The organism is Robertmurraya sp. FSL R5-0851, assembly GCF_038002965.1.
GTDB lineage: Bacteria > Bacillota > Bacilli > Bacillales > Cytobacillaceae > Robertmurraya_A > Robertmurraya_A beringensis.
In genome coordinates this window covers 2072116-2187458 of sequence record NZ_JBBOOE010000001.1, presented here as the reverse complement: position 1 = coordinate 2187458, position 115343 = coordinate 2072116, and the positions used below count along the sequence as shown (strand labels likewise).

Below are 115343 nucleotides of genomic sequence, written 5' to 3'. Positions count from 1 at the left end.
GGTCAGGCTGTCATTACAGATGGATTTCATTTGCCTGCCAAATACATCATACATACACCTGGCCCCATTTGGAAGGATGGCTCACATCAAGAATCAGAACTCCTGAAGAACTCATACGAGCACTCTTTAATGCTAGCTAAGAAAAATCAATGTAAGTCTATCGCCTTCCCACTAATTTCGACGGGAATCTATGGATTTCCAAAAGAAGAGGCCTTACAAATTGCCGTTTCTACGATAAGTCATTTTCTTTTACACAATGACATGCTTGTTTATTTAGTTGTGTTCGATCAAGCCTCATTTGGTTTAAGTCAAAAGCTTTTCTCCTCAATCTATGAATATATTGATGAACACTATGTTGAGGAAGTAGAACTTACGTTTCATCGCCGACAAGACCGATTTATGACGGAAGATTTGCAAGAGATTCACACTATTCCAGAAGATGGTTACGAAATAAAGAGTGAGCTTAACCTAGTAGATCTAGTAGAGGAACTCGATGAGTCATTCTCAGAACGTCTGCTTCGGCTGATTGACGAAAAAGGTATGACAGATGTGGAGACCTACCGAAGGGCGAATGTGGATCGTCGCTTGTTCTCAAAAATTCGAAATAAACTAGATTACACGCCTACAAAGAAAACAGCCCTTGCCTTTGCCATTGCTTTACATCTAGATGTACACGAAACCAACGATTTGCTGTCTGCAGCCGGATATACTTTGTCGCGGAGCAGTAAATTAGATGTAATTATTGAATTTTTCATTCAACAAGGCAAGTATAATATTCACGAAATCAATGAGGCATTATTTGCTTTTGATCAACCATTATTAGGTGCGTAAATGTCGCTTTTGAAGCGACCTTTTCTTTTTCCAATCTTGATATCCTACATGTATAAATAAAGGAAGTGGAGGATTTCAAGAATGAAAAAGAATGTAACAGAAGTGGTGTTTATCCTAGATAAAAGTGGTTCCATGGCTGGACTCGAAAAGGATACAATCGGTGGCTATAATTCCATGCTAAACAAACAGAAAAAAGCAGAAGGGGAAGCTTTTGTTACGACGATATTATTCAACCATCAGTATGAACTCCTACATGATCGAATCAACGTAAAAGGCATCTCTTCTATTACGGAGCGTGACTATGAGGTAGCAGGGACAACGGCCTTACTGGATGCAATTGGATTTTCTATCCAAAAAATCGTGAATGTACAAAAACACACAAGTGCAGATGAGCGAGCGAATCAAGTCCTATTCGTCATTACCACCGATGGAATGGAAAATGCTAGTCGTGAATTTACTCCTGAAAAAATCAAGAAAATGATTACACATCAAAAAGAGAAATATGGATGGGAATTTATGTTTCTAGGGGCAAATATTGATGCCATCGCAACCGCCGAACAGTTTGGAATTGAACAAGACTTCGCGGTAGAATACCATGCCGACAACAAGGGAACACAATTAAATTATGAAATGGTAAGTGAGGCTGTAATAAAACTTCGTAGCGGGAAGAAAATCGACCGAAGTTGGAAAGAGGGGATTGAGCGGGATTATCAGGGGCGTTTGAGAAAAGACTAGTTCCCCACTAAGTCCCGTTAACATGTGGGCAGATTCTACGCGTGGAAAGCTCGAATGATTTCGAGCTTTTTTCCGTTCGTTTGGTTATGTGTTTTCTTTTTCATTTACAACCTTCAATAGAGCCCTTACGGCGAAAGATTGATATCTGTCTTTTTTCGTGATAAATCCAAGCTCCCACATCGGTGGAGAGGTTAATTTAATCATTTGAATAGTGTTGTGATCCATTTTTCTATAGATGGATTTTGGTAGTAATGTAATACCCAGCTCCGCTCCAACCAGCTCCGTAATTAAATCGCACTGTGAACTTTCATGAGCGATGTTTGGTTGAAAGCCCGCTTTCTGACATTCTTGGATCACTAGTTCGTGCAAGGCGAATTCCCGATTAAACACAATAAAATTCTCTTCGGCTAGTTGTTGAAGGCTGACCTCTTTTAACGTGGCAAGATGATGCTTGGTACTTGTATACAACATGAACTCTTCTTTGATAAACGGAGTAATATCGAATTTACTATCGTCCGTGGGAAAAACAATGATGCCTACATCGACTTGACCTTCCTCTACTAATTGTTCAATTCGTTTGGCTCCTCGTTCAATTAATTCTAAAGAGACCTGTGGATATTGCTGTTTACAGGTTTTCGCTATTTCTGGGAAAAAAAGAGTTCCAATTAAAGGGGGAATCCCAATCTTAATTTCCCGGTTGGCAGGTTGATTAAATCATCTAACAAGCAGGAAAGTTCATCTGTGGCTCCTAATATTTTTCTAGCTTGCTGAAGGACAATTTCTCCGGTGTCAGTCAACATTAATGATCGTGTCGAACGTTCAAATAGTTCTACGTTGAGTTCTAATTCTAATTTTTTTATTGATTTGCTTAATGTTGGCTGTGAGAGATAGGTGCTTGCCGCTGCTTTCGTAAAGCTTCCATAATAAGCTACTTCGGTAAAATATCGTAGATCCTTTAATTCCACCATCATCCCCACTTTATTCTATTTTGGAATAAATCATATAACTATTATTCATTTTACTCATAAGTGAGAATGCTGTAAATTTAAAATAAATAATAAATGGAAAAATTCTGATTAATTGGTAGAAGGGGAGGCGCAGATGGATAGATAACAACAACGAGGTTGTAATTGTAAGCGCTTTAAGGACGCCGATCGGTCAATTTGGTGGTAGTTTAAAAAACGTTAGTGCGGTCCAATTAGGTTCTCAGGTGATCAAAGCGGTTCTTGACCAGGTGGGAGTTCGAGGGGAACAAATCGATGAAGTGATCATGGGGAATGTGCTTCAAGCAGGACTGGGCCAGAACCCAGCTCGACAGTCAGCTATTCTTGCAGGGCTTCCTGAGCATGTGTCTGCTTTTACGTTAAATAAAGTGTGTGGATCAGGATTAAAGGCGGTCCATTTAGCAACTCAAGCGATTTTAACAGGAGATTCCGAAATCGTGGTGGCTGGCGGAATGGAAAATATGAGTCAAGCACCTTACTTATCTATGGAAGCAAGAGACGGATTCCGAATGGGAGATAAAAAGCTGATAGACAGTATGATTCATGATGGTTTGTGGTGTGCGTTTAATGATTATCATATGGGAATTACAGCAGAAAATCTTTGTGACCAATATGAATTGACGCGTCAAGAGCAAGATGAATTTGCCGCCTGGAGTCAAGAAAAAGCAGTAAAAGCCATACACGAAGGGAAATTCAAGGATGAAATAGTCGCTGTTGAAATACCGCAACGTAAAGGAGAGCCCATTATTTTTGATACGGACGAATACGTGAAGCGGGGAACCACAGTAGAGAAACTAGGTAAGCTAAGGGCGGCATTTAAAAAGGATGGTCGTGTAACGGCAGGGAATGCTTCAGGAATTAATGATGGAGCTGCTGCGGTTCTCATGATGAGTCTTCGTAAGGCGAGAGAACTTGGTATTAAACCACTAGTTACGATTCGTGCTAATGCCAGTGCCGCAGTAGACCCAAGTGTGATGGGAATCGGTCCAGTTCCAGCCACGAAAAAAGCCTTGCGTAAAGCAGGTCTTAGCATCAATGACCTAGATTTAATTGAAGCCAATGAAGCATTTGCGGCACAGGCGCTTGCAGTTGGAAAAGAGCTTCAATTTTCAAAGAATCAAATCAATGTAAATGGTGGAGCCATTGCCTTAGGACACCCAATTGGAGCCAGTGGGGCAAGAATTCTTACGACCTTGATTCATGAATTAAAAAGAAGAAACGGAAAATATGGCTTAGCGACGTTATGCATCGGTGGTGGCCAGGGAGTTTCAACGATTATAGAAAACTATGAAAAAGAGGTGCAATGACATGAAAAAGATTTTTACTAGTTTTGAAGAAGCGGTACAAGACATTAGAGACGGGATGACGCTTATGGTTGGGGGATTTGGACTGGTGGGAATACCAGAGAACCTCATCAAAGCTCTTTGTGAGAAGAACGTGAAAGATTTAACGGTCATTTCAAACAACTGTGGTGTAGATGATTGGGGACTTGGACTTTTACTCCAAAATAAACAAATCAAAAAGATGATTTCGTCGTATGTGGGTGAAAATAAAGAGTTTGAAAGACAAGTACTAAGCGGAGAATTAGAGGTACAACTAACGCCACAAGGATCTTTAGCTGAGAAAATTCGGGCTGGTGGAGCCGGTATTCCTGCTTTTTATACACCAGCTGGAGTGGGCACACCTATTGCAGAAGGAAGAGAAACAAGTGAATTTCATGGGAAGGAATATTTACTAGAAGAGGCTCTAACGGCGGATTTTAGTTTAATAAAAGCGTGGAAAGCAGATAAGATGGGCAATGTGATTTATCGGAAAACGGCTCAAAACTTCAATCCTATGATGGCGGCAGCAGGGAAAATAACGATTGCTGAGGTAGAGGAAATTGTAGAAGTTGGAGAACTAGATCCCGATCAAATTCATACACCAAGTATTTATGTTCAAGGACTTATCGTAGGGAAACAGGAAAAGAGAATCGAACGACTTACGGTTCAAGCATAACATAGAGGAGGGGACAAAGATGACGAAAAACGTAAGAATACAAATTGCACAAAGAGCGGAAAAAGAAATTCAAGATGGTTTCTACGTAAACCTTGGAATTGGAATGCCAACGATGGTTGCAAACTATCTTTCTGAAAATAAACAAGTTGTTTTACAATCAGAGAATGGGTTACTAGGGATTGGTCCTTATCCAATGAATGAAGAGGTAGATCCAGATCTAATTAACGCCGGAAAAGAAACGGTGACGGCCATCCAAGGGGCCAGTTTCTTTAGTAATGCAGAATCATTCGCCATGATCCGTGGGGGGCATATCGATTTAGCCATCTTAGGTGGGATGGAGGTTTCCGAAAACGGTGATTTAGCCAACTGGATGATACCGGGGAAAATGATTAAAGGCATGGGTGGAGCGATGGACTTAGTTCATGGAGCCAAAAGGATTATTGTTATCATGGAGCATGTGAACAAGGCAGGGGAGCCCAAAATTTTAAAAAAATGTTCGTTGCCTTTAACTGGCCAACAGGTAGTGGATCGAATTATCACCGATCGTGCAGTGATTGATGTAACGAAGGATGGATTAAAACTGGTGGAAGTGGCACAAGGCTATAGTGTACAGGATGTGATTGACTCGACCGAGCCGGAGTTGATTGTTTCGGATGAAGTGATGAGTCATGCGTATTAGATAGATAAAAATAAAGGGAGGGACTCTATCTAAGCTTAATAGAGTCCCTTTTTTATCAATTTAGTCGATTCAAAGCGTTCTTAATCTTGCATGGCTCCTGCCTCTCGAGAGGTCATGGCACCTTTTCCTTGTCTAACATCACTTTTTATTTCCTCTTTCACTTTTTGTGCATCTGTTCCAGCAAATTCAGGCTTGCTAATCGCTTTAGCTTGTTGATTTTGTTGCATGAATGTCCCTCCTTCATATTGCCATCCAATTTTAGTATTTCCAATAAACACTAGATAAATCTGATTATAGTGCGATGAAGATTATCGAAATCCTTTTTAAATAGGATGTTTGTCTTAATAGCAAGGAAAGGTAAAATAAGCGGAGTTTTCCGGTTAGATGCAGAAGAGAGGCTCGTATTTGGGGAAATAAGGGGAGGTTTTCCGCTTATGCAAAGAAAAATCGCTCCTTTTTGACTTTTTCGAGCCAATAGGCGGAATCCCTCCCTCTATTTTAAGATTTTTTTATCATAATTATTAATTAAGCGGAATTTCTCCGACTAATTTTTAACTTGGGTGCATAAGCCGATCCCCAAACCGATAAAAGTACGGCCCCCTTGTTCCTAGATGCGGGAATCTTCAACTAATTATAGATTTCTAAAAAATGTAGATATTGTGTCGAATGCCACCGTACTTATCCATAAATGAGAGTAGGATGATATAATCAATCCGTATAGAAAGGGCGTGAAACAATCATTGAAGATCAAAATCTATCTAGCGATCCTACTAACCATTGCGGTATTGATTGGATGTAATAATGCTGGCACAAATGAGGAAGCTTCTTCTTTAAAAGAAAATGAAATTGAACAGATCAAAGAATTGGTGAGTGATTATAGTCTAGGAAAAATCAAAAACGAGTCTGCTTCCATTACTTCTGAACATCTGATTGTGAAGAAAAGTGATGGAGATGAGGAAATCTACGACTTGCCCGAAGATGAATTTTTTGTTTCTATTGCTCCTTACCTAAATGAAACTCATCCTTGAACGAATCATAGCTTGACAGGTTGTCAAGGTGAACTGGTTGAAGAAACATTTGATGTATTTATTGAAGATAAGGACGGCAATGTAATATTAGATGGAGAAGTGGTCTCTCAAAGTAATGGATTTTTCGATCTATGGCTTCCGCGTGATCAAATTTATAAAGTAAAAATTGAACATCATGGAAAAGTAGTAGAATCCGAAATATCTACTTTTGAGAATGACGGTACTTGTATAACAACCATGCAATTAAGTTAAAAACAAAACCGTACCAAGTTATAGCATAAGTTAGATTAGCAATTAGCCCGGGAAGCATGGAGACGATTCTCCTGCTTCCTCTTTATGTTTTTTTATAAGTGACTTACGTATAATTGCTTTTATAATAATCTACTATTCTGTTTACGGTAGTCAGTAGCTTTAGGAAAAGTAGTGGAAGAAGTAGTCAACTGACTAACGATTCCTAACATGGTATTGATAATTGGATCATTTATGGCATCCCATAGAGTAGAAACAAACATGATACCTGCTGTAGCTCCGGCCGAAATACCGAATCGGGTAGGTAGAAACGACATGCAACTTACTAAAGAATAAAGACGCAATTAATGTATGCACACAACATATCAAAAAGTATGGTGAACGCGAAAGGGGCTGGCATTCAGACAATATAGTGCCATTTCCAAAGGCTTTTGTCCGAATGAGGTAGCTATTCAGACAAGTTAGCGACATTCCCTAAAGTTCTTGTTCAAATGAGGAGTGCATTTAGACAGAGTAATGCTATTATTGATTCCTCATGTCCGAATGAGGCAGGTATTCAGACAGGATACTGTCATTCTCAAAGGCTCTTGTCCGAAAAAGGTAGTTATTTAGACAAGAAACTGCCATTCTCTAAAGTTCTTGTCCGAGTGTGTTAGTAATTAATGTATCAGGGGATTGGTTAAACAGGTAAATATCAGAAAATGTAAAACGCGTGGATGAACATTCTGTCCATGCGTTTTTATACGTTAATTGAAGCTTTAATGTAGCAATAATACATTACCGAAACAGCATATGCAATTTGTTATAAGTATTCATTTTTTCAAAACGGAAAGTAAACTACTTAATGATTCAATTTTTATAGGAAAACTTGAGCGTGGTCGTCTTGAAAAAATAAATAATTTCCCAATTCTGGGACATACTCTTTGTTGATATCCTTTTACCCCATGAGAGCTATTTGATATTTGTACCATGCTACATAAATTGACAGAGGTGGGACTTTTTGAAATGTTCACAATGTGATTACGCCAATCCAACTGGTTCGAAGTTCTGCTTAAGCTGTGGTGAAAAGTTCCTTAAAATGAATACACCACAGGATGAAAACAGCTTTTTTTATGAATTTGCCAATTATGTAAATGTTGTTCCAAAGGTGGAACGGTCGGTTGAACCAAAATTCGTCAATATCTTTTCCCGTGTTTTTGCTGATCATAGTGAACTAGAAGCGGAACGACTGTTTATTGTTGGAACAGCACTTACAACACCCAAAATATCAGAAGTAAAAGATACATGGCCTAAGCCTTGGCTATTTGCTCGGTTATTCATCATTGCACTACTTGTTTTTGCTGGATTTTACATAGGTGCAAGTTACTTTGGAAATGCGAACTTTTTACCTGGACTGATTATTGTTGGGGCATTTGGGGTTCCGTTGACCACGTTAATTTTCTTTTGGGAAATGAATGTACCCCAGAATATTGCGATTTACCGTGTGATGTATGTGGTGTTAGTTGGTGGCATTCTCTCCATGTTAATCGCACTCGTGTTTTTCGATATTTTGAAAAACAACATCACTCCGATTACCATTGGAATTATTGAGGAGCTTGCGAAAACAATCATAGTGATTACGTTTGTTCACTACAGAAGGTACAAATATATTTTAAACGGACTGCTTATTGGTGCAGCAGTTGGAGCAGGTTTTGCCGCTTTTGAAACGGCTGGGTACGCACTCAGAGCACTGCTTTCGGGAGATGCAACAAGTCTGTATGGAACGATCCTATTAAGAGGGTTCTATGCTCCAGGTGGACATGTGGCATGGGCTGCTTTGACCGGTGCTGCGTTCTGTCGAGTACAAAAGGATCAACCTTTCCGTTTTAACATGTTATTTCATTATCAATTTTTACAAGTGTTTATCTTAGTCGTGGGTATACATGCTCTTTGGGACACAAAGATTCCAGGAATGTTTCCGTTTGGACATGTCATCTTAATGGCTACTTCATGGCTTGCCGTATTGCTGTTCATTCGTGGAGGTCTTAAGGAGATAGGCGAGAGGAAATTAATGTCTTCAAAGTAATTATTTTGTTTTTTAACGAAAGCGCAGAGGAAACTTCTGAAGAGAAGAAGTTTTTATTATAGGAGATTATTAGTGATTTCTAATTGACTGAAGATGAAACAAACACAAATTTGCTATGATAAATTCAACAAAAAGTACTGGCCAAATATAATTTCGGCCAGTACTTTTTGTTAATAAACTTCTATTTATACTGCTCCAACCGATTAAAAAACTGAATCAAAAACTGATAAAAATTTCTCTCAGCTGGTGCCAGTTCGCGATGTTTCGGAATAATAACCCCAACCGTCCGCCTCGCTTTCGGTGTTTCGATCGGTATTTTGACCGTGAATCGGGGAGTAGAGTCATAGAACGTGCTCTCTGGTAATAAACTAACGCCGATTCCGGCGGAAACGAGTCCTTTTAGCGCGTCCATATCCTCGCCTTCAGTTGTAATCTCCGGTTCAAATCCTGCTTCTCGACACGCCTCTACGGCAAGTTTTCTAAGAACATAGCCTTTAGGAAATAACACGAATTTATCGTTTCGCAAATCACTTAAAGGAATCCGCACTTTCTCTGCCAATGGGTGGAGAGAAGGCAGCAAGGCCACAATGTTTTCCATAAATAAAATCTTTGTTTCTAAGTCGGGATCATTCGTTGGGACAGGCCCAAGAAAAGCTAAATCAATTTCCCCATTTTTCACAGCATCGATTAAGTTAGCATACGATCCTTGACGCAGATGGAAGGATACATTGGGAAAATCATTCTTATAGGCAGAAATCACTGTTGGAAGCCAGTACCGGGCAAGGCTGGTCGGATAACCAATTTTAATCGTTCCGGCTTGTGGGTCTAGAAACTCGTCTATTTTTTCTTTTGCTTCATCCAGTTTTTTTAAGGAGCTTTTGACATACTTCAAAAAGATATACCCAATCTGTGTAACCTTAATGTTTCTCCCCACGCGTTCGAGTAGCTTGACCCCTAACTCCTCTTCTAACTTGGTAATTTGATAGCTCACCGCTGATTGTGCCACGTTTAAGTTATCGGCTGCTTCCGTCATATGTTCCCGCTCGGCTACTTCTATAAAATATCGCAATTGTCGAAGCTCCATTTTTGACTGTTCTCCTATTCATATTAATTTTCGATTAATTTAATATAAATTATATATTGTTTATATCAATTTGAAAACATAGAATGTTGTTATATGAATTTTTCGACAACAATCGGCAGGGAGAGAAGAATATGACATATCATCAATTACCAAAAGCACAAGGTCTCTACCGTCCTGAATTTGAACATGATGCATGTGGAATCGGCTTATACGCTCACATAAAAGGGAACGCCACACATGATATAGTGGCAAAAGGACTATCAATGCTTTGTCAATTGGATCATCGCGGCGGACAGGGAAGTGACCCGTTAACAGGCGATGGCGCAGGACTAATGGTTCAAATACCGGATCTATTTTTCAGACAAGAATGTTCTGACATGAACTTACCTGAAAAAGGGAAGTACGGTGTGGGAATGCTATTTTTCTCAAAGGATGACAAAGAACGGGAAGCAATAGAAGCAACTATTAATCAATTAATTGAACAAGAAGGTCAAACCGTGCTTGGTTGGAGAAATGTTCCAGTCGATGCAGGGAAAATTGGAGTGACAGCACAGGAAAGTTGTCCGGTCGTTCGCCAGGTGTTTGTTGGCGATAACGAAGGAGATTCACTAGCATTTGAAAGAAAATTATACGTGATTCGTAAACAAGCTGAAAACTGGGCAAAGGGTTCTGACTATCGTTTCTATTTTGCTAGTTTTTCAAGCAGAACGATTGTTTATAAAGGGTTATTAACTCCTGAACAAGTAGATCAATTCTATTTGGATTTACAGGATGAGAGCTTTGTGTCTGCGTTTGCTTTAGTGCATTCACGCTTTAGTACAAATACCTTCCCAAGCTGGGAAAGAGCCCATCCAAACCGCTATTTGATCCACAACGGGGAAATCAATACGCTTCAAGGAAATATTCATTGGATGAAGGCACGTGAAACACAATTCATTTCGGAAGCATTTGGATCTGATTTAGAAAAAGTATTGCCGATCCTTGATACAGATGGAAGTGATTCATCGATTTTAGACAATGCACTTGAATTCATGGTTCTTGCCGGAAGAAAGCCAGCGCATGCTGCGATGATGTTAGTGCCTGAGCCATGGTCTAATAATCCTCATATCACGGATGAAAAGAGAGCTTTTTATGAATATCACAGCTCATTAATGGAGCCATGGGATGGACCATCAGCGATTTCGTTTACAGACGGAAAACAAATCGGTGCGATCTTAGACCGTAATGGACTTCGTCCAGCTCGTTATTATGTAACGGAAGATGATTATATTATTTTCTCATCTGAAGTTGGTGTTATCGATGTAGAGCCGGAAAAAGTGTTATACAAAGAGCGTCTTCAACCAGGAAAAATGCTTTTAATTGATTTAGAAGAAGGACGTATCATTTCTGATGAGGAAGTTAAATCTGAAATGGCTCAAGCGCAGCCTTACCAGCAATGGCTGAATGACGAGCTTGTTCGCTTGGAAGACTCTGTAGAGGCAGAAGGAGAAGTTCCAGAGGATTTCATCGTTCGTCAAAAAGCGTTTGGATATACGTATGAAGATATTCAAAAATACATCATTCCAGCTGTAAGCGAAGGCAAAGATCCGCTTGGAGCAATGGGGAATGATATGCCGCTTGCTGTCTTATCAGATAAGCCGCAGAATTTGTTTAACTATTTTAAGCAATTATTCGCTCAAGTAACGAATCCACCGATTGACGCGATTCGTGAAGCAATTGTTACGTCAACAGTTTCTTATTTAGGTGCAGAAGGGAATTTACTTCATCCATCAGCGGAAAATTGTCGTCGAATTCAGTTAGAAACACCGATTTTGACAAACAGTCAGCTAGTAGCCTTAAAGAATGGTAAAGAATTTAAAGCTGCAGTTATTGACATGGTGTTCCAAGACGATTTAGAAAGCAGTCTGAACGATCTTTGCCGTCAAGCAGAAGAAGCAATTGCAGGTGGAGCTAGTTTACTAATCCTGTCTGACCGTCATATTAATGAAACAACTATTGCGATTCCATCACTACTTGCAGTAAGTGCCCTTCATCAGCATTTGATTCGTGAAGGATTACGTACGAAGGCAAGCATCATTGTGGAATCTGGAGAAGTAAGAGAAGTTCATCACTTTGCTGTATTGCTTGGATATGGTGTGGATGCGATCAACCCTTATCTAGCGTTCTCGATTTATCAGCAAGCTGTTTCAGAAGGATCATTACCATTCACATACCAAGAATCAGTGAAAAAGTACATCGCTTCTATGAATGAAGGCGTCGTGAAGGTTATGTCAAAAATGGGAATTTCAACGGTTCAAAGTTACCGTGGGGCTCAAATTTTTGAAGCGGTTGGAATCAGCTCTGATGTGATCGATCGTTACTTTACTGGAACGGTTTCACAGCTTGGAGGAATTGGCTTAGACACGATTTCGGAAGAGGCGAAGCTGCGTCACTCTGAAGCTTACTCTCCATTATCAGACGATACGTTAGAATCCGGAAGTAACTTCCAATGGAGACATGACGGCGAACACCATGCCTTTAATCCTGGAACGATTCACACCTTGCAATGGGCTTGTCGTAACGGTGATTACGAATTATTTAAAAAATATTCAACACTTGCAAATGAAGAAAGACTCGGATTTTTACGTAACTTATTCTCTTTCAATGGTACTAGACAACCGTTACCTATTGAAGAGGTAGAAAGTGTGGATTCAATCGTTCGCCGTTTTAAAACAGGCGCGATGAGTTTTGGATCTATTAGTAAGGAAGCGCACGAAACATTAGCGATTGCCATGAACCGTTTAGGTGGAAAAAGCAATAGTGGTGAAGGTGGAGAAGACGCTAGCCGATTTGTACCTGATGAAAATGGTGACAACCGTGGAAGTAAGATTAAACAAATCGCTTCTGGTCGTTTTGGTGTGAAAAGTCATTACCTTGTGAATGCTGAAGAGCTACAAATTAAAATGGCTCAAGGAGCGAAGCCTGGTGAAGGCGGACAGTTAATGGGGAAAAAGGTGTATCCATGGGTAGCTGATGTTCGTGGTTCAACACCTGGCGTAAGCTTGATTTCACCTCCACCACATCATGACATCTACTCCATTGAAGATTTGGCTCAGCTGATTCATGATTTAAAAAATGCCAATCGTCAAGCTCGCATCAGTGTGAAGCTTGTATCGAAGGGTGGCGTTGGTACGATTGCAGCTGGTGTGGCGAAAGCGGTAGCTGACGTAATCGTGATTAGCGGGTACGACGGTGGAACAGGTGCATCACCAAAAACAAGTATTCAGCACGCTGGATTACCTTGGGAACTTGGATTAGCAGAGGCACACCAAACGCTAATGCTCAACGGATTGCGTGACCGTGTGGTTCTTGAGACAGACGGAAAGTTAATGACAGGTAAAGATGTAGTTATGGCTGCTTTACTCGGTGCCGAGGAATTTGGCTTTGCTACTGCACCATTAGTCGTTCTTGGCTGTGTCATGATGCGTGTATGTCATTTGGATACTTGTCCAGTAGGGATCGCGACTCAAAATCCAGAGCTTCGTAAAAAGTTCACAGGTGAAGCAGATTATATCGTGAACTACATGCGCTTTGTGGCACAGGAAGTTCGTGAGATGATGGCGGAGCTTGGCTTTAGAACAGTGGAAGAAATGGTTGGGCGTACCGATGTATTAACGGTGAGTGAACGTGCAAAATCACACTGGAAGGCACAGCATTTAGATTTAACAGCACTTCTGCACAAGCCTGAAGGAGCAACAACCTTTAAACACCCGCAAAATCATCGAATTGACGAAAGTCTTGATATCAAGCATATTCTACCTGCTGTTCAAAAAGCAGTAGAAGACGGAACACCTGTAGAAGCAAGCTTCCCAATTACAAACGTGAATCGTGTAGCGGGTACGATTGTAGGAAGTGAAATCTCAAAACGTTATGGTGAAGTTGGTCTTCCAGAAGATACGATTTCCTTAAAGTTTAACGGATCCGCTGGTCAAAGCTTTGGAGCATTTGTACCAAAGGGAATGACACTTGAATTGACTGGTGACGCGAATGATTATGTTGGAAAAGGTCTTTCTGGCGGAAAAATCATTGTAAAAGCGGATGAACATACAAAGCTTACATCAGGCGAAAATGTTATCGCAGGAAATGTTGCCTTTATTGGTGCTACTAGTGGTGAAGCGTATATCAACGGACGTGCCGGAGAACGTTTTGCTGTTCGTAATAGTGGCGTACATGTAGTCGTAGAAGGAATTGGTGACCACGGCTGTGAATATATGACAGGCGGACGTGTTGTAGTTTTAGGAGATGTGGGTAAAAACTTCGGAGCTGGTATGTCCGGTGGAATTGCTTACATTTATACAGAAGACGAGAAAGCATTTAAGAATCTATCTAACCAAGAAATGATTGAATTTGAGGCAGTATCCTCTCCTGCTGAACAGGATGAGTTAAAAACATTAATACAAAATCATTACCGCTACACAGAGAGTGTGAAGGCGAGTTGTATTCTAGAAGACTGGGCAAAATGTGTCAGAAAATTTGTCAAAGTCATTCCAAAAGATTATAAACGAATGATCACGTTGATCGACGAGCAAAAACTAGCAGGATTATCGGAAGAAGAAGCCGTCATGAGCGCCTTTTTAGCGAATTCCGGAGCAACATCAAAACCATCGAAACAGCAGGAAGCTGCCATCCGCTAAGAAAGGGGAGTAAAAAACATGGGAAAAGCAACAGGATTTATGGAATATGCTCGTGAAAAAGCAGCAGAAAGAGATCCATTACAAAGACTAAACGATTGGAAAGAACATAAACTTCCTATTTCTGATGAGAAATTAAGTACACAGGGGGCGCGGTGTATGGACTGCGCCACTCCCTTCTGTCATATCGGTATGGAAATTGGGGGAGCTACTTCTGGGTGTCCGATTCATAACTTGATTCCTGAGTGGAATGATCTTGTGTATAAAGGCCGTTGGAAAGAAGCGCTAGATCGCTTGTTAAAAACCAATAATTTCCCAGAGTTTACAGGGAGAGTATGTCCGGCACCTTGTGAAGGTTCTTGTACTGTGGCCCTTTACGACCCGGCAGTTACGATCAAAAATATTGAACAAGCGATTATCGATAAAGGATTTGAAAACGGATGGATTACACCGCGAATTCCTGCCTCTCGCTCTGGAAAGAAAGTGGCGATCATTGGTTCGGGTCCTGCTGGTTTAGCAGCAGCCGATCAATTGAATCAAGCAGGTCACTCGGTGACTGTGTTTGAGCGTGCTGACCGTCCGGGAGGCTTGCTCATGTACGGTATTCCAAACATGAAGCTTGAAAAAGAAGTGGTTGAACGCCGCATTCGATTATTAACGCAAGAAGGAATCGACTTCGTAACAAATACGGAAGTAGGCAAAGATATTCAAGCTTCCGAACTTCAAGAACAATTCGATTCGGTCATCCTATGTACAGGGGCGCAAAGACAGCGCGATCTAGTCATTGAAGGCCGTGAAGCAAAGGGCATTCACTTTGCAATGGATTATTTGACTCTAGCAACTAAAAGTTTACTAGATTCTAATTTTGAAGACGGGAACTTCATCGACGTGGAAGGCAAAGATGTCATCGTGATCGGTGGTGGGGACACTGGTGCGGATTGTGTCGCAACCGCTCTTCGACAAAAGTGCCGCAGCGTCGTTCAGTTTGGGAAACACCCACAATTGCCAGCGGAACGTACATCTGATAACCTTTGGCCTGCGTATCCAAATGTGTATACGATGGATTATGCGTATAAGGAAGCAGAAGCGAAATTTGGAGAAGATCCACGTCAATATTCCATTCAAACTAAGAAAATCGTTGCTGATGAGAATGGGAATTTGAAAGAGCTTCACACAATTCAAATGGAAAAACTTAAAGATGAGAACGGACGTTTTTATTTTAAAGAAATACCAGGCACGGAAAAAGTATGGCCAGCTCAGTTTGTGTTTATCGCAATCGGCTTTGAGGGAACTGAGATGCCTTTGTTAAACCAATTCGGAGTAGAATCGGTTAATCAAAAGATTAAAGCTGCAAAAGGTGATTACAAAACAAATGTAGAAGGCGTGTTCGCTGCTGGTGATGCTAGAAGAGGACAAAGCTTAATCGTTTGGGCAATCAACGAAGGCAGAGAAGTGGCTAGTGAAGTCCACAAATATTTGATGGTATAAAATCGTACACATGTAGGCTGCTTTGGCAGCCTATTTTTTTGTATCATTCCTGTAATCCGTTAATCCGTTAAACTACTTATTCCTTGCGTAACGGAGTACGCGTATGTTAAAACTATCAGTAAGCAATTCAAGAATTGCTAGAACATGATTAATAGAGGTACATCATATGAACAAAACGGATTTAATCTACTCGATAGCGAAGAGATGTGACATACCAAGAAAGCACTCAAGAAAAGTAGTAGATATTATCATAGATCACATTTCCACTTCATTAGCTGATGGACACCAGGTACAATTATTAGGCTTTGGAAACTTTGAAACTCGTGAACGAGCGCAGAGAAAAGGTAGAAACCCGAAAACGGGGGAAGAGATTATTATACCAGCAACCAGATATGCTGTTTTTAGCCCTTGTAGTGAGTTTAAAGATGCCTTGAAATAGGGTATTTTTTTATAAGTAACTAAATTAGAAAACGCTGTTGAGTTTGATTTCACCAGCGTTTTTTAGTTAACCGAAGCCTTACGCGGGCAGAGAACTTCATAAAGGGATAGAATAGATGGATTCCGAATTCAACCTCTACCTTTGGCTAGAGGTTTTTTGGTATACTTTGCAGCTTATTTCTATTCTATGATGATTTAGTAGTGAATAGATAGGACTAGTTTGCTAAAAGTAAAATACAGAACAATAAATAATTCCAGATACAACTAAAAAAATACAGAACAATCATCCACGGAATATTCTGATTTTCTTTAAGCTTAATGTAAGCGCTTTAATAAAACTTTGAAAAGACGAAGGGTGAGTGGGGGTAAACATGTTAAAGAAGCTAAAGAAAAACAAAAGAAAAAAGTTATTAGCATTGGCCATGGCATCAACGGTTGCATTATCGGGATTCTCAACCATAACCATAAGTGCAGCTGAGAATACTACCACAACGGTACAATCTTCCGTCATTGCGGCTACGCCTAAACTAGTGGATGAAAAGTCGATTGATGCAGTTATTGCAGCGATGACACTTCAGGAGAAGGCATTTATGGTTGTAGGAGGAAATAAAGGTGGCTTGGTATCGGAAAACGGAGAAGTCATCGGCGGTCAGTCTACAAAGGTACCAGGGGCAGCTGGTCAGACACAGGAAATTGAACGTTTAGGCATTCCTGCTATCGTGATGGCAGATGGACCAATGGGTGTCCGAATCTCTCCGACAAGAACAGATGACAATAAAACCTATTATGCTACAAAATTCCCTTCACCAACCGTCCTTGGTTCCTCATGGGACAAGGAGTTAGCGAATGAGGTCGGAGAGGCGACGAGTCAGGAATTGAAAGCGTTCGGAATTGACCTTCTACTTGCCCCTGGAATGAATATTCAAAGTTACCTTCTTAACGGCAGAAACTTTGAATACTTTTCCGAAGATCCAGTGGTCACGGGTGAAATGGCCAGTTCGTTTGTTAATGGAGTGGAAGATAACGGAGTAGGAACAACGATCAAACATTTTGCCGCCTTTAATCAGCGGACCAACAACAATGGAAATATGGTCGTTAGCCAGCGTGCCCTCAGGGAAATTTATCTTAAAGGGTTCGAGATTACGGTAAAAGAATCTGATCCATGGTCGATTATGGATTCTTACAACATGATCAACGGAACGTATGCGACTGAAAATAAAGAACTCTTAACCGATGTGTTAAGGAATGACTTTGGCTTTACAGGGTTCGCCATGACAGACTGGGAGTTCGGCCTTAGAGATATTGCCAAGCAGATGGAAGCGGGGACAAACCTCTTAATGCCAGGAAGTGCTGCACAGTCACAAAGAATCATGGATGCCGTAAATAGCGGAATTCTAGATGAAGCCATTCTTGACCGAAATATTAAGGAAATTCTAAAAATAGTGGTCAATACACGCACATTTAAAGGGGAAACGGCTACGAATGAACCGAATCTTACGGAAAATGCCAAGATTTCAAGAAAAGCAGCTGCAGATGGAATGGTTCTTCTTGAAAATAAAAAAGCGGCCTTGCCAATTAGCAATAAGCAAAGTGTTTCCTTATTCGGGGTACCAGTAAGTGAAATCAATACGGGTGGCAGGGGAAGCGCCCTAGTGTATGCGCCTTACCATGTGGGAGTTGCTGAAGGACTCCGTAATGCAGGCTTTACACTCAATGAAGAGTTGATTCAGAAGAATGATCAATATGTTGCCGAAATGAGAACCAAAGATGAATACAAGGGTACGCCTGGAACTTTTGGATCTGTTGGACCGAAGTTACCCGAAATGGACATCAGCCAAGACGTTATTGAAGCAGCAAAAAATACAGATGTTGGTATTGTGGTCATTGGAACAGCTCCTGGCTCCTATGCGACCGACCGGGCAAAAGAAGACTTCTATCTCTCTGATTCTCAGAAGCAAATGGTAGAACAAGTGTCTAAAGCTTACCGAGAGCAAGGTAAAAAAGTCATTGCAGTGTTGACGGTTGAAGGTCCAATTGAGACGGAAAGCTGGAAAGATCAAGTAGATGGAATCCTACTTTCTTGGCAACCGGGACAAGAACTTGGAAACGCGGTGGCAGACATCCTGACTGGGAAAGTGAATCCTTCCGGAAAATTGGCGCAGACCTTCCCGAAAGACTATGAGGATCTTCCATATGCGGACCGTTTCCCTGGATCAGCAGATGGTTTCCCGTATGAAGAGGATATCTATGTTGGATACAGATACAATACAACCTTTGACGTCAACCCGGCCTATGAGTTCGGCTATGGATTGTCTTATACAAAGTTCAATTATAGTGGTATAAAATTGACAGAAGGAAAGAAATTCGATGGGGAAATTAAAGTCACAGCTACGGTGAAAAACACCGGAAAAACGTCCGGAAGAGAAGCCGTTCAACTCTATGTAAACGCTCCGGATGGAAAGCTTGAAAAACCTGAGCTAGAATTAAAAGATTTTGCGAAAACAAAAGAACTACAACCTGGTGAAAAAGAAGAACTTACCTTTAAACTCGATGCAAAAGACTTAGCCTCTTTTGACGAAGAGTCCTCCTCTTGGATTCTCGAAAAAGGAACCTATAAAATCAATATAGGCGCATCTTCTGAAGATATTAAGGGATCGGCGGTATTCAAAGTGGATAAAACGATAGTCGTTGAGAAAGTAAGTGACGTCCTAGCTCCACAGGTTGAATTCGAGAGATTATCAAAAAATTAGTAGCTATAAAAGGACCCCTGAAAAAATACGCGTTTTCGTAGACCTCCAGGGGTCTTTTTTTTTGAGGTGGGAATTCAATAACCGGTCACATCTTGCACTAGCAAGCTAATGGTATAAAACTTATCCGTGAAGTATAATGTAGTTACATGATAGGGAGGTGAGAAAGATGGAACAAATTCTACAACAAATACTTAATAAGCTCCAAGCGGTTGAAAACAGCCAATTAGACATGAGGAAAGACATTCATGACATCAAGATAGATCAGGCAGAGATGAAAATAGAGCTATCAGAAATGAAAGCTGATCAAGCAGAGATGAAAATAGAGCTATCAGAAATGAAAGCTGATCAAGCAGAAATGAAAATAGAACTTGCAGAAATGAAAGCTGATCAAGTAGAAATGAAAATAGAACTTGCAGGAATGAAAGCTGATCAAACAGAAATGAAAATAGAACTTGCAGGAATGAAAGCTGATCAAGCAGAAATGAAAATAGAACTTGCAGGAATGAAAGCTGATCAAGCAGAAATGAGAGAAGAGCAGGGAGAGATGAGAAAGGAAATTGGTGGATTAATAGGAGAACAGACAGAGATGAGAAAAGAGGTAGCTTTTTATTATGGAAGTCTTATGAAAAAGCTTGAAGAAGTAAAAACAGATTTAAGCAGTGAAATCAAACATGTATCTTCGGTTCAAAAGCAACATCAACATGTACTTGAGATAATAAACGAGAAGCAATAACCTTCATTACCTTGACCCACTAATAAAAAACCTCAAAGTGATTAAATTCCATTTTTTGCTAAACAACCCTCTGAAACGTTACTAGCATTCAGAGGGTTGTAGTCTATTTTATGCAATTCTTTACTTTCCTGTTAATTCCCGAATCTCCCGTAAAACAGGCATTTCCTCTAATTCCTCTTCCGTAACAAGTTCCCATTGAATCCCACTTGGTTTTTTATAAGGGGAATGGGTCTGGATTAAACCGTTTTCCGTGGCGATCCAATCAACGGTTAAGTCATATGGATCTCTTGGGATTTCATGATCTGTCAATTGAACACTATGAATCGTTCCGATGATTGGTATATCTGGATTACCGAGTTCTCTGATAATAGCATATTCACGGTCAGAATAGCCTTCTCCTTTTCCCACTCTTCTACCATCTCTATGTAGGGCAACAGAGCCAGTAAAAAACAAATCAATTCTAGGCATATCTGAAAGAGAGATTTCCTTGCCGTAGGATTTGATATGTGAGAGGCTGGCTGCTTTTCGCTCTTCACCTGCTGGAACCCATTCAGGCTTTACCAAAATAAATCCCGCTTTTAGTCTAGGGGTAGGTACAAGTAAGGTTTTTCCGTCCTTTAATACTTGTGCACGAATCGGCAGCTGGGGAGAGTCTGGGTTTACTTTAATGACATTGGCCTGTTGATACTCAGGCATCGTCGTGACAAAATGTGCCGCCTTTTCGGCCCCTTTAAAATTAGGTATGCGATTTTTTAAGGGAAAAGGGAATCTCCCTAATTTTTGTTCGGTTAAATAACTCCATTTTTCTTCACGAATGTCTTGTTTGGTTTTCATCACGTACACCTACAATATTTTTAATATAAGTTTACCAAATCTTACATAATATTATAAACTCAAGTAAAGAAACTAACACATGGTTTGTATTTGCTAAACAGCGAGGAGTGTTTATATGGAAAAAATGAATGAGTACTTTGAAACTGCCCTTGAAGCTTGGTCTATGATGCAAAAAACAGAAGGCGATGAAGGAGCCGAATGGGCAGAGAGATTTGAACGTTACTTTTACAAATTTTTTGATGAATTAAAGATATGGTGGAACCTTCTGGTTGAAAAGCCTGAAACAGTAGAGGAAGCAGAAGAGTTACCCGAGATTAAGAGATTTGCAGAACGGATACCAGGTCCTGTATATATTACATTTTTGACTGAATTAGAAGACATAATAGATGGTTTTGAAACAACGAGGTATGATTAAGGATTCAAATTACCATAATATTATTATGTAAACTAAAAGTAATTAGGAAGAATTTTTGGAGTGTTTGGAATGATTTCTACTTCAATGATGCCAATCGGGGTGCTCATTTTCGGCCCAATGGCAGATGTGATCAAGGTGGAATGGTTATTGGTTGGAACGGGAATTTTGATTTTAATCCTTTCCTTTTTCTTAGGAGTGAATAAAGTTTTGCTCGAAACGGGGAAGCCAGTAGTAGAGGAAACAGCGAAATAGGAAAATCCTATTAGAAAAAGGCTCAGAGTGTTTAAGGTCTGAGCCATTCTTTATTTTTATCTATGTTGGTCTAATAGAATAGGGTTCCCATCTGGGTCTTCAATCGTAAAGTGTGCCGGCCCTTCACTTGATTCATTCACTCCAGAGACAATAGGGATTCCTTTTTCTTCAAGCATTTTTTGAATTTCTCTTACGTCGGTGAAGGATTCTAGATTTTGTGCATTTTCATCCCATCCAGGATTAAAAGTAAGGATGTTCTTTTCAAACATTCCTTGGAAAAGCCCTATGATACAACTTTCATTCTTCATGATAAGCCAATTTTGAGAAATATCCCCTCCAAGTGCATCAAACCCAAGTTTGGAATAGAATTCCTTTGATTTATGTATATCTTTTACATTTAAACTAATAGAAAAAGCGCCAAGTTTCATCCTTCTGATCTCCTTTTAATATAGTATTTGTTAGATTTATACATTTCCTATTTTTAGTATAATGGAGTAGTTCTGAATATACAATTTTACACCGATAGTAGGAATAAAAACTTACCTATGAAGGACTTGACATTGATATGTTGAATGTATAGGTATACGCATTTGATTTGAAAGGAGGAGATTCACTTGAGTATTCGTTTTGAAGTAAAAAGGACGATTCGGGTAACCCAATCAATTGCTTATAATGGGTTACTCGATCTGGATTCGGCTAAGCTCTGGATGCAAGGGTTAGTGGGAATTGAGCGACTGGATGAAGGTCCCATCCGCGTGGGAAGTCAGTGGAAAGAAACAAGAAAGATGTTTGGAAAAGAGGCAACTGAATATTTTGAGGTAGTCGAGCTCAGCGAACCTCAAAAAATCGTGTTGCGTTGTGATGGAACAAAAGGGACAACGGGTAAAGGAGAATTTGTGTTTACTTACACATTATTATCTGCCACTGAAAATCATACAGAGGTGACACTAAATGGAGAGATTAATGGACTCACAGGATTAACCAGATTTTTCGGGAAATTGATAGCTGGGACTTTTAAGAAAGCCTGTGAGAAGGATTTGGACAGGTTAAAAAACTTTTTAGAGCAGTTATAGAAAAGAATAAATTAGTCTATTTGTCACAATAATGAAGGAGTATCCTTATTTACACTAGAATACATAATAGATTCGACAAAAAACTTCATCGAAAATAGGAGGAAATTATGGGCAGACCCATTCATTTCGAAATTCACGTTGATAACATGGAGCGAGCAACCAATTTTTATGGAGAAGTATTTGGCTGGACCTTTCAAGACTGGAGTGAGTATGCAGGCATGCCCTATTTTGGGGCTGTGACCGGAACGGAAAGTGAACCAGGAATTAACGGAGCCTTAATGCAACGTCAAGGTCCGCCTCCAGAACCAAACCAAGCGATGAATGGCTATGCTTGTACCATGGGAGTAGAAGAATACGATTCGATTGAAGCGAAAATTCTAGAGAATGGTGGTACGGTAGCCTTACCCAAACACGCACTTCCTGGCATGGCATGGCAGGGGTATTACCTTGATACAGAAGGAAACATCTTCGGGATTCATCAACCAGACGTGAATGCCAAGTAACCGGCATGTGAGAGACCAGGGCATTCTTCTGTCTTTTATTGTTTTTAGTTGAGAAATAGGTAAAACAACGGATAAGAAGGAGATATACATGATCATCAATAAAATTGGCAAAATTTCTGTATATGTAGAAGACCAAGAACAAGCAAAAGACTTCTGGTTAAATAAACTTGGTTTTGTTTTAAAACTGGAACAACCAATGGGGCCCAATATGAAATGGATAGAGGTAGGTCCGAGTGATGATGAATTTACCACTTTAATTCTTTATTCGAAATCAGCTATGGAACAGCAACAACCTTCTAAAGTGGCACATCCATCCGTTCTATTCAGCACAACTGATATTGAATCCGCATATGAGAAAATGAACCAAAATGGTGTGAAAGTAGGAGAAATGTTAAGAATGCCGTTTGGTACCATGTTCACTTTTTACGATCAGGATAACAATGAGTATTTATTAAGGGAAGATAAATAGGGAATATGACAAGATTTTATAAAGGACAGGAAATAACTCCTGTCCTTTTATAACCTTTGTTACATATTCAACCCATGTTCATCTTTGATCCTTACAGCTCTTTCTTTTCTAATCCCTTCTAACAGTAAAACCGTTCCCCCAATCACAAACAAAGGCTCCAACCAATTCGCCTCGGGACCACTCGTTATTCGGTGAAGTTGAAAAATCCAATGAAACACCACAATATCAAAGCTTAAGAAAAGACCGGTGGCAACGATAAAACCATGGAAAAAGGATTTTGAAAATAGTCGATAAAACAAGGTCATGAGTAAAAGAAGGATAAGGATCCCAAACCCAACCGCGCCAATTCGCTCTGGTCCTGTATCGGCCTTCAACCCGAATGCTAACGCATCTATAATATGAAAAAGAAAATCCACTGTAAAAAACCCTACAACAGCTCCTAAAATTCGCATATAAACACTCCGTTTCTATCCAAAAGTCTAATTCATTATACCTCGTAATCGATCCAACTGGTGAGAAAAATGAAGTAGCCAAGTTCCTTGTTAGAAAATATTACTAGCTTATAGATGAAAAGAAAAACATATTCTTATAATAAGGCATAAATCTATTAATTTAACATTATGTTAAAAACAACCCCATAAAAAATGTACATTGTGACTAAGGTTACACACAGCATCACAGGATATAATAACATCAAGAAAAGTCAGATTAGTCAAAATTTTTAATCGAGGTGGGAAGTCTATGAAAATAGCTTTAGCACAAATGAAGCCGGTTCTACATGACAAAAAGAAAAACCTAGTAATGATGCTTCACCATATTCAAAAGGCATCCCAGCAAAATTGCCAGCTTATCTTGTTTCCAGAACTAGTGGTAACGGGCTATTTTACCCGGGAAAAAACAAAAGAACTTGCTGAAGACATCAATGGAGAGAGCATCTCGCAGCTCAAAGACTGGGCCCGTGAATACAACCTAATGGTCATTGCTGGATTTCCGGAACAAGTACAGGAGGAGGTATTCAATTCAGCCGTCATCATTGATCAAAATGGAGAGGTACTCGGTACATATCAAAAGGTTCATTTATGGGACGAGGAAGAGAAGTATTTTTCTGCAGGTCAGGAGTTTCCGGTCTGGAAAACCGCTTTCGGTACGATGGGGGTCATGATTTGTTATGATACCGAATTTCCAGAGACCGCTCGAATTCTAGCAGATAAAGGGGCAGAACTCATTTTGGCTCCGACAGCAAATATGACCCCACTTGAGCATTTACAAAAGACATATATTCAAAGTAGAGCCGCGGAAAATCAAGTTTTTGTCGTGACCACCAACCGTATTGGAGTAGAGGAGACAACTCACTTTTTTGGACAAAGTGCAGCAGCCAATCCATTTGGAGAATTACTGGTACTAGGTGATGGTGAGGAGAATCAATATTATGTGGACCTGGACTTTTCACAAATTAAAGCAGCTAGAAGTCAGTTTTGTTATATAACGGACCGAAGACCAAGTGTGTACCAGTCGGCCATGAAACGAAAGGGGGAAACAATCATATGAACACTCCAATTATGGGATACTCGGTAATCATTCTATTTGCCGTTATTATGACAGCTATCACCCTGTTCATTAATAAAAAGGATGGAAATCAAAATGTTGGTGATTTGTTAACGGCTGGCCGAAGAGTTCCATTTGGGCTAGTTGCTGCCAGTGTTTGTGTGGCATGGATCTGGACGGGCACAATTATGGCATCTGCGGAAGCAGGGGTGTGGTTTGGAATTAACGGTGGTTTTAACTATGCCTGGGGTGCTGTTGTTCCTTTTATGATATTTATCCCAATTGCCCTACGGCTTCGAAAAATTATGCCCAAGACCACCACGTTTATTGAATTCATTCGTGAGCGATTTGGGACAAAATTAGCAAATGTGTATTTATTATTCGGAATTGCCTTGGTTCTATATGTTTGTGTCATGCAGGCGGTAGGAATTGCGTATGCCTTCGAATATACCTTTCATCTAAATTTTAAGGTCGTTGCTTTTTTATCAGCGGTCCTCTTCTCAAGCTTCATTGCCATGTCTGGACTGAAAGGCTCCATCTATAATTCTGTCTTCCAATTTTTCATTATCATGATTGTCATATTTGTCACGATTCCTCTCATTATTAACAGCGTGGGACTAGAAAATATGTACGAGGGAATGCTACGGGCCGCAACAGATACGAGTCATCCGCAGCATAATCCAGATGCCCTGAACTTTTTTGGCTCGGCCGGCTGGATGTATGGATTATCAGCTGTGGTCATTGCAATGGGGCAGGTAGTTCTCAGTCAGGGATATTACTCAACGGCCGCAGCTGCCTCGAGTTCAAAGGGCTTATTTTGGGCCTATCTTATCGGTACCATTCTTGCGTGGTTACCAATTCCGATGATTTTTGGAAATGTGATCGGAGGAAGTGTCTATCATTTAGGAGTTTCCTCAGAAGAGCTTGGAGTATCTACGGGAGCAGCTCCGTATATTTTCGATTATTTTCTCGGTAGTGGAGGAGCGATCATCTTTGTTATTATGATCTTTATGGCAGGATTAACGACGGGTGGAAATGGTTTAGCCGGACTTCAAGCAATGCTAACCATTGATTTTTATAAAAGATACGTTAACAAGCATGCGACTGAAAAACAACAACTCACATTTGGCCGTGGAGTTATCTTTGCGTTAGGAATCACCATTGGAATTTGTTCTCTATTTTTAGAAGGAGTATCGCTCTTAACCATTGATATTTTTAGTGGAATATTATTTGCTGCTCCAACTGCATCGCTAATCATTGGCTTATGGTCAGGTCGATTAAACCCGAAAGTATCGTTGTTTTCCATTGTCATTGGACTGGCTTCAGGTTTATCGGCGTATTTTATGATTGATAATGATGATCTCAACTGGTTTGTCGGTAATATGCTATCACTTTTCTTACCGTTTATCATTATCTTGATTAGCCTTCCATTTACCCATCAAAAGTATGACTTTAACAAACTGAAAAACTATCAACCGGAACATAAAATTAACCTGTAACAGGAGGCGAACACATGTCATTTGGTGCATTTCAGTTTTTTAATTGGCTTATTTTTATCTGGTGCGGACTGGGAATGTTATTTATTGCGATTGCGTCCATTCGGGAAGTGTATTTTCAGTTGAAAAAGTCAGCGAAAGCGAAGGATCAGCCTACGGGTAAAGATATGAAATTGTAAGGAAGCAGGGGGATATACCTCTGCTTTTTTTGCTATAGGCTTCTAGTATTAAAAAAATACATGCTCCGCATGAAGTCCTTCATCCAAAGAGATGATTCCGAATGAAGGCTGTGGCTGTCTTCTTTTATCCGTGCAGGAACCAGGATTAAATAATAAGATGCCGTTCGTCTCCTTCAAAACCGGAATGTGAGAATGACCAAAAATAATGCAATCCACATGTGATTCCGCAAATGCTTCCAGCGCACGCCTCTCTGTCGTCCAGCGTTTCCCATGACCATGAACGACCCCTATCCGGAAACCCACTATTTCAATAATTTGCTTTTCGGGAAGGCGTGATTGCAGTTCAACAGAGTCCACATTCCCATATACTCCTTTTACCTCACCGTATTGTACTAACTCATGAAAAAACTCGATCGTTTGCCAATCTCCAGCATGAATGATTAATTCACTTTGTTGTAATGCTTTAACCACCTGGATAGGAAGTGTTTTAGCTTTTTTAGGCATATGTGTATCAGAAATAACGGTTATTTTCATATAGAACCTCTTGGCTTCAAAGAATACAGAATTATACTCGTATGTATAACATGTCCTTAATTGAAAACACTATACAAAAGTGGATTTTCCACCCAATTTTTACTCTATCCTGTTAAAGGGAGAATTTAAATGAATACTGAAAAAATAAGTGGACTCCAACTTTTTTATATCATGTGTGGCTATATCCTTGGAACAGCCATTATTTTAGGGTTAGGTCAAGAAGTGAAGCAGGATGCATGGTTATTTATCGGATTTGGGTTGAGCGGCGGGTTAATCTTGATGGCTGTTTATACTAAATTAGCTATTTATTATCCAGGTGACACACTTGTTCAGATGCTTCCGAAAATCATTGGGAAATTCCTTTCCTATCCTATTATCTTCCTATATATTTTACATTTTACCTATTCTGCATCCAGAGCGTGTAGAGAATTAGGAGCTCTTATCATTACTACCATTTTAAATGAAACACCCATCATCATTGTAATAGGAAGTTTTATATTGTTGTTAATCTATTGCTTACGTGGGGGTGTTGAAAGCTTTGGCCGATTAGTTGAAATCGTATTTCCCATATATATTTTTTCTCTGCTTTTGATTTGGATTCTCTTATTGACTGTTGATCATTTTAATGTGAAAAATCTAACTCCTATATTAGGCGAGGGTGTTAAACCTGTATTAATAAAAGCATTTCCAAATGCAATTAATTTTCCTTTTGGAGAATCCATTGTCATCATGATGTTTTTCCCTTTTCTAACCAATAAGCAACATATACGAAAAGTAGGTATGTCTAGTTTGATACTAGGAGGTCTTCTATTAATCGTTAATAGCATTATGATGGTATCTGTAGTAGGGGCGGAAATTTACAGCTTGGATGCATTTACACTTCTCACAGCTACTCAAATGGTATCTGTTGCTGATTTCCTTGAACGCTTTGACGCGCTTGTGATATTAATGATGGTTTTAGGGGTGTTTTTTAAGGCAGGAGCTTTTTTTTTCGGTGCAGCGGTTGCCACCTCTCAATTATTTCGTTTAAAACAAAATCGTTCTGTCTTTCTTGGTCTCGGGACGATTATTGCACCATTATCGCTTGTTAGTGCATCCAGTTATGTAGAACATTTAGAATTTGGATTTGAGTATTATGTTCCATATTTCCTTGGTTTTTTACAAATCGTTATACCAATCATGCTTCTTTGTTTAGCATTTATTAGAAAAATTATATCTCGATAAAGATTCATTTTTAAATTGGGCGGTGCTGTTCATGGGAAAGTTAAGGTGGAAAAAAAACTTCACTTCCAAAATCCAAAGTTATCAAGGTAATCTTCAAGTGCAATTAGAAAAAGATCAATTATCAGGCAATCTCGAGGAAGACTTTATTCATATCCAACAGCTTTTTGAAGGTGCCGTAGATTTTGCTCATCGGGAGTTAACTATATGCTCAACATATTCTGCAATCATCGTATATCTTAATGGGTTAGTCAACGTAGAAAGAATGGAGTTCCATGTAATCAACCCTTTAATTAACTATAATGGGGAATTACATAAGGGTACTGAACCAACGATTGACCACATCAAATCTGTTATGAGTTCGGCACAAGTATCTCATGGGGGAACCTTCCAGGAAGTAATTGACCAAATTTTGTCAGGCGGTACGATCTTATTCATCCATGGCCTTAAAGAAGCGCTTTTCATTAGTGAACAGTCCTGGGAGCAGCGCTCAGTGGAAGAACCTTTGTCTGAAGCAGTTGTATTAGGTCCGAGAGAAGGATTTACGGAAAATATACGAACGAATGCAAGTATGATTCGGAGACGGTTAAAAACAACCAAGCTAAAGATTGAATTCATGAAGATCGGAACACACTCACAAACGGAAGTCGTCATTACCTATCTAGAAGATATTGCTCAACCTTCTATTGTTAAGGAAGTTAGGAGTAGACTAAGTGGCATTGAAATTGATTCCATTGAAGACAGCGGCTACATTGTTGAGTTTATTGAGGACGAACCATTTTCTGTTTTTCCACAGGTTTTGCAGACGGAACGACCAGATCGAGTGGTGGGAAATCTTCTAGAAGGAAAAATCGGAATTCTCGTGGCCAACAGCCCTTTTGCTCTTATTGTACCTGTTTCCTTTTTTGAAATGATGAATTCACCTGAAGATTATTATGGAAGGTTTATTATAACTTCGTTCATAAGATTTATAAGGTATTTATTTTTATTTATTGCCTTATTGTTTCCCTCCATTTATATCGCGGTGACCACATTCCATCAAGAATTATTGCCGACAAATCTTTTATTTAGTGTTGCTTCATCAAGGGAAAAGGTACCCTTTCCAGCCGTTGTTGAAGCACTATTAATGGAGATTACGTTTGAAGCGCTGCGTGAAGCGGGTTTACGATTACCAAAACCCATTGGCTCAACCGTTAGTATTGTGGGTGCATTGGTGATTGGTCAGGCTGCCGTGGAAGCTGGAATTGTTTCCGCACCATTAGTTATTGTGGTTGCCACAACAGGGATTGCCTCCTTTATGTTTCCTAATTATGCCTTAACAGGAGCGATTCGACTCCTTCGCTTTTTTATGATTTTTTTTGCTGCCATGCTTGGATTTTATGGCATTCTTTTAGGAGTACTGTTTATATTGGTTCACCTTGTACAACTTCGATCTTTTGGTGTTCCCTATATGGCACCTGTAGCACCAACAAAATTTAACAATTTTAAAGACCTAATTATTCGAGCTCCTTGGTGGAAAATGGAGTTGCGACCTCAACAAACGGGAAAAAGAAATGTAGAGCGGTTAGCTTCCAGAAATCGTAAATATTAGTTTTGTAAGGATTGATGGTAATGATGAAAGTAACTAGAATGTTCTCGATAGGTATGATGACTCTTATTTTACTTACAGGATGCTGGAATCGTATAGAAATTAACGATATTGCTATCGTTACAGCCATTGGATTTGATCTTACCGAAAGTGATCAAATCCACTTATCACTTCAAGTTGCCATTCCCTCAAAATTAGGATCATCTGGACCAACAGGAGCATCAAGTGAGAAAAGTACTTTTGTCATTTCAGAGACGGGTTCAACCATTGCGGAAGCTTTCCGTAACATCCAAGGGAAGCTTGCGAGGACCATATTCTTTTCCCAAAGCCGGATTGTCATTATTGGAGAGGAATTAGCCAAAAAAAGTGTCTCTCATGTGATTGATTTTCAAACAAGGTATGCCGAACCTCGGATCAACAGTTTTATTATGGTTACAAAAGGAGAGGCATTTAACCTTATCAAAAGTATCCCGAAATTTGAAAGTATTTCGGCAGAAGAAATGAAAGAACTGGCTAAACTAGATGTCAGCCTAAAGATTTATATTAGAGATTTTCTGAATATGCTTCTTACAGATGGTATAGAGCCCTTTGCTCCAAAAATTACCTTAAAGCCATTAGAAGTAAATACAAAAAATAATTCAGAGAATACACTGGCTGTAGATGGAATCGCTGTTTTTAAAAAAGACAAGTTAATTGGTTGGATGAGTGCAGAAGAAACACGGGGGCTTTTATGGTTACGGAATGAAATGGAAAAAGGAGTCATTACGACTAACATCCCGGAGGACAAAGGTGGTGGGAATATTAGTATGGAAATTGATAGAGCAGAAGTGAAAGTTGTCCCCGTCATTACGAACCAAGACCTAAAGATGGACGTGAATATCATTACAGAATTGACAGTCATAGAAAATGACTCACAGCTGGAGCTTTTTGATACAAAGATAATTGAAGATGTACAAAAAGAAATTAATAATCAAATAAAGAATAGAGTTCAAATGGTTGTTGATAAAGGGCAAGAAGAGTATAACTCAGATATTTTTGGCTTTGGACATCTAGTTTATCAAAAATATCCAAAAGAATGGAATGCAAATTATAAAAACAATTGGGATCAGAAATTTCAAGAGTTAGAAGTATCCATTCATTCAAAAGCTCTTATAAGAAGAATCGGATTAACCAAATAATATAAAGGAATGGAATATGCTGAAGATTCTTATGATTGTCCTCATTTTTATTTCATTTTTTGTAGTTGAAGCGGCAAAGTTAGTAAGAAAGAGAGAAATAAAAGAGTTAGCTGTTTTTTCCTTTCTTATGATCATTGGACTAGCCCTTAGTCTGTTTATGATTATTCGCTCTTTTGTATAGAATGAATTAGTGCCTACCAAAGTAGATTCATTTAACTTTCATCATTATTGGTCTTTCTCCTTAGGGAATAAAATCATACGATTCATTAGATAATATTCGTAACGTATGTCATAAGAGGAGTGTAACCAACTTGACTAAAAAAGACGCGTTTCAGTGCCAAGAAGACATGGATCAAGTTCATCACCAACTCATCGAACAAATCGCTCGAATCAGTGTGTATGAAGAAGAGGAGCGAATGAGAGACGAACTGGAAATGCAAAAATCGGAGAAAGCTGACTGAAGGTGAGGTCAGCTTTTTGTTATGGAAACGAAAACCCCGGGCTAGGCCCGGGGTTCCAAAAAGCTTTCAGCGTGGTATTAAAAAAACTTCCCCATGGTGCTAAAATATTTTTGGTTCGCCAACCAAAATACCAGCACGGAGGAAGTCCCATGTCTAAAGACAATAATAGTTTAGCACACACTACCTGGAATTGTAAGTATCACATCGTCTTTGCACCAAAGTATAGAAGACAGATTATCTATGGGAAAATCAAAAAGGATATTGGAGAAATACTACGCACATTATGTGAAAGAAAAGGTGTAGAGATTATTGAAGCTACAGCATGTAAGGATCATGTACATATGTTAGTGAGCATCCCACCAAAACTAAGTGTATCTGCATTTGTAGGTTATTTAAAGGGAAAGAGTAGTTTAATGATATTTGACCGACATGCAAACCTGAAATACAAGTACGGTAATCGTAAATTTTGGTGCACAAGATATTATGTAAATACAGTTGGAAGAAATAAAAAGGTAATTGAAGAATATATACGTAATCAAATACAAGATGATATAGTCGCAGAACAATTAACAATGATGGAATACATTGATCCATTCACGGGTGAAGAAGTAAGGAAAAAGAAACGAGGTTAAAAGGGAAGAAGGCCTTTGAGGTCTGGCCAGTAGAAGTAGTACACTTGGCGAACCCTTCAGTAGCCCTTTAGGGTTTGGTCAGTAACAAAGGCTTTCAGCCGCAGAGAAAACCACCCATTATCACGGGTGGTTTTTATTTTATATTTAACAACTTTTTGAAAAAAGTATCCTTTCCCCATTTGCGCAAATAATAACGGTACATCATGAAGAAAATGGGTGAAAAGTGAATGAAGAAAGAACGAAGAGGGTTGTCTGCTTGGCAGCTGACGATGATGGCGCTAGGAAGTGTCATTGGGGGTTCCTTTTTCCTCGGATCCTCGGTTGCCATTAATGCTGCAGGACCTGCGATTTTGATATCGTTTATATTAGGGGGAGCACTTGTTTATTTTATCCTTTATGCGTTGTCAGAGATGACGGTAGGAAGTCCAACGATTGGATCATTTAGTACCTTTGCAGCCCGAGAACTTGGTCAGGGGACAGGCTTTGTCGTTGGCTGGCTATACTGGACGGGTACGATACTCTCGATGTCCAGTGAAGCGACAGCGATTTCCATGCTTATTAGCAATTGGTATCCAAACGTGTCAATCGCTTGGCTTGGTGGATCAATCATAGTAGGAATTACCCTGATCAATTTATTAGGAGTAGACAAGATTGGGAAGCTTACCAGTGGGTTATCCGCAATTAAGGTGTTTGCGATTATCTTCTTTATCCTTACCGCATTAGGGTTAATTTTCGGAGTGTTCCCTGGTGCTTCTGCGATTGGGTTAGGCGAAGTCACGAGACAGCCCTTCATGCCAGGAGGTATCAGCGGTATTGCAGGAAGTATGTTACTCGTCATTTTTACATACGCTGGATTTGAGATTATTGCCCTCGCTGCAACTGAGGCCGACAATCCCACCGACACCATTCCGAAAGCGATTCGTAATACCGTGCTGTGTTTGGTTGGGCTATATCTGTTATACGTGCTTGTGTTACTGCCACTTATCCCGACAGCGGTTTTAAGTGAAAATGTCAGTCCAATGGTCGCATCACTCACTCGATGGGGAATTGATTGGGCTGGGACCGCATTGAACCTAGTGTTAATTTCAGCTATCCTCTCAGCCATGCTGTCAGCTGTATTTGGATTAGGTAGAATGATTCGGTCCTTGGTGATTGAAGGTCATGCACCACAAAGATTAAAAGACAATACAGACGTTCCTTATCGGGGAATATTATTTTCTGGCTTTGCGATGCTCGGCGGCTTATTATTCGGACTTATGTTTCCAAGAGCGTACCTGGTATTAATCACATCAGGTGGATTTGCTTTAATCTTCACTTATGCCGTAATCATGGCCAGGCATATTCGATATCGGAAAAGAAATGGCTGTCCTCCAGGAGGTATTTGTCAGATGCCTGGATTTCCTTATACATCGTGGATTGCGTTGATTAGCTTAATCATTGTGCTACTCAGTATGCCGTTAATTCCTGGGCAAACCGCGGGCTTAGTGACTGGTATAAGCATGGTGGTGTTCTTCTCCTTAACGTTTTTCGCCATGAGTCGAAGAGGTGGTCTACAAGGTAGCGACGAGAGAGTAAGAGGTACGCTGCAATCGAATTTTGCAACGGAGTTTTCTGAGGAACTATATGGAGATAAGGATAAAAAATAATCTATTGAACTCTTCTTGCATCCATTCAAGAGGAGTTTCTTTTTGTATAATGAAGGTAAATACGACATAAAGGAGAGCATTTATGTACAAGTTAGACACACCTTCATTGCTTCTTGACTATCAAAAGCTATTAACAAATATAAACGAAATATCAACCTTTGCAAAAGAACAACGAATCGCTTACCGTCCACATATTAAAACACATAAGTCGATAAAAATTGTCCAGCTACAGATGGAAGCAGGTGCCGTTGGGATTACAACGGCAAAAATTGGTGAAGCTGAAGTGATGGCTGCTGGTGGAATCAAAGATATCTTAATCGCTTATCCTATTTCTAGTCCTGATAAAATTAAACGATTAGTGAAACTTCTTGATCAAGGAGTACATATAAAGATTGCTGTTGATCACATAGAAGCTTTATCCTATTTGCAAAGAGAGTTAGAACATACTCCCTTTACACTTGAGGTATGGATTAAAGTAAATTCTGGACTAAACCGCTGCGGAGTGGAACCAGGGAAGGAAGCGGTCATCTTAGCGAAGGAGATCATGACTCATTCCAAGTTAAAGCTTGGCGGTATTTTTACACATGCAGGGCATTCCTATGCTGCAAAAACAATAGATGAGATTGAAAGGATTGGACATTACGAAGGACTAAGCGTGGTGGAAAGTGCCAAAGAGTGCGAAAAAGAGGGGATCCGAATTCCTGTTCGCAGTGTTGGTTCAACACCAACCTATAAAAGGGCTGGAAAAGTAGCAGGGGTGACCGAAATCCGACCAGGAAATGCAGTATTTTTCGATGCTATTCAGGCTGGGTTGGATGTGACATCGATTGACCGTTGTGCACTTACACTTCTTGCTTCAGTTGTGGGAGTCTACAAGGACAGAGTTATTTTTGATACAGGAAGCAAAACACTTTGTTTAGACAAAGGAGCACATGGGAATCAGACCGTTACTGGCTTTGGACATGTAATCGGACATCCGGAAATCGTCATCGAACGCTTGTCGGAAGAACATGGAATAGGAGTTTTATCACAGGAAACGACATTAAAGCTAAATGATAAAGTGCAAATCATTCCAAACCATGCATGTACAGTGGTTAACCAGTTTGATGAATATGTGGTACACGAGAATGGTCGAGTGATAGATGTTTGGAAGGTAGATGCTCGGGGGATGGTAAAATAAGTGATAAGTAATACTATGTTAAAATAAGTTTTTAATTATAAAAGAGGTGAACTCATTGTCCATAGAAAACATCGTTCAACAACAAATACAATTGTACAACGCCGGAGACATTGATGGCTTTGCAAGTACATACGCTGATGATATCATTGTCTATACTTTTCCAGACAACACGGTCACACTGAGCGGTAAGGAAGCCCTGATCGAACGGTATACAGAAACCTTCAAAAAGAACATGCACGCAGAAATCAAAAATCGGTCGATCGTCGGAAACAAAGTAATTGATTGGGAGTTTGCCACCAATGGCTTAACAGGTGAGACGGTAAGCTTAATGGCCATTTACGAGGTGAATAACAACCTAATTTCAAAAGTATGGTTTATAAGAGACTAATGGCTTTATTAATAATCTTTTTTTGCACAAATGAAATTTTTCGGAAAATTGGTTGACTTATCTCCTGTCTCATAATAGAATTAAGAAAATTTAAAAAGTTGAAACACAGTGAATGGGAATATTAAGGTTCATTTATTGTTTAGAGAGCTGTCGGTTGGTGAAAGACAGTCAATAAATCCCCCAACTCGCCCAGAAGTGGTAAGGCTGAAGTGGTAGTAGGCCTTAACGGATGACAACCGTAATCAAGTCATAAAGTGGGTTTGTTGCATGATAAACAAACCAAGAAGAGTGGTACCACGTAGGCAAAGCCTGTCGTCTCTTATGAGATGATGGGCTTTTTATATTTTCTGATGAAAGGTCGTTGTGACAATGGAAAAATTTGAGAAGTACTCTAGAAGTTATTTTATGCCTCCTGTCAAAAGCATGAAGTGGATGGAGAAGGAATACATTACCGAAGCACCTTTATGGTGTAGTGTGGATTTAAGGGATGGAAACCAAGCGTTGGTTGTTCCGTTAACACTTGAAGAAAAGCTAGAGTACTTCCAATTGCTCGTAAAAATTGGGTTCAAAGAAATTGAAGTTGGCTTCCCGGCTGCTTCTGAAACGGAATATACATTTTTACGTACATTGATTGAACAAAACTTAATCCCAGACGATGTGACGATCCAAGTGTTAACACAATCCAGAGATCATATCATCAAGAAAACGTTCGAATCGCTTCAAGGAGTAAAAAAAGCTGTTGTCCACTTATATAATTCAACGTCTGTTGCTCAAAGGGAACAGGTGTTTAGAAAATCAAAAGAAGAAATCGTAGATATTGCCGTAACAGGTGCGAAGCTACTTCAGAAGTATGCGGCGGAAACAGAAGGGGAGTTTGTTTTCCAATATTCGCCTGAGAGCTTTACTGGAACGGAAATGGAGTTCGCGCTAGATATATGTAATCGAGTCCTTGATGTCTGGCAGCCAACAGCTGAAAACCAGGTAATTATCAATCTACCAGCAACAGTCTCTCACTCGATGCCACATGTGTATGCGAGTCAGATTGAGTATATAAGTGATCACTTAAGCTACCGAGACAACGTCATTCTATCGATTCACCCGCATAACGACCGTGGCAGCGGAATTGCTGATGCCGAATTAGCCGTGTTAGCGGGAGGACAACGAATTGAAGGAACATTGTTCGGAAACGGTGAACGAACAGGGAATGTCGATATCGTGACACTAGCTCTGAATCTATACTCTCACGGGGTGGATCCAAAGCTACACTTCGAAAATGTCATCGAAACCATGGAAACGTACGAGCGTTTAACTAAGATGAAGGTTCATGAAAGACATCCATACGCTGGGAAACTAGTATTTACAGCGTTCTCTGGTTCCCATCAAGATGCCATCACAAAGGGCTTCAAATGGCGTGAGGAAAAAGAAAATGTTGCGTGGAATGTTCCTTACTTAGTGATCGATCCAAAGGACATTGGTAGAGAATACGAGGGCGATATTATTCGAATTAATAGCCAATCGGGTAAAGGTGGTATTGGTTATCTTCTTGAACAGCAATACGGTTTTGATCTCCCACCAAAAATGCGTGAACACTTTGGGTATGCCGTCAAAAATGTGTCTGATCATGAAAACAAAGAGCTTATGCCTAGTGAAATTTACGACATCTTTATCAATGGCTATGTGAATATTGCTGATCCAATTCAGTTCATCCAGTCGAAATCGGCTAAAAATGAAAACTATGATACGATTGTTTCGGTAAAATACGAAGGAAGTCAATTGGAGATTCCAGGTGTAGGTAATGGCCGATTGGATGCAGTGAGCAATGCACTACAAACCAAGTTCGGTATAGAGTTTGCTGATCTAGAGTACAAACAGCACGCACAGGAAATGGGTTCTAAATCAAATGCTGTCTCTTATATTGGGATAAAAGATCAAAACGGCACCGTCCATTGGGGCTGTGGAATTGATACAGATATTATGACTTCATCCATCCGTGCATTATTTAGTGCCGTGAATGCTTTGATGAAAAGCAATCGGAAAATGGAAGCCATTGCTCATAAGTAACAGATAAGCTAGCCTAAATCGTATGCTGATTTAGGCTTTTTTCATTTAATGTGAGAGTTTCAATCTTTATTTATGAAAGGATTCTCTTTTTGCTCTTACTCTGTGAATGTTTCCTGTTAAAGCAAACAATACCCCGGTTAGAGAAGAAAGGTAGAGGGCTACACTCCCACCCTTAAACAGAAAGACCATTCCATTTCCAACAAGTAAAAATCCTCCGGTAAGAAAGTATAGCAGAGACAGATTTTTCGCCTCTTTGGTAGAATATTGTTTTTTATTAAACATGAGTCTGTACCCTCCTAATTAAGATCGTCTATCTATACTACCAACTATTTTATGTTATTGCATTTATTGGAAGAAGTACAACAAGAAATGTAGTTTTAAACTAAAATTTACCTACAAAGGAAAAATGATCCTTTTCGATGTGGTATAATAGAGTAGACAATTGCATAAGGCAGGGTGGGGCGATTGAGCCTTCCGTATGGGAGGTGATAAGTATCGTAGATTTGAATACCGCAATGTTTATGATCGCGCTGGTAACTCTAATCGTACTTTTGATTGATAAAATAAAAAAGTAAAACCCACCCTGATCTTGGCGGACAGGTGGGCTCTACTTAGTAAACACTAATGTTCATGCCAATCGCATCATTCTGCGATTATGCGTTGTCAAGGTAAGCGTAGTGTTCCGAGCACTGCGCTTATTTTTATTATTTGGAATATCTAACCTTATTATAGACTAATTTTACAAAAAAATAAATGAATTAAAATGGAATCTTATAACAAATTCCAAAAACGAAATGGAGATAGTGGAAAGGCATTTAACAAGCTGCTCTAGAATCAGTTGACTATAGGATAATTACCAATACCTTTGGAAAATATAAATCAATAATATGGTAAAAACTGGAACCATCTGTATTCATTTCCTATCCATTTCTTCATTTTTCTAATTGGTTATTATCTTGTATCAGGGAGGTATTTTGAGGAGTTAAAAAGTAGATAGGCATTAAATATTTTGTGGAAATAGGCTTTTGCACTTGACATGTTTTACTGTAACGATTATTATTACAGTAAGATTTAAAAAAATTCGTAGGAGGCAACCCATGAATAGTGATTTCACCCTTGCGATTCACAGTTTAACTCTTCTGGCGTTGCAGCCGGACCGAATGTCAACCAGTGAATATATCGCGGAGAGTGCAGGAGTACATCCCGTTCGAATTCGTAAAGTGCTTAGCTTGTTAAAGAAGAATGGTTTTATCATATCCAAAGAAGGTACAGGTGGCGGATTTATTTTTGCCTTGGACTTGGATCAGGTCAATCTTTGGAATATTTATCAAATCACTTCTGAAGGTGCTCTCCAGCCAAAATGTACAGAGTCTAACGGTCAGTGCATTGTTGGAGCGAATATGAAGAGTGTTCTGTTCTCCATCTTTATGGGGGCGGAAGCACATTTGGGTGAATATTTGAAAGAATACACGATAAAAGAAGTCGTTGAATTGGTGAAACAAAAAGAAACCTATTAGCACGTTTCTTTTTCGAATAAATGTAATAAAAATCATTACAGATAAAGAAGGAGACCGACCCATGAAAGTAAAAATCAATCGTAATGCAGCAAAGGTATTAAAGAGAATGTTGGAAGGTGAAGAGGCACAAGGAAAAATGGTTCGTGTATTCGTGACAGAAAACCATGTGAATCACGCTCACTTTGATCTTAAGCTGGACACTCCAACCGAGCATGATGAAATTGTAAAAACAGATAAAGATATTGAGATTTTGTTAGATCGTCGTGAAAGCTTTTTAGATGGCGTATGGATTCAATATTTCTTTCTACCAAAGGAAGAATTTATGATTACGAATCCATCCACAGGATTTCACCAGCATTAATCGCTAGTTAAAATGTAAAATAAAACATTACAGTTAAGGTGGTGCAACGTGATGAAACCTTTCCAAGTGGGAGATTGGTAAGAGGGAAAACAAACTATGGGGAGTTGTTTCATGGTTATATTCATAGCGATGAACCATTCTCACAGAACATGAAAGTCAGAGTCATCAAGAGCGATAATGAAGAGATGGAGGGAAAGGTGATCTCAGCGAATCCTATTAAAATGAGACGCTTAGAAACATCCGCAACCTATTCCAAGGATTCAATCCTTGCACTAATTGATATTGCCCTTTTAATCAAGGACAAAGAATGGTTTATGGAACTTACCTCCTTGTTAACGAAGCCAACCATACTTGAAGCACAAATGATTAATAAATCAGCGATCAATCGCATAGAAAAAAGACAGAACATCTAAAGAAAGAGGGATAAACATGAGCATTGTGAAGATTAATGATGATACGTTTAAAATGAAATAAGCAACGGGTTAGTCCTTGTTGACTTTTGGGCACCTTGGTGTGGACCATGTAAAATGATTGCGCCTGTTTTAGAAGAAAGTAAAAATTGCTAAACTAAATGTAGACGATAACCAAGTCACAACAGCTGAATTTGGAGTCATGAGTATTCCAACCCTGCTTGTATTTAAAGACGGGGAAGTGGTCGAAAAGGTTATAGGATTCCAGCCTAAGGAAAATCTAGTAGATGTACTATCTAAACATCTTTAATAAAAAACGTGCCCTGCACCAAAAAGGAGTTTACCGATGAATCATTTATTCACCCCTTATGAAATCAAAGGACTATCATTAAAAAACCGTGTTGTTATGCCACCTATGTGCCAATATTCCGTTACGAATAAGGATGGTATTGCTACCGATTGGCACTATGTGCATTATGTAAGCCGCGCCATTGGTGGTGCCAGCCTAATCATTATTGAAATGACAGACGTAGAGCCAGACGGCCGCATTAGTGATTACGATTTAGGGTTATGGTCCGACGAACAAATCCCTGCACTTGCTCGCATTGTGGAAGCTTGTCATCAGTACGGTGCAAAGGTAGGCATTCAAATTGCGCATGCTGGACGTAAAGCGCAGGATGCAGCTGAACCCGTTGCACCATCTGCAATTCCGTTTGATGGGAATTCAAAAACACCAAGAGAACTTTCCACCGTGGAAGTAAAAGAAATGGTTGAAAAGTTCCGTCTAGCCGTTCGCCGTGCTTTACAGGCGGGGGTTGACGTGATTGAAATTCACGGGGCACATGGATATTTGATCCATCAATTCACCTCTCCATTCACGAATAAAAGAACCGATGAATATGGTCAAGAGCTCACCAAATTTGGCCGTGAAGTCATAGAAGCTGCAAAAAGCGAAATGCCTGAAGATATGCCGCTAATCATGCGAATCTCTGCTAGGGAGTATGTGGAAGGTGGATATGGTATTAACGAAAGCATCGAGTTCTCAAGAGTATTCCAGCAAGCGGGCGTAGATATGTTCCACGTAAGTGCGGGTGGAGAAGGACCCATTGCTGCTGCCGGCAAACCTGGCACACATGTTGCGTATCAAGTACCATTAGCTAGAGCCATCAAAGAAGAACTGAATGTCCCTGTGATTGCCGTGGGCCGCTTAGAAGAACCAGCACTTGCTAACTCCGTAATTGGAAATGAAGACGCCGACCTTGTTGCGGTGGGAAGAGGAATGCTAAGAAATCCTTACTGGGCCATTGAAGCAGCAACGGTATTAAAGAAAGAAGTAGCATTACCGAAACAGTATGAATTCGGTTTTCCGAGAAATTAAGATTCACTTTAGTCCATTTAGCTATAGCTAGCTAAGTGGACTTTTTATTTGTAGATAAAAATTACTCCATTAAATGCCATCCCCTTAAATCTACGATATACTTATTTTAGTATATTTTTACATTTTTGTATAATTGGATAGAGGGGGAGCCTTGATGACAACCTTATATTTTGTGAGACATGCACACTCTACTTATACACCTGATGAAGTGTAAAGGCCTTTGTCTGAAAAAGGCTATTCTATTAGTATCCTCCATACCCGTAAGGATAAGGAGGGTAGTAATACTGGTAACCTAATAGTCTATATATATTCTCCTCCTCTTTTATTTTATATCCCAAGATATTCCACTACCACTTAGATTTCTCAATTAACGAATCTTTCTTGATATTTCCGTTTGTTTTTCCAATAAAAAAGAAATATAATGAGTGGATAAAAAATCTTAATCTGTTCAACTAAAATATGAAATGATAGAAACTCAAAGATTTAAAAGGTGGATACTACTAGTGTTACAAAAAAATATACTTGAACAACCTGATGCATTAAAGTGTCTTTTTGACAATCATCCAGACGGTATATGTATTTTAGATGGGGACGGTAAGTTTTTATACGTAAATGAATCGAATATCACGATGTTAGGCTACACACATGATGAGATATTACAAACATCGTTGAATCATCTACTAAATTCACGAAGAGCGAACATAAGTAATAGTGTTACAAATATCAAAAGCAGTTCTAAACTGGCTATTAATCATAAGAAAGGCTACTTGGTTTATGTTAGATTAACGAGTATTCCCCTTGTTAGTGATGGGCTAGAATTCGGAAGTTTCATCAGATTTGAAGATATCTCTCAACAAGTCGAACAAACCAAGGATTTATTCGATATTCAGGAAATGTTCACGTTAATTTCAGAAAAGTCCCAAAACATCATCTCTTCAATTTCAGCCGATGGTGTATTCACTTATATCTCACCAACTGTAGAGGCATTGCTGGGCTATACACCAGAAGAGGTGATTGGGAAACCAGCTGCATTTTTCAACGACCCGGATACGAATAAAAAATTTGTAGAGCATCGCAACTCGTTGTTTATCGATCAAAACACGGTGCGATTTACCGGTCGTGTTCGGAATAAGTCTGGGGAATACCGCTGGTATGAAACTACGGCTGAGTATATCCGTGATGAAACTGGAAACATCATTCAAACGATTTGTGTGGGACGTGACGTTAACGATCGTAAAAAAGCAGAAGAGACAATCGCACACCTAGCTTACCACGACAGCTTAACGAATTTGCCGAACCGACGTTTTTTTAAGAAATATGTAACGGAAAAATTAGAAGAGTCTAAAGATGAACTTCACAGTTTAATGTTATTAGACTTGAATGGGTTTAAATATGTGAACGATACTTTTGGACATGACATAGGAGATCTTCTTCTTTTGGAAGTGGCAAACAGATTAAAAAACGTAGTTGCAGACAACGATTTCGTGGCTCGATGGGGTGGTGATGAGTTCACGGTCCTTCAATCGCATTTAGAAAACAAGGCTGATGCAACAGCCTTAATGACAAGAATAAAAGAAATAATCGCCGAACCAATTATGATTGCAGGCAATACACTTTACATTACTGCAAGTGTTGGAGTCTCATTTTTTCTTGAAGATGGAGATACAGCAGAGACACTCATAAAAAATGCGGATGAGAGAATGTATCGTGCCAAGAACCAAGCGAAACTTTTGGAACAAAAGAAGAACCCTCATTAAGCTATGAGGGTACTGTTGTTGTTAGAGAATAATTAAGCCTCTACCTTCACGACTCTTTCGAAGCCTTTTTTAACGGCTTGCACATATTCATTCATCGCGCGAACAGATATGTCGGCGTTAGGGTTTATAGCTTCGAATCCATGATAGGCCCCAGGATATAAGTGAAATTCTACATCAACACCAGCTTGTGCAAGTTTAGTCACATACGTTAATGTTTCATCACGGAATGGATCTAATTGACCGACACATGTGTAGGTGTATGGCAAATTACGATAATCTTCTGCGCGAGCAGGTGCTGCATAGGCAGGGATTTTTTCGGTATCATATAATTCTCCTAAATACATTTTCCAGCCGGCTTCATTTGTTTTTTGATTCCAAACAAATCCTTCTTTAATCTCATTGGTAGAAGGGGTATTATTTTGGTCATCAATCATAGGATAGAGCGGCATTTGGAAACAAATAGAAGGGTATTGTCGATCGCGAGCTAAAAGAGTCAAAGCAGCGGTTAGACCTCCGCCAGCACTTGCGCCTGCAACACCGATTCGATTCGGATCAATATTTAGTGCCTCTGCGTGATCAGCGATCCATTTTAAAGCCGCATAACAATCCTCAATTGGTGCTGGGTAAGGATGTTCGGGTGCTAATCGGTAGTCCACCGAAACAACCACACATTGGGCTTCTTTTACAAACCTCATACAAAGATCATCATTATCATCAATTGATCCTAAGATATACCCGCCGCCATGTATCCATAAAAGGACAGGTAAGGTTTCATCAATTGATTTTTCACGATAAATTCTTATGGGTAATGGATTTGAATCAGGTCCTACAATGATCTCATCTGTTAATGAAAGGGAATCATCAACGTTTGCAGGTGGTCTCATCTGAGCAGCGCCTTCTCTGATGGCTTGTAAATACTCAGGTTGTAAAACAAGGTCTTGAAACATGTCTAGGCCTGCTAATAACTCGGGATTTACTCGATTCTTCATTTCAACACTCCTTTTGTAATCGTTTTCAGGAATGAAGTGTATTCTAGGAAGTCTAATTGTGATAAAATCATCACAATTAAATTATAGTGCGTTTATGTTATAATAGTCAACGTAATATTCAAAAAATTAAAACTTCTTTTAGGGGGAAGTTTCATGCAACTAATCATACAAGCAGGGGACTTAGGACCTAAGTGGTTTCATGTGGCATTAAGAACGCTCGTACTACTTGCTTCCACAGAAGGGATGTTAAAAAGTCATTATATAGCTGAACGATTGGGTGAAGACCCAACATTTGTACGAAAGATTTTATCAAAGTTAGCAAAATCTGATTATGTGAAATCTCACGGAGGCAGATATGGGGGATATAGTATAAATATTTCGCCTAATGAACTAACCGTAAAGGATGTTTATCGAGCATTAGGAGATAGTTCATCCACACCATTCTATACCGTTCCTTCTACGGGAGTAGAGTACTATATATCACAGATCATCAATAAAGCAGAAAAAAGTTTTCAAGATGAGCTAAATGCATATACAATTCAAGATATCCTAGATTTTAAGGATCGGACATAAGAAAATGCACTCTATAAAAATAGAATGCATTCTTCTTTGAAAATATTATTTAGACTGGGCAGCCATCCATTCCATAATTGTTGTTGTTTTCCCGTCGATTAAGGTAGTTGGTTCGTTGTTGTAAACATAGATCCACGACCAATGTCCAGGGTATTGATATGGAGTACCATCTGCGTTTTTATATAATCCCGATGTGTCATGAACATCTTTAAATAATGATAAATGGACATTGGTAGCACCAGCTTTAAGTAAACGTTTATACGTTGGTATAGTGTTTTGTTCAGGGCGAAGAGTGGTGTCGTTTTCCGCATGTACAAACCAAATTGGCGTTTGTTTCAGAGCTTGAATATCTTTATCCGTAATTAACGTATCATTTAAACCTTCACAGACAGGGTAGGCTGCCGCAAAGTATCCTGGATAATCACGAACCATCAACATGGTCATATATCCGCCGTTCGAAGCTCCGCCAATGTAAATGCGATTTGGATCCACATCTTTATGATTCGCCACATAATCTTCAATTAAAGCCATAAGAGACTCTTGATAAATGGACGTTCCATCAGCAGAGCCTGAAACACCTTGCATCCATCTAGTTGGTGTTTGAGGTACTAACACATGAGCACCATCAAAATAGGATTGAATTTCTTCAGACGCAAAGGCAGTAGCTTTGTTAGCTGAAAGAGGGATGGTGGTATCAGTTCCACCTTCACCGCCACCGTGCAGCCAAATGACTAGTGGATTCTTTTCTTTTCCTTTTGTTTTTTGAGGTTCATAGTTTGCAAATGTTAAAGTCGTATCTTCATGTGTGAAACTTCCAGATGAGAAATCGTCAACCAACTCTCTCGTTCCTCCATCACTTGAAGTGACAACTAATCCTGAAATCTTTCCAGAATTGTATACAATATCCTTCACTTGCGTAATGGTATAGTCACTTTCAACCCAGTCGTTAAATCGATAATAATTCAGAGCGGATCCTAATGAAACAGTTGGTCCAATCTCCATTTCTAATACAACATATTTCCCTCTCACTGCAGGATTTCCTTTTGCATCAGAAACATAAGCGTTGGTGACCTTCCGATTTCCTTCCTCTAAAAATGGATTAGTTAATCTGCTATCACTTCTTTTTACGTGAACGTTAAATGTATCTTTGGTGACCGAATTCTGGGGGATAGGGGTGTTAAGATCGACGATGACCTTTGTAATAGCGGCGCCCCAGTCTTCAATTTCTGTGACGGTTCGATAAGTGGACGAGTTTGTGTCTAATTGTTTAGCAGCAGATGCATCGATAGTGAATGAAAAAGTCATGGCAGCAGCAAAGGTTACCATCATAGCGGATTTTACACGTTTTTTCATTTTTTTTAACATGTCTTCATTTTCCTCCTTTGTGTGAACAAGTCATGGGCATAGAAACACTACATTAGGAAAAAAAAAATGATCCCTCCTCTATTATATTTTTATGTAAGCCCTTACAAATTAAAGATTATCATGAAAAAGACGATAGGATAAGGGCTGATGTATAGCAATTTTTTGTGTTTACGAGTATTTTTTTATTATATTCAGAAAATTAAGATAAATATTAAATCCACAAGAGTCGTATTACCTAATAATGAAGATCAAGCGAATTATTTTCTCAAAATCCCTAAATATTCCTTCCACGGACCAACATCGCTTTGGTATCTTTTGGCCATCACACGTACAATTTGTGCCATATGGGTTAGATCATGTACAACCGATGTGGAAATCAACTCTCTTACCTTTACCACACCAAAAGCAGGATGGATGCCAGTTAACTCAAGATGTACCTCTTACGTGATATAAAATATTTACGAGAGTTTTATGTAAAAAATGGCCAAAAGCATGTGAAGTTTTATTTTCCAGCTGGGGAGAAATCCCTGATGACATAAAGAGCTTGATTGACTTTCAATTTGAAGCAACGAAAGTCTATGAATCATAAAAAAAGGAAAAAAGCTGTTAAACCTCTGGATTTTGTTTAACAGCTTTTTCATTAGTTGGGGTTCTACCTTGTAAATAATCATCTTCTTCGTTCATCATTCATAGACTTAGGTAGAAAAATGTTTATCGAGGTCACAGTTGTGTGTAGGGTCCTTGTTCATCATGTGCTATTTTTCAATGGAGGTTATGAATATGATTAATTTTTATTCTTTCCAAGGTACCGTTACTATGATTAGTGATTTTTACACGGGACAAAATGGGGAGACAGCAGGATGTAATAAATTCATTTCGGTTGTGAATGAAACGGGAGCAGTGGTTAATTTCGTCGTTTCTCCAAGCACTTATTTCGTTGATCAGGCTATTGTGGCCATCGGAGATCGTGTAACGGGTTATTATGATGGAAATGCACCAACTATTCTTATTTATCCTCCACAGTATCAAGCATTGGTTATAGTGAAAGAAGCAACAAATCGAAATGTCAAAGTCGATTATTTTAATAATCAGTTGGTAAGTAGCGATGGACAATTGCAGTTAAATCTCTCACCATATACGCCAATCTTATTAACGAATGGTCAACCTTTTTCTAGTATCCCTGCGAATCGAGATTTAATTGTCATCTATGGACCTTCCACTATGAGTATTCCTGCTCAAACTACACCGTATCGGGTCATCGTTTTGTGTTTTCAATAGTTCTATCCTGGAACTCGTTAATCATAACGAGTTTTTTCGTAAAGATAGAAATTATATTGAAATATTTGTTATACAACTACTTACAAATAAAACCTGTCAATATTCATTTTCACTATAATTATTGGTACAACTTGAAAAAAATAGTAGATTTATAGAAATTTGGTAACAACCTTTTTTAAAGCAATAAATCCTTTATACGGAAAAGGCCGACGAAGTTTTACTAACCAGTTTTTAGAAGGTAATAGTTAGAACTGTAAATTCCTTCCTGAAATATGACAAAAATCGTATGATACGATGAAATTGTCATGAACGACCAATTGATTTTAGGAGGAAGAACACATGATTAAGAAAAAAGTCATTCTTACAGTTGCTGTTGCGGCAGCATTAGTCGTAGCAAGTCCAATGGCACAAAAAGCGAGTGCTGCTGAAAACACGACGACTGTTCATCAGAAGGTATACGTGTATCAGGGCTCCAATGTAAATGAATTAAATAGTTACCTACAAAAGTATTTTGCTAATCTTGGAATCAAGTTCAATACAAATACAACAACAACGACAGTGACGCAACAGCCAACTCAACAAACAGTTGAGACGCAGCAACCAACAGAAACAACCACACAACCGGCTCAGCAGCCAACAACAACCACCGAACCAACTCAAACTACTCAAACAACAAGCGCATTAAGCGCGTATGAACAAAAAGTAGTTGAACTGACGAACCAAGAGCGTGCGAAATACGGCTTAGCGGCTTTAAAAGTGGATAAAGCTTTGAGCAAAGTGGCTCGTGAAAAGTCACTTGATATGTCAAAGAATGGCTATTTTAGTCATACAAGCCCAACGTACGGTTCACCTTTTGATATGATGAAGCAGTTTGGCGTTTCTTATCAATATGCAGGTGAAAACATTGCGATGGGACAAAGAACTCCTGAAGAAGTGGTACAAGCATGGATGAATAGTGAAGGACATCGTAAAAATATCTTAAGTGCAAACTTCAACTACATTGGCGTTGGGTATGTAGAATCAGGGAATTATTGGACGCAAATGTTTATCGGTAAATAAAAGATGATTTGTGGAGCGTATCTAAATGGATACGCTCTTTTTAGTAGCCCCTCATTGACATAAGAGTGATTGTCCCAAACATACAATAAAAGAATTAGATGGTCATTCAGACGAGTAGTCAATATTAGGAGGGTGTTTACATGTTAAAGCATGTGTGGAAAAGCTATCGAATGATTCAAGAATTGCTTAAAGAATTTCCGGTTAGTCATACCCCTATAGAACAACAAATGACCCCTCTGCTGAATGGTGCAAACACGGTATTATTCTCCACGCTATCAACCTTGCAACAATTCCCCTTAGCAAAAAAACAACTTAAATACTCGTTGTCTGCAATTTATCATAACGTCGAAGAATTGGACCGACTCATGCGCTCATGGGTACGAGCATCCACGTGGATGGATAGCGCAGACAGCGATGAAATCGAACGACGCAAGCAATTACTGTATCAACTAAATGACCAGCTAAAACAGATGGTCCCTTATATAGAAGATCTTTATGGAATCGAGGAATCTCATACTATCGTTCCAGCGTTATATCGGAGTAAGAAAGGGTTGATGTCTGGGTAATGGGTGGTTTGGCCGAAAAGAAGGACGTTCATATCCAAAATAAAGACCGTTCTTGTAGTTCCTAACTCTGCGAATGGTCTTCAAAATTCAGATGAAGACCATTTGTCTGAATAGAAACTACCGTTACAGTCTTCATAACGCCAGAAGACCATTTCTCGCTTCTACGAACAATCCATAGGTAGTCATCAACCTAATCCCGGTAAAAATGAATAGATTACTATATAATGTTAGGGAATAGCTTTAATACCAAAAGGAAGTGACCTTACATATGAATCCCATCCTATTCGGTAGCCTTGTCATCCTTACCACTTTTCTAATGGGTTCCTCTTTTGCAGTGGGAAAAATCGGACTCGCCTATGTATCTCCACTCTTGTTAGTGGGCCTACGGTTTACGATCGCAGGCATGATCATGGCATTATTCGTAATGAAAAAGCCACTTCCACGCAAAACTCTCGACTGGGGTCGAGTGATTCTAGTAGGTTTTTTCCAAACTGCGGGAGTCATGGGTTGTATTTTCCTAAGTCTACGAACGATCACAGCAGGTGAATCATCGATTCTCACCTTTAGTAATCCGTTAATGGTAGTCATTCTAAGTACTCTTTTCTTAGGTGGAAAATACGAAGTCCTACAGTGGCTTGGGGTTATTTTAGGCTTTGCCGGTGTGTTTATTACCCTAGGCTTTCATCTACAAATACAGGAGGGCACATTACTTGGACTTGGATCCGCCATCTCATGGGCTACAGCGACTGTACTAATCAAAGCGTGGGGACAACGTTTTAATGTATGGGTCTTAACGGCTTATCAGATGCTGTTTGGAGGGATTCTTCTTTTAATTATGGGGGTAACGATGGAAACTCCTAAACTCGTCTTTCATCCGACGTCCGTCTTTATCATCCTATGGCTAGCGATCATGGCATCGATCGTCCAGTTTGCCGTCTGGTTTTACCTCTTAAACCAAAGCGATCCAGGCAAGACGAGTGCATTTCTGTTTTTAGCACCGTTTTTTGGAGTGCTCACAGGTTGGCTGTTATTGGACGAGGTAGTGGATTGGTACGTGTGCATCGGTGGTGGTTTTATAATACTAGGCATTTTCTTTGTGAACTGGACTTTTAAACCAAAGGATATGCCCAGCTCTGAAAATGGTTATTAAGGGACTTAACCAATGAAAGGCTAGGTCTTCTTTACATATAGAAAAAATCCCTCGCATATACATAAACTGTGAGACAACGAACGGACCACAGGAGGAGATGCATTTGGGATAATTTCAGTCATGAATTATAAGGGTGGAGTAGGGAAGACAACGGTTACATCAAACCTAGCAGCGGAACTCGCACATCAAGGAAAGAGAGTTCTACTTATAGATTTAGATCCTCAAGCAAACTTAACTCTTTCGTTTGTCAGTTTTGAAGAGTGGCGAAATTTGGACCAACAGAAAAGAACGATTAAGGACTGGTATGACGAATTTTTAGACCACAACACGAACGCACCTTTAAGAAATTCCATTATTACTCCTTATCAAGTGAACAATCGGCTTCATTCTTTTTTTAATCAGGATGGAAAAATTGACCTTATTTGCTCTCATTTAGAATTAATTCATGTGGATATGGAGCTATCAAGCAGACTCGGTGGACCGACGGATCGAGCCATTCGTGGGAATTATTTACGTGTGTTATCACTTTTAAAAAGAAATCTAGATTCTCTTAGAGGGGAGTATGATGTAATCTTAATTGATTGCCCACCTAATTTTAATATTGTGACGCAGAACGCCATGGTCGCAAGCGATTATTACATAGTCCCTGCGAAAGCAGATTATTTATCCACCCTCGGCATTCATACTCTTATACGACATATCCATATTTTAAAAGACAAATACAACCACCATCTTCGTCAGGGGGACGCTTACCAGTTAACTGAGATTTCTCCAGAAATGTTAGGTGTGGTTTTTACGATGATCTCCACCAATGGAAAAAAACCAATAACCATTCAACAAGAATACATGAGACAAGTGAGAAATGATTTTCATATCTTTACCTCTTTTCTGCGTGAAAATAAGACACTGTATGCAGATGCCCCTGAATCAGGCATACCTGTGGTGTTAAAGAAGGTCAAAAGGCAACAAGAAGATGTGATCAAGGAAGTGAAAAACCTTGCGATAGAAATACAGAAATTGACAAATTTATAGGAGGAAAATATGTCTAAAAAGAATGTTGAAGAAATATTTCAATTGATATTGGATACCTTGAAGCAATTGTCTGAGGAACAGGTTGAGAACCTAAGTAGTGGTAGTGCAACTCTAAAATACACCGAAACTACTACAAAAAAAGTGCATCCTTATGAAGAAATTAGAGAAAAAATTCAACAAGCACATTCAATAAGTGACATTGAACAGATATTAACAACTCATACCAAAAAGTCTTTGCTGTCCATTTCTAAATATTATCAAATTCCAACAAAATCTTCAGATACAAAAGCGATCCTAACAAATAAAATAGTCACTCATTTTGGGAAATCTACGAAAAAAATACCGGAGGAGTCAACCGAGTTCGAAAACATCCAGCAACAACTTGAAAAAATAGAAACGATTAAGGATGGAAAAACATTCATCAATAACCATGCTACTCTTAAAACCAAAGTAAACTTAATAAAGCTAGCCAAGTCACTAAATGTGTATGTTGATCCGAACAATAAAAAGAAAGACATTCAATCAAGAATCGTGGAGTCCATTGTCGGTGCCAGACTAAGGGGAAAGGGAATAAGAGATAGAGTGTAAGAATGATAAAAACAACCTGAGACTTAACTCAGGTTGTTTTTATAGGAGGCGACCAGATGAGTATGGAGAGTAAGTTGAAGTATTTACTTCAGGAAATTAACGAGAATACTTCATTCTTTGAAAAAAGAAAAGACAAACATAAAAAGCGAGCCTACTGGTTAAAGTTGTTATCCATTATAGCCTCATCCATTGTCACGCTGTTACTAGGATTAAAGGCAGTTAATCTGACCCTTTTTTCGAATATCGCTTTATTTTTTGCTGCGTTAGTTACGATATTCAATGGAATCGAAGGCTTTTTTAATCATAGGGCCCTGTGGTATAAAGATACAAATACGCTAATTCGTCTTAAACAGCTAAAAAGAGAGATAGAATTTCTCATTTCAGGAGAACAAGAAGACTCGATATCTATCACTCTTCTCACACAATATAAAGATATGCTTCAAGAAATCTTGATGGAAGATGTCCGTTCATGGTCCAGTATTCACGAACATCAAAAGGACGAACCATCAGATGGGTAGATATTATTTAGACAAAGTGGCCATGGTATTAACATCTTCACTAACTTCTTCAGTCTCTGTCGAAGAATTTAACAGAACAACTCCACCGATAATAAAAACAATACCCACTAACATAAGGACCGTTAGAACTTCACCCCAAAATACGACACCTATCAAGGCAGTCAAAGCGGTCCCTACACCAGACCAAATCGCATAGGCTAAGCTAAGAGGAATCGTTTTTAATGATAGAGATAATAGATAGAATGCGAGCCCATAACCAACAGCAACACCCACAGAAGGAAGTAAGTTACTCATTCCATCCGACAGTTTCAGCAAGGAAGTAGCTACTAATTCAGAAATAATGGATATGGATAAAAATAGATAACCTTTCATGAATGAGCTCCTCCCATATTTAATAGTATCACTCCACCAATAATGAGCAGGATTCCCCAAACTTTTTTCCTATTAAAATGTTCTTTGTAAACCAAGACACCCACAAGTGCGGTGAGAGCGGTACCTAATCCAGCCCAAATGGCATAGGCGACACCGAGTGATAGGGTTTGAAGAGAAAGGGATAAGCAATAAAAAGCCAATCCATAACCAATCACGAGCCCAAGGGTAGGGAGAAGCTTTTTAAATCCATTTGTCGCTTTAAGCATAGAGCTGCCAAACACTTCACAGACGATTGAAACGATCAGAAGAACATATGCATTCATAGTGGTTACTCCTTTTTTTCCGTCATCGCAAATAATTGCTGAAATACTTCATCTTGTCTCTCTTTTTCTAAGGGAGCAATGTTTAGCATTTTTGAATAATACAGACCATCTAAGGCTAAGCGAATAATGGTGGCCGTCACTGGATCGATTCCGTCGTTTTCTAATTTGGTTAGAATCGACATATAACCCTTTGAAATATCGTTTGCTAAATCGGGATCTAGGTAAGAGGTCGCGAAAATCCCCACATTTAACTCGGCATTTTGCTCCAAATCTGTTTTGGACGCTTCAATTAAGGCCCGAGTCCATTTCCCTGACTTCTGTGGATCTTTTTCCGCAAATTGATCAAAGTTTATATAAAGTTCCTCGAACACAAATTGTGCTAACCCCTTTATTAAACTATCTTTATTTGGAAAATGATATAACAATCCACCTTTACTAATGCCCGCTTTTTTTGCGACCGCGTCTAATGTGAGGGCATTAAAGTCCTGCTCGAGTATGATTTGAATGGCAGTTTGTAAGATCAGCTGTCGTTTTTGACTCGCTTTTGATTCCATCGTTTTTATCTCCTTGTACAGTATGAAGTAAATTTATTGTACCGTCTGGACGGTTTTGTTGTCAAAAGAAAAATTCAAAACAAAAAACACCAAACCATTACAGGTTTGGTGACATAAAACTACTTCCAAGTAGTAACCGCATCTACCGGTAATCGATAAGAAGGGCGACCTTCAACTGCTGCTTTTCCGATAGAAATTAGCATAACAGGAACATAGCGATCTTTATCTAAATCGAATGCTTCAGCGATCAATTCTCTATCAAAACCACCGATTGGATTTGTATCATATCCGTGTGCACGGGCAACGAGCATGATTTGCATCGATACAAGGCTAGCATCTATTAATACCAATTCTTTCATCGATTGATCTGGCATGTTTTTATAAAGAGGAGCGTACATATCTAAAAGCTTCTCCTTGATATCTTCTGGCATAAATCCGTGTTCTACTTGCTTTCCGTAAATTTCGTCCGCATACTCAATACTGTTCATATCACCAAATACGGCAATGACTGCAGAAGAAGTCGTCACTTGGGAGGAATTAAATTGAGCAAGCTTCAACATTTTTTCTTTCCCTTCAGGAGTATCTACTACCACAAATCTCCATGGCTGCATATTGATCGAAGACGGAGCAGTAGTTGCTTCTGTTAAAATCTCTTCCATTTCCTCGCGGCTGATCTTTACATTTGTGTCATAATTTTTTACTGAACGTCGACCGTGTAAAATTTCTTTAAAATCTGTTTGTTTCATGTTGTAATCACTTTCCTTTTTTAATATTCTTTTATGTTCGCTTGAACACGGATTAGCATGGTTACTAATGAACGTAATTCTTCCTCTGAAAAATCATGAAACATTTGTTTAATAAAGCTTAGCTTATCTGATTGGCAGGTAACTATGCGTTCGCGTCCTTCATGGGTTAATTGGACAAATGTTTCTCGATTGTCAGACGGATTTCTTCGTCTTGAAACCATTCCTTCCGATTCCAACTGTTTCAAATGTCTTGTGATGGCTGCATGATCAATATTGACCACCTTTTGCAAGGAAGACTGTTTGATTTCATCCACCTGATACAATTGATGCAACAATTCATATCTAGATAAGCTAATCTGAGTATTACGCTCAAACTTCGGGCCCATTTGATTACTTAGCTCTTTTAGCAAAAACAAAATATGCTCTTGATCGGGTATGGAATGAGTCATGTCTAAGCCTCCATTACGAAAATAAATTCATTGAGGTATCAATTATTGACCTGTCAATCATAATAAGAATATATTTTGAAATCAAGACATAAGCATTTTTTCAGAAAATATTATTTTTATTTTAAAAAGCATATGTACCTAACCAAAGAGCAGGAATAGTGAACAGTATTGTAGAAGAGTTACAAAAGTAGGGGAGTGATATGGTGGTAGAAATCAAACACGAAGAAATTATGGAAAGGCTAAAAGAATTAGGATCTGAGCAAACCAAGAGGATTTATGAAAATCATGGAGTACAGGAACCGTATTTTGGGGTCAAGATAGGTGATTTGAAAAAATTAGTAAAGTATGTGAAAAAGGATCATGAATTGGCTCTTCAATTATACTATTCAGGGAATCATGATGCGATGTATTTAGCTGGACTTTCCATCAACCCAAAGCTAATGTCAAAAGAAACCTTACAAGATTGGGCAAAGAAGGCATATTGGTATATGATTGCAGAGTATACCGTAGCGGGTGTAGCTGCTGAAAGTGAATTTGCGGTTGAGCTTGCTAGAGAGTGGATGACATCTGAAAATGAAATGATCGCGGTTTGCGGATGGAGTACGTACGCAAACTTTTTATCCATCACTCCGGACGAGAAATTAAATATATCAGAAATTAGAGAGTTATTGAATGTAGTCAAAAATACCATTCATAGCGAAAGAAACCGCGTTCGGTATGTCATGAATGGATTTGTGATTGGAGTAGGTACCTATGTCACCGAATTAAATGAGGAAGCAAAGCAAGTAGCCGAGCATATTGGAAAGGTACATGTAGATGTGGGGAATACGGCATGTAAAGTACCCTTGGCTTTTGATTATATTGAAAAGGTGGAAGCGAAGAACCGAGTCGGTTTGAAGCGGAAGACCTGCATTTGTTGATGAATGTTTTTCAAATGAAAGAAGTTACATTCATATAAGATATGGAATGGCCAGTATCAAAGTATACTGGTTTTTTTGTATGAATAAAACAGTCCTCTCTTGACGTTGATAATCATTATCAATTATCATGTAGTTAAATTAGTGTTAATGATAATCATTTTCAATTATGACTATACCCTATAACCGGGAGGGAACTACATCAATGACGATCCTCACGTGTGAATGGTGCGGTTTTACAGAACAACAAACAGAAACATGTGACAACATGGAACCTTGTCCATGTTGCGGTTTATTTGTAGATGAGGTAGAAAATTAAAAAGGAGGACTTCTTTTGACCAAACGTCTATTAGAGTGGTGTATCCAGAAGAAATATTTATTACTTGCAGATGATGATTTAATTACACGTTTTCAATTAATGCTGTCAGCTTATTGGTAAATGTATATGGAATATTACCTGACAAGGTTCAAATAGTAACCTTGATGGACGGAAAGACGTATGAATATTCTCCGACAGCGGAGGATCTCATTCTTGGACAACAGTACGTGAAGGATTTGAAGAAAACTAAAATGAAACAGGAAAGCTGGGAGAGAAGATTATGAAACCAACACCTTATATTGCTGTAAAAACATTTGACCATCAAGTTGACTGCTTCTGCCCAGATGCGGATCATAGCGAGGTAATTACGATTCAAAGGGGAGACATACTCGAAATTACTCCTGAGCGGAAATACACGGTTATTAATGGTTGGTATGCTTTAGTGATTATCAATCAAAGCTTTTCATTTTATATGGCTGTGGAAGATATCGAATGGTACTTTACAAAAGAACAACTGATATCCATGCTAGATGTAGATCTTCAGATAAACTATTATCAATTTAAAATCAACCAAGCTCTCGATGAGGCTGATGAAATATCTTTTATGAATTTCACAGAGAAAATGAACGACTCAAATGAAATGAAGGAAAAATTGCAGATGTATTTGCGGAATGTAGCTGTTTAAGCGGTCTCTCCGTGAAGTGCTGAGAGACTTTTCTAATTATTAGATACTGATGACTGTTATTATAACGCTTCTCCTTGCAAGTGGTTTTCATAAGGTAGAAGAAGACCACTTCTTATTAAAAATTGAATGGTAACGGTCTTCATTCACGCTATGAAGACCGTTATCTTATTAATTAAGCCAGCCACACAAAACCTTCATTCTCCAGTAAAAGTTTCGTCATAATTTGTTCATATTTTCACGATATCATACACGTATGAATGATAAATTGGGACATGATTCCCTTTTTTAGGAAAGGAGCACTTACAAGCTGTTATGAGGGAGAAGAGGAAAAATAAAATACTCTTTACTCGGATGAATATTCTCTTTTTTATAGTCTTTTTGTTGTTTTCGACGTTGATTATTCGACTGGGAAAAATTCAAATTGTTCAAGGAGAGGAATACGCGAAGGAAAGTGAAGAGACGACGACCACTGTTTATACCTGGACTACTCCTCGCGGAAAGATCTATGACCGTGATGGAAATGTTTTGGTGGAAAACGAGGCCATTTTCACATTGACGTACATCAATCCTTCGAATGAGCACAGCCAGCAGGAACGGCTTGAATTGGCACAAAAGATTGCTGGACTAATAGAAGTAAGTACAGAAAATGTAAAAGAACGCGACAAAAAAGATTATTGGATTTTTACTAGAAAAGAAGATGCATATGCGAAGGTGACTGCAGAAGAACAAGCGAACTTGGATGATAATGAAGAATATCAACTGATTTTAGAGCGAATTACCGAAGAAGAGTTAGAGACGATCACAGCTGCGGAAATGGAAGTACTTGCGATTAAAAGAGAAATGGATGTGGATAGCTCTTCCATTAAAAGAATCAAGATGGGATTAACAACAACAGAGATGGCCATCATCAATGAGCGACTTGAAGAACTTCCTGGTTTCGAGGTCAAAGTGGACTCCACCAGAAAATATGTATACGGTAATACGCTTCGTCAGCTTTTTGGTAATGTGGGTCAAATTCCAGAAGAAGCTAGCGATACGTATAAAAGTAACGGGTACCAACTAAGTGACCTCGTAGGTACAAGCTTCATTGAGCAACAATACGAGAATTGGCTTCGCGGGACTAAGGAAACTCAAACCTATGTTCAAGATAAGACGGGTAACCTTATTGAAGGGGAAGTAACCCCAGGGGAATCCGGAAAGGACTTGATTCTCACGATTGACTTAGCCCTCCAGCAGGAAGCGGAGAAAATCATAGAGGAAGAGTTGAAAAAGGACAGTGGTGCGAGTGAAGGGTATGCGGTCGTAACCAACCCACAAACAGGTGAAATTCTTGCGATTGCTGGGAAAAGTGAAGAAAATGGTGCGATCAGTGATGAAACGTACGGTGCACTATATAACGCCTATGCGATGGGTTCGGCGGTGAAAGGGGCGACTGTATTAACGGGTTATGAAACAGGAGTGATTTCCCCAGGTGATACCTTCCTCGATAGTCCGATAAAAATTGCCGGAACTCCAACGAAGAAGTCCTACCAGAATATGGGGACGATTAATGATCTAACGGCTCTTGAAAGATCTTCAAATGTGTATATGTTCCATATTGCCATGAAAATAGGAAACTATGATTATGGGAAGAAAGAAGGATTTCACGATCCTGATGAAGCATATGCAACCATGAGAAAATTTTTTAACCAATTCGGTTTAGGTGTGGAAACAGAAATTGATCTTCCAAGTGAAGCAACGGGATACAATGGTGGGGTTCAGCAATTAGGGAACTTAATGGACTTTGCGATCGGACAATTTGATACGTACACGCCTCTTCAGCTAGCACAATATGTTTCGACCATTGCGAATGATGGAAAAAGAGTGCAGCCTCATTTGATGATGGAGGTACGCGAGCCAGACCATGAAAGTGGTGAGTCAGCTGAAGTGATTGAGGAATTTGAAACGAATGTGTTAAACACGGTGGATATGGAATTACCCTATATTGAACGTGTACAAGAAGGATTCCGCCGAGTGATGACCGGATCAAAAGGAACCGCCGCATCTTACTTTAAAGGGGTTACGTATGATCCAGCAGGTAAAACAGGGACGGCTCAGGTGTCAGATGGCAAGGGTGGCTACAACTATAACTTAACATTAGTTGGATATGCGCCCTATGACAATCCCGAAATTGCCATCTCGATCGTTGTACCCAATGCAGAAAATGATAGCAGTGGAATTAATAAGTATATCGGAAAGAGAATACTTGATTTTTATTTTGAAAATAAGTAAGACGGCTTCCAATTGGCTGCTGATATTTTTCGAGTGAAAAATCAATAAGCCAGTTTACCTTCAAAAGGAACTGGCTTATTCCATGTTATTTATGATGCTTTTTCGCGAGATGGTCTAGTAAATCGTCAAAGGACAGTTCAGACATGGATGTTAGTCGATGAACATGGCCTTTAAAGTCTAAGTATTGTGTAACAGGGTTAGGAACGATGACACAATGAAGTCCGGCTCCGACTGCTGCGGTTAGTCCGTTTAAGGAATCCTCAAAGCAAAGTGCTTCGTTTGCCTCGACACCTAGCTCTTGAAGAGCCTTTACATACAGCTCGGGATCTGGTTTAACCTTATCAACATCATCGGCGGTTTTTATCACTTGAAAATAATCCAGAATTTCAAATCGTTCTAGGTACTCAACGACCCACTTTCTATGAGAGCTTGAAGCGAGACCAATCTTTAAGCCATGCGTTTTCGCAGCTTGAAGATAATCTAACACTCCCTCGCGAAGAGCAAATTGATCTTTTCTTTGCTGATAAAGTTCATTTGTTCTGGATCTCACTAACTCTCTATCAATTGGTTGATTGGACATGGCATTCAGTTCGTCGTACAGACCACCACCTGTAGTTCCTATGTACTTCGCAAAGTTCTCAAGCTTTAAATCACAGCCGTAGTCTAACATGACCTCCTTAGTCACGTCATACCAAACAGACTCGGTATCCACAATTAATCCATCAAAATCAAAAATGATCGCTTTGTACATAATCTCCTCCTGTTTTCGATAATAGGTTATAATACATTATATCTATATTCGGAAGTGAAAGAAACCTATTACTAACCATTTCACATCAATTTCTATGGACAACTTTTGCTGGTTGTTGTTTTCGAAAAACGGGTTACCCTAACTACTATAAACATGATTTGGTGGTGTACGATGGTGACAGTTGAAAAACAATCCTTTCAGTTTCGAATGGAAAGCGCCTCAGGTATGACTATACTTAATGTCATTCGAGCTTTGTTTTTTATTTGTCATCTAAAAAACACCTCCTTATTATAGATTTTTATAAATGGAAAATTCTATACAAATATAATAATAAAAGAATATTAGCAATTTTCTTTCGTATGGAAAAGTACGGATTGATTGTATATTCTGATAAGATAAACAGTTTTTGAAGGGTGGAGTATTTTGTGGGGAAGCATCACGACAGTGAGAAGTTACAGCGCGGTTTAGACAACAGGCACATCCAGTTGATCGCGCTAGGAGGGGCCATAGGTGTTGGCTTATTTTATGGATCAAGTGCAACGATTCAAATGGCTGGTCCTTCGATTCTTCTCTCTTATATAATCGGAGGGATCGTTATCTTTACGATCATGAGAGCTTTAGGAGAAATGGCGGTAGATGAGCCGATTTCTGGTAGCTTTAGCTCGTACGCTCATCGTTACTTAGGACCGTTTGCCGGATACTTATCAGGCTGGACGTACTGGTTTATGTGGGTAGTTGTCGGAATGGCCGAAATCACGGTTATCGGTGTTTATGTGAATTACTGGTTTCCAGATATCCCTCAGTGGGTGACGGCACTTGCTACGTTAATAGTCGTTACATTGATTAATTTGATGAATGTAAAAGCTTTTGGAGAGTTCGAATTTTGGTTAGCACTAATTAAAGTTGTCGCGATTATCGGAATGATATTAGTTGGCTTAGGCATTATTTTGTTTGGGTTTGGGAATGGTGGACAACCTATGGGACTAGACAATCTTTGGGCTCATGGTGGCTTTATGCCAAATGGAATAGAGGGAATTTTATTTTCATTGGTTTTGGTCATGTTCTCGTTTGGCGGTGTAGAACTAGTAGGTATCACAGCTGGGGAAGCGAAGGATCCACACAAATCGATTCCATCTGCGATTAACAATGTCGTTTGGCGAATTTTGATTTTTTATATTGGTGCTTTAGGAATAATGATGATTTTATACCCTTGGAATGAAGTTGGTTCCAATGGCAGCCCGTTTGTTTTGATTTTTGATAAAATTGGGATTCCTGGCGCTGCACATATTATCAATTTTGTCGTGTTAACGGCTGCTTTGTCCGCATTTAATAGCGGGATGTTCAGCACAGGGAGAATGCTTTACAATTTATCATTACAAAATAATGGCCCTAAATACTTTGGTCAGTTAAACAAGCATCAAACACCAAGACGTGGAATTCTATTCTCGGCTTCGTTTTTACTAGTCGCTGTATTTCTAAATTATATTATTCCAGAAAAAGTATTTATGTTTATTTCGTCTGTTGCAACAGTGGCAGTAATTACAAGCTGGACGATTATTCTACTCACACAAATAAAGTTTAGACAATCAAAGACAAAAGATGAGGTGGGTAAATTAGCATTTAAAATGCCTCTTCATCCACTTTCGAACTATGTGGCTCTATTGTTCTTAGCTTTTGTGATTGTGTTAATGGCGTTCATGGACGGCATGAGAGAAGCCTTATACGTAGCACCTGTATGGTTTCTTATCCTTTACGTTGGCTATCGAATGAAAACAAGAAAATAACAACAAAGCGGTCTCTCAAATACGGAGACCGCTTCTTTTAGTTAGCATAATAATTTTGTGTGTAATAAGGCTGAGCTTCCTCATTAAAGGCTACTCCAACACCTAAGTATTCAAAACCTGACTTTACAATGTTTTTTCGGTGTCCTAAAGAATTCATTAATCCTTCATGTGCAAAAATGCTGCTAAACTGACCGTACGCAAGATTTTCTCCAGCCAAGGTGTACCGTATTCCGTCTTCTTCCATTCGGTCAAAAGGAGACTCTCCTTGAAGATTCGTATGATCAAAATAGTTATTGACCGCCATATCCGAGCTATGTTTCCGGGCTGTTTGCATCACATGTTCATCCCATGAAAGGACCTGAAGTCCATGATTGACCCTTGTGGCATTGACTAGATCAAACATTTGTAACTCAAATCCTTCTTTTAATGCGTCACTTGGCTCTGAATAGATCGATCTTTTATTGTTTTCTACCTCTTCGGTTAAAATTTGAATGGCGGTAACCGTATTTTCTTCATGCACATCATAAAAGATTGTCACGTAAGAGTCATCAAGTTCGAACATATCATAATCACTGTCTTCTTGTAACTGATAAAAAACTAATCCTTTTTGCAATCGAGTGATTGGTTGCCCTAATGTGTCACGAACGGTTTGTTTTAGACTATTTAACTTGATTCCGTTTGTAGATGAAATTAAATCTTGATTCGTGTACAATCCAATTACTTGTTGCTGGTCATTGTACATGACTTTGACAAAGTTATGGTAGTTTTCATGATACGTATGCCATTCCGTTCCATACTCATTCATCTCTGACCGCTTAGGTGCTCCCAACATATTTTCGATATCTGCCTTTGATTCACCAAGTTCTATATTATATATTGAAAACATTTGATTCGTAGGAGACACCAGATCGGGAGAAGGGACTTCTAATTCAGAAGGTAACTGTTCCTCAGCTAATTCTTCTACTTTTTCCTCAAGAAACCCGATACTGCCAGCTAAGTCATCCAAAAGCTCAGATAGCCCGAAATTATCAAGTTGTATGTTAAGATCCTCGGCAATTGCTCCGATTTCCACTTCTTTTCCGTACGTATTCCACAAATAATTCAGACCAAATAATAATATGACTAAGAGAAAAAGTCGTCTCAAGTTTTCTCCTCACTTTCTATTAAAAATCCCATCTTTTCCATTATATCTATCACTTTAATCGCTCATACGTAATACCATTCTATACGAAGTTCCTTTCTTCATGATAGTAAAACGGTATGAGTAAAATGTTTGTGGGAGATGTTGTACCCTGTTTCTCAATGGATGGGGCGTAGACCCATCCATTGAGAAACAGGTCACCAAACGGAAGTGCGGTAGATGGAAAATAAAATCAAATGAAAAAAGGACTCTCTTCTTGTATAGTAAAGTCTGCGAAAACCACAAATACAAGGAAGAGGAGTCCTATGAAAAAAGATACCATACAATTACCCACATTAAAAGAACTGGAAAAAGATTTATTTGTTATGCTTCAAAAGACATTTGGTGAAGTTCTCACGAAGCAACTCGAAGAAATGGATCAACAGATTGCAGAAAATAGAGATAAAAAGAGATTTTACCTTCAGGATAAGCGAGCCGTAGAGATGGATACTTCATTCGGTTCTATTATCATCAATCGGAATTACTATAGGGACAGGGAAAAGGGTGGATACGTTTATCTCCTTGATCACTATTTAGAGTTTGAGGGGTCAAAAGGTTTCAGTCCCCTAGTTGAAACGATGGCAATGGAAATGGCAGTTCAAGGTACATCCTATCGTCATGCTTCCTCCATGATTGAGAAACTACTAGGTTACAAAGTAATCAGCCATGAGACTATTCGTCAACACCTTCTACAAACAGAAGTTACTTTCGTCAAGCCGACCGACCAATTGAGGAAAGTGCTCTTTGTAGAAGTAGACGGACTATATGTGAAAAGGCAACGTGGAAAACGACGTGGGCGGGAAGAAAAGATTGCTTCCGTACATGAGGGCTGGATAGTCAACGGGAAACGAACATCCTTAATCGCAAAACGTCACTATGTCCACAAAGGTAAAGAAGCGTTCTGGGAAGGATTTGAGCAGTTCTTAATAGATAATTACAACTACAATCCGAGTGAACATCACCTCGTAATTAATGGGGATGGAGCCCAGTGGATTACGGCTTGTCAGGATCACTATAAGAATGCATTCTTTGTCATCGACCGATTCCATGTAGCTCGTGAGGTTAAAACGCTTTTCAAAGGCCATAAGAGATATAGAGTCATTCGTAAGAAACTGGCTCAATATGATGCGAAAGGATTCCTAGTGGAACTTAATAGTGCAGTTGGTACTCTTGAAAACGAAAAGAAAGAAGAACGGTTAGAAGAGTTCATACAACAGCTGTCAAAATATCCTCAGGCCCTTGGAGATTATCGCGAATGGTTGAAGGAAAAAGACATAGACACAAGCCACTATCGTCCAATGGGAAGTGCGGAAGGAACGATGAGTGTATTCGCTAAACGGCTTAAAAACGGCCGCAGCTGGTGCGATAAAGGAATACAAGCATTTATTGACTTTATGGTTGGTATGAAGGATGAATTAGAAATCAAGACGATTTTAGGACGAATTAACCCTAACGATCAAACCGCTTCTGTTTCTCAGCCAAAATATTATGTGGAAAAGTTAAAGAGTTCAGTCGGAGAGCTAACAAGAAATAATTTATCATATTTAAATCGGCAAAAAGGAAAGCCGATATACCATGCTTTACAAGCCTTACGAGGTTTTTAAAAAATGAAGGAAATGAACAAAAACAAAACTAAATTGTTTAGATAACGCTTTCATTTAGGTGGGAAATATAACTAAATAAGAGGGGAGTTTTTCTATCCAAAAAAACCTCCCACAAAAACTTGACTCAATCAGTAAAACGAACTTGCAGGAAAGTGGAAAAATTTGTTGTATTATTAAAAGGAAGCAAAGAGGAGGGTCTGTATGGGAATTTCAGATTTACATATTAGAGTTGCCACCACTAATGACAGTGATCAAGTTCATAACTTACTAAATACACTTGCACAATGGATGAAGGATACAAAAATCAACCAATGGAGTTTTTTATTAGAGGGAGAAGATGACGAGCTAAAAGAGTGGATCTCCAACGGACTGACCTATATAGTCGAAAAAGATGAAGCATTTATAGCTACATTCACTCTTTTACCGGAGGCAGGGGAATGGGACCAACATATTTGGGGAGATGATCTTCCAGCAAATACCTCCTATTTGCATAGACTCGCCATTTCTCCAGCCTTTATGAGGAAGGGAATAGGTCAAAAAGTGATTGAGTGGCTTTCTACGAGAGAGATAGACAGAGTAAGATTGGATTGTGTTGCAGAAAATGAAAAATTGAACCGATTTTACGAAAATAATGGGTTTGAGTTGAAAGGAATAACCGATGATCATTGCAAATATGAAAAAATCATGAATAGGGGAGAGTCTATTTAGAATTACTACCTTCGGGGTGTAAAAATTTATTTACACCCTATAAATATAGTAAGGTACAAAACCTCACTATCTCTAGCTCTTTTTATCTTCCTTGAAAATATCCAATCGCATCCTTAACAGTGGCAAACGAGTGAGTGGACGATAAGTTTAGTCCTTGATCGACCGAGAGCTTAGCCAATTGTGGCCTTAGTCCAGTAATAACAGAACGTACACCTAAAAGTGACATAACATGAACGATATTAAAAAGAGTATCAGCAACTAAGTTATCTAGACTAAAGATCCCAGAGAAATCGAAAATGAGGCATTCTACCTTTTGTTTTTGCACTTTCATCGGTATCGTATCAAGAAGCTGCCTCGCTCGTTCCTCATTGATTGATCCTACAAGTGGGAGGACAGATATCTCATTCGTAAAAGGCACTAGAGTTAATGATAACTCATTAATTTGTTTTTGCATTTCCTTTTGTTGGTTTTCGTTTTCTTTTCGTTCTGTAATGTCCCATACGAGGGATTGAATAGCCCTTTGATTCCCAATCGGAGCAGGATGACAATACAAGTCAATATCTACCGTGGTCCCGTCCATTCGGAAAACAGTTTCTTCAATGACTGGCATTGGTTGCTCGTAAGCAGATTGGATTCTTTTTTCAATGGCAGCCTTGGAGAATTCTTGAAAAATATCAAGCGGGTTAAGGCCAATCGCCTCTTCTATGGTGGTTCTAAAAAAAGCTGCAGCTGCTTGGTTGATGTAAATGATCTTTAAATTGGTATGAATAATAATGGGGTCAAGCGAATATTCAACAATCTGGCTGTAATTGACATTTGATAGATCACTCATGATGTTCACTCCCTTGACATTAAGGGTAAAGGTTCATAGAAAATTTTTCAAGGAAATTAAGATAATTTAGAATAATAATAAAATGGATGGCAAATCGTTATAATGATACATATATAAAGTTCAAGCAAGAGAGGTGTGCGTTCCATGTGTGGAAGATTTTCCTTAACCGAAGAAATATATAATTTAAAGAGGCAGTTTGAATTTGAATTCTTTGAGGAAATTGGACCAAGGTATAATATAGCTCCCAGTCAAATGGTGCTTGCGATCGGTCAAAACAAAGGGGGACGAAAAGGAGCGTATTTGAAATGGGGCTTGGTCCCATATTGGGCGGATGATCCGAAAATAGGGTATAAAATGATTAATGCTCGAAGTGAAGGAATCGATGAAAAACCATCATTTAAACAACCTTTCAAACAGCGACGATGCCTCATCTTGAGCGATGGCTTCTATGAGTGGAAGAAGAATGGGAAAGAGAAACAACCGTATCGATTTGTCATGAAGGATCACAAGCCATTTGCACTAGCAGGGCTTTATGATGTTTGGAAAAAGGAAGGGCAGTCACCAATTGTCACTTGTACAATTATCACAACCACACCAAACGAAGTGACAGAGGATGTTCACGATCGAATGCCAGTTATTTTAAAAAAAGAGGACTACGACACCTGGTTAGACCCGAATAACCAAGATACCACAATGTTAAAATCGTTGTTAAGACCTTATCCAGCCCACGAAATGGTGAAGTATGAGATTTCTCCATTAGTAAATAGTCCGAAAAATGAAGTTCCAGAAATTCTTCAACCGATGAATAGCCAGTAAAGAAAGACCTCACTCAGGAAAAAATGAGAGAGGTCTTTTTGTTCTAATGGATGGCTTTTTTCTTAAATCTTCCGCCTCTAACCTCCGCAATATCTGCAATGGCTAAAAAGGCAGAGGGGTCAATTTCTTCAACAATACTAGTCATTTTCGATTCTTCTAGCCTTGTGATGATACAGAAAATGACCTTTTTTTCATCGCCTGTATAAGCACCTTCTCCGTGTAAAAAGGTAACCCCTCTACCAAGACGGTCGGTAATGGCATCATCGTAGCTAGTAAAATGTCATCGGTGAATGGATCGACTGGATGAAAAAATGTTGCAAATAAGGATAACATGATAATTCCATAGATGGTGGAAATCGCAAATGTTTTTCCAAATTGCTTATAACCTAGATATACAAAAGGTAAGTTTAGTATGAAAAGAAAGATCCCTAATTTAATTCCAGTGATATGGGAAAGCATAATTGAAACCCCGGTTACACCACCATCAATAACCTGGTTAGGAATCAAGAATATCTCTAACCCTACAGCCATTAACAAAGCCCCAATGGTAATAAATACACCTCTTTGTACAATTCTTCGTACAGATAATCTACGGTGTTGTCTTTTTTCTAATGCTAAATCTGTCAAAACCCATCACGCCTTTTCTATTAAATGTAATAAATATAAAATAAAGAGCCTTGTAAGCAACATATTTGTATGTAACATAAGTATATAATATAATAAGGTTATGTTACCAATTATATGCTCAGAAGAAGGGAATCAAACACTATGGAATATGTAGATGCGATTCGTGATACGACAAAAATAAAAGCTCTTAAAAAGCATCTAAAAGACCAGTCGGCTAGAGATTATTTATTATTTGTTCTTGGAATAAATACAGGCTTGAAAATTAGTGAAATATTGACCATCAAGTGGTGTGACATCCTTAACGAAAATGGTAGTACTAAGAATTTCATGGAGCGAGAAGAGCAGGAAATCCCCATTTATGTGAATTCAAAGGTGAAATACGCTATATCTCTTTATCTTTCCTCAATTTCCTATCTTTATAGTGATTATGTTTTTAAATCCTCTAAAACGAATGACCCCATTACGAGACAACAGGCGTATCGAATCATCAACAAAGCGGCAAAACATGTGGGGATTGAAGGGAATATTGGAACACACTCCATGAGAAAAACCTTTGGTTATCACGCCTACAAAAAAGGAATCGCCATTGCACTTCTACAAAAGATTTTTCACCATACATCCTCTTCTGAGACATTAAAATATTTAGGAATCAAAAAGGAGGAAGAAATCAAAACAGAAATCGATGTGAATTTATAAGGGGGAGAAAAAACATGATTAATATTGATTACTCGATTTTACTAGGTTCGTTACTTCTGATTATAGGAATCATCACGACCAAATTCTCAAGTCGACTTGGCATGCCAGCTCTTATTCTCTTTTTAGCCGTAGGGATGATTGTTGGAAGTGATGGGTTAGGAATCATCTATTTCGATAATGCCACATACGCACAGTTAATTGGTGTACTAGCACTGATTATCATTTTGTTTGAGGGTGGGTTGCAGACAAGATGGACAACAGTAAAATCGGTATTGAAGCCATCGTTATCTCTTGCAACCATAGGAGTATTAATTACGACTTCCGTGGTAGCTGTTGTTGTTAATTTATTATTTGATTTACCTTGGCTTGAAGCATTTTTAATTGGGTCTATCGTAGGTTCTACCGATGCGGCTGCTGTCTTTGCTGTATTAAAGGGGCAGAACATTAACCCTAAACTTGGATCAACTCTAGAAGCTGAATCTGGTACGAACGATCCTATGGCCATGTTCTTAACATTAATGTTTATTCAATTGCTGACGATTGAGGAAACGAACGTGTTCCTACTTATCCTATCTTTCTTTTGGCAGATGGGAATGGGATTACTTATTGGGGTCATCTTTGGGAAACTAGCAACCATGGCAATTAATCGTATTAATCTAGATTCTAGTGGACTTTATCCCATTTTTGCAGTAGCTTTTGCCTTACTAACCTATAGTTTCACAGCGTTGGCACATGCAAGTGGATTGTTAGCCGTATACGTGGCAGCCCTTGTTATAGGAAATTCTGACTTAACCTATAAAACGTCCATTTTCCGATTCAATGAAGGGTTTGCCTGGATGATGCAGATCTTAATGTTTATCCTTCTAGGATTGTTGGTTTTCCCATCTCAGCTTTTTACTTCTGATGTGATGATAAAAGGTATCCTTATTTCAGTAGCTTTAATCTTTGTTGCACGTCCGATCGCAGTTTACCTCTCAACGATAAAGATGGATTTTAACCATAAAGAAAAGATCTTTGTCTCTTGGGCAGGATTACGCGGAGCGGTGCCGATCGTTTTGGCAACATTCCCTATGCTTGCGGGAATTGCCGATAGTCAGACGATCTTTAATGTCGTTTTCTTCGTCGTTTTTACATCTGCTTTGATTCAAGGGTCAACCATTCTTTTACTCGCTGAGAAACTAGGGCTAACGGGACCAAAGAAATCCACCCCTGCACACTCATTGGAACTTGTCTCTATCGGAAAAGCCAATGCTGAAATCATCGAGTACGAAATCCATAAAGAAGATCTGTTAGTGAACAAAAAAATCGTAGACATTTTATTTCCAGAAAATGTCCTAATCAACGCCATCATTCGCTCGGATAAATTGCTCACACCAAGAGGGGATACTTGTTTGCTTGAAGGTGATATTCTATACATCCTCACACCAAGGAGCAGCATCGGGAAGTTAAAAGAGATGTTTAAGGACCATGAGTTTTAATAAAGGCTGTTTTCGCAAAGATTGTTGTTAAAATCTAAAGCCGATTTTAACGTGGAAATAGCCTTAATAAAAAACGGACAGTTATTCATGAAAGAATAGCTGTCTATTTTTTTACAAGAATGCTTGGACAAGTTATACATATGATGGGTATATAATCTAATGGAGGTTGTCCATGTCCTTACTCCCAATTATTGTCTCATCATTATGTACCGGTTTAGGCGCCTTGCCTATTTTACTCGTAAGAGATGTTTCTCATAAAGGAAAAGATATGTTATTAGCTTCCACAGCGGGAATCATGGTCGCTGCATCTGCCTACGGGTTAATTCCAAATGCTATTCAGCTATCAAATGTAATGGTTTTGGTGGTTGGAATCTTATTTGGAACACTCGTTCTAACCTTGTTGGAAAGTATGATTCCGCATGTTGACCTCAACCATTCGGAGCAATCCTCAAGAAAAAAGAGAGTGGTTTTATTGTTTCTTGTAGCTATGTGTCTTCATAATCTACCAGAAGGATTATCGGTAGGGATCAGTAATGCAAGTGAAAACTATGAGGTTGGTTCGCTTGTGTCGTTTGCCATAGGGTTACAGAATGTCCCAGACGGATTTTTGGTTGCATTGTTTTTATTGAGTCAAAATGTAAGTGTGATACGTTCTATTTTACTTGCAACTTTAACTGGAGTTATTGAAATGTCTGCAGGTTTAATAGGCGTACTCTTGGGGGGGACATTTGAGCCGTTGATTCCTTATGGACTAGCATTTGCAGCTGGTTCCATGCTATTTGTGGTTTATAAGGAACTAATTCCAGAAAGCCATGGAGACGGAAACGAAAGGGCATCCACCTGGGCATTTATCTTTGGGTTTGTGTCTATGGTACTCTTGACAGAGGTTTTTCGATAAGAATTAAAATCACCAAGAAGGGCGAAGATGACACTTGGATCACACAAAGTCAGCTTCGCCCTTATCTTTTTATCTTCCACTAGGAAAAACACGCTGAACCATTTCTGTAAATTCCTCAAACAATCCTTTAACCGGTTCACCCTTTTGGATCTTGTCTCCATAATCTCCCATACGATCAACGAAGTCTGGGTTACTTGAAACAAAAACATTATTGATTCCTTTGTCGGTTGATTTTACTTGATCCGAAATTTTCTTTTCTAAGTCCTCTCGAACATCACCTTTTGTGTTGTCCTCTAACACGACTGCAACATAAGCATTATTCTCAGTCACAATCACGTTTGCGTGGCGAACTTCCTGCATATTTTCGATTCGTTACTTCTAATACCAGCTATGCACAGCCAAAGGAATGTCCTGATTCCCATACACTCGAAGTAGTATCCATTGAAAACATTCATGAAGTGGAAAAAGCGTTGCGGGTTCTTGTTCCGATTGCTTATGAAGTGGGAGAGTTTCCAGAGCTTTATTCAGAATGGGAGGTCGTTTCACTAAAACCTTTTCCGAGGACAGTGGGTAAAAGTGAGGAAGAAAATTATTACGGTATGGCTAAACACTTTTGCGGAAAAGAGGTGGCAGACAGATCCTGGCTCGTCCGTTTGCATTTTCCAAAAGTGAAGGCTACCAGTGGAAGCCAAGGCCAGATCTTTATTGCCAAAAAAGAAGAGAGCGGCTGGTTTGTCTGGTTTAAAAATCACTAAAACCTAGTTGTCTCACATATCGATGACACAATATAATTCAAAAAAACGCTTAGGTAAACCCAAGCGTTTTTGTTTTATTTATTTAAATCTTTCTTGGTGATTTCGCTACGAATATCTTTTTCCTTTGAGAATTCTGTATCTTGCTGTTTATTGTTCGGATACTTATTTTTACGTTCGCGGTTATCGTTTCGGTTGGTCAAGAGTTTCACTCCTTTCTATGTAGTCGGAATTATTATTGGCTATTTTCATCCTATATATTAACCATTCATATTTAGAACGTCCTCCAAACACCCCAACATTTCCCATTATATGATACAATATAAAAACGTCTATTCAACGGATCTCAAGTCTTAAAGGAGTCCTACCACGAACATGCCAATCGCATTTGATTCAAACAACATATAAATTTCAATTATAAAAAAGAAGGTGTTACTTTGAAGAAAATCAGCATTTACTTATTACTAGGCATTAATTTATTTTACATTGTCAATTTTTTAGTAAATTTTGAACATACCTTTCTTGAATGGTATTGGCTGGTATTTTTTATCATTGGACTAGGTTTATCCATTTTTTATTTGTTAAAACCAAACAAAGAAAATCCGTACATATTGATTGCATTATTAGTGACGAGCCTGAGTTCGATGGGATTTTACGGCTTTCAATATTTTCTTTCTCATCTTATGGGTTAGATAGAAGGGGGTAACTTGTATGAGTGCAATAATGAAAACACCGGAACCACCTTATTACGCGGTGATTTTTTCCTCGCAAAGAACGAATGCGGACAATGGATACGGAGTAATGGCCACTAAAATGGTTGAATTAGCCTCCAAACAGCCAGGATTTCTAGGGGTAGAAAGTGCCCGAGATGAACAATTGGGAATTACGGTTTCTTACTGGGACTCCATAGATGCGATCCATGCGTGGAAAGAGCATTCCGCACACATCATCGCCCAGGAAAAGGGGAAATCCGAATGGTATCAGTCTTTCTCTTTAAGAGTGTGCAAAGTTGAAAGACAAAGTTTTTTTGAAATGTAAAAAAGACATCCAACTAAGATTGGATGTCTTGTCCATGGATTCTACTTCTAATTTCCTCTACATCTGTATCACTGTATTGACTAGTGTCTTTGCCGCCTGTTTGAGCCAGTAACGCTTTTACTTCATTATAAGACAAGCCAGATTCCGCATTTTTCTTTTTGACCTCATTAATATCCGTTCCAACTTCTGTATATTCCTTGTGATCCATATAATAACCTCCTGATGACTTTCTTCTTACTCTTTCTTGTTAACGATAAAATTATGTAATGAAAGGGACTTCACATGTTAACAATGTAAGTGGTAGAAGAAGTTTATCAGTTAGGAGTTAGCTCATGACAAAATTAATCAACTTACCAGCCTTACTGATCCTTGATGTTCAAAAAGGGTTTGATCATCCTTATTGGGGGAATAGAAACAATCCAGAGGCAGAGGAAAACATGGCACGTTTGCAAGCGGAGTGGAGGAAGAGGAAGGGGCCGATCATTTACTCCAAACATCTATCCATTCAACCCCAATCACCTTTACACCATACAAACAATGAAGGAACAGAGTTTAAAGACATAATCAAACCAGAACCAAATGAAACGGTTTTTACAAAACAAGTAAACAGTGCTTTTATAGGAACGGAGCTGGAAACGTATTTAAGTGAGCAGCAAATAAAAACGGTTGTTATTACAGGTCTATCTACACAGCATTGTATTTCAACAACTACAAGAATGAGTGGAAATCTAGGTTATCAAACCTATCTGGTTTCAGATGCGATCGCGGCATTCGAGATTACCGATCACAATGGAAAAAAACACTCGGCTGATACCGTTCAGGAGCTTGAATTAGCGATGCTCCAAAAGGAATTTGCTACGATTGTAACAACCGATGAAATGATTAAACAACTCGATCATCTTTAATATTTATGTATAGCGCAGGGGCTCTGCGCTATTTATCTAACTTAAAAAAATTCAAAAAACGATGGTACGGACATTTGGATAATGATGTATCATCATCTCGTAAAAAATACTGTCTCCACTCAAAATTATCTTCTGACCCATAGCTATTTAAATCCGGGTGGATCGATATAGAATCATACTTTGCCAAGCGTTTACGAACTTGCTTTTTAATATTTTGGGCATAAGTTTCATTTTTACCAAATTGTTGTAACACCCATCTGGGGGTAATCGCGAGGATCATCGTATCAAAATGACGACTTTGTCGATTTTGGTGTGATGGGGTAGCACAATACATAAAGTATTTTTCCCCGTGGAAACAAAACTCCCAAACCGGGTCATGAGGATCAGTGGGAATGTCTTTTGGCCACTCGAGCCCGTCAATCGCAGAAAGACCACCTAACTGCTGCCAAAACAGTTGTTCAAACTGTTCCACTGTATATGTTTTTTCTACATCTTTTGGAATATCATAAAAAACAATCAGTGATGTATAGTTCCCAAATCCTTTTGATTTCTCTGTGAACGATTTTAATAGGTGTGCCAGTTCTTGAATGGAGGACTTCTTTCTCGGATCACCTACAAAACCATAGCGGAGTTGATTCGTGGAAAAGCCAATAGTAGCTGGGATGCAAGGGAATGGTCTTTCTCTATCCGTCATTTTTGCTTCGAATTTTTCGAGAACATTTCTTTCCCATGGGGCTAGTTGTTCTCGTAATATCATTTCATCTTTATATAAACCTTTGATAATGATCACCTCACAAAAGCTTCTATACAATATTCCTAAAAGCTTTTGCTGGATGAATGTCCTAATGAAATTGGGCGAATGTGAATAACGAAACTATGAAGACCCTACTTATTAAAAGTAATAAGGGTCTTCATCATGAAAATGAAGACCCTTAAAAATTATGTTTCATAATTATTGATTTTCAAACCATCCATCACGGTTCAATCTCTTAATCAAACCACCTTACACCTGCTCCTCAGCCGTAACTCCCAATCGCTCCATAATTCTTCTTTTCCGATACAGCATAACTCCGACTTCTGCCAAGTCACTAATCATCGAACGGTTGGTGAAGGCGCCGAAGATCATACCAGCGATAGGGACCATTTGAAATAGTTTTTTCCAGCCGAATTGATCACGGTAGGTATACACAACCTCACGCCAACCTTGTAGCTGGGACATCATTTCACCCGATTGACTGCCGTTTTGGTAGTAGCCGGATAACTCTTTGAGAATGGCCTTTTTTCCAACGATATCAGCTGATGAAAATTGTAAGCATTTAATAATAAAGATTCGCTCGCTTTTTTCATTTGGATCGTAGCCGTGGATGATGGCGATTTCTTGCAGTGTTTTTAAAGAGATGGCTAATAGCGCTGGTACATCAATCGCGAGGGTGAAGATTCCTCCGATTCCTGTTGTTGCTCCCTGCACCGTTGCAACCTTTTTACGGTTTTCCGTTAATTTTTGACTGACTGTATTCATGGTGGAAAGAGGGATGTCTTTAATCTCATTAATACTCTCTATTGTTAGGTTTGTTTCTTTTCCAATGAGTTCAAATAATTGCTTATCCGAGACTAAATATTTTCCACCAGTTTGAATGTAATTTCCAATTTCGTCTAATAATACTCCTACTTTATTATGAACAAACTGTGGGGTAATTTTGTCTAGTAATTTAAAAGGAAGTCTTCCAAGCCGTTCCCAAATCCACAAATTCCCTTGGTCCTTTTCCCATTTTTCAATAATAGCAAGTTCTTTTTTTAACTCTTCTTTTTTTTCCAAAATAATCATCCTTATTCTTCTCCATTTTTCTCAGTTTTTCATATTCAACATGATTCTAAACATTTGATACGTGTTTACCTCTAAAAAGGTTTCAAAACGATCTTCCAAGAAACATGATTAAGAGGGGAAAGGTCATACTAAGCTTATTCAATACATAGAGGTGATAGTGATGGATAACGTATTTGATTATGAAGATATACAATTGATCCCAAACAAATCGATCGTGAACAGTCGCACGGAGTGTGATACGAGTGTGACGTTTGGAGGTCACACGTTTCGATTGCCGGTGGTGCCTGCGAACATGCAGACCATTGTTGATGAAAGAATATCTGTTTTCCTAGCAGAAAATAATTATTTTTACATTATGCACCGATTTCAACCAGAAACGCGAATGGATTTTGTTAAAGATATGAAGGCTCGTGGCTTGTACGCTTCGATCAGTGTGGGAGTGAAGGAAGAGGAGTATCCATTTATTGAACAACTAGCAAAGGAACATCTGTCTCCTGAATTTATAACGATTGATATTGCCCATGGTCATTCGAATGCAGTAATCAATATGATTCACCACATTAAAAAGCATTTGCCTGCTAGCTTTGTGATTGCAGGCAATGTGGGAACTCCAGAGGCAGTTAGAGAGTTAGAGAACGCAGGGGCAGACGCGACAAAGGTTGGGATTGGACCAGGGAAAGTTTGTATAACAAAAATAAAAACAGGCTTCGGAACAGGGGGTTGGCAATTAGCGGCCTTACGCTGGTGTGCGAAAGCCGCTAGCAAGCCCATTATTGCAGATGGGGGCATTCGGACTAACGGAGATATTGCTAAATCGGTTCGCTTCGGTGCATCCCTGGTCATGATAGGTTCGCTCTTTGCGGGACATGAAGAATCACCGGGAGAAACGGTAGAGAAAGAGGGGAAAAAGTATAAGGAGTACTTTGGTTCTGCCTCTGAATTTCAAAAGGGTGAACGAAAAAATGTCGAAGGAAAGAAAATGCACGTGGAATTCAGAGGGGCATTAAAAGATACGTTGATTGAAATGGAGCAAGATTTACAATCATCCATTTCCTATGCAGGAGGAAACAAGCTGTCAGCCATTCGAACGGTCGATTATGTGATCGTGAAGAATTCGATCTTTAACGGAGATAAGGTATATTAACAAAAGGAAAGTGAGCATTAGCCAGAGGGACTGCTCACTTTCCTTTTTCTTTTATCCATATAACGCTGAAAAAATCCAATGGCTAACGTAAGCCAAAAAGCACTAATAAAATACCCCGCCAAAATGTCACTCGGATAATGAACACCAAGGTAAATTCGGCTTATACCTATGGAAACGATCACGATACTACTCACAATTATGTGAATCGTCCTTTTGAAAGAAGTATTAATATGACGCCATAAAAGAAAGGTTAGTACTCCATATAACGAGAAAGCCATTGTAGCATGACCACTTGGAAAGCTATAATTAGTCGCTTCCGCTAGGCGATGCAAATCAGGTCTTGCCCGTTGAAAGAACATTTTTAAGGTAAGAAAAAGGATATTCGCCCCTCCAACAACGGCGATAAACAGAATAAGCTCAGCTCGGTGGTTCAAAACCTTATATAGTAGAAAGAGACTGACAAGTGAAAGGAGGATCACTGGTATGGTATCCCCAATAAAAGTGAAAAATCTCATAACCGTGGTCAACCAAGGAGTCTCAAGACCTTGAACATACGAAATGATGCTGCTATCAAAAGAAACAATCGTATTTCTTCTTACTAAAAGAGCCATTACACTAAATGCTAGTAAAGACACTAGGCTGATTATAAAAGCGATGATTAGTTGAGTTTTTAATTTCATGAAGGACTCCATTTTTTTTCATAATAGCGCTTTGAAACCATCATACATTTTAAAATAAGTGCTCGGACGACAATACCAAGAATAATGTAATAAACGAATGAATACAAGTAATTCCATTTGAAATACCGAACGAGGTGGAGCCATTCACAAAAGGGTTCACCGATAAAGGCATACGCAATTGCCATGATGACTTGGGCAATAATGAAGGATTTCCATGTTTGAAAATATTGAAATAGTAGGATAAAAGCTACAGGTACCATGGAAACATCAAATGGAAATCCCCTTGGTATGACGGGTAGAAACTCTACCGGATACTCCCAAAAGGAAAACTGCATTCCTACAGTATCCAAAAGAAGAGTCACATTCATCACGATCATACCGAATAGAAGAGACTCCACAAACCATTTTCTTTTTTTCATAACAAACCAGAAAATCCATGGAACAACAAAAAACAGAGTAAGATCCACCATTCCCAAGTTAAAAATTCATTCTCAAGCCATCCTCTAGCATCGAGCATAAATAACTCATCTTCTAAGAACCGTACGTCTTCAAGGTTTTCTTCAATAGTGTCCATAAAAACCACCACCTGCTCATCTATCTATAGATTCTATTTTTGCCTATTTTTCGTGTTTTAATGTTAAAGACGAAAAAAAGACCGTAGAAACATCTGCGGTCAAAAAATAGCTAGTTTGAGATACCTGCGTACTCTTTTTTAATTTCCTTTAAAGTCTTGTCAAACTCCTCACCCCAAAGGTCATTAATGGTATGAAATACGACCTCACCATCACTGTTCAACATTCCATAGCCTCTATAAGCCATATCACCATTTTTCATCCCAAATAAATCGATCAATTCTAATTCAGGGTCAGATATGAAAGGGATGCTACTACCGAACATGTCCACTAATGCTTGATATAACAGCAATTGCTGATCAGGGGTATCGCCACTAACAATATACATATTTACATCTAAATCTTCTAATTGTGAGATATTTTCATGCAGCTGAACCAGCTGCTGTTGGCAGTGTGTTCAGGTGTATGTGGTGATAAAAAAGAATAGTGTTGGTTTCTCTTGTGGGAAGGTCACTTCCTTCTTATTTTGGTCAACCAAAACCAGCGTTCCATCCATTTTCTCTGTTCCGCAAGCGGGTAAGAGCAAAAGGAGGATAGCTAATAAGCTAAATAATCGTTTTGTTTTCATTGTTACACCATAACCTTGTCTTATATTTGAGGGGGAGTTTCTTTCGTAGGAATTTTCGAATCTAGACTGAACAAAGAGCTGCCGGTTAGTGATAAAAAGACAGCGATAGCAAGTAAAACAACATCTAATTCATATCCTCCCATGAAACCTGCGCCAATTTTGACTTTTACAATTGCACCTAACATGATAAGTGCAAACAGGGCTGAAACAAATTTCGTTCCTAGTCCAATGATTAAGGCAACACCTCCAAGTAGCTCAATTCCAGCAACTACATAAGCAAGTATTCCTGGCAAACCAATACTTGCAAACCATCCAGCCGTATTTTCAATTCCTCCTTGCAATTTGGCTAAACCATGGATAAAGAAGGTAATTCCTAGTACAACCCTTAGAATTAGGGCACCTATTTCATGTTTGTTCATTGATTCATTCTCCTCTCATTTTATTTTAAACTACACAGTGTAGTGTAATACACAAAAAGATTAGGCAGTGGTGAGTAAAACCATGCCTATGAAAAAAAGTAACACGTGAACCGAAATGAAAATGGTTTTTGTGGTCAACTTGATTGGAATCGCTTCTTTTGGTTCGACTAATTGCTGTAGCCGAAAGTTAATAGAACCCCCAGAAAAATGAACCAAAGAAGGGGTAGTCTTTAATGAAACATGATACTTAATCAACTTGATTAATGCCGTACTCAGCTCCATTTCTGACCCCATTTTTCGTACCGCATACTCATCTGCAAGAATTTCACTAATGATACTGTAATTTTGTTGACACCAATGCGTTAGCGGAATGAACCACAGAGACTGGGCAATGATCTCTAGCAAATAGACCTTCAAAGGATCACGGTTGTTTTTATGGAAGGTCTCGTGCTCAATCACTGCTCTCAACTCATCTTTTTCAAGCAACTGGATTAAACCGGTTGATAAGACAATTGTAGGTTTGATGTACCCCATGGTGAAGGCAAGTACGGAACTACTTTTGACAACGATTAGTCGATCGTTATGACCAAACGTAGTTCGAATCAACGAGGTTAACTCGTTGTCCTTACATTTCAATAATCGTCTAGAAAACCTTTTAGATACAATTACTTGTCTACCTATTTTTATAAAGGTGATTAATAAAATATAGGTGAGGAGGGTGTTAAAGAGAAAAATAACTAAAAAATAATAGAACGAATCTTCCATAAACAAGCTTAAGCAAAATTTAAAAAAGTTCATTTTTAGCTGTGTACCAAAAATCAAATGAGTAAGAAACATTCCCATTTGAACCCATATGAGGGTTGCTAACCCAAGGCTTAGAAATAGTAAGTAGAGTGATTTCTTTTTCCACCACATCATAACTTGTCCTTTTTAAGTTGTTGAATTTTTTGTTCGAGTTTATTTAATAGAGTTTCATCCACGTCGGTGAGGGAATCAATCATGTGGCTGATCACAACGCCACCGAATTCATCGAGTAGATTTTCGGTCAGTTTTTTGGACTGTTCTTCCAAAAATTCCTCTTTGGTTTGAATAGGACTAAAAAGGGAAACACGTCCACTTACTCGCTTTTTTAGTACCCCTTTGTCTACCAGTCGATTCATAACCGTCATAACGGTATTAAAGTTGATATTTTTTTCAGAATCAAGGCTTTGCTGTACTTCTTTTATACTGTATTCACCTTGTTCCCTGTCCCAGAAAAGCTCCATAATTCTTGCTTCTAACGGACCAAAGAAACGAGAAAGACCTTCTTCATTGTACTTAAATCGCTTAATAGACAAGTTAATCACCTTCCACTACTGATTGTAGTGTGAAATATAAAGATAATCAAGTGAAAAACATCCTTTCCTAAAACAATAGTATGATATAACTATATATAAGAAAAGAGACTTATAATTGAAGGCGGTAAGGGAGCCAACTATGTCAATCGTCGAAAAATTAAAACTAGAAAAGTATACAAATATGGTAGTAATTAACCAGCCAAGTGATTATGATATTTTTACAGGTTATCCTACCGAATTAAGAAGAGATCATGATGCGGTTTTCATTTTCATTGAAACACTGGACGAAATGGTCGCTCATACACAGCATGTCATTAAGAATCAATTATTACTTGAAAAGGGCTATCTTTTCTTCGCCTATCCGAAAAAGGGCAATAAACGATATAGTTCATATTTACATAGAGACGATATCTTTCCTGCGATGAGTGTAGGGGAGGACGGATATATTGGAGACAGTGAGATAAAATTTGGACGTATGGTTAGTATGGACGATGTGTTTACTGTTGTTAGCTTAAAGCGAGAGAAAAAGAAAATGAAGAAAACTCCAGCTGCCAGTCAATGTGTAGCTGATTATGAGGACAATATTACAGATGTGGAAGCATTATTAGCAGACACACCGAACGAACTTGCGTTTTACCAGAGCTTGACCCCGGGATACAGAAAAGACTGGGCGAGATTCATTTTTTCAGCGAAACAGCAATAAACAAGAGACAAGCGCCGCGGGCAAATGGTCGAAGTCCTCTCACAAGGCTATAAAACCATTGATTTGTATAAACAACAGAAGAAATAAGAAAGAATGACGAATGAGAGAGCTGCTCATTCGTTTTTTTAAGAAAAAAATTTGACTGTGTTGTGCACCCCACAGTGTATCCTAAGGGTGGGAGGACGAAATGTATAAAATCAGTGAATTTGCAAAGTTAACGGGTATCTTAATTGAAAAAAGGGAAAGCGAAGCAGGAGCCAAGCATCGATAAACCTATCGCGAGGGGAAAAGACTAGAAACCTATATTGTAAAAACGCTCATTTATGAAGACAGGGAAGGGGAAAAGAAAAAACAAATTCAGTTTGTTTTAGGAAAAGCCTTTGCAGTTACCCTAACTTTTACACTAATAAAGGTCGATGATTCCCAAACAAGATTGATATACGAAGGGGAGAACAAAGGGGTCAACTTTGTTGGCAGAGCGATGCTAAAGCTTGCTGGGAAGAAGAGTAATCATGATGTGGTGATGGAGTTTCTAGAACGGGTACAGACAGAGGCACGGAAATAAAGACGGCACAACGCTAAAATGGAAAATATACCTAAATGAAGGCTGTTTCTGTGGTAAAGGCAATACGAAACGTTCTTCATAACGCCTATGAAGGACGTTATGGTAGAAATACTAGGCGCTAACGGTCTTCATGAGCCCGATGAAGGACGTTACAATCAGAAATACCTGCGCTAACGGTCTTCATTAACAATTTTCAAGTCCATACTTAATATCTCTACATAAAAACCTAGTTGTACAACGTTTGTACAACTAGGTTTTTTCTCGCGGCAATTATTTCCCAAGTTATTTATCTTAAAATAACATTATAGGGAGAATATCCTTGATCCAACCTTCCTGATTTCCGTCGATTCTTGTCGTGTAATTTTCTGTTGTTATAAATTTGAGCAAAAAAAGAACGCCTATTAGCGTCCCTTTGCATTCTATTAATCTACATTTACAAAAAGCACGTCCTCTTTTTCTAACCCTATAGGTAGGAAGAGCTATGCGTGAATTACAAGTAAACGAAGAGCTTTTCTTTAAATTTTTTCAATTTAATAAAAAAAGTAACATTCTTCACAGAATCCAATCCAACATTTCCTTTACAGTAAATAAAAATCAGAACAGTTTGAAAAAGAAACTGTAAAGGAGGAGTTCTGATGAAAAGAACACATTTGCCGTTGGTATATTCATGCTCAGGCTGTTCTTCAGCCGCACAAACCGCAAACTTGATCGCAGTCAAAATGGATCGGGAGGACATCGCCGAAATGTCTTGCATAGTTGGAGTTGGGGGAGATGTTAAGCCACTTGTAAAAACAGCGAAATCAGGGAGGACAATCATCGCCATTGATGGCTGTCCGTTGGCTTGTACGAAAAATTGTCTCGCGAGGCACGAGGTCCAACCCACCCATTATTTTGACCTATCTAAATTTAATGTGATAAAGAAAAAAGGGGAAGACCCAGACTTAGATGTGTTTATGACGACTTATGAAAGAATAGTAGAGCTCATTTAATGGAGTAAGGATATGTTCACCATGAACATATCCTTTTTTTCTAAATTGATAAACGAAATGCCTTCACTATAATGCCATCATTAGCTGGCTCAAAGTCGTATTGTGGCAGACGTTCGAAACCAAAATGTTTATAAAGTTTGATCGCATTTGTCATAAACTCTCCTGTATGTAACCCAATCGCTTGGTAACCCTTGGTCTTAGATCGTTGAATGCACTCTTTAATTAAAGCAGATGCAATTCCTTTTCCTCTGAATTCTTCAGCAACAGCCAAGGCACGAATTTCAGGGTGATCCAGTTCGTCAACCATCCCCTCATACGCATCCGTTTTAGCTGGAAAAAGAGCCACACTGCCAACGATTGTGCCCTCTACTTCTGCCACAAGTAGCTCCACACCCGGCTGACTGTCGGCATTAGAAGAGATGGCTTTTTTAAGCGCCTCCCAATGTGCATTCGGAATTTTCTCCGCATGCTCCGTATACGCATTCACACGTTGTTCCCGTATAAAAGGGATTTCAGTCTCTTTTGCCTCACGAATAATCATAATGTTACACCTCTAACTTCCTTAGAAATTTGTCTAATTGATTACTTAGTAAATGACGATTATGCTCCATGTTCCAATCTGATAAATCAGGTCCTTTCGGCAATATTTTCACGGAGGTATTGCTTGGATCAATCGTTATAGATGTGTGGTAGTGTTTTTTTATAGCATCAAAGTCAGTTGTATCACCAAATCCCATAGTCTGGTAGAGATCACGAGCATATCCCCATAGATTTTCGTATTGACGAATGAGCTGTCGGTTAGTATTAAAACGAGTATAGTAAGCTGCATCAAATCGGACTAATGTAGCAAAAAGACGAACATCTGAATCGGTGATATAGTCCCCAAGTAAAAACCGTTTTTTGGATAAGCGCTCCTCAAACTCATCGAGTCGAGCAAACAACGTATCATACGCCTGTTCATATGCTTCTTGCGATTTCGCAAAACCGCATTTGTAAACACCATTATTAATATCGTTAAAAATGATTGTGTTTAAATCATCAATCTCATTTTGAAGATGATCAGGGTACAGAATAGGAGCATTTACTTTGTGAAAGGGAGCCCACACGGTTTCTAAGTAATTGGTTAATTTGAAATAGTCATTGTTAACCGCTTTATGGTCTTTCACGTCCACCATTACAGGAACGGTTGGTCGGCCAGAATATTCCGGATCGGTTTTTGTATAGATTTCACTCATGTATCGAATACCGAGAATCGGATCTACACCGTCCTTATCTAGAGAAAACTCCCAATCGACATGAGGGAGGTGGGGACGAATGGGACTCACTGTTCCCAAACTAATCACATCCTCTAACCCTAGCAATCTGCGAACAATAACAGAGCGATGTGCCCAAGGACATGCTTGAGACCATAACAAGCGGTAACGGCCAGACTCAATCGGTAACTCACAGGGACCGTCACCAAAAGGAGTTGAAAATCGATTGCCTTGTCTTTTGAAAGATCCATCTTTATTAAACTCTTTACTAGTAAGCTGTTCATCCTGCATAATTGTCAACCCTCTCAACGAATTGTAAAAATACTCTGAATTTTAGGCTTTATTCAAATTTTAGTCTTTTTCTATCGGCTTCGTCAATTTTTAAAGCCGCGTCGCCTGCTGTAACCGCATACAAAAATTTAATAAATTTTATTATATATTTCAACGACCGAAACAATTTACTTTACTAAGGCAATGTTATAGAATGGTAAAGTTACAATCTTAGGAAATTATGATCTTCATATTTAAAAAGAAAGGCGAGAGGAACTTGAACAATCTAACAGGTACAAAGCGTTTACAGCTGGCATTGCTTCTAGGGTCTCTGGCGATCTTAGGTCCCTTTACCATCGATATGTATTTGCCTTCTTTTCCGACTATTGTGGAAGAGTTCGGTACAACGGCATCTTTCGTTCAAATCAGTTTAACTTCATGTTTGTTAGGCTTAGGACTAGGGCAATTAATTATCGGCCCAATGAGTGATGTGCAAGGACGGAAAAAACCATTATTAATATTTCTTATTATGTATTTAATCGCCTCTGCCATTTGTGCATTTGCTCCCAATATTTATTTCTTCATTGCTGCTCGTTTCTTGCAAGGATTTTCAGCAGCAGGCGGCATCGTTATTTCTAGAGCCGTCGTTCGTGATAAGTTTAGCGGTAGAGAATTAACGAAGTTTTTTGCGTTATTAACATTAGTAAGTAATCTGGGTCCCATTATCGCTCCTGTAGCAGGGGGCGCAATCTTAGCCTTTACAAATTGGACGGGAGTGTTTGCCGTTTTAAGTGTTGTCGGTCTAGTTTTATTTTTCACGGTCTTTTCAAAGCTGGAAGAATCACTTCCAACAGAAAAGCGTGTTCCAAGTAATATTGGCCAAACATTTAGGAATTTTGGAACTTTATTAAAAGATCGTCAGTTTACGGGTTATGCTTTTACACAAGGATTCATCGTGGCTGGGATTTTTGCTTATGTTTCGGGTACTCCATTTGTGTATCAAAATATTTATGGAGTTTCACCACAAGTATTTAGTTTGTTATTCGGATTGAACGGAATTGGCTTGATTCTAGGAAGTCAGGCAGTTGGAAAGTTCGTAGACGTGATATCAGAAAAGACCTTTTTAGTTATTGGTCTAACCATTTCAAATGTATCAGGTGCGATTCTTCTTGTTGCGTTATTACTAAAGGCTCCATTAATTGCTGTGGTTATTCCTATCTTCTTCTTCGTTGCATCGATCGGGATTATTGGAACCACATCGTTTTCACTTGCAATGGAGTCACAAGGGCATATCGCTGGTAGTGCATCTGCTCTATTAGGGTTATTACCATTTATCCTAGGCTCTATTTCGTCCCCACTTGTAGGGATTGCAGGTGAGAATTCAGCCATTCCGATGGGATCTATTATCTTTGGCGCTAGCTTTTTAGCTTTTCTATCGTATTTACTTTTCGTACGAAAAGCTGCCGTCGTGAAACCAGCAATAGAAGAACCTGAGAAGATTTCAATATAAGTTCTAGACGCTATCCAATAAGGGTAGCGTCTTTTCTTTTTAAATATCTAATGCTTGCTTGCATGGAGGCTTGGTTTCGGTAAGTAATCTGTCTTTTTCGTATATAAGTATACAAAGGGAAGTGGGTTTCAGCTTCTATACCAGTTAACTTTTAATATGTCTTTTAAAATAGTCACTTTTTCTTGCCCCAAAGTGTCTGTGATTTCTTTTTCAATTTGTTCTTTAATCTCTTTCATTTCTTTGCAGCTTTCTAGCCCTTTAATGGTTAACTGCAACAGTTTTTCACGTAAGTTTTCCTCAGATGTTTCCGCTACAATCAACCCTTTTTCTATCAAGCCCTTAGCACATTTATGGGCAGCTTGTCTGGAAATATTCATTTTCCTAGCCGTTTCGGCAATGGTTAATTCCTGTGTTTTTCTAGCCTTGTCATTAAGTAGTATTCTTGTGGGGTGACATCTTCATTTCCATTTTGAATGCAGCGCTGACGGACCTCACCTCTAAGCTCGGCGTGTTTTTCACTGACTAAATCAATTAGTCCGAACAAATTCAATTCACTCATTATATTCACCCCTATCAAAATCCGTTGTAACCAAAATCGTAAAGAACGGAGATCCATTAATTAAAAAAATCCTATTCATGTCATTTTTTATGGTTTCAGGCATGGTTTTACTAATGTCTCTTTATGGTGCAATCATGAATGTTGGAATTAGCGCGGAACTTCCAGTCGCGTATGTTAAAGGTGTAGGTTTCAATTTTATCGCAGCCTTGCCACTACAGCTTGTTATTGTCGGTCCAGTTGTTCGTTTGACTTTTACAAAGATCTATCCTACAGAACAATCACTTTCACCTGCACAGAGGTAAACCATAAAAAGGGCGGAAAGAAATTTTCCGCCCTTTAATATCTAATATCCAACCTCAACAGCTGCTACAACTATATACATCAAATCATTTTTATCTTCTTTATCAGGAAGAACGATTCCGCTTGTTGTTAGCATTCCTCCATCCTGAACGTGAACAGTCACCTCTCCGTACGGAAGAACTGCTTTCACTGCTTCAATATCTAGCAACTCTTTATCACCAGGAACCGCCAATTTCACATTTACCTTCATATTTTCCAGCTTGTTCTCAGGAAGAACCGTTCGAATACCTGGCATTGAGTTAAAATGAATTGCATTTTGAACCGCGCGAATTGCTGCTTTCGTCACGTTTTGACCGTGAACATCAATCCCCATTCCTGTTTCAATAAACATAATCTGATCCATAAATTTCCCTACCTTTATAATTTTTTCACTCTAAGGATAACGTAATTTTGTCTTTTTACCAACTAAAAGGGTTGGGTTGGTCTAGTTCTCATAAAATTGAAACATTTGGGTAATTTAATAAAATATAGAAGTTTATAGTGTGAATAAAGGCCTGATTTGGACAGCGACAGCATCAACAACCAATACACTGTCCGAATGACGCATTCATTCCCATACAAAACAAACACATACACCATCATCAATCCAAATAATCAAAACGAGTTGATTTCATATGAAAAAAAGCATTCTTTTATTAATCATCGTCGCCATAACAAATTTAACTACATGCAGCTCTTATGCTAAAAATAACGATGAAATTCAAACCATTCCAACGAAAAAATCAGCCTATAACGGCGTACATCTTCAAGCAAATATTGTGTACGCCAAGACAGAGGTCAAACCCTTACATATGCACATCCTGCTACCAAAACAAAAATCAAAACCTCGTCCATTGATTGTGTTTATAAAGGGAGGGGGCTGGGGATTCCATCATCCTCAAAAGACCTTCGAGTTCATCCCGCAATTAGTGAGATTCGCCCAAAATGGCTATGTGGTGGCAAGTATTGAGCATCGAACCAGTCATGAAGGAAAATTTCCGACCCAGCTATACGATGTAAAAAACGCCGTACGTTATTTACGTGCACACGCATCTCAATACAATATCAATCCCCTTCGAATCGGTGTATGGGGTAATTCTTCTGGTGGTCACTTAGCTGCTTTACTAGGAACCACAGGAGAAGTCCGTGAACTAGAAGGGGATGGTGAATACCTAAATGAGTCAAGCTCTGTGCAAGCTGTTGTCGATTGGTATGGACCGACAGATATGTTACAGATGAGTAAATATCCCGCCGATGTTGATTTTGACTCGCCAAACTCACCAGAATCAGTGCTCATTGGTGGACCTCTTCAGGAAAATAAGGAAAAAGTGAAACGCGCCAACCCCATCACGTACATAACCAAGCATGATCCACCGTTTCTAATTATGCATGGAGACAAAGATCTTAGGGTTCCTTACAATCAAAGTGTTCTGTTATTCGAAGCACTAAAAAATGCAAACGTAGAAGCAACCATGATTAAAATTAAAGGAGCTGGTCACGGCGGCTTTTCCCAACCGGAAATATTAAATACGGTACAACAATTTTTTGATAAACATTTAAAAAGGTGAGCCACTAGGTTCACCTTTTGCAATTTTTCAACTTTGTTACATGTATGGTAACAAAATCGTCATATTAATCCTTTTAAATGAGAGAATACAAACTTCCTAGAAAAGAACAAACTTAAATCTGTTAAAAAGTATTAGTTTATAATTTAGTAAAAGTCAACAAGGCAGTAAAACAGTAAGAATGGAGGAAAAGGGAATGTTCAATTGTATATGGAGGGAAAAGCTAATTCCTTGGATAATTCCTATGACAGACCATTACCATCTTCGTTATCAGGTGGACAAAAGCACCGATAGCACTAGAGCTGCTGTTAGATGAGCCACTAGTAGGAGCGCTTGACGCGTTAACTCGAATGGAAATGCAAAACCTCATTGAATCCGTATGGAAAGAGAATCGACTCACCGCGATTTTGGTCACGCATGATGTCGAGGAAGCCGTTCTTCTATCCGACCGAGTCATTGTGATTGGAGAGGGGGAAGTAGTGATGAACAAAAAAATTGATTTACCTAGGCCAAGAAGTCGGTCGAATCCAACTTTTCATCACTATACCGAGGAAATTCTTGATGTGATAATGGAAGAAAGCTGCGTTAAGAAAAGTGAGTACAAAATTGTTTAATGATACTTTCATCATTTGTTCATAAATTGGTAATAATTTCTGGACATCCTACCTTCTGTAGTACAAAACATAAGATGAAGGAGGAAAGAAATGGTGAAAAAAATCAAAGGATTATTTCTGGTTGCTCTAGTTTTTGGGTTGCTCGGTTCTGTTCAAGCACTTGCAGCAACGGAGGAAAAGGTGGAAGTGGGGTCGAAAGAAGCGCATGCTCATAAAGGACATTTCCACCACAGTCCGGAGTTTCTTGAGAAAAAAGCGAAAGAGTTAGGGATTTCTACTGAGGGAAAAGATTCCGAGACGATAGCGAAAGAAGTTCGTGAAGCCATGATCAAGAAGAAGGCGGAAGAGCTCGGAATAATAACGGAGGGAAAGAACTTTGACACTTTAGCGAAAGAAGTAAAAGAAACGTTTATTAAAAAACAAGCAGACGAGCTTGGTATCAAAACGGATGGAAAAGATAGTGACACGTTAGCAAAAGAAATACGAGAAACCATCATTAAATCAGAGGCGAAGGAACTCGGCATTTCCACTGAGGGGAAAGAACTCACAGAACTAGCCAAAGAAGTTCGTGAAACCAGTATCAAGAAAGAAGCAAAAGAATTGGGGATATCTACAGAAAATAAGGATTTCCGTCAGTTAGCACATGAAGTACGAGAAGCAAAAATTCTTCAGGCGGCAAAGAAATTAGGGATTTCTACCGAAAATAAAACGACAGAAGAACTTTTTGATGAAATGGTGACCAATCATGAAGAGGAAGTAAAAAAGTTAAAGCTGTTTCCATGAAGTCAAATGTGACTATTCGATTTAGAGTAGTCACATTTTTTTGTTCCCAATAGTGGTACCACCACATACATTTCGTATAAACTAAAAAAATGGTGACCCCGTATCTTTATTTCTCCATTCTTCGTTTAAAGGATAGAGAGTGCTGAAGGAGTGATGGTTGTGCAAAGTAAAGTTAGGAAACAGGAGACGGATATTAAGGAACACCCTAGGCTTACACGTGAGGAAGAAATCGAGGAACTTTATTCAAAGCTTCAACGATATTGTCAGTTCATTTCCCAAAATAAATGGGTTGGAGAGGATTTGGCTCAGGAATCGTTCCTGAAAGCTTGGCTTCATTATAAGTATCAGCCGGAAATTTCTGCCGCGCTTGTGAATAAGATTGCTCATAATGAATGGATCGACACCATAAGAAAGCGCAACAAAGAAACTCTCGAAGATATTCCTGAACAATCTCAAAACGAGACAGAACAAATTGTTAACCGCTTTGAAGCCATTCAACAACTGATTCATCAATTAACCCCGAAACAAGCAATTATGTTTGCCTTAAAAGAAGGATTTCAGTTTCAACTTTCGGAAATAGCGGAGCTTTTGGATACTTCTGAAGCGGCTGTAAAGGCGGCCATCTTTCGGGCAAAACAGCGCCTTGGAAAAAAGGACTCAGAAAAAACCAATCCTTTAATTGAACAATATTGGAATGAGGATGAACGCCAACATATCGAGATCATTCTTTATGAATCTTTCAAAGCCCATGATCCGTCACCACTCATTCGTTCCATTCCGAACATTCGCTCGTTACGAAAAGATGATACCCTAACTTGCACGATGAAAAAACCATCACCTCTCTTCAATCGTCCTTCAGGCACTGTCTATATGGCTGCATAATTTTATGCAAGTGAAACGAAGGAGGAAACAAATATGAGTTTAATTCCATATGTTATCGAACAATCAAATCGCGGAGAACGTTCGTACGATATTTACTCTAGACTTTTAAAGGATCGAATTATTATGATCGGTGAGGAGATTAATGATGCTGTAGCTAATAACGTAGTAGCACAGTTATTATTTTTAGCAGCAGATCAACCCGAGAAAGACATTTCTATCTATATTAATAGTCCTGGAGGTTCCACTTCGGCGGGGTTTGCGATATATGATACGATGCAATACATTAAACCAGATGTTAGAACGATCTGTACAGGGATGGCTGCTTCCTTTGGGGCGATGCTCTTACTCGCTGGAACAAAAGGAAAGAGGATGGCACTCCCGAATAGTGAGATCATGATTCATCAGCCTCTTGGGGGAGCGAGGGGCCAAGCAACAGAAATCGAAATCTCAGCCAAACGGATTATCAAACTTCGTGAACATATCAACAAAATTATTTCCGACCGAACTGGCCAGCCTGTGGAGAAGGTAGCGAGGGATACAGATCGAGATTATTTTATGAGTGCAGAAGAAGCGAAGGAATATGGGATTATTGATGAAATTATAAAGTAGTAAAAAGAGGAGTAGCTTCTATTAAAGGCTACTCCTCTTATGATACTAGTTTTAATCCAATCACAGACCCTAACACCATGGCTATGAATAGCATACGTTTCCAATCGTTCGACTCTCCATAAAACATAATCCCGATAATAGCACTACCTACAGTTCCAATTCCTGTCCAAATCGCATAAGCTGTTCCCATCGGTATCGTTTTCATCGAAAATGAGAGTAAAAAGAAACTCACTCCGAATCCAAGAACAATAAAAGCAAGTGAGTACCAATTTCGCTTTAAGTTGAATTGATTGATCAAACTCACACCAACAATTTCAAACATTCCTGCTAATATTAAAGCAAACCACGCCATTAACTTTCCTCTCCTTCAAGAACCTTTTCTCCCGTGACGATCTTAAGCCCAATGATTCCTATTAATAAAATCAGAATTAGTAGCATTTTTTCTATTTTAAAAATGTCTCCAAAAAACAAGATATCTGCCAATACCGTACCGACCGTTCCTAACCCGACAAAGACTGCATATACCGTTCCAACAGGCAGAGCGCGGCTCGCGCGAAGCATCACATAGAAACTAATAGCAATCGAAATTCCAGTTCCTAACCAATCCCACACATTATCGGCATGCTTCAAACCAATCACCCAAAACACTTCAAAAAACGCAGCAATAAATACCATAATCCAATGCTTATTCATGTGAAATCCCTCCGTAAATTATTATTCCCACAAAACAAAAAAACTGTGAGTTTCCTCTCGGTCCAGACCAACTAGCTGTTGCGGAACCCTAGAAAACATTTTCCATATATAACAAAATATATTATACACATATATGAAATTTATGCAAATAGTTTACATATTTTATAGCACTAGTGTTGCATTAATTTAATTTCACTATTAAAAATACTCAAAATGTTCAACTTTATTATATTGTGCAAAGAAAAAGTCCTTTATAATGGATAAGTCAGGTGGTAACCCGTCCAAATCCACTAAAAAGGACACATCTCATGGACAAGATTACACGAAAAACTTCATTTGGACAATGGTTTTCACCAATTAATATTCAATTATTTGAAGAACAGGTGAAAACGATGAAATTAGATTACTATACGAAAAAATTAACGACAGAGTCTTTCCTAAAATTACTACTTTTTGCCCAGCTAGAAGAAATCGAAAGCCTGCATGCGCTAGGTGATTGTCTATTCGATGACCAACTTCAAAAAGGGATTGACCTTGATTCGATCAGTATTTCTCAGCTGTCACGGCGATTAAATGGCATGAACCCAGATCTATTTCAAAGGCTTTTCCTTGATTTGGTCGTACAAATTCATGCCAAGACACACTATACGAAACTGGTCATGCCGTTAAAAATCATTGATTCAAGCACATTGCCACTTAATTTGACCAATCATAAATGGGCAAAGTTCCGTAAGACAAAAGCCGGTGTGAAGTTGCATCTACGCCTTGTGTTTATGGAAAAAGGTGCGTCCTATCCAGAAAAAGCAGTCATAACAACGGCAAACGAACATGATCGTGGTCAACTTGAAATCATGGTCGATGACAAGGAATGCATGTATGTGTTTGACCGTGGCTATCTAGACTACGAGCGCTTTGATCGCATGACAGATGGCGGTTACTTTTTTCTATCAAGGCTAAGAAAAAACGCCGTTATACGGGAGGTTTATGATTTTAAACTACCCGAGGATTCCGCTGTTTTATCAGATCAAATGGTCCTGATTGGTACAACCCAAAACCGTGCTGAAAATTACTTTCGCCTTCTAAAAGTGCTTGATTCCAAAGGAAATGAACTCCATTTAATCACCAATCGCTTTGATTTGAACGCTGAAGAAATTTCAGAGATGTATAAATCAAGGTGGGCCATTGAGTTGTTTTTTAAATGGATCAAACAGCACCTTAGCATCAAAAAGTTCTACGGACAAAGCGAATGGGCCATTCAAAATCAAGTGTTTATCGCACTTATCGTTTTTTGCCTACATGTTCTTGTTCAACTTGAGACAAATAGTAAGCGAAAAACCTTAAAAATTAGCCGTTATCTACGGGCTGCCCTTTGGAAACCAGCCCATATTTGGCTCCGAAAAATTGAAGGAAAAGCCATTCCTTGATAAGAAAGTTGTCGTCGTCACACAGGTCTAATTGTAAATAAATTTCCAAATGGATGGAGCCACCTTTGTTGGGTATTTACTTTTTTGGCTCTAAATAGAGAATATAATTAAACTGAAAATTACGAAATTATTTATGCAACACTAGTGGTTCAATATTATTATTTTGTGCAAAGAAAAAGTCCTTTATAATGGATTAGTCAGGTGGTAACCCGTCCAAATCCACTAAAAAAGGACCATCACATGGACCAGATTACACGAAAAACTTCATTTGGACAATGGTTTTCACCTATAAATCTTCAATTATTTGAAGAAAACGTGAAAACGATGAAATTAGATTACTATACGAAAAAATTAACGACAGAGTCATTTCTAAAATTACTACTTTTTGCGCAGCTACAAGAAATTGAAAGTCTGCATGCGCTGGGTGATTGTCTTTTCGATGACCAGCTTCAAAAAGGGATAGACCTTGATTCTATTAGTATTTCTCAGTTGTCACGGCGGTTAAACGGCATAAACCCTGATCTATTTCAAAGGCTTTTCCTTGATTTAGTGTCACAAATTCATGCCAAAACGCATTACACGAAACTCGTGATGCCGTTAAAAATCATTGATTCAAGCACATTGCCACTTAATTTGACCAATCATAAATGGGCTAAATTCCGCAAAACAAAAGCAGGTGTAAAGTTACATTTGCGCCTTGTGTTTATGGAAAAGGGTATATCCTATCCTGAAAAGGCCGTTATGACAACGGCAAAAGAACATGACCGTGGTCAGCTTGAAATCATGGTGGATGACAAGGAATGCATGTATGTGTTTGACCGTGGTTATCTAGACTACGAGCGCTTTGATCGCATGACTGATGATAGCTACTTCTTTCTTTCACGGCTACGCAAAAATGCAGTCATACGGAACGTATACGATTTTAAGCTACCCAAGGATACAGCTGTTTTATCAGACCAAATGGTGTTGATAGGTACGACTCAAAACCGTGCTGAAAATTACTTTCGGCTTCTAAAAGTGATTGACTCAAAAGGAAATGAACTTCATTTAATTACAAATCGTTTTGATTTAAGCGCCGAAGAAATTTCAGAAATGTATAAATCACGGTGGGCCATTGAGCTGTTTTTTAAATGGATCAAACAACATCTCAGCATCAAAAAGTTCTACGGTCAAAGCGAATGGGCGATTCAAAATCAAGTATTTATCGCACTAATTGTTTTTTGCCTACATGTTCTCGTACAAATCGAGACCAGAAGCAAGCGAAAAACCTTACAGATTAGCCGTTATCTAAGGGCTGCATTGTGGAAACCAGCGAATGTTTGGCTTCGAAAGATTGAAGGAAAAGCCATCCCTTAAATATGCAAATTGTCGTCGTTGCAAAAGTCTAATTGTAAATAAATTTCCAAATGGATAGGGCCACCTTTGATTGGGTATTTACTTTTTTGCCTCTAAACAGGGAAGGTGAGTAAACTGAAAATTATGACACTATTTATGCAACACTAGTGATTTTATAGTTTTATAAATAAGTATGATAGTAAGAACAAATTTACTACCACTTTTGTCGAAATATGATATAATTCTCGAGGGATAATTAAAAAGAGGTTCTAGCTACCCTCTCTAAAAAACTAAGGAAAACAGTACTGCTTTCTTAGTGGTACTGTTTTTTCCGTTAAAAAGGAGCATGCAAATTGAAAAACGATAAAGCCATTGTTGTGTTTAGCGGTGGACAGGATAGCACGACTTGTTTATTTTGGGCACTTAAAAACTTTAAAGAAGTCGAAGCGGTAACGTTTGACTATAATCAACGTCATAGCTTAGAAATACAATGTGCAAAAAATATAGCCAATGAATTAGGTGTCAGACACCATATTTTAGATATGTCATTACTTAACCAATTAGCACCAAATGCGTTAACTCGCTCAGATATTGAAGTAAAAGAAGGGGAAGAAGGAGAACTTCCGTCAACTTTTGTTCCAGGTAGAAACCTCTTATTCCTAACATTTGCTGGTGTATTAGCACGTCAAGTAGGCGCGAAGCATTTAGTAACAGGCGTTTGTGAAACAGATTTTAGCGGGTACCCAGATTGCCGTGACATTTTTATTAAATCATTAAATGTTACCTTAAATCTTTCCATGGATGATCAATTTGTCATCCATACCCCACTTATGTGGTTAAATAAGGCCGAAACATGGGCATTAGCAGATGAGTTAGGCAAGCTTGATTACGTTCGTGAAAATACATTAACTTGCTACAATGGCGTCATCTCTGATGGCTGTGGTGAATGTCCGGCTTGTGTGTTACGTAAAAGAGGCCTTGATGATTTTTACAACGGGAGGTTTTAACACATGTACGGATTTCGCATCGTAGAAAATCTGCAGAAAATTGATCAAGACATCAAACGAAAAGAATTAAAATATCATACTAAGCGCGTACTTGTGAGTAAGGAATTTACGTTTGATGCGGCACACCATCTACATTGTTATGAAGGAAAATGTAAAAACCTCCACGGCCATACGTATAAAGTGATTTTTGGCATTAGCGGCTTTGTTGATGATAGAGGCTTAATGATGGACTTTGGTGACATTAAAGAAATTTGGAAAAATGAAATTGAAATTTTCCTTGATCATAGATATTTAAACGAAACACTACCACTGATGAACACAACGGCGGAAAACATGGTTGTCTGGATTTATGAAAAAATGCAAGAAGCTGTTACAACAGAAGAACGTCAAAAGCTGTATCATGGGGCAAGAGTGGAATTTGTTAAACTCTATGAAACTCCTACTAGCTACGCGGAAGCAAGAAGGGAGTGGATGGAGGAATGAGTAAAATTCCTGTGTTAGAAATTTTTGGTCCTACGATTCAAGGGGAAGGCATGGTCATCGGGCAAAAAACGATGTTTGTTCGCACAGCTGGCTGTGATTATTCGTGCAGCTGGTGCGACTCTGCCTTCACATGGGATGGAAGCGCAAAAGATGATATTCGTATGATGATAGCAGAAGAAATTTGGCACGAGCTTAAGGAAATCGGCGGAGACAATTTTTCATTTGTAACGATCTCTGGTGGAAACCCGGCCCTTTTGAAAAATTTAGATGGATTAATTGGCCAGCTTAAAGAAAATCAAATCAAGATCGGGATTGAAACACAAGGCAGCCGTTGGCAGGATTGGTTTTTACAAATTGACGAACTAACTCTTTCTCCGAAGCCGCCAAGTTCAGGCATGGAAACAAATTTTGAGGTGTTGGACAGCATTTTTGCCAACTTGCAAGCAGGGGAATTTGCGAATCAAGTGAGTATAAAAGTGGTGATATTTGATGATCATGATCTGGAGTACGCGAAAATGGTTCATAAAAGATACGATACCATTCCATTTTACTTGCAGGTAGGGAATGACGACCTCACCAATACTAATAACGACGAGCTTGTGAAAAAGCTTTTACAAAAATACGAATGGTTAGTGGATCGTGCTGTTGCTGATCCCGAGCTTAACGATGTAAAAGTTTTGCCACAATTACATGCGTTTTTATGGGGAAATAAGCGCGGAGTATAAGATAAAATAGAAGCATTCACCTTTTTGGTGGATGTTTTTTTATTTCATCAACCGAATATTTCGAGAGTGAAAATAATCCCGATTTATGTTACAATATTAAGATATAAACCTTGCAAAGTATTAGCGAATGATGAACATTGGAGATGTAAAGGATGGAAACGTGGAAACGAAATTTGTGGGTACTTTGGATTGGCGTCTTTTTTACAGCAGCTAGTTTTTCAATGGTCATTCCGTTCTTACCCATCTTTCTGATCCAAATTGGAGTGCACAACCATACGGAAATGTGGTCAGGATTATTGTTTAGCTCCGCCTTTTTTGCAGGGGCAATCGCCTCACCATTTTGGGGAAGAATAGCCGATAAGTACGGTAGGAAACCAATGATTGTAAGGGCCGGAATTGTCCTGTTCTTTATTTACACTTTAATGGCCTTTGTCACGAACCCCTATCAAATTTTGGTACTTCGAATCCTACAAGGCTTACTAAGTGGCTTTATTCCTGGAGCCATCGCTCTTATCGGAACAAACACCCCCTCCAAGCATGTAGGCTATGCGTTATCACTCATTTCAACTGCTTCGGCTTCTGGTATGATTGCTGGACCCTTAATTGGTGGTGCCATTGCAGAGTGGGTTGGTAACAGATGGGCATTTGCAACAGGTGGGATAATTGTATTCATTGCCACTATACTTATTATCTTATGGGTTAAAGAAGAAAACTTTGTTCCTAGTAAAGAAAGAGGATCGGTTACGAACGATATTAAGTTAGCGATGTCCAACCGTCCACTAATGATGGTCATTGTACTGACCATTATAACTAGTTGTTCCATCATGATCCTTGAGCCTGTTTTACCATTATATGTGGTGAAAATCGGCGGATCCTATGAAAATACTTCGTTATTAGCGGGAATCATTTTCTCTTTGCCTGGAATAGCTAGTGCCTTGTTCGCACCGGTATGGGGCAAATGGGCAGATAAAGTGGGATTTCATAAAGTATTGTTCATCGGCCTTCTCGGTGGAGGAATAGGCATGCTCGCCCAAATCGCTTTTACAGAAATTTGGGGATTCTCAATCGTCCGCTTTTTGTTTGGAATCTTCTTCTGTGCGGTATTCCCAGCATTAAACGGTCTTGTAGTAAGAGCAACGGAAGAGGATTTCCGTGGCAGAGCGTTCGGACTGAACCAAACCGCTAACCAAATAGGCGGGATGATCGGACCGATGCTTGGTGGAGCAATCGGTGGTCTATTTCCAATCCAAACCGTTTTCCTCGTTACCGCAATATTTTTATTTGCAGCAACAGCTGTTGTTTTCTGGAGCGGAAACGGAGTTCAGACATCAACTAAAAGAAGAGTCGCACATAGCAAGTAAAAAGGACGCTACTCTGTAAAATTAAGGGCAAGTGGATGTACCTTTTTATTTGCATTGTAGATGATTGTCTTTAATGTCAGACATTAAATAAAAATTAAGTACATCACTTGTATATAGTGGTGTACTTTTTTAGTTTATTTAGACCTCTAAATGACCTCATTTACAACAACAACAATATATTACATTGACCCAAAGGAATTAAAAGTCGCTATGAATTACTGGTCTTTAATGGAGAAAGGGAGCCATGGAAGAAGGGTTAAGTTTCTTAGATTTAGTAAAGATACTGTGAAATTACTGATGCGATATATCAAAAATGACCGACTCCAATATGACGAATTCCAACGCAATTTTGAAGAATTGCCAAATGAGGCTCCAATATTTATTACGGCTCTAGGGACCCACTCTTATTAAACAAACGAAGCAGTTTTATAATAAGGGTTAATCAAACATATGGTAAAATTAGGGTAGAAGAGGGGGGCATATATGAATATTAGAAACTCAGCAAAAGCCATAATACTTAAAGACAATAAACTCTTACTAACAAAAAATAAGGATGAAGAAGGTTATTTTTATCTTTTTCCTGGTGGAGGGCAAGAGCACGGAGAAACGATTCATAGTACTTTAACTAGAGAGTGTATGGAAGAGATTGGGGAACAAGTAGAAATTAAAGAGCTCCTTCATATTAGAGAGTATATAGGTAAAAACCACGAACATTCTTCTTTCGATTTTAATGTTCATCAAGTTGAATATTACTTCATTTGTAACCTTATTGATGGACTAAATAATAATGGATCACCAACTAATCCTGACAGTCACCAAGTGGGAATTGAATGGGTTCAAATTAACGATTTACTAGATTATAGAATATATCCGAAGGAATTAAGAAGATACATAGTAAGATATTCTAGGAATGAAAAATCTCCTGTTTATTTGGGAGATATAAACTAGATAAAGGGTGATTCTTCCATAATTTTATATAAGGAGTTTAGCAATGGAAAAGTGGGATTTATTTGATAAGCATCGTAATAAAATAGAGAAACAAATAACTCGTGGAGATGAAATGACACCAGACGAGTTTCATTTAGTAGTACACGTATGTATATTTAATTCAAAAGGAGAAATGCTTATTCAGCAGCGTCAACCCTTTAAGCAAGGATGGCCGAACCTTTGGGATATCACCTGTGGTGGTAGTGCAGTTGCAGGCGATACAAGTCAGCACGCTGCTTCAAGAGAGTTATTCGAGGAGTTGGGAATTCATTATAACTTTGAAAGGGTTCGTCCTCAATTTACTATTAACTTTGAACGTGGCTTTGATGATTATTATTTAATTGAATATGACTTGGATTTGAATGATTTGACGTTACAGACTGATGAGGTGCAAGCAGCCAAGTGGGCTTCTAAAGAGGAAATCTTAAAGCTAATAGAACTAAAACAATTTATACCTTATTATGAGAGTATCATTGGGTTTCTTTTTGAGGGTCGACATCATTATGGCTCCATTCGTCTTTAAATGAATGAAACGTGCAAGAAAGTTTGGACACGTACTAAAAGGCTTTCTCTTGTGTCGTTATAAAAAAAGGATTGTTGTATAAGATTTTCTTTTCTTGATGATATGGTCACAATAATAAAGGCTTTTTTTGGAAAAATATAGAATTATACAATATTCTTGTTTAAAAAGGGAGGATTATATTTGTTTAATGCTGAAGTCTTGTCAAAAACTTTTCTGACGTTTGCCGAGAGGGAATGTAAAGGGTCTAGTTTATTATACGAATATTTGTCCAAAAAAATTGCTAGAGATGAAAACCTGCTTGAAATTTGTAGTAGCGCACGTGCGGGACAACCTGTTCCAAACCTTCTGTTTGGTGCAGTTCACTATCTCTTACTAAATGGTAAGGAACACCCATTAAAAGAGTATTACTCGAGCATAGTAAATAATCCAAAATTATTTAATGAGTCGTTTGAAGACTTTAAAGATTTTTGCGATAAATATCGAAATGAAATTGAGTCGATTCTTAAAACTAAGCTTGTTCAAACCAACGAAGTACGAAGATGTGCATACCTTTATCCTGCTTTTTGTACTATTTACGAGAAAGCAAAGAAACCATTAGCACTTGTCGAAATTGGGACAAGTGCGGGGTTACAGCTTCTTTGGGATAAATATTCATATTCCTACGGGCAAAATAACATTTATGGTAATATAGATTCTAAACTTAATATTTCAGCAGAAATAAAAGGAGAAATTATTCCAATCCTCCATTCGACACCGCCGCCAGTTTTAACAAGGGTTGGCTTTGATCTAAATATAGTTGATCTAAAAAATGAGGAAGAGCACTTGTGGCTAAAATCATTAATATGGCCCGAACATAAAGAGAGGTTGTTTATGTTTGAAGAAGCTGCAAGTTATATCAAGGACGGCTCAGTACATTTGGTTGATGGGGATGGGATAAGTCTATTATCAGAATACATTGAAAATATACCAGAGGACAGTGCAATTTGCATATTCCATACTCATGTTGCGAACCAAATATCATTAGAAATGAAAAAACGTTTATTAAAAACTGTTGAAGCTATAGGTAAGGAAAGAGATGTCTTCCATATCTACAATAATGTTCAAGATAGATTTTTACATCTAGATTATTATTTGAATGGCATTGAGAGTCAAAACACTATTGCAGCAACCGATGGGCACGGTAGATGGTTTGAATGGTTTTTGAAAAATGAGCTGCCAATTACACAGTAAATATGGAACTCGGTAAAGCTGCAAATTATAGGCAGCTTTCTTTATTTTGTATAACTTTGTGAAATTTTGCACTTAAACAATAGGGGGCGTTTGCACAACAACATTATATTTTTTTGTTGTAGTAAAAGAGGTCATTTGTTGTACAAAGAGAGGATAGATAGAGCATATTTTCTACTGCTCACCTATCCTCTTTAATTTAACCATCTATAATGTCTGACATTAAATAGAAATTCATTATTGATAAAGGTTTTAAGAAATATATTGACTTTTAATAAAACCCAGATCCTCCTTTTTGTGTTACCCAATTTTAGCAGCAGGAGTGGATTGCTCTGCTGTATTTTTTTGAATAAGGAAAGAAGTTAGTAGAGCTAAAACACTACCAATAAATCCAAACTGGAATAAATGATGAATTCCGTCCATATCGGATGCACCTGTAGTTAACAGATAACCCATAACGGTTACCCCGATAACGGTACCCATGTTTCGGCAAAGCATAAAGAACGCTGTGGAGACTCCTTTTTCGTGCACACCCACGAGTTGTTGTACCCCGATCACTCCCACTGTGGACAGCATTCCAAAAGCGATCCCTTGAATAAGCATGACAAAGAATACAAACCAAAAACCATGACTTGGATCTAGAAGAAGCAACAACAGACCTGATGCGAATAAGAATGCATTACCGATAATCAGCAATCTTCGATATCCGTATTTTAATATCCACTTTCCTGCAGGAACGGCCGCCATCATCCAGCCAATAGCCTGACCAAGGAGCGCAACACCACTGAGAAAAAGGGAAAGACCAGCGATATGTTGTAAAAACAACGGAATATAACTAGCTGTACCAAAAAGAGCCAGATTCCCAATAAAACCATTAAAATTAATTCTCGATATCATTTGATTTTTAAACATAGAAAACGGAACGATCGGTGATGCTTGCTTTTTCTCAAAGAAATAAAACCCTACAAGCAATAATACTCCTACTATGCAAAAGATCCATCTATTTTCTTGAACTACTGTAACAAGAAGCAGACTAGTAATACTAGCACCAAACAGTACCGCACCCATATAATCGACCTTTGCTTTTCTCGGTTCATATTCCTCTTTATAAGCTAATAAAGTGACAAATGAAATCAGACAGATTGGTAGGTTAATATAGAAAATCCATCTCCATGTTAATACTTCCACAAAGAAAGAACCTAAAAGGGGAGCAAGCACAGCCGATAACCCCCACATTCCTGTGAATAATGCTTGGATTTTCCCACGTTTTTCAACTGAGAAAAGGTCACCAGCAATAATGGCTGGAAAGGGCATCATAAAACCGGCACCCATCCCTTGTACAGCACGAAAAATAACCAATTGTATCATATTGGCAGATATGCCACATAGAAGTGATCCAGCTAAGAAAAGTAAGATACCGAAGCCAAATACTTTCTTTCTACCAAACAAATCAGATAATCTTCCAGCCACCGGGGATAATATGGTGCTAGCAATCATATAGGAAGCAAACGACCATGCATACAAATCAAAACGGCCAAGCTCCTCTGCGATGACAGGCATGGTTGTGTTCATGATAGTTGTATCAATGGATGCAACAAGCATCGCGAGTACAATACTAATCATGACGGTTACTCGACTTTTCATAAAAATTCTCCTTTTTACGGCTTGATATATGTATAATACTTCGAATACAGAAGTATCTTGAACTTGAAGTATATTAAAGCAATTGGTGGTTTATGTCAAGAGGTGGTGTTGGACCATAAGTTTCATAGTATTTTGTAAACTTGAGCGCACATATAAAAGACGTGAGTTGGATTTTCTAGTTACTTACTCAATTCTGCTACTTGCTCAGCGGTTAATGCCCCTGATTAATGAAGCGTGAGTTGGATTTTTGTAATATTTGTGTGGTCATATGGAAAAACAAAATAAAATATTTATCGTGCGAATAGGAATTTTGTTCTTAATCACGAATTATTATAAAGAATAAGGAAAAGGGGGAGTAGGTGTTATGAAAATGAAGAGGATAATTTTACGTTCCATGATAATTGGATCACTTTTAGCATCCTTACCAATGACAGCGTTTGCAAAAGGCAGCAAACAAGTCGACTATGTGGCTCTTGGTGATTCATTAGCCGCTGGGGCAACACCTTATCATAAACTAGATAAAGGGTACGCAGATTTTCTGGTTGATCGTTATGAGCAATCACAGTATGAAATCACATTAGATAATTATGGTGTCCCTGGATACAGAACTACCAATATCGTAAGCGAGCTACTCAATCCTAACAATGCCAATTACGCTGAACTACGAAACTCCATTAAAAACGCTGAGCTTGTTACCATTGATATTGGTGCCAATGACTTATTAGCCAATTTAAATACTATAAGGCAAAATCCGTCCACCGCACCTGCTGTATTAAACACCATCGCCGAAAACTTATATCTTATTTTAAGTGAAATCGATAAGATCAATCCAGGAATAAAGGTCTATGTTATGGGCTACTACAATCCATTCCCTCATCTACCAAAGCAAGAGCAGGCTGCCTTACTTCCATTATTAGATGCGCTGAATCAGACCATTGAAAAAGTCGCTTCCGCCAATGGTGATGACTTTGTCCCTACAGCAAAAGTGATTAAAAAATATGAAACATTATATGTGCCAAACCCTAACGACATCCATTTAAGTTTAGAAGGATATAAGGCCGTAGCGAAAGAATTTTGGAAGGCAATTCAAGAAGAGTAAAGTTCCTCACGCCCTATTTCACAATGAAAAAGGGCGTGCAAATTTTCGGAGGAGGTGAAAGAATTGAAGTCCATTCAAAGCATGTATGATCACTTGCATTGGGCAAATGAACGCATCATCAACACCTTGCTTTCACTAAGTGTACCCAATAAGCCAGCAGGAAAATTATTTGCTCACACCTTATTAGCTGAACGAGTGTGGATCACTAGGCTGGCGGGGAATAGCAGCGCACACCTTCCTATATGGTCCGACCTCTCTATAGAAAGTTGTAAGGAACTACTTCACAAGAATCATCATGATTATCAGCTTTTTTTATCAAAATTAACAGAACAAAAGGGCGAACAAACCGTTACATATAAAAATAGCACGGGAACTGAGTTTCAAGACTCGATCAGAGATATCCTCGTTCATGTAGCTCTTCACGGACAGTATCATCGAGGTCAAATCAATCTTCTTCTCCGACAACATGGCGAAGAACCCATTGCCTCGGACTATATCATTTTTAAAAGGGAAAAAGAATAAAGTGGGTGCTTACGGGCTTCACCTTTATTCTTTAAATAATCCCTTCAAAATCTCATCTTCATCTAGCAACTGTTTGGCTTTTTCACGATACCTTTCTTCGTGTAAAAATGTATACCGATTAGGCTTTATGGTAGGCGCCAAATCAATCGCTTGCAGGTATTCTTCTTTATGTAGTGACAATGTTTGTACATAATCAAAAAATCCCGTACGTTCAAACACTTTTCTTACACGTTCGTGTCTGTGATTCTGAACTTTTGCTACGATATACGTTGCAATCCCAACCTGAACACCATGCATTTGTGGTGCATCTGATATTTTATCCAATGCATGTGAGATCAGATGCTCAGAACCGCTAATAGGAGCACTATTTCCACTTATATCGGTCGAAATTCCACCCATCGTCATCGAACTAACCAATTCTTTTAAGAATATTGGATTCTTAATATCGTTCATAGGTGTTCGGATAAAACTGTTCACCGCTTTTTTACTTAGCATCGCCGCAAATGCATTAACATATCCAACCCCATGTTTTTCTTCAAAATCCCAATCATATAGGGCGGTGATATTTGACAGTAAATCACCGATTCCCGCGAGAATCATTTTTGTCGGGGCAGTCTGTATGATATCAAGGTCTACAACGATTCCATAAGGAATTTGTGCTGGAACGGTCGTCTTTTTGCTATTTACCATAATCGAACAGTTAGAGCTTGCAAATCCGTCATTTGACGCAGAAGTAGGGATACTAATAAACGGAAACTTCCGAATAAACGCAACATACTTTCCATAATCGACTAGTGCGCCACCACCCATAGCTAGGACTACATCATAGTTCTTTAGCGAAAAGGCTACTTGAATCAAATCATTGATATCCAATCCGGATTTCAATACCTTTGTATCGAGAGTGAGCCTTGAAAAGGAGGACTCAATGGTTTCAGCAAAAGTTTCATTCGTAAACTCATCAAAAAAGATCATTGCATTGCGAAATCCATGCTTGATTAAGTACGCTTCTAATTGATGAATAACCCCACTATTAATTTCCAGTAAAGAAGGAATCGAGATATTTGTACCTTGCCGCATTATCGTGAAATCAGCCCTTTATTGATTAAATATTTTTCAATTTCTGTGAACTCCTCCACAGCTTTATAAGGGACACCTTTTTCCTCTAGCATATCTTGTAGGGCATCCTTGGCAAAGGTGAGGTCAGCAAACACAGCCGGATGCGAGTCAGGCTCACTGTCTCCAGCAAAATACACCAGCTCGTATTCTTCCTTTAATTTTTGAATTACTTTCGATTTATCAATTCCATATCGCTCAGAGTATTTCCAGTCGTTACTATCAATTTTCATATGAATATTTTTTTCGTGAAAAAATCCTTCGTTTGAAAATACAGTCACGTCTTTTATGTCGTATTTCTTAAGAATATGATGAATGTAATAATCCGTACCTGCACTTAGTATGTAAAAATCTCCACCATTTTCTTGAACATGCTTGATAAATGAAGGAACATACTCGTCAATTGGTATCGTATGTATATCTTCAATAATATGTGCTTCTTCTTGGTGAATTGCTCTAAAGACGGTTGCAAGGAAATCAATATCTTTGATCGTCCCAGCTTTCCATTCGTTAAATAGTTCTTTCCCTTCTGAAAAGTATTTATCAATCACCATCCAGTAAAAGTCTTTCTTTGAAATCGTACCATCAAAATCAGAAACAAATGCCCATTTTTTCATCTTCAAAAATTCCCTTCACTATTATTTAGTTGTTTCCCATATTATAAGCAAAAATTGGTAAGATAACGAAGTGCATTTAAAAGACTCATGGAAAATTCCATGAGTCTTAATTGGACGGTTTATCCGTTTCTTGCTCCGGTTGAAACAACTTCGTGGAAACAGCATTTAGTTTATTTAAAAACCGATTAAAACCAAATCCTACAAAAAAAGCGATGCTGATTTGGGCGTATGGAGTATCTTCATATTCAATAAATTGAATTAATAAAATCCCACTTTGAATGAGGGTAACCGCCACAACGGCTGTCCCTGTAGCAAATATAGGATAAAATATATACATAATCCACTTTCGATAATCGGTTAATTCACCTTTCATATAATGGGAACAAAACATATATAGATGCCGAAGCGAACCACCAATTGCACCCGCAAAGAAATAATAAAGAAAGATTTCTATTTTAGAAACCTCTGGAATCCACTTTTCAATCCTTCCCGTCCATAGCATACCTACAGCGATAAAACTTCCGAAAAAAAGAAGGGATAAATAGGCGAGTATCACGATTTTTAGCCATCTCTTCATAGTTATCACCCCGTTTTACACTGTATGAAAGAGAAGAAGTGGAAATGCCAAAGAGCTACTTCTATTTATCGCGCTATAGTACAATAAATGATATTAGACAATCGGAGGTTTGTATGAACATACATAACATTCTTATAGCAGGGGAGTATCAGAAGGAATTTGAGACATATTTTCCAAACATGGAACAAAAGGAATTTCGCTTTCTACCAGTAGAAGCGATCACCGAACATGACTTAGACTGGGCAGATGCCTACGTTGGTTTTAAACCATGCGTGAATTTTCAAATAGCGAAAATTAAATGGGTTCATTCCTTTAATGCAGGTGTAAATAATTTTTTAGAAATAGAGGGCTGGAATGAAAATCAAACTCTTCTTACCCGTACCATTTGTTCCTTCGGAGAACGAATAAGTGAGTATTGTTTAAGTTATCTATTAACAAACCTACAATATCACGGACAATTTCAGCAAAAACAGCAACAAAAAAAGTGGTGTCAAAGAACGCCAAAGTTGTTAAAGGATGTTACGATCGTTATTTTTGGAACTGGGGCCATTGGCCAAGAAGTAGCTAAGACGTTTACCTATTTTGGTTCAACCGTTATTGGCGTCTCCGAAAGCGGTAAACAAAAAGAATACTTTCATAAAGTTGTTCCGATAAGTTCCGTTTCTTCTATAATTGGAAAAGCCAACTGGATCATCAGTACGCTTCCGCTGACTCATCACACAAAACAATTATTCAATGAAAAACTTTTCTCTCAAACGAAGTCAGTTGGTTTTATTAACGTAGGCAGAGGCGCAACAGTTGATGAAAAAGCACTGATCACTGCGCTCGATTCAGGGAACGTACATACGGCGATCCTAGATGTAGTAGAAATAGAACCACTACCAGAAGAATCGACTCTTTGGTTAAGGAAAGACGTAATCATCACTCCACATATCTCTGCTGTAACCGAACTGAACGAAGCAATTCTTTGCTTTGCTCAAACCTTACAAGCCTTAGAATCAAACCACCCCGTATCGAACTCAGTGGATTTTGATAAAGGATATTAAAAAAAGTCTGTTTCTATCAAGATGATGGAAACAGACTTTTTTAGTTCCTTATTCTTATATAATATTTTTTTGTAAGAAAACTTAACATAATCTTCACAAATGCCGATAAAAAGAATGAAGAATTTTGTCGATTGTTAAAAACAATCACCGAGTTAGGGGGAGTAGTATGCTAAGAAGGGTAAAATGGTCAAACATCAAGATTGGTGGAAAGTACATGGTGATCTTCTCTTTTATGACCATTGCTTTTATCATTTCTGTAGTAGTTACAGGGATTTTTATTAAAGATACGAGCGAAAAAATGGAAGATACAGTGACGAGAAATCAAGTAGCTGTAGATGCTGGAAACTTGGTAACTCTTTACCATGAAAAGTACTTATTAGTTCCGGAGTACATTCTATTGTCTGATGAAACCAAGTTGAATGTGTATTTGGATCATAGTCAAGAGTTTGTCAGTATCGCTAAAAGAATAAAGAAAAATCTAACTACCAATCAATTGGAAACGTTTAATCAGCTCATAGAGAACAATCATAAACTCGACGAGTATTTCTTTTGTACAATCGTACCAAAAGTACAACAAATTAATACAGAAGAGTTTGCCACATTAGAAAGTGAAGCAAGAGAATTAAAAAATGAAACCATTAAATTGGGATATGAGTTAAAAGATTCAGCGACAAAAATTAGTGAAGCTGATTTAGCATCCGCACAAAGTCAACTGGAAAGACTGTATCTTATTCTTATTCTTTCATCATTTGGATCCATCATTCTTTCTTTTGTCATGATTTTTATTCTTAGCCGCAGAATCAAGAGAAATCTGGAAGAAATCGTTGTACAAAGTAACGAGATCGCTAGTGGCAGACTGAACAATGAGAAATTAACCTACAGTGGAAACGATGAAATTGGACAACTCTCTCATTCTATTAATGAAATGGCAACAAGCTTACGAGGAATGATTTCCGAAATCTCAACTTTATCAGCTGAAGTGGACAAACAAAGTGTTACGTTGTTTGAGTCATCTGAGGAAGTAAAGCTGGGTAGCGAACAAGTTTCTATAACGATTGAAGAAATGGCGAAGGGCGCAAGTTCACAAGCGGATAATGCAGCTAATATTGCGTCAAAAACGAAGGAATTTAATGAAGAAATCGTACAATCTAACTCACAAGGGGAAAGATTAGTAGAATTCTCTGGTCAAGTGTTAGATGTGGCCGTTCGCGGGGACAATCAAATGAAAGAATCACTACAACAAATGAAAAAAATTAATCATGTGGTAAGTGAATCTGTTCACCAAGTGAAGAATTTAGAAAGCAAAACACAATCGATCACAGAAATCGTCCATGTGATCAAGTCCATTGCAGACCAAACCAACTTGCTTGCTTTAAATGCGTCCATTGAAGCGGCCAGAGCTGGAGAAGCAGGAAAAAGCTTTACTGTTGTAGCAACGGAAGTAAGAAAATTAGCCGAAGAGGTTTCGCGTTCAGTTGAAGGGATCGCATCCATTGTTTTCAGCATAAAAGAAGAAACATCAAAAATTGCTGAAAATTTAAACGAAGGATACGGTGAGGTAAATAAAGGAACCGTACAAATTGAACTAACCGGCCAACAATTTGCCGACATTAAAGAAAAAGTAGAACATATGTCGATTGGTATAAAAACGATTTCAGAGAGTTTTAATAAAGTTCAACAATCAAGTCAATCCATGAGTGAGAATATCGAGCATATTGCTGCCGTATCAGAAGAAACCGCCGCTGGTTCGGAAGAGATATCAGCTGCAGTTCTTCAACAAAACCAATCACTCGACAATATTTCTGTAAGTGCCAAAATGCTTACAAGCATGGTAGAAAGAATGAACAATTTGATCAAAAAATTTGAACTATAAAGGCTCAAAAGGAAGGAGGATATATATGAAAAATATTCCAAAGATGTCTCTCACAAGCTTGTTTCTAATTATTGTTATGATCGTTACAGCTGGTTGTTCCTCGACAGAGAAAGCATCAAGCACTAACCACTCAAAATTAATCACTGATGATTCAAAACCATATGTCGGATTTTTATTAGATACGCTAAAAGACGAAAGATGGTACAAAGATAAAGCACTGTTTGAAGAAGAAATTAAAAAGTTGGGCGGGCAAGTAAAAACACTAGCCGCCAACGGATTGGATGAAGTTCAAATTAAACAAGCCCAATTATTAATTGAGGAGGGAGTAGATGTATTAGTCGTCGTTCCTCATGATGCTGTGATTTCAGCTGAAATCGTAGAAATTGCTCATGAAGCAGGGGTAAAGGTGGTTTCCTACGACCGATTGATAAAAAATGCTGATGTTGATTACTATATTTCCTTTGATAATGAAAAAGTAGGAGAAATTCAAGCTACAGAAATTTTAAAGAAAGTACCTAATGGAAATTTTGCTTATATTGGTGGAGCAGAATCTGACAACAACGCGATTCTTTTCCGCCAAGGCGCGATGAAAGTATTACAGCCTCTAATCGATAACGGAACCGTGAAGCTCGTTCATGATCAGTATACTGATGATTGGAACCCAGACATTGCAAAAGAAAATATGAAAACGGCACTGAGTAAAAATGGAAATGCTATTAACGCGGTTATTGCTGCAAATGACGGAACGGCTGGTGGAGTAATTGAGTCATTAGCAGGCGTTGGTTTAGCTGGTACCGTTCCTGTTTCTGGTCAGGACGCCGAGCTTGAAGGAGTTCGCCGTGTTGTTCAAGGATTACAAACGATGACCGTATATAAACCGATTAACCTATTAGCGGTAAAGTCTGCCGAAATGGCGATTATGGTAGCAAAGGGAGAAGAAGTAAAGACCGACAAGCAAATTAACAATGGAAAAATCGATGTCCCAGCTGTCTTCTTAGATCCAATTGCCATCACAAATGAAAACGTTCGTGATACCGTGATCAAGGATGGATACTTGAACGAGGCAGACGTGTTTAAATAAATCATAAGTATAGGACCAACTGATGATCGTTGGTCTGTTTTTTTTATATTAAATCGTAAAAATTACGATTTAATATTGACACTATGAATGCAACACATTATAGTTTAGTATTGTAAACTGAAATGATTTCGATTTACCAATATTTATTGTATTTTAATCGTAATGATTTCTGTTTACAAAAATGTTCAAAGGATGGGTTCGATTGAAAAAGTCATTTATTACTTACATACTTCTTGCTTTCGTTATTGTTTTTACAGCTGCTTGCAGTAGTAGCGGAACTTCTTCAAAAGAAAGCGAGGAAAAGAAAACAGTAAAACTATTATTTAGCTTTGCATCAAAAACCTTAGATCCTCACCAGGATTGGATGGGAGTACGTGCAGGAATTGCTGAAACCTTAGTCCAGATTGACGAAAATCTAGAAATACAGCCTTGGTTAGCAGACTCTTGGGAACAATTGGATTCAACTACCTGGAAGTTTCATATTCGAGAAGGGGTTACCTTTCACGATGGATCTACACTAGATGCTGAAGCGGCAAAGAAATCATTTGAAAGACTAATAGAAGTCAATGAGGCAATGAACTCCAATTTGAAAATCGCGTCCATCACAGCTAGTGGCCAAGAAATTACCTTCCAAACCGAGGAGGAATATCCAGCTTTTCTATCGGAACTAGTTCATACAAACGCTTCGATCATTAAGGTGGATTCTGAAGATATTAGTGAGCAACCAATTGGAACTGGACCATTTCAAGTACAAAGTTTCGCACCAGAATCCGAGATTAAACTAGTAAGCTATGAGGATTATTGGGATGGAAAGGCAAAAGTAGATGAAGCAACAGTTACATTTAATTCTGACGGAAATGTACGTGCGTTAGCCCTTCAATCAGGAGAGGCAGATATCGTCTATCACTTGCCTCCCGAAACACTGAAACCTATAGAAGACAATAAGGATCTTCGCATTGAATCTATCATGAGTCTACGAGCTCATTTCCTTCTATATAATTCAGTCAATCCTCAATTACAGGATGAAAATGTCAGAAAAGCGATAGATTTACTGTTAGATCGTACAACCGTTGTGGAAGAAATCATGAATGGTCATGCGACAGAAGCTACTGGTCCCTTTAACCCCATGTTTGCTTTTTCGTCGGATAAAGAAGTGGTAAAGTCTAACCCCGTAAAAGCGGCGGAGCTGTTAGAGGACGCAGGTTATATAAAAAACGCAAGTGGAACACTTGAAAAAGACGGAAAGTCACTTGAATTAACCGTTGCTACGTATCAAGGAAGACCTGAGCTTCCGCTAATTGCTCAATATTTACAAGCAGAAGCAGCTTCTGTCGGCATAAAAATAAACATTGTCACAGTTGAAAATATTGATACGTTTCTATGGGAAAAGCAAGATGACTGGGATATTGCAACGTATTCCAATTTAACGGCTCCTCGTGGTGATGGTGGATTTTTCTTGAACTCTGCGTATGTTCCAGATGGCTCCTTAAACCCTGGACAAATTAACGTGCCGGAACTAACCAATACTATTTTACAACTAAATACTACGAGTAACTTAGAGCAACGCGTAGGATTAGAAAAGGAAGCCGTTAAGCTAATACAGGAAAAAGTTCTTCATTCGTTTGTTGTTCATCCTCATATTATTATAGGTGTGAGCAATCATGTGAAAAACTGGGCTCCCGGTTCAGAAGAATACTATATTTTAACAAACAAATTAGAGGTTGAATAATCAAAAGGTGAAAGTGTCCTTGGCACTTTCACTTTTCTCGTGAGGAAGGTGATTATGTTGAAGAGAATAGGGAAGATGATTGGTTCAAGACTGTCTCAGTTATTAGTTATGGTATTTGTTTTATCCTTTTTAACCTTTCTGTTAATGAAAATTACTCCAGGAGACCCGATACGGTCCATCCTGAAGGTTGATGATGTGTCGGTAACAACAGAGAAAGAAGAAGAGTTGAAGAAGGAATATGGATTTGATAAACCCATTCTACAGCAATACGGTGACTGGATTATTAATGTAGGCCAATTTGATTTAGGTGAATCATTGATCTCAAAGAAACCTGTCTCTGAGCTGATATTTGATAGATTACCTGCAACTTTTGCGTTAGCAATAGGTGGATTAACGGTTCTTTTCCTTATTTCCATACCATTAGGAGTGGTCAGTGCTTTATATGAAAACCGATGGCCCGATTACATAAGTCGCTGGTTTGCGCTCGTTGGTGCTTCTATCCCAAGTTTTTGGTTAGGACTACTGCTTATGTATTTCTTTTCATTAAAATTGCAATGGCTACCGATGATGGGGAGAGGGACATTTGCCCATTATGTTCTGCCTTCAATCACTCTTGGAATGGCGATGGCACCGATCTATATTACCTTGTTAAGAGAACGACTCATCACGATCCTGCAAAGCCCGTTTATTGAAGCAGCGATAGCAAGGGGGATTAGTAGAAGTAGAATCCTTTTCTTCCATGCGTTACGTGGAAGTCTCATTCCACTTGTTACGATGTTTGGCCTTAGTCTCGGAAGTCTACTTGGCGGGATATCAGTCATTGAAATTTTATTTTCTTGGCCAGGCATGGGGGAATTAATTGTTCAAGCTGTTATGCAACGTGATTATCCCCTTATTCAAGGCTTTATTATTGTGATTGGCTTTTTAATCGTACTAACCAATTTGCTCGTTGACTTACTTTATTTGGTGATCAACCCACAAGTTCAGCAAGGAAAGGAGGCAAAATAATGAAAAACAAGAAAAACCTGAGTATGGTGATAGGGATCTCTCTTGCCTCTATTTTAGCCATAGTTTTTTTGGTGGGAAGTTTCTTTGGAACCCAGGATCCGTTTTATATTAATATGACCAACCGTCTAAGCGCTTCATCATCCCATCATTGGCTTGGCACGGATCATATGGGAAGAGATATTTTTGCACGAATTGTATATGGTGCCAAATTAACGATTGGACTAGGACTCCTTATCATCTTGCTAGCAATGTGTATAGGTATTCCTATCGGATTGCTATCAGGATATATTGGTGGGAGGATGGATGCTTTTTTTATGAGAGTCATAGATGGAATCCTCGCTTTTCCAGATTTCATCTTAGCAATTGCGATAGCAGGAATTCTAGGACCAAGCTTAACCAATATTGTGATTGCGATTGTCCTCGTAAAATGGATTGTATACGCTCGTGTTGTTCGAGGCTTGGTTTTAGAAGAGAAACAAAAGGAGTTCGTTCTTGCTTCAAGGCTCTCTTATTCTAGTAACTTTCATACCATACAGTTTCATATCATCCCACAAATATTTTCTGAGATTGTCGTTATGGCTGCTATTGATGTAGGAAAAATTATTTTGCTGATTTCTTCTTTTTCCTACATTGGAATAGGTGCTCAAGCGCCGTTACCCGAATGGGGAGCCATGTTGAATGAAGGAAGAACATTCTTTCAAGTGCATCCATCTCTAATGGTCTATCCAGGCATTGCTATTTTGTTGACTGTTCTATGCTGCAATCTTCTTGGAGAAGGGTTAAAAGGTTATTTTAAGACGGGAAAAAGGAGGAACATACTGTGAAGGAGAGGCTTTTATCTATACAAAACCTATCAATAAAGACGAAAGATGAACAGTTACTTCTAAAAGATATCAACTTAGAATTGAATCAAGGCGAAATGGTCGCACTGATTGGAGAAAGCGGTAGTGGTAAAAGTATAACCGCAAGGACCGTTCAAGGCTTATTGGATTCTACTATGGTAGTTACGGGTCATGTATTTTACGAAGATATGAACCTTCTTTCCTTGGATAAAAGAAACCACCATCGACTGCTAGGAAGCGAGATAGGGAGTATCTTTCAAGACTATCGTGGCAGCTTTACCCCGTTTATAAAAGTAGGAAAGCAAATGGTAGAAGCGATTCGTTCTCACTATTCCATTAGTAAAAAAGAGGCGAAAGAATTATCTCTTCATGTTCTCGAGGAAATACAATTAGATAGCAACCGAATCTTTCAAAGTTATCCCTTCCAATTAAGTGGCGGGCAAGTCCAGCGAGTTGCGATTGGATTAGCATTAGCTTTAAAGCCTAAGTTACTTATTTGTGACGAAATCACAACGGCTTTAGACGTTATGACAGCGGAAGCAGTACTAGATGCGATTGAAAAAGTTAGAAAAGAAACACGCTGTGCAGTTTTATTTATCACACATGATCTCGTACAAGCATACAAACGATCCGACCACATTTTTGTGATGCAAAAAGGGAGAATCGTTGAGGAAGGAACACCGGAACAAATACGTTGTGAACATCAGCATCCATATACAAAAGAATTATGCTCCTGTTTGTTGTCACTACCAGGAGAACGTTACCTTCACACCCATCAAGGAGTTCGAACCGTATGAGTTTACTAAAAGTGGAACAACTATCAAAAGTATATACAAACAATATTGCTGCACTACAAGGGGTTTCTTTCCAAATAGAGAGGGGAGAAATCGTTGGTATTGTTGGGGAAAGCGGCAGTGGAAAAAGTACACTCACGAAACTCATTCTTGGTCTAGAAAGCTATAAACAAGGGTGTATCACATTTAACGAACAACAAATCCCTCCTAAAAAACGAGCAGATGTTCGAGCCTATCGGAAGAATATCCAAATGGTCTTTCAAGACACTAATAGTGCTTTAAATCCAAAACTACCAATTGGGAAAAGTTTACTTGAGCCACTTAACAACTTTACTGATTTTACACCTTCTTATTTGCCACCAGGTAAGCATACCAATCGTGAAAAGGCAGAGAGATTGCTTGAAATGGTTGGACTAGAGAAGGTTATGGTGGATCGCTATCCCGATGAACTGAGTGGCGGTCAAAAACAAAGAGTGTGTATAGCACGTGCTATAAGTATTGAACCTGCTCTTTTAGTTTGTGATGAAGCAACTGCGAGCCTAGATGTGTCCGTTCAAGTACGTATCTTAGAGCTATTAAAAACATTACAGAGAAACTTACAAATGTCCATCTTATTTATTTCTCATGATATACGAACAGTAACCAACTTATGTGATATAATTCTTGTCATGAAAAATGGGTGCTTGGTCGATCATTTTCAACTATCTGACCTTTATGCTCCTGAAAGACATTCGTATACAAAAGCGTTGTTACAAGCTGCTATGCTGTAAGAAAGGGGAGTAAAATGAATTTAGCTTCCGTTAAACAAAAGGTTCACCGCTATTCACATACATGCACTCATCGCGAATACTTAGTATTGGCTTTTCCGTTAATTTTATCTGGAGTGTCTACCCCATTACTAGGGGTGGTAGATACTGCCGTCGTAGGAAGAATTCAAGATCCTACGGCATTAGGCGGGGTCGCGATTGCAGCCGTTATTTTTAACACGCTGTACTGGTTGCTCGGCTTTTTACGTGTGACAACCAGTGGCTTCACTTCACAAGCCGATGGAGCAAAAAACGAAGAAGGTATTATGCTAGCTCTTTATCGTCCAATGATCATTGCTATTCTGATGGGATTGCTATTCATCCTTTTTCAAAAGCCCATCATCCATCTTTCTCTCCTATTAATGGGCGGGAATACAGCAACAAACGCTCTTGCTGAAACCTACTTTCTTATTCGTATCTGGGGAGCACCATTTATTCTACTAAGCTATGTAACCATCGGTTGGTTAGTCGGCTTAGGTAAAGTGAAAATGTCTTTGTTCCTGCAAATTGGTATGAATGTATTAAACATTGTGCTAGATATTGTATTTGTTCTGGGCCTACATATGGGGGTTGCAGGCGTTGCCTATGCTACATTAATTGCTGAAGTGTCCTCCGTTATAGTTGGAATGTTCCTTATTTTTCAAACAAATAAAAGTCGTTTCTTTATTCCTTCTCTTAGTGCATTAATCAAGAAAGATACCTTAACTCAAATGTTTCTTGTTAATCGCGACCATTTTCTCCGAACATTATGTTTGGTTACAATGACTGGAATACTCACCTCAAAAGGAGCAAGTATGGGTGAGCTCACCTTAGCTGCAAATGCGATCCTTTTACAAATTCAGTACGTAATGGCATATCTATTTGGCGGATTCGCTAATGCCTCAAGCATTTTAGTGGGAAGAGCGTTTGGAGGAAAAAACACTTCTCT

Annotated in this window: 124 protein-coding genes, 9 pseudogenes, 1 riboswitch and 1 other annotated feature (2 of these 135 only partly in view); of the genes and pseudogenes, 88 read left to right on the top strand and 45 right to left on the bottom strand. The window is 38.7% G+C overall.

The window, feature by feature from the left end; all coding sequences use genetic code 11:
• Positions 1–831 carry the 3' portion of a macro domain-containing protein gene (locus MKX65_RS11110; protein WP_340903644.1) on the top strand. The gene continues 171 nt to the left of window position 1, outside the view, so 831 of the gene's 1002 nt are visible here — the last part of the coding sequence; the start codon falls outside the window, past its left edge; the stop codon is at positions 829–831.
• 81 nt (positions 832–912) lie between these two features.
• Positions 913–1566: a vWA domain-containing protein gene (locus tag MKX65_RS11105; RefSeq protein WP_340903641.1), complete on the top strand. Its 654-nt coding sequence runs from the start codon at positions 913–915 to the stop codon at positions 1564–1566.
• Between the two features lie 84 nt (positions 1567–1650).
• On the opposite strand, the pseudogene MKX65_RS11100 reads toward MKX65_RS11105, so the two are convergent.
• Positions 1651–2531: pseudogene (locus MKX65_RS11100) on the bottom strand (LysR family transcriptional regulator).
• Positions 2532–2671: 140 nt separating this feature from the next.
• Between MKX65_RS11100 and MKX65_RS11095 the strand changes: the two are divergent.
• From MKX65_RS11095 to MKX65_RS11085, 3 genes are read left to right on the top strand one after another with little or no spacing between them, the layout of a single operon-like run.
• Complete coding sequence (locus MKX65_RS11095; protein ID WP_340906221.1) at positions 2672–3877, top strand: acetyl-CoA C-acetyltransferase; 1206 nt, start codon at positions 2672–2674, stop codon at positions 3875–3877.
• A 1-nt stretch (position 3878) separates the two neighbouring features.
• Positions 3879–4568: a 3-oxoacid CoA-transferase subunit A gene (locus MKX65_RS11090; RefSeq protein ID WP_160548067.1), complete on the top strand. Its 690-nt coding sequence runs from the start codon at positions 3879–3881 to the stop codon at positions 4566–4568.
• 19 nt (positions 4569–4587) lie between these two features.
• Positions 4588–5247, top strand: a complete 660-nt coding sequence (locus MKX65_RS11085) for a 3-oxoacid CoA-transferase subunit B (protein WP_160548066.1) — start codon at positions 4588–4590, stop codon at positions 5245–5247.
• A gap of 80 nt (positions 5248–5327) precedes the next feature.
• Here MKX65_RS11085 and MKX65_RS11080 read toward each other — a convergent pair whose 3' ends face one another.
• Positions 5328–5474, bottom strand: coding sequence for a hypothetical protein (locus MKX65_RS11080; protein ID WP_340903639.1), 147 nt, complete (start codon positions 5472–5474; stop codon positions 5328–5330).
• A gap of 513 nt (positions 5475–5987) precedes the next feature.
• Here MKX65_RS11080 and MKX65_RS11075 point away from each other — a divergent pair.
• Positions 5988–6527 carry a CueP family metal-binding protein gene (locus tag MKX65_RS11075; protein ID WP_340903638.1) on the top strand — a complete coding sequence of 180 codons (540 nt, stop codon included), beginning with the start codon at positions 5988–5990 and terminating at the stop codon, positions 6525–6527.
• A 119-nt stretch (positions 6528–6646) separates the two neighbouring features.
• Here MKX65_RS11075 and MKX65_RS11070 read toward each other — a convergent pair whose 3' ends face one another.
• Complete coding sequence (locus tag MKX65_RS11070; RefSeq protein ID WP_160548063.1) at positions 6647–6787, bottom strand: hypothetical protein; 141 nt, start codon at positions 6785–6787, stop codon at positions 6647–6649.
• A 737-nt stretch (positions 6788–7524) separates the two neighbouring features.
• Between MKX65_RS11070 and MKX65_RS11065 the strand changes: the two genes are divergently transcribed.
• On the top strand, positions 7525–8589 hold the full coding sequence (locus MKX65_RS11065; RefSeq protein ID WP_340903636.1) for a PrsW family glutamic-type intramembrane protease: 1065 nt from the start codon (positions 7525–7527) through the stop codon (positions 8587–8589).
• A gap of 181 nt (positions 8590–8770) precedes the next feature.
• Here the strand turns inward: MKX65_RS11065 and MKX65_RS11060 are convergent, their stop codons facing one another.
• Positions 8771–9673, bottom strand: coding sequence for a LysR substrate-binding domain-containing protein (locus MKX65_RS11060; protein WP_160548061.1), 903 nt, complete (start codon positions 9671–9673; stop codon positions 8771–8773).
• A 131-nt stretch (positions 9674–9804) separates the two neighbouring features.
• Here MKX65_RS11060 and gltB point away from each other — a divergent pair, with 131 nt between their 5' ends.
• The 5 genes from gltB (at position 9805) to MKX65_RS11035 (ending at position 19752) form a co-directional block, all read left to right on the top strand.
• A complete protein-coding gene (gene gltB / locus MKX65_RS11055) occupies positions 9805–14346 on the top strand; it encodes a glutamate synthase large subunit (RefSeq protein WP_340903635.1) in 4542 nt (1513 codons plus the stop codon).
• An 18-nt stretch (positions 14347–14364) separates the two neighbouring features.
• Positions 14365–15831: a glutamate synthase small subunit gene (gene gltD, locus MKX65_RS11050; RefSeq protein WP_160548059.1), complete on the top strand. Its 1467-nt coding sequence runs from the start codon at positions 14365–14367 to the stop codon at positions 15829–15831.
• Positions 15832–15997: 166 nt separating this feature from the next.
• Positions 15998–16270, top strand: a complete 273-nt coding sequence (locus tag MKX65_RS11045; RefSeq protein WP_160548058.1) for an HU family DNA-binding protein — start codon at positions 15998–16000, stop codon at positions 16268–16270.
• A 370-nt stretch (positions 16271–16640) separates the two neighbouring features.
• On the top strand, positions 16641–19019 hold the full coding sequence (locus MKX65_RS11040; protein ID WP_340903632.1) for a beta-glucosidase: 2379 nt from the start codon (positions 16641–16643) through the stop codon (positions 19017–19019).
• A 166-nt stretch (positions 19020–19185) separates the two neighbouring features.
• Positions 19186–19752: a hypothetical protein gene (locus MKX65_RS11035; RefSeq protein WP_160548057.1), complete on the top strand. Its 567-nt coding sequence runs from the start codon at positions 19186–19188 to the stop codon at positions 19750–19752.
• A 120-nt stretch (positions 19753–19872) separates the two neighbouring features.
• On the opposite strand, the gene MKX65_RS11030 is transcribed toward MKX65_RS11035, so the two are convergent.
• The gene (locus MKX65_RS11030; protein ID WP_340903629.1) at positions 19873–20586 is read right to left on the bottom strand and encodes a 5-formyltetrahydrofolate cyclo-ligase; all 714 of its coding nucleotides are present in this window, start codon (positions 20584–20586) and stop codon (positions 19873–19875) included.
• Between the two features lie 115 nt (positions 20587–20701).
• On the opposite strand from MKX65_RS11030, the gene MKX65_RS11025 reads away from it, so the two are divergent.
• Both MKX65_RS11025 and MKX65_RS11020 read left to right on the top strand, forming a co-directional pair.
• Positions 20702–21001, top strand: a complete 300-nt coding sequence (locus tag MKX65_RS11025; RefSeq protein WP_160548055.1) for a hypothetical protein — start codon at positions 20702–20704, stop codon at positions 20999–21001.
• A 42-nt stretch (positions 21002–21043) separates the two neighbouring features.
• A pseudogene (locus tag MKX65_RS11020) lies at positions 21044–21253 on the top strand (MFS transporter); the annotation flags it as partial.
• 56 nt (positions 21254–21309) lie between these two features.
• Here the strand turns inward: MKX65_RS11020 and MKX65_RS11015 are convergent.
• Positions 21310–21681 carry a VOC family protein gene (locus MKX65_RS11015; protein ID WP_160548054.1) on the bottom strand — a complete coding sequence of 124 codons (372 nt, stop codon included), beginning with the start codon at positions 21679–21681 and terminating at the stop codon, positions 21310–21312.
• A gap of 186 nt (positions 21682–21867) precedes the next feature.
• Between MKX65_RS11015 and MKX65_RS11010 the strand changes: the two genes are divergently transcribed.
• The 3 genes from MKX65_RS11010 to MKX65_RS11000 all read left to right on the top strand — a co-directional run bounded on the left by MKX65_RS11010 (position 21868) and on the right by MKX65_RS11000 (position 23298).
• Complete coding sequence (locus MKX65_RS11010; protein ID WP_160548053.1) at positions 21868–22326, top strand: SRPBCC family protein; 459 nt, start codon at positions 21868–21870, stop codon at positions 22324–22326.
• Between the two features lie 107 nt (positions 22327–22433).
• Positions 22434–22829 carry a VOC family protein gene (locus tag MKX65_RS11005; RefSeq protein ID WP_160548052.1) on the top strand — a complete coding sequence of 132 codons (396 nt, stop codon included), beginning with the start codon at positions 22434–22436 and terminating at the stop codon, positions 22827–22829.
• 88 nt (positions 22830–22917) lie between these two features.
• Positions 22918–23298, top strand: a complete 381-nt coding sequence (locus tag MKX65_RS11000) for a VOC family protein (RefSeq protein ID WP_160548051.1) — start codon at positions 22918–22920, stop codon at positions 23296–23298.
• A gap of 59 nt (positions 23299–23357) precedes the next feature.
• On the opposite strand, the gene MKX65_RS10995 is transcribed toward MKX65_RS11000, so the two are convergent.
• Complete coding sequence (locus tag MKX65_RS10995; RefSeq protein ID WP_160548050.1) at positions 23358–23750, bottom strand: DUF2243 domain-containing protein; 393 nt, start codon at positions 23748–23750, stop codon at positions 23358–23360.
• Positions 23751–24039: 289 nt separating this feature from the next.
• Here MKX65_RS10995 and MKX65_RS10990 point away from each other — a divergent pair, with 289 nt between their 5' ends.
• Genes MKX65_RS10990 through MKX65_RS10980 form a run of 3 tightly spaced genes read left to right on the top strand, consistent with a single transcriptional unit; the run spans position 24040 to position 26518 of the window.
• Positions 24040–24846: a carbon-nitrogen hydrolase family protein gene (locus MKX65_RS10990; protein ID WP_340903624.1), complete on the top strand. Its 807-nt coding sequence runs from the start codon at positions 24040–24042 to the stop codon at positions 24844–24846.
• On the top strand, positions 24843–26342 hold the full coding sequence (locus tag MKX65_RS10985) for a sodium:solute symporter family transporter (RefSeq protein WP_340903623.1): 1500 nt from the start codon (positions 24843–24845) through the stop codon (positions 26340–26342). Before MKX65_RS10990 ends, MKX65_RS10985 begins: the two co-directional genes overlap by 4 nt.
• A 14-nt stretch (positions 26343–26356) precedes the next feature.
• Positions 26357–26518, top strand: coding sequence for a hypothetical protein (locus MKX65_RS10980; RefSeq protein WP_160548048.1), 162 nt, complete (start codon positions 26357–26359; stop codon positions 26516–26518).
• Positions 26519–26566: 48 nt separating this feature from the next.
• On the opposite strand, the gene MKX65_RS10975 is transcribed toward MKX65_RS10980, so the two are convergent.
• The gene (locus MKX65_RS10975; RefSeq protein WP_340903622.1) at positions 26567–27052 is read right to left on the bottom strand and encodes a metallophosphoesterase family protein; all 486 of its coding nucleotides are present in this window, start codon (positions 27050–27052) and stop codon (positions 26567–26569) included.
• Positions 27053–27181: 129 nt separating this feature from the next.
• Between MKX65_RS10975 and MKX65_RS10970 the strand changes: the two genes are divergently transcribed.
• The 10 genes from MKX65_RS10970 (at position 27182) to MKX65_RS10925 (ending at position 37407) form a co-directional block, all read left to right on the top strand.
• Positions 27182–28276, top strand: coding sequence for a GerAB/ArcD/ProY family transporter (locus MKX65_RS10970; protein WP_160548046.1), 1095 nt, complete (start codon positions 27182–27184; stop codon positions 28274–28276).
• 31 nt (positions 28277–28307) lie between these two features.
• Entirely contained in the window at positions 28308–29864 is a 1557-nt protein-coding gene (locus tag MKX65_RS10965) for a spore germination protein (RefSeq protein WP_340903620.1), read from the top strand.
• 20 nt (positions 29865–29884) lie between these two features.
• Positions 29885–31039 carry a Ger(x)C family spore germination protein gene (locus MKX65_RS10960; protein ID WP_340903618.1) on the top strand — a complete coding sequence of 385 codons (1155 nt, stop codon included), beginning with the start codon at positions 29885–29887 and terminating at the stop codon, positions 31037–31039.
• Positions 31040–31055: 16 nt separating this feature from the next.
• Positions 31056–31220 (top strand): hypothetical protein, encoded by a 165-nt coding sequence (locus MKX65_RS10955; RefSeq protein ID WP_160548043.1) that lies wholly within the window; start codon positions 31056–31058, stop codon positions 31218–31220.
• Between the two features lie 130 nt (positions 31221–31350).
• Positions 31351–31500 carry a hypothetical protein gene (locus tag MKX65_RS10950; RefSeq protein ID WP_340903615.1) on the top strand — a complete coding sequence of 50 codons (150 nt, stop codon included), beginning with the start codon at positions 31351–31353 and terminating at the stop codon, positions 31498–31500.
• A 149-nt stretch (positions 31501–31649) separates the two neighbouring features.
• Positions 31650–32132: an IS200/IS605 family transposase gene (tnpA, locus tag MKX65_RS10945; RefSeq protein WP_340903614.1), complete on the top strand. Its 483-nt coding sequence runs from the start codon at positions 31650–31652 to the stop codon at positions 32130–32132.
• A 227-nt stretch (positions 32133–32359) separates the two neighbouring features.
• Complete coding sequence (locus tag MKX65_RS10940; RefSeq protein ID WP_340903613.1) at positions 32360–33778, top strand: amino acid permease; 1419 nt, start codon at positions 32360–32362, stop codon at positions 33776–33778.
• A gap of 82 nt (positions 33779–33860) precedes the next feature.
• On the top strand, positions 33861–34958 hold the full coding sequence (locus MKX65_RS10935) for an alanine racemase (RefSeq protein WP_160546152.1): 1098 nt from the start codon (positions 33861–33863) through the stop codon (positions 34956–34958).
• A 55-nt stretch (positions 34959–35013) separates the two neighbouring features.
• Complete coding sequence (locus MKX65_RS10930) at positions 35014–35346, top strand: nuclear transport factor 2 family protein (protein ID WP_160546151.1); 333 nt, start codon at positions 35014–35016, stop codon at positions 35344–35346.
• A 99-nt stretch (positions 35347–35445) separates the two neighbouring features.
• Positions 35446–35669: a binding site (T-box leader), on the top strand.
• A 46-nt stretch (positions 35670–35715) separates the two neighbouring features.
• Positions 35716–37407, top strand: coding sequence for a 2-isopropylmalate synthase (locus MKX65_RS10925; protein WP_340903610.1), 1692 nt, complete (start codon positions 35716–35718; stop codon positions 37405–37407).
• A 66-nt stretch (positions 37408–37473) separates the two neighbouring features.
• Here MKX65_RS10925 and MKX65_RS10920 read toward each other — a convergent pair whose 3' ends face one another.
• Positions 37474–37689: a hypothetical protein gene (locus MKX65_RS10920; RefSeq protein ID WP_160546149.1), complete on the bottom strand. Its 216-nt coding sequence runs from the start codon at positions 37687–37689 to the stop codon at positions 37474–37476.
• 815 nt (positions 37690–38504) lie between these two features.
• On the opposite strand from MKX65_RS10920, the gene MKX65_RS10915 reads away from it, so the two are divergent.
• From MKX65_RS10915 to MKX65_RS10890, 6 genes and pseudogenes are all read left to right on the top strand, one after another.
• Complete coding sequence (locus MKX65_RS10915) at positions 38505–38924, top strand: RrF2 family transcriptional regulator (protein WP_160546148.1); 420 nt, start codon at positions 38505–38507, stop codon at positions 38922–38924.
• A 61-nt stretch (positions 38925–38985) separates the two neighbouring features.
• Positions 38986–39285 carry an iron-sulfur cluster assembly accessory protein gene (locus tag MKX65_RS10910; protein WP_160546147.1) on the top strand — a complete coding sequence of 100 codons (300 nt, stop codon included), beginning with the start codon at positions 38986–38988 and terminating at the stop codon, positions 39283–39285.
• Positions 39286–39326: 41 nt separating this feature from the next.
• Entirely contained in the window at positions 39327–39698 is a 372-nt protein-coding gene (locus MKX65_RS10905; protein ID WP_340903605.1) for an IDEAL domain-containing protein, read from the top strand.
• 16 nt (positions 39699–39714) lie between these two features.
• Positions 39715–40005 (top strand): annotated as a pseudogene (gene trxA / locus MKX65_RS10900) (thioredoxin).
• Between the two features lie 36 nt (positions 40006–40041).
• On the top strand, positions 40042–41073 hold the full coding sequence (locus MKX65_RS10895; RefSeq protein ID WP_160546145.1) for an oxidoreductase: 1032 nt from the start codon (positions 40042–40044) through the stop codon (positions 41071–41073).
• Between the two features lie 503 nt (positions 41074–41576).
• Positions 41577–42830 carry a sensor domain-containing diguanylate cyclase gene (locus MKX65_RS10890; RefSeq protein ID WP_340903603.1) on the top strand — a complete coding sequence of 418 codons (1254 nt, stop codon included), beginning with the start codon at positions 41577–41579 and terminating at the stop codon, positions 42828–42830.
• 32 nt (positions 42831–42862) lie between these two features.
• Here MKX65_RS10890 and MKX65_RS10885 read toward each other — a convergent pair whose 3' ends face one another.
• Positions 42863–43819 carry an alpha/beta hydrolase gene (locus MKX65_RS10885; protein ID WP_340903601.1) on the bottom strand — a complete coding sequence of 319 codons (957 nt, stop codon included), beginning with the start codon at positions 43817–43819 and terminating at the stop codon, positions 42863–42865.
• A gap of 153 nt (positions 43820–43972) precedes the next feature.
• On the opposite strand from MKX65_RS10885, the gene MKX65_RS10880 reads away from it, so the two are divergent.
• Positions 43973–44392 carry an RrF2 family transcriptional regulator gene (locus tag MKX65_RS10880; protein WP_340903600.1) on the top strand — a complete coding sequence of 140 codons (420 nt, stop codon included), beginning with the start codon at positions 43973–43975 and terminating at the stop codon, positions 44390–44392.
• 45 nt (positions 44393–44437) lie between these two features.
• Here the strand turns inward: MKX65_RS10880 and MKX65_RS10875 are convergent, their stop codons facing one another.
• Together MKX65_RS10875 and MKX65_RS10870 are read right to left on the bottom strand one after the other, a co-directional pair.
• The gene (locus MKX65_RS10875) at positions 44438–45757 is read right to left on the bottom strand and encodes a prolyl oligopeptidase family serine peptidase (RefSeq protein ID WP_340903599.1); all 1320 of its coding nucleotides are present in this window, start codon (positions 45755–45757) and stop codon (positions 44438–44440) included.
• A gap of 257 nt (positions 45758–46014) precedes the next feature.
• Positions 46015–46197, bottom strand: a pseudogene (locus MKX65_RS10870) (DinB family protein); the annotation flags it as partial.
• 340 nt (positions 46198–46537) lie between these two features.
• Here MKX65_RS10870 and MKX65_RS10865 point away from each other — a divergent pair.
• The 7 genes from MKX65_RS10865 (at position 46538) to MKX65_RS10835 (ending at position 51948) form a co-directional block, all read left to right on the top strand.
• Positions 46538–47035 (top strand): hypothetical protein, encoded by a 498-nt coding sequence (locus MKX65_RS10865; RefSeq protein WP_340903597.1) that lies wholly within the window; start codon positions 46538–46540, stop codon positions 47033–47035.
• Positions 47036–47374: 339 nt separating this feature from the next.
• Positions 47375–48094: a CAP domain-containing protein gene (locus MKX65_RS10860; protein ID WP_160546139.1), complete on the top strand. Its 720-nt coding sequence runs from the start codon at positions 47375–47377 to the stop codon at positions 48092–48094.
• A 140-nt stretch (positions 48095–48234) separates the two neighbouring features.
• Positions 48235–48660, top strand: a complete 426-nt coding sequence (locus MKX65_RS10855) for a hypothetical protein (RefSeq protein WP_160546138.1) — start codon at positions 48235–48237, stop codon at positions 48658–48660.
• 268 nt (positions 48661–48928) lie between these two features.
• A complete protein-coding gene (locus MKX65_RS10850; protein WP_160546137.1) occupies positions 48929–49810 on the top strand; it encodes an EamA family transporter in 882 nt (293 codons plus the stop codon).
• A gap of 120 nt (positions 49811–49930) precedes the next feature.
• Positions 49931–50842, top strand: coding sequence for a ParA family protein (locus MKX65_RS10845; RefSeq protein WP_160546136.1), 912 nt, complete (start codon positions 49931–49933; stop codon positions 50840–50842).
• A gap of 9 nt (positions 50843–50851) precedes the next feature.
• The gene (locus MKX65_RS10840; RefSeq protein ID WP_160546135.1) at positions 50852–51430 is read left to right on the top strand and encodes a hypothetical protein; all 579 of its coding nucleotides are present in this window, start codon (positions 50852–50854) and stop codon (positions 51428–51430) included.
• A 56-nt stretch (positions 51431–51486) separates the two neighbouring features.
• Complete coding sequence (locus tag MKX65_RS10835; protein ID WP_160546134.1) at positions 51487–51948, top strand: DUF4231 domain-containing protein; 462 nt, start codon at positions 51487–51489, stop codon at positions 51946–51948.
• Between the two features lie 3 nt (positions 51949–51951).
• Here MKX65_RS10835 and MKX65_RS10830 read toward each other — a convergent pair whose 3' ends face one another.
• From MKX65_RS10830 to MKX65_RS10810, 5 genes are all read right to left on the bottom strand, one after another.
• A complete protein-coding gene (locus tag MKX65_RS10830) occupies positions 51952–52320 on the bottom strand; it encodes an SMR family transporter (protein WP_160546133.1) in 369 nt (122 codons plus the stop codon).
• On the bottom strand, positions 52317–52643 hold the full coding sequence (locus MKX65_RS10825; RefSeq protein ID WP_160546132.1) for a DMT family transporter: 327 nt from the start codon (positions 52641–52643) through the stop codon (positions 52317–52319). Before MKX65_RS10825 ends, MKX65_RS10830 begins: the two co-directional genes overlap by 4 nt.
• A 5-nt stretch (positions 52644–52648) precedes the next feature.
• Positions 52649–53197: a TetR family transcriptional regulator gene (locus MKX65_RS10820; RefSeq protein ID WP_160546131.1), complete on the bottom strand. Its 549-nt coding sequence runs from the start codon at positions 53195–53197 to the stop codon at positions 52649–52651.
• Positions 53198–53316: 119 nt separating this feature from the next.
• The gene (locus tag MKX65_RS10815) at positions 53317–53943 is read right to left on the bottom strand and encodes a nitroreductase family protein (protein ID WP_160546130.1); all 627 of its coding nucleotides are present in this window, start codon (positions 53941–53943) and stop codon (positions 53317–53319) included.
• Between the two features lie 20 nt (positions 53944–53963).
• Positions 53964–54392, bottom strand: a complete 429-nt coding sequence (locus MKX65_RS10810) for a MarR family transcriptional regulator (RefSeq protein ID WP_160546129.1) — start codon at positions 54390–54392, stop codon at positions 53964–53966.
• 212 nt (positions 54393–54604) lie between these two features.
• On the opposite strand from MKX65_RS10810, the gene MKX65_RS10805 reads away from it, so the two are divergent.
• From MKX65_RS10805 to MKX65_RS10795, 3 genes are all read left to right on the top strand, one after another.
• Complete coding sequence (locus MKX65_RS10805) at positions 54605–55312, top strand: DNA alkylation repair protein (RefSeq protein WP_340906217.1); 708 nt, start codon at positions 54605–54607, stop codon at positions 55310–55312.
• Between the two features lie 596 nt (positions 55313–55908).
• A complete protein-coding gene (locus MKX65_RS10800; RefSeq protein WP_160546127.1) occupies positions 55909–56313 on the top strand; it encodes a hypothetical protein in 405 nt (134 codons plus the stop codon).
• Positions 56314–56706: 393 nt separating this feature from the next.
• Entirely contained in the window at positions 56707–58584 is a 1878-nt protein-coding gene (locus MKX65_RS10795; protein ID WP_160546126.1) for a penicillin-binding transpeptidase domain-containing protein, read from the top strand.
• Positions 58585–58669: 85 nt separating this feature from the next.
• Here MKX65_RS10795 and MKX65_RS10790 read toward each other — a convergent pair whose 3' ends face one another.
• The gene (locus tag MKX65_RS10790; RefSeq protein ID WP_160546125.1) at positions 58670–59335 is read right to left on the bottom strand and encodes an HAD-IA family hydrolase; all 666 of its coding nucleotides are present in this window, start codon (positions 59333–59335) and stop codon (positions 58670–58672) included.
• Positions 59336–59760: 425 nt separating this feature from the next.
• Here MKX65_RS10790 and MKX65_RS10785 point away from each other — a divergent pair, with 425 nt between their 5' ends.
• The gene (locus MKX65_RS10785; protein WP_340903589.1) at positions 59761–61119 is read left to right on the top strand and encodes an amino acid permease; all 1359 of its coding nucleotides are present in this window, start codon (positions 59761–59763) and stop codon (positions 61117–61119) included.
• A 37-nt stretch (positions 61120–61156) separates the two neighbouring features.
• On the opposite strand, the gene MKX65_RS10780 is transcribed toward MKX65_RS10785, so the two are convergent.
• A complete protein-coding gene (locus MKX65_RS10780; RefSeq protein WP_340903587.1) occupies positions 61157–62263 on the bottom strand; it encodes a CAP domain-containing protein in 1107 nt (368 codons plus the stop codon).
• Between the two features lie 302 nt (positions 62264–62565).
• Between MKX65_RS10780 and MKX65_RS10775 the strand changes: the two genes are divergently transcribed.
• Together MKX65_RS10775 and MKX65_RS10770 are read left to right on the top strand one after the other, a co-directional pair.
• On the top strand, positions 62566–63903 hold the full coding sequence (locus MKX65_RS10775) for an ISLre2 family transposase (RefSeq protein WP_169187606.1): 1338 nt from the start codon (positions 62566–62568) through the stop codon (positions 63901–63903).
• Positions 63904–64104: 201 nt separating this feature from the next.
• Complete coding sequence (locus MKX65_RS10770; RefSeq protein WP_340903586.1) at positions 64105–64611, top strand: GNAT family N-acetyltransferase; 507 nt, start codon at positions 64105–64107, stop codon at positions 64609–64611.
• Positions 64612–64693: 82 nt separating this feature from the next.
• On the opposite strand, the gene MKX65_RS10765 is transcribed toward MKX65_RS10770, so the two are convergent.
• Positions 64694–65443: a PAS domain S-box protein gene (locus MKX65_RS10765; RefSeq protein ID WP_340903584.1), complete on the bottom strand. Its 750-nt coding sequence runs from the start codon at positions 65441–65443 to the stop codon at positions 64694–64696.
• 144 nt (positions 65444–65587) lie between these two features.
• On the opposite strand from MKX65_RS10765, the gene MKX65_RS10760 reads away from it, so the two are divergent.
• The gene (locus MKX65_RS10760) at positions 65588–66259 is read left to right on the top strand and encodes an SOS response-associated peptidase (RefSeq protein WP_340903583.1); all 672 of its coding nucleotides are present in this window, start codon (positions 65588–65590) and stop codon (positions 66257–66259) included.
• Positions 66260–66302: 43 nt separating this feature from the next.
• Here MKX65_RS10760 and MKX65_RS10755 read toward each other — a convergent pair.
• Positions 66303–66886 (bottom strand): annotated as a pseudogene (locus MKX65_RS10755) (YitT family protein).
• 141 nt (positions 66887–67027) lie between these two features.
• On the opposite strand from MKX65_RS10755, the gene MKX65_RS10750 reads away from it, so the two are divergent.
• From MKX65_RS10750 to MKX65_RS10740, 3 genes are all read left to right on the top strand, one after another.
• Positions 67028–67582, top strand: a complete 555-nt coding sequence (locus MKX65_RS10750; RefSeq protein ID WP_340903581.1) for a tyrosine-type recombinase/integrase — start codon at positions 67028–67030, stop codon at positions 67580–67582.
• Positions 67583–67596: 14 nt separating this feature from the next.
• Positions 67597–69060, top strand: coding sequence for a potassium/proton antiporter (locus MKX65_RS10745; RefSeq protein ID WP_340903580.1), 1464 nt, complete (start codon positions 67597–67599; stop codon positions 69058–69060).
• A 166-nt stretch (positions 69061–69226) separates the two neighbouring features.
• On the top strand, positions 69227–69958 hold the full coding sequence (locus tag MKX65_RS10740) for a ZIP family metal transporter (RefSeq protein WP_445677913.1): 732 nt from the start codon (positions 69227–69229) through the stop codon (positions 69956–69958).
• Positions 69959–70027: 69 nt separating this feature from the next.
• Here the strand turns inward: MKX65_RS10740 and MKX65_RS10735 are convergent.
• Positions 70028–70327: pseudogene (locus MKX65_RS10735) on the bottom strand (YhcN/YlaJ family sporulation lipoprotein); the annotation flags it as partial.
• A gap of 89 nt (positions 70328–70416) precedes the next feature.
• Here MKX65_RS10735 and MKX65_RS10730 point away from each other — a divergent pair.
• The gene (locus tag MKX65_RS10730; RefSeq protein WP_340903578.1) at positions 70417–70713 is read left to right on the top strand and encodes a hypothetical protein; all 297 of its coding nucleotides are present in this window, start codon (positions 70417–70419) and stop codon (positions 70711–70713) included.
• Positions 70714–70787: 74 nt separating this feature from the next.
• Here MKX65_RS10730 and MKX65_RS10725 read toward each other — a convergent pair whose 3' ends face one another.
• Positions 70788–70913, bottom strand: a complete 126-nt coding sequence (locus MKX65_RS10725) for a hypothetical protein (protein WP_340903577.1) — start codon at positions 70911–70913, stop codon at positions 70788–70790.
• Between the two features lie 234 nt (positions 70914–71147).
• On the opposite strand from MKX65_RS10725, the gene MKX65_RS10720 reads away from it, so the two are divergent.
• Together MKX65_RS10720 and MKX65_RS10715 are read left to right on the top strand one after the other, a co-directional pair.
• Entirely contained in the window at positions 71148–71402 is a 255-nt protein-coding gene (locus MKX65_RS10720) for a hypothetical protein (protein ID WP_340903576.1), read from the top strand.
• Between the two features lie 19 nt (positions 71403–71421).
• Positions 71422–71748, top strand: coding sequence for an antibiotic biosynthesis monooxygenase family protein (locus tag MKX65_RS10715; protein WP_340903575.1), 327 nt, complete (start codon positions 71422–71424; stop codon positions 71746–71748).
• Between the two features lie 13 nt (positions 71749–71761).
• Here the strand turns inward: MKX65_RS10715 and MKX65_RS10710 are convergent, their stop codons facing one another.
• Positions 71762–71956, bottom strand: coding sequence for a gamma-type small acid-soluble spore protein (locus MKX65_RS10710; RefSeq protein ID WP_340903574.1), 195 nt, complete (start codon positions 71954–71956; stop codon positions 71762–71764).
• A gap of 124 nt (positions 71957–72080) precedes the next feature.
• On the opposite strand from MKX65_RS10710, the gene MKX65_RS10705 reads away from it, so the two are divergent.
• Positions 72081–72653, top strand: a complete 573-nt coding sequence (locus tag MKX65_RS10705) for a cysteine hydrolase family protein (protein WP_340903573.1) — start codon at positions 72081–72083, stop codon at positions 72651–72653.
• Between the two features lie 28 nt (positions 72654–72681).
• Here MKX65_RS10705 and MKX65_RS10700 read toward each other — a convergent pair whose 3' ends face one another.
• Entirely contained in the window at positions 72682–73443 is a 762-nt protein-coding gene (locus MKX65_RS10700; RefSeq protein WP_340903572.1) for a YqcI/YcgG family protein, read from the bottom strand.
• 213 nt (positions 73444–73656) lie between these two features.
• The gene (locus tag MKX65_RS10695; RefSeq protein WP_340906215.1) at positions 73657–74469 is read right to left on the bottom strand and encodes an EcsC family protein; all 813 of its coding nucleotides are present in this window, start codon (positions 74467–74469) and stop codon (positions 73657–73659) included.
• A 169-nt stretch (positions 74470–74638) separates the two neighbouring features.
• On the opposite strand from MKX65_RS10695, the gene guaC reads away from it, so the two are divergent.
• A complete protein-coding gene (guaC, locus tag MKX65_RS10690) occupies positions 74639–75622 on the top strand; it encodes a GMP reductase (protein ID WP_340903570.1) in 984 nt (327 codons plus the stop codon).
• 17 nt (positions 75623–75639) lie between these two features.
• Here guaC and MKX65_RS10685 read toward each other — a convergent pair whose 3' ends face one another.
• The 8 genes and pseudogenes from MKX65_RS10685 to MKX65_RS10650 all read right to left on the bottom strand — a co-directional run bounded on the left by MKX65_RS10685 (position 75640) and on the right by MKX65_RS10650 (position 79258).
• Complete coding sequence (locus MKX65_RS10685) at positions 75640–76302, bottom strand: phosphatase PAP2 family protein (protein ID WP_160546110.1); 663 nt, start codon at positions 76300–76302, stop codon at positions 75640–75642.
• Positions 76299–76721, bottom strand: a complete 423-nt coding sequence (locus MKX65_RS10680; RefSeq protein ID WP_340903569.1) for a CBO0543 family protein — start codon at positions 76719–76721, stop codon at positions 76299–76301. The genes MKX65_RS10685 and MKX65_RS10680 overlap by 4 nt, the downstream gene beginning before the upstream one ends.
• Positions 76718–76876, bottom strand: a complete 159-nt coding sequence (locus tag MKX65_RS10675; protein ID WP_340903567.1) for a hypothetical protein — start codon at positions 76874–76876, stop codon at positions 76718–76720. Before MKX65_RS10675 ends, MKX65_RS10680 begins: the two co-directional genes overlap by 4 nt.
• Positions 76877–76986: 110 nt before the next feature.
• A pseudogene (locus MKX65_RS10670) lies at positions 76987–77316 on the bottom strand (peroxiredoxin family protein); the annotation flags it as partial.
• 15 nt (positions 77317–77331) lie between these two features.
• Entirely contained in the window at positions 77332–77502 is a 171-nt protein-coding gene (locus MKX65_RS10665) for a hypothetical protein (RefSeq protein WP_340903565.1), read from the bottom strand.
• Positions 77503–77522: 20 nt separating this feature from the next.
• The gene (locus MKX65_RS10660) at positions 77523–77921 is read right to left on the bottom strand and encodes a DoxX family membrane protein (RefSeq protein WP_160546108.1); all 399 of its coding nucleotides are present in this window, start codon (positions 77919–77921) and stop codon (positions 77523–77525) included.
• A gap of 60 nt (positions 77922–77981) precedes the next feature.
• A complete protein-coding gene (locus tag MKX65_RS10655) occupies positions 77982–78839 on the bottom strand; it encodes a M56 family metallopeptidase (RefSeq protein ID WP_160546107.1) in 858 nt (285 codons plus the stop codon).
• The gene (locus MKX65_RS10650) at positions 78836–79258 is read right to left on the bottom strand and encodes a BlaI/MecI/CopY family transcriptional regulator (RefSeq protein ID WP_340903562.1); all 423 of its coding nucleotides are present in this window, start codon (positions 79256–79258) and stop codon (positions 78836–78838) included. Before MKX65_RS10650 ends, MKX65_RS10655 begins: the two co-directional genes overlap by 4 nt.
• A 139-nt stretch (positions 79259–79397) precedes the next feature.
• On the opposite strand from MKX65_RS10650, the pseudogene MKX65_RS10645 reads away from it, so the two are divergent.
• Positions 79398–80048: pseudogene (locus MKX65_RS10645) on the top strand (YdeI/OmpD-associated family protein).
• A gap of 1113 nt (positions 80049–81161) precedes the next feature.
• Positions 81162–81515, top strand: a complete 354-nt coding sequence (locus tag MKX65_RS10640; RefSeq protein ID WP_160546103.1) for a putative zinc-binding protein — start codon at positions 81162–81164, stop codon at positions 81513–81515.
• A gap of 40 nt (positions 81516–81555) precedes the next feature.
• Here the strand turns inward: MKX65_RS10640 and MKX65_RS10635 are convergent, their stop codons facing one another.
• Together MKX65_RS10635 and MKX65_RS10630 are read right to left on the bottom strand one after the other, a co-directional pair.
• A complete protein-coding gene (locus MKX65_RS10635) occupies positions 81556–82056 on the bottom strand; it encodes a GNAT family N-acetyltransferase (protein ID WP_160546102.1) in 501 nt (166 codons plus the stop codon).
• A 4-nt stretch (positions 82057–82060) separates the two neighbouring features.
• The gene (locus MKX65_RS10630; protein ID WP_160546101.1) at positions 82061–83059 is read right to left on the bottom strand and encodes a glutathione S-transferase C-terminal domain-containing protein; all 999 of its coding nucleotides are present in this window, start codon (positions 83057–83059) and stop codon (positions 82061–82063) included.
• A 256-nt stretch (positions 83060–83315) separates the two neighbouring features.
• On the opposite strand from MKX65_RS10630, the gene MKX65_RS10625 reads away from it, so the two are divergent.
• A complete protein-coding gene (locus MKX65_RS10625; protein WP_160546100.1) occupies positions 83316–84548 on the top strand; it encodes a Bcr/CflA family efflux MFS transporter in 1233 nt (410 codons plus the stop codon).
• A 128-nt stretch (positions 84549–84676) separates the two neighbouring features.
• Here MKX65_RS10625 and MKX65_RS10620 read toward each other — a convergent pair whose 3' ends face one another.
• On the bottom strand, positions 84677–84883 hold the full coding sequence (locus tag MKX65_RS10620) for a hypothetical protein (protein ID WP_340903560.1): 207 nt from the start codon (positions 84881–84883) through the stop codon (positions 84677–84679).
• Positions 84884–84948: 65 nt separating this feature from the next.
• On the bottom strand, positions 84949–85107 hold the full coding sequence (locus MKX65_RS10615) for a hypothetical protein (RefSeq protein ID WP_160546099.1): 159 nt from the start codon (positions 85105–85107) through the stop codon (positions 84949–84951).
• Between the two features lie 77 nt (positions 85108–85184).
• Here MKX65_RS10615 and MKX65_RS10610 point away from each other — a divergent pair, with 77 nt between their 5' ends.
• Positions 85185–85409, top strand: a complete 225-nt coding sequence (locus tag MKX65_RS10610; RefSeq protein ID WP_340903557.1) for a DUF2798 domain-containing protein — start codon at positions 85185–85187, stop codon at positions 85407–85409.
• Between the two features lie 41 nt (positions 85410–85450).
• Here the strand turns inward: MKX65_RS10610 and MKX65_RS10605 are convergent, their stop codons facing one another.
• The gene (locus tag MKX65_RS10605) at positions 85451–85810 is read right to left on the bottom strand and encodes a Lin0512 family protein (protein ID WP_160546097.1); all 360 of its coding nucleotides are present in this window, start codon (positions 85808–85810) and stop codon (positions 85451–85453) included.
• A 271-nt stretch (positions 85811–86081) separates the two neighbouring features.
• Between MKX65_RS10605 and MKX65_RS10600 the strand changes: the two genes are divergently transcribed.
• The 5 genes and pseudogenes from MKX65_RS10600 to clpP all read left to right on the top strand — a co-directional run.
• Positions 86082–87014, top strand: coding sequence for a prolyl oligopeptidase family serine peptidase (locus MKX65_RS10600; RefSeq protein WP_160546096.1), 933 nt, complete (start codon positions 86082–86084; stop codon positions 87012–87014).
• Positions 87015–87361: 347 nt separating this feature from the next.
• Positions 87362–87625, top strand: a complete 264-nt coding sequence (locus MKX65_RS10595) for a hypothetical protein (protein ID WP_340903555.1) — start codon at positions 87362–87364, stop codon at positions 87623–87625.
• Positions 87626–87715: 90 nt separating this feature from the next.
• Entirely contained in the window at positions 87716–88408 is a 693-nt protein-coding gene (locus MKX65_RS10590; RefSeq protein WP_340903553.1) for a hypothetical protein, read from the top strand.
• A gap of 159 nt (positions 88409–88567) precedes the next feature.
• The gene (locus MKX65_RS10585) at positions 88568–89290 is read left to right on the top strand and encodes a sigma-70 family RNA polymerase sigma factor (protein WP_340903551.1); all 723 of its coding nucleotides are present in this window, start codon (positions 88568–88570) and stop codon (positions 89288–89290) included.
• Positions 89291–89314: 24 nt separating this feature from the next.
• A pseudogene (clpP, locus tag MKX65_RS10580) lies at positions 89315–89899 on the top strand (ATP-dependent Clp endopeptidase proteolytic subunit ClpP); the annotation flags it as partial.
• A gap of 37 nt (positions 89900–89936) precedes the next feature.
• Here the strand turns inward: clpP and MKX65_RS10575 are convergent.
• A complete protein-coding gene (locus tag MKX65_RS10575; RefSeq protein WP_160546092.1) occupies positions 89937–90251 on the bottom strand; it encodes an SMR family transporter in 315 nt (104 codons plus the stop codon).
• Positions 90251–90592, bottom strand: coding sequence for an SMR family transporter (locus MKX65_RS10570; RefSeq protein ID WP_160546091.1), 342 nt, complete (start codon positions 90590–90592; stop codon positions 90251–90253). Before MKX65_RS10570 ends, MKX65_RS10575 begins: the two co-directional genes overlap by 1 nt.
• A 308-nt stretch (positions 90593–90900) precedes the next feature.
• On the opposite strand from MKX65_RS10570, the gene MKX65_RS10565 reads away from it, so the two are divergent.
• The 9 genes from MKX65_RS10565 to MKX65_RS10525 all read left to right on the top strand — a co-directional run bounded on the left by MKX65_RS10565 (position 90901) and on the right by MKX65_RS10525 (position 99667).
• Entirely contained in the window at positions 90901–92016 is a 1116-nt protein-coding gene (locus tag MKX65_RS10565; protein ID WP_340902899.1) for an IS4 family transposase, read from the top strand.
• Positions 92017–92256: 240 nt separating this feature from the next.
• The gene (locus MKX65_RS10560) at positions 92257–93372 is read left to right on the top strand and encodes an IS4 family transposase (RefSeq protein WP_340902901.1); all 1116 of its coding nucleotides are present in this window, start codon (positions 92257–92259) and stop codon (positions 93370–93372) included.
• 236 nt (positions 93373–93608) lie between these two features.
• A riboswitch (PreQ1 riboswitch) is annotated at positions 93609–93651 on the top strand.
• 53 nt (positions 93652–93704) lie between these two features.
• Positions 93705–94358, top strand: a complete 654-nt coding sequence (queC, locus tag MKX65_RS10555) for a 7-cyano-7-deazaguanine synthase QueC (protein WP_160546090.1) — start codon at positions 93705–93707, stop codon at positions 94356–94358.
• A 3-nt stretch (positions 94359–94361) separates the two neighbouring features.
• Positions 94362–94841, top strand: a complete 480-nt coding sequence (gene queD, locus MKX65_RS10550) for a 6-carboxytetrahydropterin synthase QueD (protein WP_160546089.1) — start codon at positions 94362–94364, stop codon at positions 94839–94841.
• Positions 94838–95566 carry a 7-carboxy-7-deazaguanine synthase QueE gene (gene queE, locus MKX65_RS10545; RefSeq protein WP_160546088.1) on the top strand — a complete coding sequence of 243 codons (729 nt, stop codon included), beginning with the start codon at positions 94838–94840 and terminating at the stop codon, positions 95564–95566. The genes queD and queE overlap by 4 nt, the downstream gene beginning before the upstream one ends.
• A gap of 152 nt (positions 95567–95718) precedes the next feature.
• Entirely contained in the window at positions 95719–96927 is a 1209-nt protein-coding gene (locus MKX65_RS10540) for an MFS transporter (protein WP_160546087.1), read from the top strand.
• A gap of 483 nt (positions 96928–97410) precedes the next feature.
• Positions 97411–97875, top strand: a complete 465-nt coding sequence (locus MKX65_RS10535; protein ID WP_160546086.1) for an NUDIX domain-containing protein — start codon at positions 97411–97413, stop codon at positions 97873–97875.
• Positions 97876–97918: 43 nt separating this feature from the next.
• Positions 97919–98437 carry an NUDIX domain-containing protein gene (locus tag MKX65_RS10530; protein ID WP_160546085.1) on the top strand — a complete coding sequence of 173 codons (519 nt, stop codon included), beginning with the start codon at positions 97919–97921 and terminating at the stop codon, positions 98435–98437.
• 180 nt (positions 98438–98617) lie between these two features.
• Entirely contained in the window at positions 98618–99667 is a 1050-nt protein-coding gene (locus MKX65_RS10525) for a DUF2332 family protein (protein ID WP_160546084.1), read from the top strand.
• Between the two features lie 297 nt (positions 99668–99964).
• Here MKX65_RS10525 and MKX65_RS10520 read toward each other — a convergent pair whose 3' ends face one another.
• Entirely contained in the window at positions 99965–101308 is a 1344-nt protein-coding gene (locus MKX65_RS10520) for an MFS transporter (RefSeq protein WP_160546083.1), read from the bottom strand.
• Positions 101309–101678: 370 nt separating this feature from the next.
• Between MKX65_RS10520 and MKX65_RS10515 the strand changes: the two genes are divergently transcribed.
• Both MKX65_RS10515 and MKX65_RS10510 read left to right on the top strand, forming a co-directional pair.
• Positions 101679–102407, top strand: a complete 729-nt coding sequence (locus MKX65_RS10515; protein ID WP_160546082.1) for a GDSL-type esterase/lipase family protein — start codon at positions 101679–101681, stop codon at positions 102405–102407.
• A 63-nt stretch (positions 102408–102470) separates the two neighbouring features.
• Positions 102471–102929 carry a DinB family protein gene (locus tag MKX65_RS10510; RefSeq protein ID WP_160546081.1) on the top strand — a complete coding sequence of 153 codons (459 nt, stop codon included), beginning with the start codon at positions 102471–102473 and terminating at the stop codon, positions 102927–102929.
• A gap of 24 nt (positions 102930–102953) precedes the next feature.
• Here the strand turns inward: MKX65_RS10510 and MKX65_RS10505 are convergent, their stop codons facing one another.
• The 3 genes from MKX65_RS10505 to MKX65_RS10495 form a co-directional block, all read right to left on the bottom strand.
• On the bottom strand, positions 102954–104006 hold the full coding sequence (locus MKX65_RS10505; protein ID WP_160546080.1) for an iron-containing alcohol dehydrogenase: 1053 nt from the start codon (positions 104004–104006) through the stop codon (positions 102954–102956).
• Complete coding sequence (locus MKX65_RS10500; RefSeq protein WP_160546163.1) at positions 104006–104659, bottom strand: MtnX-like HAD-IB family phosphatase; 654 nt, start codon at positions 104657–104659, stop codon at positions 104006–104008. Before MKX65_RS10500 ends, MKX65_RS10505 begins: the two co-directional genes overlap by 1 nt.
• A 106-nt stretch (positions 104660–104765) precedes the next feature.
• On the bottom strand, positions 104766–105236 hold the full coding sequence (locus MKX65_RS10495; RefSeq protein ID WP_340903541.1) for a hypothetical protein: 471 nt from the start codon (positions 105234–105236) through the stop codon (positions 104766–104768).
• Between the two features lie 113 nt (positions 105237–105349).
• Between MKX65_RS10495 and MKX65_RS10490 the strand changes: the two genes are divergently transcribed.
• The 9 genes from MKX65_RS10490 to MKX65_RS10450 form a co-directional block, all read left to right on the top strand.
• On the top strand, positions 105350–106282 hold the full coding sequence (locus MKX65_RS10490; RefSeq protein WP_340903540.1) for a D-2-hydroxyacid dehydrogenase: 933 nt from the start codon (positions 105350–105352) through the stop codon (positions 106280–106282).
• Between the two features lie 166 nt (positions 106283–106448).
• Positions 106449–108155 (top strand): methyl-accepting chemotaxis protein, encoded by a 1707-nt coding sequence (locus MKX65_RS10485; RefSeq protein ID WP_160546077.1) that lies wholly within the window; start codon positions 106449–106451, stop codon positions 108153–108155.
• A gap of 25 nt (positions 108156–108180) precedes the next feature.
• Positions 108181–109236, top strand: coding sequence for a sugar ABC transporter substrate-binding protein (locus MKX65_RS10480; protein WP_340903539.1), 1056 nt, complete (start codon positions 108181–108183; stop codon positions 109234–109236).
• A 202-nt stretch (positions 109237–109438) separates the two neighbouring features.
• Entirely contained in the window at positions 109439–110965 is a 1527-nt protein-coding gene (gene nikA, locus MKX65_RS10475) for a nickel ABC transporter substrate-binding protein (RefSeq protein ID WP_340903538.1), read from the top strand.
• Between the two features lie 54 nt (positions 110966–111019).
• A complete protein-coding gene (gene nikB / locus MKX65_RS10470) occupies positions 111020–111973 on the top strand; it encodes a nickel ABC transporter permease (RefSeq protein WP_160546075.1) in 954 nt (317 codons plus the stop codon).
• On the top strand, positions 111973–112797 hold the full coding sequence (gene nikC / locus MKX65_RS10465) for a nickel transporter permease (RefSeq protein ID WP_160546074.1): 825 nt from the start codon (positions 111973–111975) through the stop codon (positions 112795–112797). The genes nikB and nikC overlap by 1 nt, the downstream gene beginning before the upstream one ends.
• Entirely contained in the window at positions 112794–113612 is an 819-nt protein-coding gene (locus tag MKX65_RS10460) for an ABC transporter ATP-binding protein (protein ID WP_340903537.1), read from the top strand. Before nikC ends, MKX65_RS10460 begins: the two co-directional genes overlap by 4 nt.
• Complete coding sequence (locus tag MKX65_RS10455) at positions 113609–114379, top strand: ATP-binding cassette domain-containing protein (protein WP_160546073.1); 771 nt, start codon at positions 113609–113611, stop codon at positions 114377–114379. The genes MKX65_RS10460 and MKX65_RS10455 overlap by 4 nt, the downstream gene beginning before the upstream one ends.
• A gap of 14 nt (positions 114380–114393) precedes the next feature.
• Positions 114394–115343, top strand: partial view of an MATE family efflux transporter gene (locus MKX65_RS10450; RefSeq protein WP_160546072.1) — the 5' portion only. Its footprint extends 400 nt past the window's final position; 950 of the gene's 1350 nt are visible here — the first part of the coding sequence; it begins with the start codon at positions 114394–114396; its stop codon lies off the right edge, out of view.

Bases quoted from the DNA above. Each gene is read 5' to 3' on its own strand.
- MKX65_RS10975 (WP_340903622.1), bottom strand. From the start codon at position 27,052: ATGAAAATAACCGTTATTTCTGATACACATATGCCTAAAAAAGCTAAA.
- MKX65_RS10825 (WP_160546132.1), bottom strand. From the start codon at position 52,643: ATGAATGCATATGTTCTTCTGATCGTTTCAATCGTCTGTGAAGTGTTT.
- MKX65_RS10820 (WP_160546131.1), bottom strand. From the start codon at position 53,197: ATGGAATCAAAAGCGAGTCAAAAACGACAGCTGATCTTACAAACTGCC.
- MKX65_RS10960 (WP_340903618.1), top strand. From the start codon at position 29,885: ATGATGAAAGTAACTAGAATGTTCTCGATAGGTATGATGACTCTTATT.
- MKX65_RS10515 (WP_160546082.1), top strand. From the start codon at position 101,679: ATGAAGAGGATAATTTTACGTTCCATGATAATTGGATCACTTTTAGCA.
- MKX65_RS10810 (WP_160546129.1), bottom strand. From the start codon at position 54,392: ATGACTCATTCCATACCCGATCAAGAGCATATTTTGTTTTTGCTAAAA.
- nikC (WP_160546074.1), top strand. From the start codon at position 111,973: ATGAAAAACAAGAAAAACCTGAGTATGGTGATAGGGATCTCTCTTGCC.
- MKX65_RS10535 (WP_160546086.1), top strand. From the start codon at position 97,411: ATGAATATTAGAAACTCAGCAAAAGCCATAATACTTAAAGACAATAAA.
- MKX65_RS10715 (WP_340903575.1), top strand. From the start codon at position 71,422: ATGAGTGCAATAATGAAAACACCGGAACCACCTTATTACGCGGTGATT.
- MKX65_RS10530 (WP_160546085.1), top strand. From the start codon at position 97,919: ATGGAAAAGTGGGATTTATTTGATAAGCATCGTAATAAAATAGAGAAA.
- queD (WP_160546089.1), top strand. From the start codon at position 94,362: ATGTACGGATTTCGCATCGTAGAAAATCTGCAGAAAATTGATCAAGAC.
- MKX65_RS10775 (WP_169187606.1), top strand. From the start codon at position 62,566: ATGAAAAAAGATACCATACAATTACCCACATTAAAAGAACTGGAAAAA.
- MKX65_RS10520 (WP_160546083.1), bottom strand. From the start codon at position 101,308: ATGAAAAGTCGAGTAACCGTCATGATTAGTATTGTACTCGCGATGCTT.
- MKX65_RS10760 (WP_340903583.1), top strand. From the start codon at position 65,588: ATGTGTGGAAGATTTTCCTTAACCGAAGAAATATATAATTTAAAGAGG.
- MKX65_RS11080 (WP_340903639.1), bottom strand. From the start codon at position 5,474: ATGCAACAAAATCAACAAGCTAAAGCGATTAGCAAGCCTGAATTTGCT.
- MKX65_RS10500 (WP_160546163.1), bottom strand. From the start codon at position 104,659: ATGAAAAAATGGGCATTTGTTTCTGATTTTGATGGTACGATTTCAAAG.
- MKX65_RS10660 (WP_160546108.1), bottom strand. From the start codon at position 77,921: ATGAACAAACATGAAATAGGTGCCCTAATTCTAAGGGTTGTACTAGGA.
- MKX65_RS11030 (WP_340903629.1), bottom strand. From the start codon at position 20,586: ATGAAAACCAAACAAGACATTCGTGAAGAAAAATGGAGTTATTTAACC.
- MKX65_RS11005 (WP_160548052.1), top strand. From the start codon at position 22,434: ATGGGCAGACCCATTCATTTCGAAATTCACGTTGATAACATGGAGCGA.
- MKX65_RS10600 (WP_160546096.1), top strand. From the start codon at position 86,082: ATGAAAAAAAGCATTCTTTTATTAATCATCGTCGCCATAACAAATTTA.
- MKX65_RS10990 (WP_340903624.1), top strand. From the start codon at position 24,040: ATGAAAATAGCTTTAGCACAAATGAAGCCGGTTCTACATGACAAAAAG.
- MKX65_RS10965 (WP_340903620.1), top strand. From the start codon at position 28,308: ATGGGAAAGTTAAGGTGGAAAAAAAACTTCACTTCCAAAATCCAAAGT.
- MKX65_RS10925 (WP_340903610.1), top strand. From the start codon at position 35,716: ATGGAAAAATTTGAGAAGTACTCTAGAAGTTATTTTATGCCTCCTGTC.
- MKX65_RS11015 (WP_160548054.1), bottom strand. From the start codon at position 21,681: ATGAAACTTGGCGCTTTTTCTATTAGTTTAAATGTAAAAGATATACAT.
- gltB (WP_340903635.1), top strand. From the start codon at position 9,805: ATGACATATCATCAATTACCAAAAGCACAAGGTCTCTACCGTCCTGAA.
- MKX65_RS10910 (WP_160546147.1), top strand. From the start codon at position 38,986: ATGAAAGTAAAAATCAATCGTAATGCAGCAAAGGTATTAAAGAGAATG.
- MKX65_RS11090 (WP_160548067.1), top strand. From the start codon at position 3,879: ATGAAAAAGATTTTTACTAGTTTTGAAGAAGCGGTACAAGACATTAGA.
- MKX65_RS11060 (WP_160548061.1), bottom strand. From the start codon at position 9,673: ATGGAGCTTCGACAATTGCGATATTTTATAGAAGTAGCCGAGCGGGAA.
- queE (WP_160546088.1), top strand. From the start codon at position 94,838: ATGAGTAAAATTCCTGTGTTAGAAATTTTTGGTCCTACGATTCAAGGG.
- MKX65_RS11085 (WP_160548066.1), top strand. From the start codon at position 4,588: ATGACGAAAAACGTAAGAATACAAATTGCACAAAGAGCGGAAAAAGAA.
- MKX65_RS11035 (WP_160548057.1), top strand. From the start codon at position 19,186: ATGGAACAAATTCTACAACAAATACTTAATAAGCTCCAAGCGGTTGAA.
- MKX65_RS10505 (WP_160546080.1), bottom strand. From the start codon at position 104,006: ATGCGGCAAGGTACAAATATCTCGATTCCTTCTTTACTGGAAATTAAT.
- MKX65_RS10865 (WP_340903597.1), top strand. From the start codon at position 46,538: ATGATTAATTTTTATTCTTTCCAAGGTACCGTTACTATGATTAGTGAT.
- MKX65_RS10830 (WP_160546133.1), bottom strand. From the start codon at position 52,320: ATGAAAGGTTATCTATTTTTATCCATATCCATTATTTCTGAATTAGTA.
- MKX65_RS10595 (WP_340903555.1), top strand. From the start codon at position 87,362: ATGGAAATGCAAAACCTCATTGAATCCGTATGGAAAGAGAATCGACTC.
- MKX65_RS10705 (WP_340903573.1), top strand. From the start codon at position 72,081: ATGACAAAATTAATCAACTTACCAGCCTTACTGATCCTTGATGTTCAA.
- MKX65_RS10765 (WP_340903584.1), bottom strand. From the start codon at position 65,443: ATGAGTGATCTATCAAATGTCAATTACAGCCAGATTGTTGAATATTCG.
- MKX65_RS10570 (WP_160546091.1), bottom strand. From the start codon at position 90,592: ATGAATAAGCATTGGATTATGGTATTTATTGCTGCGTTTTTTGAAGTG.
- MKX65_RS10630 (WP_160546101.1), bottom strand. From the start codon at position 83,059: ATGCAGGATGAACAGCTTACTAGTAAAGAGTTTAATAAAGATGGATCT.
- MKX65_RS10995 (WP_160548050.1), bottom strand. From the start codon at position 23,750: ATGCGAATTTTAGGAGCTGTTGTAGGGTTTTTTACAGTGGATTTTCTT.
- MKX65_RS10845 (WP_160546136.1), top strand. From the start codon at position 49,931: ATGAATTATAAGGGTGGAGTAGGGAAGACAACGGTTACATCAAACCTA.
- MKX65_RS10895 (WP_160546145.1), top strand. From the start codon at position 40,042: ATGAATCATTTATTCACCCCTTATGAAATCAAAGGACTATCATTAAAA.
- guaC (WP_340903570.1), top strand. From the start codon at position 74,639: ATGGATAACGTATTTGATTATGAAGATATACAATTGATCCCAAACAAA.
- MKX65_RS11105 (WP_340903641.1), top strand. From the start codon at position 913: ATGAAAAAGAATGTAACAGAAGTGGTGTTTATCCTAGATAAAAGTGGT.
- MKX65_RS10940 (WP_340903613.1), top strand. From the start codon at position 32,360: ATGAAGAAAGAACGAAGAGGGTTGTCTGCTTGGCAGCTGACGATGATG.
- MKX65_RS10590 (WP_340903553.1), top strand. From the start codon at position 87,716: ATGGTGAAAAAAATCAAAGGATTATTTCTGGTTGCTCTAGTTTTTGGG.
- MKX65_RS10970 (WP_160548046.1), top strand. From the start codon at position 27,182: ATGAATACTGAAAAAATAAGTGGACTCCAACTTTTTTATATCATGTGT.
- gltD (WP_160548059.1), top strand. From the start codon at position 14,365: ATGGGAAAAGCAACAGGATTTATGGAATATGCTCGTGAAAAAGCAGCA.
- MKX65_RS10815 (WP_160546130.1), bottom strand. From the start codon at position 53,943: ATGAAACAAACAGATTTTAAAGAAATTTTACACGGTCGACGTTCAGTA.
- MKX65_RS10935 (WP_160546152.1), top strand. From the start codon at position 33,861: ATGTACAAGTTAGACACACCTTCATTGCTTCTTGACTATCAAAAGCTA.
- MKX65_RS10455 (WP_160546073.1), top strand. From the start codon at position 113,609: ATGAGTTTACTAAAAGTGGAACAACTATCAAAAGTATATACAAACAAT.
- MKX65_RS10615 (WP_160546099.1), bottom strand. From the start codon at position 85,107: ATGAGTGAATTGAATTTGTTCGGACTAATTGATTTAGTCAGTGAAAAA.
- MKX65_RS10860 (WP_160546139.1), top strand. From the start codon at position 47,375: ATGATTAAGAAAAAAGTCATTCTTACAGTTGCTGTTGCGGCAGCATTA.
- MKX65_RS11040 (WP_340903632.1), top strand. From the start codon at position 16,641: ATGTTAAAGAAGCTAAAGAAAAACAAAAGAAAAAAGTTATTAGCATTG.
- MKX65_RS10565 (WP_340902899.1), top strand. From the start codon at position 90,901: ATGGACAAGATTACACGAAAAACTTCATTTGGACAATGGTTTTCACCA.
- MKX65_RS11025 (WP_160548055.1), top strand. From the start codon at position 20,702: ATGGAAAAAATGAATGAGTACTTTGAAACTGCCCTTGAAGCTTGGTCT.
- MKX65_RS11070 (WP_160548063.1), bottom strand. From the start codon at position 6,787: ATGTTTGTTTCTACTCTATGGGATGCCATAAATGATCCAATTATCAAT.
- MKX65_RS10610 (WP_340903557.1), top strand. From the start codon at position 85,185: ATGTCATTTTTTATGGTTTCAGGCATGGTTTTACTAATGTCTCTTTAT.
- MKX65_RS10495 (WP_340903541.1), bottom strand. From the start codon at position 105,236: ATGAAGAGATGGCTAAAAATCGTGATACTCGCCTATTTATCCCTTCTT.
- MKX65_RS10490 (WP_340903540.1), top strand. From the start codon at position 105,350: ATGAACATACATAACATTCTTATAGCAGGGGAGTATCAGAAGGAATTT.
- tnpA (WP_340903614.1), top strand. From the start codon at position 31,650: ATGTCTAAAGACAATAATAGTTTAGCACACACTACCTGGAATTGTAAG.
- MKX65_RS10640 (WP_160546103.1), top strand. From the start codon at position 81,162: ATGAAAAGAACACATTTGCCGTTGGTATATTCATGCTCAGGCTGTTCT.
- MKX65_RS11000 (WP_160548051.1), top strand. From the start codon at position 22,918: ATGATCATCAATAAAATTGGCAAAATTTCTGTATATGTAGAAGACCAA.
- MKX65_RS10745 (WP_340903580.1), top strand. From the start codon at position 67,597: ATGATTAATATTGATTACTCGATTTTACTAGGTTCGTTACTTCTGATT.
- MKX65_RS10540 (WP_160546087.1), top strand. From the start codon at position 95,719: ATGGAAACGTGGAAACGAAATTTGTGGGTACTTTGGATTGGCGTCTTT.
- MKX65_RS10840 (WP_160546135.1), top strand. From the start codon at position 50,852: ATGTCTAAAAAGAATGTTGAAGAAATATTTCAATTGATATTGGATACC.
- MKX65_RS10955 (WP_160548043.1), top strand. From the start codon at position 31,056: ATGCTGAAGATTCTTATGATTGTCCTCATTTTTATTTCATTTTTTGTA.
- MKX65_RS10835 (WP_160546134.1), top strand. From the start codon at position 51,487: ATGAGTATGGAGAGTAAGTTGAAGTATTTACTTCAGGAAATTAACGAG.
- MKX65_RS10770 (WP_340903586.1), top strand. From the start codon at position 64,105: ATGGGAATTTCAGATTTACATATTAGAGTTGCCACCACTAATGACAGT.
- MKX65_RS10920 (WP_160546149.1), bottom strand. From the start codon at position 37,689: ATGTTTAATAAAAAACAATATTCTACCAAAGAGGCGAAAAATCTGTCT.
- MKX65_RS10980 (WP_160548048.1), top strand. From the start codon at position 26,357: ATGTCATTTGGTGCATTTCAGTTTTTTAATTGGCTTATTTTTATCTGG.
- MKX65_RS10675 (WP_340903567.1), bottom strand. From the start codon at position 76,876: ATGGACACTATTGAAGAAAACCTTGAAGACGTACGGTTCTTAGAAGAT.
- MKX65_RS10635 (WP_160546102.1), bottom strand. From the start codon at position 82,056: ATGATTATTCGTGAGGCAAAAGAGACTGAAATCCCTTTTATACGGGAA.
- MKX65_RS10790 (WP_160546125.1), bottom strand. From the start codon at position 59,335: ATGTACAAAGCGATCATTTTTGATTTTGATGGATTAATTGTGGATACC.
- MKX65_RS10485 (WP_160546077.1), top strand. From the start codon at position 106,449: ATGCTAAGAAGGGTAAAATGGTCAAACATCAAGATTGGTGGAAAGTAC.
- MKX65_RS10665 (WP_340903565.1), bottom strand. From the start codon at position 77,502: ATGAAAACAAAACGATTATTTAGCTTATTAGCTATCCTCCTTTTGCTC.
- MKX65_RS10850 (WP_160546137.1), top strand. From the start codon at position 48,929: ATGAATCCCATCCTATTCGGTAGCCTTGTCATCCTTACCACTTTTCTA.
- MKX65_RS10480 (WP_340903539.1), top strand. From the start codon at position 108,181: ATGAAAAATATTCCAAAGATGTCTCTCACAAGCTTGTTTCTAATTATT.
- MKX65_RS10605 (WP_160546097.1), bottom strand. From the start codon at position 85,810: ATGGATCAGATTATGTTTATTGAAACAGGAATGGGGATTGATGTTCAC.
- MKX65_RS11045 (WP_160548058.1), top strand. From the start codon at position 15,998: ATGAACAAAACGGATTTAATCTACTCGATAGCGAAGAGATGTGACATA.
- MKX65_RS10915 (WP_160546148.1), top strand. From the start codon at position 38,505: ATGAATAGTGATTTCACCCTTGCGATTCACAGTTTAACTCTTCTGGCG.
- MKX65_RS10855 (WP_160546138.1), top strand. From the start codon at position 48,235: ATGTTAAAGCATGTGTGGAAAAGCTATCGAATGATTCAAGAATTGCTT.
- MKX65_RS10800 (WP_160546127.1), top strand. From the start codon at position 55,909: ATGAAACCAACACCTTATATTGCTGTAAAAACATTTGACCATCAAGTT.
- MKX65_RS10685 (WP_160546110.1), bottom strand. From the start codon at position 76,302: ATGAAATTAAAAACTCAACTAATCATCGCTTTTATAATCAGCCTAGTG.
- MKX65_RS10680 (WP_340903569.1), bottom strand. From the start codon at position 76,721: ATGAAAAAAAGAAAATGGTTTGTGGAGTCTCTTCTATTCGGTATGATC.
- MKX65_RS10875 (WP_340903599.1), bottom strand. From the start codon at position 45,757: ATGTTAAAAAAAATGAAAAAACGTGTAAAATCCGCTATGATGGTAACC.
- MKX65_RS10750 (WP_340903581.1), top strand. From the start codon at position 67,028: ATGGAATATGTAGATGCGATTCGTGATACGACAAAAATAAAAGCTCTT.
- MKX65_RS10560 (WP_340902901.1), top strand. From the start codon at position 92,257: ATGGACCAGATTACACGAAAAACTTCATTTGGACAATGGTTTTCACCT.
- MKX65_RS10985 (WP_340903623.1), top strand. From the start codon at position 24,843: ATGAACACTCCAATTATGGGATACTCGGTAATCATTCTATTTGCCGTT.
- nikB (WP_160546075.1), top strand. From the start codon at position 111,020: ATGTTGAAGAGAATAGGGAAGATGATTGGTTCAAGACTGTCTCAGTTA.
- MKX65_RS10880 (WP_340903600.1), top strand. From the start codon at position 43,973: ATGCAACTAATCATACAAGCAGGGGACTTAGGACCTAAGTGGTTTCAT.
- MKX65_RS10655 (WP_160546107.1), bottom strand. From the start codon at position 78,839: ATGATGTGGTGGAAAAAGAAATCACTCTACTTACTATTTCTAAGCCTT.
- MKX65_RS10710 (WP_340903574.1), bottom strand. From the start codon at position 71,956: ATGGATCACAAGGAATATACAGAAGTTGGAACGGATATTAATGAGGTC.
- MKX65_RS10575 (WP_160546092.1), bottom strand. From the start codon at position 90,251: ATGGCGTGGTTTGCTTTAATATTAGCAGGAATGTTTGAAATTGTTGGT.
- MKX65_RS10885 (WP_340903601.1), bottom strand. From the start codon at position 43,819: ATGAAGAATCGAGTAAATCCCGAGTTATTAGCAGGCCTAGACATGTTT.